41 protein-coding genes and 5 pseudogenes (1 of these 46 running past the window's edge) are annotated in these 115,343 nt (G+C 74.5%); 16 read left to right on the top strand and 30 right to left on the bottom strand.

Annotation, left to right across the window (positions count from 1 at the left end; all coding sequences use genetic code 11):
- The 15 genes and pseudogenes from I4Q55_RS34115 to I4Q55_RS34045 form a co-directional block, all read right to left on the bottom strand.
- A pseudogene (locus tag I4Q55_RS34115) lies at positions 1-6,954 on the bottom strand (type I polyketide synthase); its annotated part reaches 2,076 nt to the left of the window's first position; the annotation flags it as partial.
- Positions 6,955-7,056: 102 nt separating this feature from the next.
- A complete protein-coding gene (locus I4Q55_RS34110; protein ID WP_206793903.1) occupies positions 7,057-8,157 on the bottom strand; it encodes an HAD family hydrolase in 1,101 nt (366 codons plus the stop codon).
- 15 nt (positions 8,158-8,172) lie between these two features.
- Positions 8,173-9,276 (bottom strand): acyl-CoA dehydrogenase family protein, encoded by a 1,104-nt coding sequence (locus I4Q55_RS34105; protein WP_206793901.1) that lies wholly within the window; start codon positions 9,274-9,276, stop codon positions 8,173-8,175.
- A complete protein-coding gene (locus I4Q55_RS34100; protein ID WP_206793899.1) occupies positions 9,269-9,547 on the bottom strand; it encodes a phosphopantetheine-binding protein in 279 nt (92 codons plus the stop codon). The genes I4Q55_RS34105 and I4Q55_RS34100 overlap by 8 nt, the downstream gene beginning before the upstream one ends.
- Positions 9,544-10,407, bottom strand: coding sequence for a 3-hydroxyacyl-CoA dehydrogenase family protein (locus tag I4Q55_RS34095; RefSeq protein WP_206793897.1), 864 nt, complete (start codon positions 10,405-10,407; stop codon positions 9,544-9,546). The genes I4Q55_RS34100 and I4Q55_RS34095 overlap by 4 nt, the downstream gene beginning before the upstream one ends.
- A pseudogene (locus I4Q55_RS34090) lies at positions 10,407-21,263 on the bottom strand (type I polyketide synthase); the annotation flags it as partial. The pseudogene I4Q55_RS34090 and the gene I4Q55_RS34095, both read right to left, overlap by 1 nt.
- Before the next feature lie 37 nt (positions 21,264-21,300).
- Positions 21,301-30,501: a type I polyketide synthase gene (locus I4Q55_RS34085; protein WP_206793893.1), complete on the bottom strand. Its 9,201-nt coding sequence runs from the start codon at positions 30,499-30,501 to the stop codon at positions 21,301-21,303.
- A gap of 40 nt (positions 30,502-30,541) precedes the next feature.
- A complete protein-coding gene (locus I4Q55_RS34080) occupies positions 30,542-43,921 on the bottom strand; it encodes a type I polyketide synthase (RefSeq protein WP_206793891.1) in 13,380 nt (4,459 codons plus the stop codon).
- A pseudogene (locus I4Q55_RS34075) lies at positions 43,921-52,965 on the bottom strand (type I polyketide synthase); the annotation flags it as partial. The gene I4Q55_RS34080 and the pseudogene I4Q55_RS34075, both read right to left, overlap by 1 nt.
- Before the next feature lie 18 nt (positions 52,966-52,983).
- Complete coding sequence (locus I4Q55_RS34070; protein ID WP_307793389.1) at positions 52,984-62,040, bottom strand: type I polyketide synthase; 9,057 nt, start codon at positions 62,038-62,040, stop codon at positions 52,984-52,986.
- An 11-nt stretch (positions 62,041-62,051) separates the two neighbouring features.
- Entirely contained in the window at positions 62,052-75,371 is a 13,320-nt protein-coding gene (locus I4Q55_RS34065) for a type I polyketide synthase (RefSeq protein WP_206793889.1), read from the bottom strand.
- Positions 75,372-75,653: 282 nt separating this feature from the next.
- Positions 75,654-76,235: an isoprenylcysteine carboxylmethyltransferase family protein gene (locus tag I4Q55_RS34060; RefSeq protein WP_206793887.1), complete on the bottom strand. Its 582-nt coding sequence runs from the start codon at positions 76,233-76,235 to the stop codon at positions 75,654-75,656.
- A gap of 44 nt (positions 76,236-76,279) precedes the next feature.
- Positions 76,280-76,702, bottom strand: a complete 423-nt coding sequence (locus I4Q55_RS34055; protein WP_307793388.1) for a hypothetical protein — start codon at positions 76,700-76,702, stop codon at positions 76,280-76,282.
- A gap of 309 nt (positions 76,703-77,011) precedes the next feature.
- Positions 77,012-77,833 carry a class II aldolase/adducin family protein gene (locus I4Q55_RS34050; RefSeq protein WP_206793884.1) on the bottom strand — a complete coding sequence of 274 codons (822 nt, stop codon included), beginning with the start codon at positions 77,831-77,833 and terminating at the stop codon, positions 77,012-77,014.
- A 73-nt stretch (positions 77,834-77,906) separates the two neighbouring features.
- Positions 77,907-78,218 (bottom strand): hypothetical protein, encoded by a 312-nt coding sequence (locus tag I4Q55_RS34045; RefSeq protein WP_206793882.1) that lies wholly within the window; start codon positions 78,216-78,218, stop codon positions 77,907-77,909.
- A gap of 141 nt (positions 78,219-78,359) precedes the next feature.
- On the opposite strand from I4Q55_RS34045, the pseudogene I4Q55_RS51060 reads away from it, so the two are divergent.
- Positions 78,360-79,136, top strand: a pseudogene (locus I4Q55_RS51060) (thioesterase II family protein); the annotation flags it as partial.
- A gap of 99 nt (positions 79,137-79,235) precedes the next feature.
- Here the strand turns inward: I4Q55_RS51060 and I4Q55_RS51055 are convergent.
- A complete protein-coding gene (locus I4Q55_RS51055; protein ID WP_374194511.1) occupies positions 79,236-79,460 on the bottom strand; it encodes a DUF5988 family protein in 225 nt (74 codons plus the stop codon).
- A gap of 227 nt (positions 79,461-79,687) precedes the next feature.
- On the opposite strand from I4Q55_RS51055, the gene I4Q55_RS34035 reads away from it, so the two are divergent.
- The 4 genes from I4Q55_RS34035 to I4Q55_RS34020 all read left to right on the top strand — a co-directional run bounded on the left by I4Q55_RS34035 (position 79,688) and on the right by I4Q55_RS34020 (position 85,988).
- Positions 79,688-80,818: a sensor histidine kinase gene (locus I4Q55_RS34035; RefSeq protein WP_206793878.1), complete on the top strand. Its 1,131-nt coding sequence runs from the start codon at positions 79,688-79,690 to the stop codon at positions 80,816-80,818.
- Positions 80,815-81,423, top strand: a complete 609-nt coding sequence (locus I4Q55_RS34030) for a DNA-binding response regulator (RefSeq protein ID WP_206793876.1) — start codon at positions 80,815-80,817, stop codon at positions 81,421-81,423. Before I4Q55_RS34035 ends, I4Q55_RS34030 begins: the two co-directional genes overlap by 4 nt.
- A gap of 603 nt (positions 81,424-82,026) precedes the next feature.
- Positions 82,027-82,923, top strand: a complete 897-nt coding sequence (locus I4Q55_RS34025) for a ParB N-terminal domain-containing protein (RefSeq protein WP_242547293.1) — start codon at positions 82,027-82,029, stop codon at positions 82,921-82,923.
- A gap of 71 nt (positions 82,924-82,994) precedes the next feature.
- A complete protein-coding gene (locus I4Q55_RS34020; RefSeq protein ID WP_206793872.1) occupies positions 82,995-85,988 on the top strand; it encodes a non-ribosomal peptide synthetase in 2,994 nt (997 codons plus the stop codon).
- 41 nt (positions 85,989-86,029) lie between these two features.
- Here the strand turns inward: I4Q55_RS34020 and I4Q55_RS34015 are convergent, their stop codons facing one another.
- The 6 genes from I4Q55_RS34015 to I4Q55_RS33990 form a co-directional block, all read right to left on the bottom strand.
- The gene (locus tag I4Q55_RS34015) at positions 86,030-87,991 is read right to left on the bottom strand and encodes a glycoside hydrolase family 32 protein (protein ID WP_206793870.1); all 1,962 of its coding nucleotides are present in this window, start codon (positions 87,989-87,991) and stop codon (positions 86,030-86,032) included.
- 16 nt (positions 87,992-88,007) lie between these two features.
- Positions 88,008-88,961 carry a glycosyl hydrolase family 32 gene (locus I4Q55_RS34010; RefSeq protein ID WP_206793868.1) on the bottom strand — a complete coding sequence of 318 codons (954 nt, stop codon included), beginning with the start codon at positions 88,959-88,961 and terminating at the stop codon, positions 88,008-88,010.
- Between the two features lie 19 nt (positions 88,962-88,980).
- Positions 88,981-89,886, bottom strand: a complete 906-nt coding sequence (locus I4Q55_RS34005; protein ID WP_206793866.1) for a carbohydrate ABC transporter permease — start codon at positions 89,884-89,886, stop codon at positions 88,981-88,983.
- Positions 89,887-89,889: 3 nt separating this feature from the next.
- Positions 89,890-90,843 (bottom strand): carbohydrate ABC transporter permease, encoded by a 954-nt coding sequence (locus I4Q55_RS34000; protein ID WP_206793864.1) that lies wholly within the window; start codon positions 90,841-90,843, stop codon positions 89,890-89,892.
- Positions 90,844-91,040: 197 nt separating this feature from the next.
- A complete protein-coding gene (locus I4Q55_RS33995; RefSeq protein WP_307793387.1) occupies positions 91,041-92,309 on the bottom strand; it encodes an extracellular solute-binding protein in 1,269 nt (422 codons plus the stop codon).
- A gap of 109 nt (positions 92,310-92,418) precedes the next feature.
- Positions 92,419-93,453, bottom strand: coding sequence for a LacI family DNA-binding transcriptional regulator (locus tag I4Q55_RS33990; protein ID WP_242547292.1), 1,035 nt, complete (start codon positions 93,451-93,453; stop codon positions 92,419-92,421).
- A 205-nt stretch (positions 93,454-93,658) separates the two neighbouring features.
- Here I4Q55_RS33990 and I4Q55_RS33985 point away from each other — a divergent pair, with 205 nt between their 5' ends.
- The gene (locus I4Q55_RS33985) at positions 93,659-94,108 is read left to right on the top strand and encodes an SRPBCC family protein (RefSeq protein WP_206793862.1); all 450 of its coding nucleotides are present in this window, start codon (positions 93,659-93,661) and stop codon (positions 94,106-94,108) included.
- A gap of 39 nt (positions 94,109-94,147) precedes the next feature.
- On the opposite strand, the gene I4Q55_RS33980 is transcribed toward I4Q55_RS33985, so the two are convergent.
- Positions 94,148-95,311, bottom strand: coding sequence for an SGNH/GDSL hydrolase family protein (locus I4Q55_RS33980; RefSeq protein ID WP_206793860.1), 1,164 nt, complete (start codon positions 95,309-95,311; stop codon positions 94,148-94,150).
- Between the two features lie 28 nt (positions 95,312-95,339).
- A complete protein-coding gene (locus I4Q55_RS33975; RefSeq protein ID WP_206793858.1) occupies positions 95,340-96,821 on the bottom strand; it encodes an FAD-dependent oxidoreductase in 1,482 nt (493 codons plus the stop codon).
- A 116-nt stretch (positions 96,822-96,937) separates the two neighbouring features.
- Here I4Q55_RS33975 and I4Q55_RS33970 point away from each other — a divergent pair, with 116 nt between their 5' ends.
- The gene (locus I4Q55_RS33970) at positions 96,938-100,120 is read left to right on the top strand and encodes a BTAD domain-containing putative transcriptional regulator (protein WP_206793856.1); all 3,183 of its coding nucleotides are present in this window, start codon (positions 96,938-96,940) and stop codon (positions 100,118-100,120) included.
- 18 nt (positions 100,121-100,138) lie between these two features.
- On the opposite strand, the gene I4Q55_RS33965 is transcribed toward I4Q55_RS33970, so the two are convergent.
- Positions 100,139-100,279 carry a hypothetical protein gene (locus I4Q55_RS33965; RefSeq protein WP_206793854.1) on the bottom strand — a complete coding sequence of 47 codons (141 nt, stop codon included), beginning with the start codon at positions 100,277-100,279 and terminating at the stop codon, positions 100,139-100,141.
- 194 nt (positions 100,280-100,473) lie between these two features.
- Between I4Q55_RS33965 and I4Q55_RS33960 the strand changes: the two genes are divergently transcribed.
- The 5 genes from I4Q55_RS33960 to I4Q55_RS33940 all read left to right on the top strand — a co-directional run bounded on the left by I4Q55_RS33960 (position 100,474) and on the right by I4Q55_RS33940 (position 107,226).
- The gene (locus I4Q55_RS33960; RefSeq protein WP_206793852.1) at positions 100,474-102,375 is read left to right on the top strand and encodes a hypothetical protein; all 1,902 of its coding nucleotides are present in this window, start codon (positions 100,474-100,476) and stop codon (positions 102,373-102,375) included.
- A gap of 22 nt (positions 102,376-102,397) precedes the next feature.
- A complete protein-coding gene (locus tag I4Q55_RS33955) occupies positions 102,398-103,981 on the top strand; it encodes an ABC transporter substrate-binding protein (RefSeq protein ID WP_206793851.1) in 1,584 nt (527 codons plus the stop codon).
- A 179-nt stretch (positions 103,982-104,160) separates the two neighbouring features.
- Positions 104,161-104,694 (top strand): hypothetical protein, encoded by a 534-nt coding sequence (locus I4Q55_RS33950; protein WP_206793849.1) that lies wholly within the window; start codon positions 104,161-104,163, stop codon positions 104,692-104,694.
- 68 nt (positions 104,695-104,762) lie between these two features.
- Positions 104,763-105,593 (top strand): bifunctional 2-polyprenyl-6-hydroxyphenol methylase/3-demethylubiquinol 3-O-methyltransferase UbiG, encoded by an 831-nt coding sequence (locus I4Q55_RS33945; protein WP_206793847.1) that lies wholly within the window; start codon positions 104,763-104,765, stop codon positions 105,591-105,593.
- Positions 105,594-105,786: 193 nt separating this feature from the next.
- A complete protein-coding gene (locus I4Q55_RS33940; protein WP_206793845.1) occupies positions 105,787-107,226 on the top strand; it encodes a DUF1996 domain-containing protein in 1,440 nt (479 codons plus the stop codon).
- A gap of 69 nt (positions 107,227-107,295) precedes the next feature.
- Here I4Q55_RS33940 and I4Q55_RS33935 read toward each other — a convergent pair whose 3' ends face one another.
- Positions 107,296-107,730 (bottom strand): hypothetical protein, encoded by a 435-nt coding sequence (locus I4Q55_RS33935; RefSeq protein WP_242547291.1) that lies wholly within the window; start codon positions 107,728-107,730, stop codon positions 107,296-107,298.
- Positions 107,731-108,646: 916 nt separating this feature from the next.
- Here I4Q55_RS33935 and I4Q55_RS33930 point away from each other — a divergent pair.
- On the top strand, positions 108,647-109,150 hold the full coding sequence (locus tag I4Q55_RS33930; RefSeq protein ID WP_206793843.1) for a hypothetical protein: 504 nt from the start codon (positions 108,647-108,649) through the stop codon (positions 109,148-109,150).
- Entirely contained in the window at positions 109,134-110,066 is a 933-nt protein-coding gene (locus I4Q55_RS33925; RefSeq protein ID WP_307793386.1) for an oxidoreductase, read from the top strand. The genes I4Q55_RS33930 and I4Q55_RS33925 overlap by 17 nt, the downstream gene beginning before the upstream one ends.
- Positions 110,067-110,197: 131 nt before the next feature.
- Here the strand turns inward: I4Q55_RS33925 and I4Q55_RS33920 are convergent, their stop codons facing one another.
- Both I4Q55_RS33920 and I4Q55_RS33915 read right to left on the bottom strand, forming a co-directional pair.
- The gene (locus I4Q55_RS33920; RefSeq protein WP_307793385.1) at positions 110,198-111,181 is read right to left on the bottom strand and encodes an NAD-dependent epimerase/dehydratase family protein; all 984 of its coding nucleotides are present in this window, start codon (positions 111,179-111,181) and stop codon (positions 110,198-110,200) included.
- Positions 111,178-112,134 (bottom strand): ScbA/BarX family gamma-butyrolactone biosynthesis protein, encoded by a 957-nt coding sequence (locus I4Q55_RS33915; protein ID WP_307793384.1) that lies wholly within the window; start codon positions 112,132-112,134, stop codon positions 111,178-111,180. The genes I4Q55_RS33920 and I4Q55_RS33915 overlap by 4 nt, the downstream gene beginning before the upstream one ends.
- 227 nt (positions 112,135-112,361) lie before the next feature.
- On the opposite strand from I4Q55_RS33915, the gene I4Q55_RS33910 reads away from it, so the two are divergent.
- Positions 112,362-112,997, top strand: a complete 636-nt coding sequence (locus tag I4Q55_RS33910; RefSeq protein WP_307793383.1) for a ScbR family autoregulator-binding transcription factor — start codon at positions 112,362-112,364, stop codon at positions 112,995-112,997.
- Positions 112,998-113,065: 68 nt separating this feature from the next.
- Here I4Q55_RS33910 and I4Q55_RS33905 read toward each other — a convergent pair whose 3' ends face one another.
- Positions 113,066-113,689, bottom strand: a complete 624-nt coding sequence (locus I4Q55_RS33905) for a ScbR family autoregulator-binding transcription factor (RefSeq protein WP_307793381.1) — start codon at positions 113,687-113,689, stop codon at positions 113,066-113,068.
- Between the two features lie 289 nt (positions 113,690-113,978).
- Between I4Q55_RS33905 and I4Q55_RS33900 the strand changes: the two genes are divergently transcribed.
- Positions 113,979-114,743, top strand: coding sequence for an AfsR/SARP family transcriptional regulator (locus I4Q55_RS33900; protein WP_206793835.1), 765 nt, complete (start codon positions 113,979-113,981; stop codon positions 114,741-114,743).
- A gap of 94 nt (positions 114,744-114,837) precedes the next feature.
- Here I4Q55_RS33900 and I4Q55_RS33895 read toward each other — a convergent pair.
- Positions 114,838-115,343, bottom strand: a pseudogene (locus I4Q55_RS33895) (hypothetical protein); the annotation flags it as partial.

Genomic DNA, 115,343 nt, shown 5'->3' with positions numbered 1-115,343 from the left:
ACCTGCCGCCCGCACGGCGACCCGGATCTCGCCGCGCCCGAGCGGCCGGCTGCCCATGGCGGCCAGGGTGAGGGATTCGAGGGTGCCCGGCTTCGTGGAGGCGAGTGCCCACCCCTCGGCCGCGGGGATCGTCAGCCCGGCGGAGGCCCGCACGAGCCGTGGGACGCGCAGTTCCCCGCCCCGCACGGCGAACTCGGGTTCACCGGCGGCCACCCCGGCCGCGAGCAGGTCGGCGGGCGCGGCGGGATCGTCCACATCGGACAGGAGGATCCGCCCGGGGTGTTCGGCGGCGGCGACCCGTAGCAGGCCCCAGGCCGGGGCTGCGGCCGGGCGGACGGGTGCGCCGGGCCCGGCGTCGACGGCGTGTTCGGTGACGACCAGGAGCCGGGAGGTGGCGAGGGAGTCCTCGGCCAGCCATTGGTGGAGGAGGTCCAGGACCGGGGCGGCGCTGGAAGCGGGTTCAGAACAGCGCGCGATGGCCGGCTCCGGACAACGCACCACAGTAACCGGCGGAACCGGTGCCCCCGCCCGCACGGCAGCAGCCAGCGCGGCGACGTCCGGATACCGGGCGAGCCCGCCGGGCACCTCCGCGCCCACCACAGCCCACCCGGCCACATCGGCCGGCGCGGCCTCCACCGGTACCCAACCCAGCCGGAACAGCGCCTCGCGCGTCACCGCCGCCGCCGGGTCGAATGGCCGCAGGACCAGGGAACCCACCGAGGCGATCAGGCCGCCCGTCGCGTCGGCCAACGTCAATGCCCAGCCCTCGCCGTCCGGGACCGCGTGGACCCGGGCCGCCGTCGCGCCCGGCTGGTGGACCGCCACGTCCGACCACGCGAACGGCACCCGTGTCCCCTCCCCCGGCCCCAGGGCCACGATCGCGTGCAGCGCCGCGTCGAACAACGCCGGGTGCACCGCGAACCCCGCCGCGGTGCCTTCCGGGAGTGCCACCTCCGCGAAGATCTCCTCGCCGCGCCGCCAGGCCGCCCGGACTCCGCGGAACGCCGGGCCGTATGCGAGTCCGGCGTCGGCCAGCGCCGGGTAAAAGCCCTCGAGGTCGACCGGGACCGCCCCCGCCGGGGGCCACTGCGGGAAACCGGGGACAGGCGTGGCCGGCGCCAGCCGTCCCGTCGCGTGCCGCGTCCACTCGCCCCCGTCCGCCGGGCGGGCGTATATCGCCAGTTCGCCGTCGCCGACGGTGACCTGAATGTCCGTCTCGCCGCCCAGCACCAGCGGCGTCTCGATCAGCAGCTCGGCGAGGCACGGGCAGCCCGCCGCCTCGCCCGCCCGCACGGCCAGCTCGACCAGCGCCGTCCCGGGCACCACCACCTCCCCGGCCACGACGTGGTCCGCCAGCCACGGCTGCGCACCGCGCGAGAGCCGCCCGGTCAGCAGGAATCCACCGCCCGCCACCTCCAGGGCCGCCCCGAGAAGCGGTCCGGACGAACCGCCGTCGAGCCAGTACCGGCTGTGCTGGAACGCATACGTCGGCAGCGTGACCCTGCGCGCGCCGGTTCCGGCGAAGAACCCGGGCCAGTCGAGCGGCCCGCCGCGGACGTGCACCCCGGCGGCCGCCGCCACCACCGTCTCGGGCTCCGGGCGGCCGCGGCGCAGCACCGGCAGCCAGGCTTCGCCGTCCGCCGGGACCACCATCGGGGTCAGCGCCGCGTCCGGGCCGATCTCGACGAAAGTCCGGACACCCTGGGAACGCAACGAATCCACCATGTCCGCGAACCGCACCGGCTCCCGCACGTGCCGCACCCAGTAGCCCGGATCTGTCACCGGCCCGGCGACCAGCGGCAGCCTCGGCTCCCGATACGTCACCGACGCCGTCACCTCGGCGAACTCCGCCAGCATCGGCTCCATCAACGGCGAATGAAACGCGTGCGACACCGACAACCGCTTCGTCCGCGCACCCGTCTCGGCGAGGCGCGCAGCCGCCGCGAGAACATCACCCTCCACCCCGGACACGACCACCGACCTCGGCCCGTTGACCGCCGCCACCGCCGCACCCGGGAACTCCTCCAGGACCGCGAGCACCTCGTCCTCGTCCGCGGTCACCGCGACCATCGCACCCCCACGCGGCAACGCCTGCATCAGCCGCCCGCGAGCGGCGACGACCCGGCACGCGTCCGGCAGCGACCACACCCCGGCGAGGTAGGCGGCCGCCAGCTCGCCGATCGAGTGCCCGGCCACCAGCTCGGGCACGATGCCCCACGACTCGAGCAGCGCGGCCAGGGCGACCTCGATCGCGAACAGGCCCGGCTGCGCCCACCCGGTTTCGTGGAGCAGATCGCCGTCCATAATGGACTTCAGTGGCCGGTCGAGGTGCCGGTCCAGTTCGGCGCACACCTCGTCGAACGCCGCCGCGAACACCGGATACGCGGCGGCCAGCTCCCGGCCCATGCCCCGCCGCTGCGCGCCCTGGCCGGTGCACACGAACGCGATCCGGCCGGGGTCCGCGGCGGTACCCGTGACGACGCCGGGTGCTTCGCGGCCCTCGGCCACCGCCGCCAAGCCCGCCCGCAGCTGCTCGGCGTCACGCCCGGTGACGACGACGCGGTGGTCGAACGCCGCGCGGGTGGTCGCCAGCGACCAGCCGACGTCCACCGGATTCTGGTCGATGTGCCCGGCCAGCCGCCGGGCCTGCGCGGCCAGCGCCGCCGGGGTCCGCGCCGACACCGGCCAGGCCACGACCGGCAGCGCCCGGGTCGCCGCGGCGGGCTCGGGCGCCGGGGCCTGTTCGAGGATCAGGTGGGCGTTGGTGCCGCTGATGCCGAACGACGACACCGCCGCCCGGCGCGGCCGGTCCCGCTCCGGCCACGGCGTCGCCTCGGTGACCAGCCGGACGTTCCCGGCCGCCCAGTCGACGTGGGACGTCGGCGTCGAGGCGTGCAGGGTCGGCGGGACGACGCCGTGGCGCAGCGCGGCCACCGTCTTGAGGACGCCGGTCACGCCGGCCGCGGCCTGCGTGTGCCCGAGGTTCGACTTCACCGTGCCCAGCAGGACGTCCCCGTAGGTGGCGAGGAGCGCTTCGGCTTCGATCGGGTCGCCCAGCCGGGTACCCGTGCCGTGCGCCTCGACGACGTCCACATCGGACGGCTCCAGGCCGGCGTCGGCCAGCGCGGCCCGGATCGCCTGTGCCTGGGCAAGGCCGTTGGGGGCGGTCAGGCCGTTGGACGCGCCGTCGGAGTTGATCGCGCTGCCGCGGATCACCGCCAGGACGTCGTGCCCGTTCCGCCGCGCGTCGGAAAGCCGCTCCAGCACGACCAGCCCGGCGCCCTCGGCCATGCCCATGCCGTCGGCCGACGCGCCGAAGGCCTTGCAGCGGCCGTCGGAGGCGAGGCCGCCCTGCTCGGTGAACCAGGCGAGCCACTCCGGCGTCGCGTGCAGCGTCACCCCGCCGGCCAGCGCCAGCGCGCACTCGCCCGAGCGCAGCGCCCGGACCGCCAGGTGCAGCGCGACGAGGGACGACGAGCACGCGGTGTCCACCGTCACCGCGGGCCCGCGCAGGCCCAGCGCGTAGGCGATCCGGCCGGACAGCACGCTCGCGGACACGCCGGTCATCAGGTGCCCGGTCCGGTCGGCACCGCCGTAGCCCGAGGCGAACGCGCCCGCGAACACGCCGACGTCCTCGCCGTGCAGGGAGAGCGGGTCGAGCCCGGCGTTTTCCAGTGCTTCCCACGCGATTTCCAGCAGCACGCGCTGCTGGGGGTCCATGGCGACGGCTTCGCGCGGCGAGATCCCGAAGAACGGCGCGTCGAACCCGGCGATGTCACGCAGGAAGCCGCCGCCGCGGCCGGCGAGGGCGCCGAGGTCCCAGCCGCGGTCGGCCGGATAGCCGCCGACCACGTCGGTCCCGGAGGCGACGACGTCCCACAGGTCGTCGACACCGGTCACGTCACCGGGCAGGCGGCAGCCGGCGCCGACGATCGCGATGGCGTCGCCGGCGGCCCGGGCCGTCACCTCGGCGGTGGTACCGCCGCCGAGTTCGGCTTCGAGGTGGGCGGCGAGCGCGGCGGGGGTCGGGTGGGCGAAGACGAGCCCGGTGGGCAGCGCGAGCCCGGTGGCGGCGGCCAGCCGGGTGCGCAGGTCGACCGCGGTCACCGAGTCGAAGCCCAGATCCTTGAAGGTCCGCCCGCTGGGGACCGCCTCGGCACCGCGGTGCCCGAGGATCGCCGCGGCGTGCGCGCGCACCAGTTCCAGCAGATCCCGCGTTCCGCCGGTCGCCAAGCGCCCCAATGTGGCCTTCGGTGCGTTGAACGCACCCAAGGCGGCCTTCGGTGCGTTGAACGCAACCAAGGCCACATTGGGGCGCTCGGGGGGTTCGGGGTCGAGCCAGTGGCGTTCGCGCTGGAAGGCGTACGTCGGCAAGTCGACTTTCCCGGCTCGGGGCAGGACCGCGGCCCAGTCCACCTCGACACCGCGGACATAGGCCTCGGCGAACGAGCGCAGCAGCCGGGACGGGCCGCCGTCGTCGCGGCGCAGGGTTCCGGTGACGACCGCCGCGTCGCTCATCGCGCCGGTGAGCACCGGGTGCGGGGACACCTCGACGAACGTCCGGTGCCCGGACCCGGTCAGGACCCCGGCCGCGCGCGCGAACTCGACCGGCTCGCGCAGGCTCGCGTACCAGTACGCCGGGCCGGCGTCCACCAGGTGTTCCCCGGTCATCGCCGACACCATCGGGATCCGGCCCGGCCGCGGCGAAATCCCGTCGAGGGCGCCGAGGATCTCCTCGCGCAGCTCCTCGACCTGGGCGCTGTGCGACGCGTAGTCGACGGGGATCAGCCGCGTGCGGACGTCCACGGCGTCCGCGAGTTCCCGCAGCGCCGCCGGCTCGCCGGAGACCACAGTGGACTGTGGGCCGTTCACCGCGGCGACCGAAAGCCGGGCGCCCCAGGGGACAATCCACTCCCGGACGACGTCCGCGGCCTGTTCGACCGCGAGCATCCCGCCCCGCCCGGCCAGCTTTGTCAGCACCCGCGACCGGAGGGCCACCACCCGGGCGGCGTCTTCGAGGGACAGGATCCCGGCGACGACCGCCGCGGCGATCTCACCCTGGGAGTGCCCCACCACGGCGTCCGGCGAGACCCCGGCCGCCCGCCACACCTCGGCCAGCGACACCATCACCGCCCACAACGCGGGTTGCACCACGTCCGCGGATTCCGGATCGTCCAGGTTCAGGTCGGTATAAGGCGCGAGCGCCGCGGCGCACTCCGCGAGCCGCGCCGCGAACACCGGGCAGGACGCCGCCAGCTCCCGGCCCATGCCGAGCCACTGGCTGCCCTGCCCCGGGAACACGAAGACCACGGGACCGGGCGCATCGGCTGTTCCGGTGACGACGCCGGCGGCGGGCAGCCCCGCGGCGAGGGCGGCCAGCCCGTCGGCGTGGTCGCCGAGCACGACCGCACGTTCCTCGAACGGCGACCGCGTCGTGGCCAGCGACCACGCCACGTCGGCCGGATCGAGGTCCGTGACGTGTTCGCGCAGCGCGCGGGCCTGGGCTGCCAAGGCCCGCGGTGTCCGGCCGGACACTGGCCAAGCCGCGGGACCGGCGGTGAGAAGCGGAAGGTCGGCGGCAGGGTGTGCGGCCGCGCGGTCCTCCTCGGCCAGCGCGCGAGCCCGGTGCGCGGGCGGGGCGACCGCCGCGGGGGTCTCCTCGACCAGCGCGCGGGCCTGGTGCGCGGGCGCGTCCGAGGACACGGGCGGGGCCACCGCCGCGGGGGCCTCTTCGAGCAGCACGTGCGCGTTCGTCCCCCCGATCCCGAAGCCCGACACCCCCGCGCGACGCGGAATCGCCCCCGGCGGCCACGCCACCGGTTCGGCCAGGGGGCGCACCGCCGCCCAGTCCACGTCCGGGATGGGCTCCGCCAAGCCGGGAATTCGCGGCAACACCCCGTGCCGCAACGCGAGCACGGTCTTGATCACGCCGGTCACGCCCGCGGCCGCCAGGGTGTGGCCGAGGTTGGCCTTCGCCGAACCGAGCCACAGCGGCCGGTCGCGGCCGCGGCCGTAGGTCGCCGCCAGGGCCGCCGCCTCGGTCCGGTCGCCCAGCGGGGTTCCGGTGCCGTGGGCCTCGACCGTGTCCACGTCCGAAAAGGACAGTCCGGCCGCACTGAGCGCCTCCCGGATGACGGCCTGCTGGGCGTCGCCGTCAGGGGCCGTCAGCCCGTCGCTGGCTCCGTCGGAGCCGACCGCCGAGCCCCGGACCACCGCCAGCACGCGGTGGCCCTCGCGGTGGGCCCGGGAAAGCGTTTCCAGCGCCAGCATGCCCGCCCCTTCGGCCCACGCCGTGCCGTCGGCGCCGGCCGAAAACGGCTTGCACCGTCCGTCGGGGGCCAGCGCACCCAGGCCGGCGAACGCGACGAACGCCCCCGGCAGCGCGTGCACCGAGACCCCGCCGGCGATCGCCAGCTCGCACTCGCCGTTGCGCAGGGCCGCCAGCGCCAGGTGCAGCGCCACCAGCGAACTCGACGCCGACGTGTCCACCGTGAGGGCCGGGCCGCGCAGGCCGAGGGTATAGGCGATCCGTCCGGAAAGGACACTTCCGGCCGTTCCGGTGAACAGCCGGCCCGCCTCGCCGCCGGGGGCTTCGTGCAGCCGCGGCCCGTAGTCGCGGGACTCGGCGCCGACGAACACGCCGGTGCGCGATCCGTGCAGCGCCCGCGGCGGGATTCCCGCGCGTTCCAGGACTTCCCAGGCGGTCTCCAGCGCCAGCCGCTGCTGCGGGTCCATCGCCCGGGCGTCCCGGGGCGAAATGCCGAAGAACTCCGCGTCGAACGCGGCCACGTCGTCGAGGAAACCCCCGGGCGGCAGGCCGGCCGGGTCCCAGCCCCGGTCGCCGGGGACCCCGCCGCCGACGTGCCTGCCCTCGGCCAGCACGCGCCACAGGTCCTCGGGCGACGCGATCCCGCCGGGGTAGCGGCAGCTCATGCCGACGATCGCCAGAGGCTCCATTCCCGTGCTCCCATCGATTTTCGTGCTGTGGCCGAGAACCGGTGCCGGACCGGGTGAGTTTCGCAGCGGTCCCCGGGCACCGTAAAGCCGTCCAGGCGTTCAGCTGCGGCCGATCCCCAGCTGAACAGGCGCCGCGAGTTCGGGGGCGACCAGCGTCATGGTCGACGGCGCCGGACGGCGTTCGGGCACCAGGTGCCGGAACTCGACGTCACCGCGGTCCGCGGAAGCCGCTTCGGCCAGACAAGGACACACGTTCTCGGTGAATCCGGCGAACCGGTAGGCGATGTCCATCATCCGATTGCGTTCCGTACGCCGGAAATCGGCCGCCAGGTGCACCCCGGCCCGCGCCGCGGCGTCGACGAGCCAGTTCAGCAACGCCGCCCCGGCCCCGAACGAGACCACCCGGCACGACGTCGCCAGCAGCTTCAGGTGCCACACCGAGCCGTGGTAGCCGAGCAGCAGGACGCCGACCGCGCCGTGCGGGCCGAAGCGGTCGGCCAGTGTCACCGTGAGCACCTCGTGGTCCGGGTCGGCCAGCAACGCGCGCAGGTCGGCGTCGGAGTAGTGCACGCCGGTGGCGTTCATCTGGCTGGTGCGCAGGGTCAGCTCCTCGACCCGCGTCAGGTCTGCCTCGTCCGCGCGCTTGATCTCCATGACCAGCTCCAGCGAACGCAGGAAGTCCTCGTCCGGGCCGGCGAACGACTCCCGCTCGGCGTCGCGGCGGAACCCGGCCTGGTACATCGACCGGCGCCGCGCGGCGTCGACCGTCACCGTCTTCGGGCTGAACTCGGGCAGTCCCACCAGGTCCAGGACCTGCGCGGCGTCGTAGCAGCGGACCTCGGGGTGGTGGTGGGCCACCTCCGCGCGTTCGGCGGGCTGGTCGTCGACGAACGCGATCGTCTTCATGGCGAAGTTGAGCTGCTCGGCGATCGCCGCGACCGACGCCGACTTCGGGCCCCAGCCGATGTGCGGCAGCACGAAGTACTCGGCGATGCCCAGCTCTTCCAGGCGGGCCCAGGCGCGGTCGTGGTCGTTCTTGCTGGCCACCGCCTGCAGGATGCCGCGGGCGTCGAGTTCGGTGACGACCGCGCGGATCTCCTCGGACAGCACCACTTCGCCGTCCTCCAGCAGCGTGCCGCGCCACAGCGTGTTGTCCAGGTCCCAGACCAGGCACTTGACCAGGGTCGGCTCGTCGGACACGGGTTCCCTCCAGATTCAGGCGTTGTCGAGCACGTGCCGCGCCAGCACCAGGCGCGAGATTTCGTTGCTGCCTTCGATGACTTCCATCAGCTTCGCGTCGCGGTAGGCACGCGCGACCACGTGCCCGTCGCCGGCGCCCCAGGACGCGAGGACCTGGACGGCGGTGGCGGCCGCGCGGGCGGCGTGCGTCGCGCCGACCTGCTTGGCCAGCACCGCCGCGACCGCCTGCTCGGGCGAGCCGGCGTCCTGCACCGCACTGGCGTGCCGGCAGACCTGCGTGACGATCTGCTCGGCGGTGTAGAGGTCGGCGAGGTGCCCGGCGACGAGCTGGTGCTCCCCCAGCGGCTTGCCGGACTGCTCACGCTCCCGCGCGTGCGCGGCCGCCGCCCGCAGGCACGCCCGGACGATTCCGGCGCAGCCCCAGGCGATCGACATCCGGCCGTACGACAGCGCGGTGGTGAACAGCAGCGAAAGCGGCTGCCGCCCGCCGCCGAGCACGGCCTCCGTGGGCAGGCGGACGTCGTCGAGCACGACGCGGGCGTGCCCGGCGGCGCGGCAGCCCATCGGCGCGGGCACCGGCTCGACCCGCACGCCCGGCGCGTCGGCGGGCACCACGACGGCGGCCGCGTCGTCGCCGTGGCGGCCGAGGATCAGCAGCAGGTCGGCGTAACGGGACCCGGTGACCCAGCGCTTCTCGCCGGTGACGACCACGCTGTCGCCGTCCGGGCGGACGCGGGTCGTCATGGCGGCCAGGTCGCTGCCCGCGCCGGGCTCGCTGAACCCGACCGCGGCGAGCCGCCCGCCGGTGAGCTCGGCCAGGTACCGCTGCCGCTGCGCGCGGTCGCCGAACCGGCGCACGGCGGTGGCGGCGATCCCCTGTGACGTCATGACGCTGCGCAGCGAGCTGCACAGCGCGCCGGTGTGCGCGGTCAGCTCGCCGTTGCGCAGGCTGCTCGCGCCGAGGCCGCCGAACTTCACCGGCACCTCGGCGCACAGGATGCCCATCGCGCCGAGCTTGCGCAGCAGTTCCACCGGCAGCTCGCCGGCCACGTCCCAGTCGCCGGCGCGGTCGCCGACGAGTTCGTCGAGGAACGTCAGCTCGTCCGGGAGCTCACTCATCCGCGCCGGTGCCTTCCCGCAGCCGCAGCACGAGCGCCGTCATCGCCTCGACGCTGCGGAAGTGGTCGAGGGTCAGCTCCGGGCCGACGATCTCGATGTCGTAGGTGTCCTCCAGGTGCACCACCAGCTGCATGGCGAACATCGAGGAGACCAGGCCCGCCTTGAACAGGTCCTCGTCCGGGCGCACCGGTGTCTTGATCCGCTCGGTGAGGAAGGCCAGCAGCTCGGCCTCGACGGTCTTCGGGTCGGTGATCGGGTTCGCGGTGGTCATTCGGCCGCCTTCCGGTAGTCGTAGAAGCCGCGGCCGGTCTTCCGGCCGTGGTGTCCCGCCCGGACCTTTTCGAGCATCAGGTCGCAGGGCGCGCATTCGGGGTCGCCGGTGCGCTCGTGCAGCACGACGAGCGAGTCGACGAGGTTGTCGATGCCGATCAGGTCGGCGGTGCGCAGCGGGCCGGTCGAGTGCCCGAGGCAGCCTTCGAGGAGGCCGTCGACGACCTCGACTCCGGCAACGCCCTCCTGCACCAGCATCGCCGCGCGGTTGATCAGCGGGTGCAGCAGCCGGTTGATGACGAAGCCGGGGGCGTCGTGCACCACCAGGGACTTCCGGCCGAGCGCCGTGAGCACCGCGGTGACCTTCTCCAGGGTCTCCTCGCTGGTGGCGGCGCTGCGGATGACCTCGACCATCTCGATCAGGTAGGCCGGGTTCATGAAGTGCACGCCGACCAGTTCGGCCGGCCGCGGCACCGAAGCGGCCAGCTCACCGATCGGGATGCACGAGGTGTTCGAGATCAGCAGGGTGCCCGGGCGCACCAGGCCGGAGATCTCGGTGAGCACCTTCGCCTTGGTCTCGGCGACCTCGGTGACCGCCTCGATCACCGTGGTGGCGCCGGCCGCGTCCGGCAACGCGGTGGTGGTCGTCAGCTCGCCGCGCGGCCGCCCGGCGGGCAGCACGCCCATCAGCTGGGCGTGCTTGAGCTTCTGCCGCACGGTCAGGCGTGCGGCGGCGAGGACGTCGTCGTTGACGTCCACCAGGACCACGGGGATGCCGTGGCCGGTGGCCAGCGCCGCGATGTTCGTCCCCATCACCCCGGCGCCGAGCACAGCGAGGGAGTGTTCGGTCGTTTCCGTCATCAGATACCGCCCTGCTGCTCGGCGAGCCACCATTCGACGGCCCGCGCGGTCGTTTCGGCGTGCTCCCGCATCATCGTGAAGTGGTCCCCCGGCACGGTCAGGGTCGTGACCACCCGGGAGAACTCCCACGGGGAGCCCGTTCCGTCCACTGTGGAGCCCGGCACCGGGTCGGCCGCGCGGACCAGGAGGGTCGGCACGTCGAGCCGGGGCAGGCCCCGCCAGTCGAACGCGTAGTAGTGCGCCAGTGCGGTGAGCCAGGCGTCCCCGCCCGGGACGTCGGCGCCGCCGTCGAGCACCGCGCCCGGCAGCGCGGCGAGGACGTCGTCCGGGACACCGGCGGACTCCGGGGTGAAGGTGTCGATCAGCACCACCGCCGCCGGGACGGTCCCCAGATCCGCCAGCCGGGCCGCCAGCGCGTGCGCGACCAGACCGCCCGAAGAGTACCCCGCGAGCGCGAAAGGCGCACCGTTCAACGACTTCCGCACCGTCTTGGCGTACGCGGCGAGCAGCGCGTCCGGCGTCGCGGCCAGTGGCTCGCCCGGCGCGAAGCCGGGCACCGGCAGCGCGGAGACCGGGCGCAGGCCGCGGAACCCGCCGCCGAACCGGGCGAACTCGCGGGCGTCGGCGGTGCCGGCGAACGAGGGGACGCAGACCAGCGCGGGTGAGGCGGGCCCGCGGGACACCGGCACGAGCGGCGGTGTCCGCTCCGGCTCGCCGGTGAACTGCTCCCGGAACCCGGCCAGCCCCCGCACGAGCCGCATCACCTCGGCGGCGCGGCCGTCTGCGGCGGCCCGCCGGTACAGCGTGACAAGAGACTCCGGCTCGGCCTCCACTGTGGACGGTGTGTCCGCCAGCCGGTCCGCCAGGTACGCCGCCAGTGCCGACGGCGTCGGGTGGTCGAACGCGAGCGGCCCGGTGAGCCGCAGCCCGGTGACCAGCGCCAGCCGGTTGCGGAACTCCACCGCGGTCAGCGAATCCATGCCCTGCTCCAGAAAGGCGGTGCCGGGGTCGACCGCCTCGGGAGCGCCGTGGCCGAGCACCGCGGCCGCCTGTTCGCGGACGAGGTCGGTCAGCACCGGCGTCCGGCCGTCCGGGCCGGCCGCGGCCAGCCGTTCGCGCAGGGCCGGGCCCGCGGCCGTGTCGGTCGCCACGCGGGGTGCCGGCGCGAGGCCGTGCAGCACCGCGGGCAGGCGCCCGCCCGCCCGGCTGATCGCCCGCAGGGTCGGCACGTCCAGCGGCACCGGCGCGAGCAGCGGCTCGTCCCGCCCGAGCGCCAGGTCGAGCAGGGCCAGGCCCTGGTCGGTGCCGAGCGCGCCGATCCCGGTGCGGGCCAGGCGGGCCCGGTCGGTGCTTTCGGTCATGCCGCTGGTTTCCGCCCACAGCCCCCAGGTCAGGGACACCGCGGGCAGCCCGGCCGCCCGCCGGTCGGCGGCGAGCGCGTCGAGGAACCCGTTGGCCGCGGCGTAGTTGCCCTGTCCCGGCGCGCCGAGGGTGGCGGCCGCGGAGGAGAACAGGACGAACAGGTCGAGATCCAGGTTCCGGGTGAGCCGGTCGAGGTGCCAGGCGGCGTCCGCCTTCGGCCGCATCACGCGGTCGACGCGGTCCGGGGTGAGCGACCCGATGACGCCGTCGTCCAGCACGCCCGCCGCGTGGACCACCCCGGTTAGGGCGGGCACCCGGTCGAGCAGGGTGGCGAGCCCGGCGGGCTCGGCGGCGTCGCAGGTGGTGACGTCGACGTCGACCCCGCGGCCGGCGAGCCCGGCGGCGAGCCCGGGCACGCCCGCGGCGCCGGGCCCGGAGCGGCTGGTGAGCAGGACACGCTTCGCCCGGCCGGCGTCGGCCAGGTGCCGGGCGACGACGCCGCCGAGCGTCCCGGTGCCGCCGGTGATCAGCACCGTGCCCGGTTTGCCCGGTGCCATGGGGAAAGTGAGCACGACCGGACCGTCGAGCACGGCACGGCGGACATCCCGAACTCGCTGGGTCCCGAGAGCGGCGGCGAAGTCGCCGGTCAGCGGGGTCAGGTCGGCGGCGCGGGCGACGACCTGCGACGCGGCGGGCCCGGCGCCGTGAACCCGGTCGCCCGGGGTGAAGCCGGTGACGTCCGACGCGGCTTCGGTGACGACCCCGGCGAAGCGGTGCCCCAGCGGGCCGGTGCGGGTCAGGTCGTCGCCGTCGAGCGCGGCGGCCCGCACGGCGACGCGGACCTCGCCCGGCTCCAGCGGCCGGCCTGCCTCCGGGCAGGGCACGAGGACGAGGTCGGCTTGCCGCTCCAAGCGGTACGGCAGGCCGCCGTCCGGAATGGACAGTCCGGCTGTCGGGCGCACCAGGCGGCGAGTGAATGCCTGCTCGCCGCGGATCGCCAGTTCCGGCTCGCGCGAGGCCAGGGCCTTCGCCAGGGCCGTCACCTGGGCGGGACCGGCCGTCACCGGCAGGTCGGCCAGGACCAGGCGGTCCGGGTTCTCCGACTGCGCCGAGCGGACCAGGCCCCAGACCGCCGCGCCGGCCAGGTCGGCCACCGGCTCGCCCGCGACCGCCGCGACCGCCGACCGCGTCACCAGGACCAGGCGGGCTGCTTCGCAGTCCTCCGCCGCCAGCCAGTCCTGGACCAGGCCGAGCGTCGACGCCGTCACGCGGCGGGCGGCGTCCGGCACCGGCGAGTCGTCCGCGGACACCGCGGCCACCACGAACGCCGGTGACAGCGCGGCCGCCTCGGCCAGCGTCGCGACCTGGCGCACCGGCACCCCGGCCGCCGTGAACGCGGGAACCAGGTCGTCGCCGAGGACCACCCACGGGCCCGGCGGCAGCGCGCCCGCCCGCACCGGTGTCCAGTCGATGCCGAAGAGCGCGTCGCCGGCGTCGTCGACCGGTGCGACCGCGTCCGCCCGCCGCATCACCACCGCGTCGATGGTGAACACCGGTGCTCCGGTGGCGTCCGCCGCGGTCATCGCCAGGCCGCCGTCGGTGTCGCGGCGTAGCCGCACCCGCACCGTCCGCGCGTGGGCGGCGTGCAGGGCCAGGCCGGTCCAGCCGAACGACAGCCACGTCTCCCCCGCGTCCCAGCCGCCGGTGGCGAACACGCCGGCCTGCTGGGCCGCGTCGAGCAGGGCCGGGTGGACGCCGTACAGGGCGGCGTCGGCGGCGGTGTCCTCGGGCAGCTCGGCTTCGGCGAAGACGTCGGTTCCGCGCTGCCACACGGCTTTCAGGCCCTGGAACGCCGGGCCGAGGGCGTAGCCGCCGTCCGCCGTGGCCGCGTAGAAGCCGCCGATGTCCACCGGGTCGGCGTCCGCCGGGGGCCACTGCGCGAAGTCGCTGTCGGGTGCGGGCAGGTCGCCGGCCGGAGCAAGGACGCCGGACGCGTGCCGGGTCCACGGCAGGTCGTCGCCGGTCCGGGAGTACACCGTCAGCGCGCGCCGCCCGTCCGCGTCCGGTGCCGCGACGACGGCCTGCAGCGCCACCGTGCCCTCGCCGGGCACGGTCAGCGGTGCTTCCAGGGTGAGGTCTTCGACGAGCCCGCAGCCCGCGCGTTCCGCGGCCGCGAAGGCGAGTTCGGCGAAGGCCGCGCCGGGCAGGATCACGGTGCCCCGGATGGCGTGGTCGGCCAGCCAGGGGTGGGTCCTCAGCGACAGCCGTCCGGTGCACACCAGTTCGCCGCCGTCGGCCCGCTCGATCGCCGCGCCGAGCAGCGGGTGCCCGACCGGGCTGAGGCCGAGGTCCTCGGCGCCGCCCGCGGCCGCGCCGCTGGGCCGCGGCCAGTACCGCTTGTGCTGGAAGGCGTACGTCGGCAGCTCGACGCGGCGGCCGCCGCCGAAGACCGCGGGCCAGTCGACCGCCAGGCCGTGCGCGTGGGCCTGGGCCAGCGACGCGAGTACCCGGGCCGCGCCGCCGTCGTCGCGCCGCAGCGTCCCGACGGCGATCGGCAGGCCGCCGAGCACCTCTTCGACGGCGGTCGTCAGCACCGGGTGCGCGGACACCTCGACGAAGGCCCGGTGGCCGGACTCGGCCAGCGCCGTCACGGCGTCGGCGAACCGGACGGTCTCGCGCACGTTGGCGTACCAGTACCCGGCGTCCAGGTCGGTGCCGTCGACCCAGGTGCCGCGCACGGTCGAGAAGAACGGGACGTCGCCCGCGGTGGGTGTGAGGTCCGCCAGCGCCTCGGCCAGCACGCTTTCGACCGGCTCGCACAGCGCCGAGTGCGCGACGAAGTCGGTCTGCGGGATCCGCCAGCGCAGCACCTTCCGCGCCCGTAGCTCGCGCTCGAACTCCGTGAGGGCCGCGGGTTCGCCGGAGACGACGGTCGCCGCCGGGCTGTTGACGGCCGCGACGGACAGCCGGCCCGCCCACGGTGTCAGCAGCGGCCGGACCTCCTCGGCGGGCAGGACGACCGACAGCATCCCGCCTTCGACGTCCAGTTCGCTCAAGGCCCGTGACCGCAGCGCGACGACCCGCGCCGCGTCGTCCAGGGAAAGAACTCCCGCGACGCAGGCCGCGGCGATCTCGCCCTGGCTGTGGCCGGCGACGGCGTCCGGGGTGATCCCGGCGGCCCGCCAGACCTCGGCGAGCGAAACCATGATCGCCCACAGCACCGGCTGCAGGACGTCCGCGGTGGCCAGGTCACCGGCCAAAGCCTCGACCGGATCCCAGTCCACATGGGACCGCAGGGCCGCGGCGCACTCGGCGAACTTCGTCGCGAACACCGGGGATTCTTCGAGGAGCCGCTGTCCCATTCCGGGCCACTGGCTGCCCTGGCCGGGGAAGACGAACACGACCTTGCCGGGGCCGCCCGCGGGGACGGCTCCGACGATCGCCCCGGCGTCCGGCTGCCCGGTGGCGACCGCGGCCAGCCGGGCGGCGAGGTCTTCGCGGTCCGTGCCGACGACGACGGCCCGGTGCGGGAACGTCGTGCGCGTGGTCACCAGCGACCACGCGACGTCGGCCGGGTCGAGGTCCGGACGCGCCAGGGCGAACTCGCGCAGCCGCCCGGCCTGTCCGGCCAGTCCTTCGGGGGTACGCCCGGACACCGGCCACGCGTGCGCGGCGCCGGTCAGCACCGGTGTTCGGGTATCCACAGTGGACGAATCGGCCGGGGGCTCCTCGATGACCACGTGGGCGTTGGTGCCGCTGATGCCGAAGCCGGAGACGGCAGCCCGGCGCGGCCGCTCGCCCGCGGGCCACGGCACCGGGGACGTCAGCAGCTCGACCCGGCCCGCGGCCCAGTCGATGTGCGGGGAGGCCTCCTCGGCGTGCAGGGTCCGCGGGAGCACGCCGTGGTGCATCGCCAGCACCAGCTTCATCAGCCCGGCCGCCCCGGCCGCGGCCTGGGTGTGGCCGAGGTTGGACTTCACCGAGCCGAGCCACACCGGCCGGTCGCGGTCCTGGCCGTAGGTGGCGATCAGCGCGCCCGCTTCGATCGGGTCGCCGAGCACCGTGCCGGTGCCGTGGGCCTCGACCACGTCGACGTCCGATGTGGACAGTCCGGCGTTGGCCAGCGCGGTCCGGATCACGCGCTGCTGCGAAGGGCCGTTCGGAGCGGTGAGGCCGTTCGACGCGCCGTCCTGGTTGACCGCGCTGCCGCGGACCAGGGCCAGCACCGGGTGGCCGAGCCGCCGCGCGTCGGACAGCCGTTCGACGGCCAGCATCGCCGCGCCCTCGCCCATGCCCATGCCGTCCGCGGCGGCGGAGAACGGCTTGCAGCGCCCGTTTTCGGCCAGCGCGAGGGCCGCGCCGAAGCCGAACGCGCCGGGTGTCGGCATCACCGTGACGCCGCCGGCCAGCGCGAGCGTGCACTCCCCCGCGCGCAGTGCCTGGATCGCCAGGTGCAGCGCGACCAGCGAAGACGAGCACGCCGTGTCGACGGTGACGGCCGGGCCTTCCAGGCCGAGGGTGTAGGACACCCGGCCGGACAGCACGCTGCCGCCGTCGCTGGCCGGGGTGTAGCCCTGCATGGAGCTCTGGGCCAGGACGTTGCCGTAGACCTGCAGCCAGCCGCCCGCGAACACGCCGGTCCGGGAGCCCTTCAGCGACGTCGGATCGATCCCGGCGCGTTCCAGTGCCTCCCACGACACTTCCAGCAGGAGCCGTTGCTGCGGGTCCATGGCGAGGGCTTCCCGCGGCGAGATGCCGAAGAAGCCGGGGTCGAACTCGGCGGCGTCGGCGACGAACCCGCCTTCCTGCCCGTAGAGGCCGCGGATGTCCCAGCCGCGGTCGCGCGGGAACGGCGAGATCGCGTCGATGCCCGCGTCGAGGATGTCCCACAGCTGCTCGGGCGCGGACACCCCGCCCGGGAAGCGGCAGCCCATGCCGACGATGGCGATCGGGTCGTCGGTGGCCGCGGCGGCTGCGACAGGCTCCGCCACCGCGGGGGCGGAAGTACCGAACAGCGCGCCCGCGAGGTGCCCGGCGAGGGCGGCGGCCGACGGGTAGTCGAAGACCACGGTGGACGGCAGCCGCACCCCGGCAGCCTCGGTGAGCCGGTTGCGCAACTCCACCGCCGTCACCGAGTCGAAGCCGAGGTCGCGGAACGCGCGGTCGGCCTCGATCGCGTCGCCGCCGGTGTGGCCGAGTACCGCGGCGGCTTCGGCGCGGACGATGTCGGTGAGCGCGGCGAGCCGCTCGGCCGGGGGCAGCGGGGCGAGCCGGTGCGCCAGTTCGCCTTCCGGCGCGGGTTCGGCTTCCGGGACCGCGAGCGCGCTGACCGCGTCGGGCAGCGTCGAGAGCAGCGGGCTCGGGCGGCGCAGGGTGAACGTCGGGGCGAACCGCGTCCAGTCGACGTCGGCGACGGCCAGGAGCCCGTCGCCGTTGTCCAGCGCCTGGGCCAGCGCGCGGATGCCCTTCTCGGGATCCATCACGCGCAGGCCGTAGCGGCGCAGCTGGTCGCCTGCATCCCCTGCCCCCATGCCGCCCCCGCCCCACAGGCCCCAGGCCAGGGAGGTCGCGGCCAGGCCGCGGGCGCGGCGGGACTCGGCGAGCGCGTCGAGGGCGGCGTTGGCCGCGGCGTACCCGGCGAGCAGGCCGCTGCCCCAGGTCGCGGCGCCGGAGGAGAACAGGACGAACGCGTCCAGGTCCGTGGTGAGTTCGTCCAGCCAGCGGGCACCGAGGACCTTGGCCGCGGAGACGTCGGCGAGCTCCTCGACGGTCGTGTCGGTGACGAACGCGGCCCGCGCGACACCGGCGGCGTGCATGACGCACGAAAGCGCCGGGCCGGTGACGGCGATCCGGTCGAGCAGCCCGGCGACCTCGGCGCGTTCGGCGGTGTCGCAGGCGAGGACGTCGACGGCGGTGCCGTGCCCGGCCAGACTGGCGGCCAGTGCCGCGACGCCGTCGGCAGCCGGGCCGGACCGGCTGGTGAGCACGACCCGCGGGGCACCGCGTTCGGCGAGCCACGCGGCGGTCCGGCCGCCGATCAGGCCGGTGCCGCCGGTGATCAGCGCCGTGCCGCGCGGGCGGTAGGTGCGGCCGGGCCGCGGGGGCTTGGCCCGGACCAGGCGGCGGGCCAGGACGCCGGTCGGCCGCAGTGCCACCTGGTCCTCGCCGCACCCGGCGAGCACGGCGGCCAGCCGGGCGGCGGCGCGGTCGTCCCAGGTGGCGGGCAGGTCGACCAGCCCGCCCCAGTGCTCCGGCAGTTCGAGGGCCGCGACCTGGGCCAGGCCCCAGACCTGGGCTTGCGCGACCGAGGGCGCCTCGCCGGGCGTGGCCGCGACGGCGCCGCGGGTCAGCGCCCACAGCGGTGCCTCGATCCCGGCGTCGGCGAGGGCCTGGACGAGTGCGAGGGTGGCCGCGACGCCGGCGGGGACGGCCGGGTGCGCGGGCAGCGGGTCCTCGTCGAGGGCCAGCAACGACACGACGCCGGTGAACTCCCCGTCGGGCAGCGCGGCGGCGGCCGCGGTGACCACCTCCGCGCCGCGGGTCGTCAGGGCCTCGGCCACCGGACGGGTCTCCGCCGGGTCGCCGACCACCAGCCAGGTGCCCGACAGCACGGTGGCGCCGGGCTCGGGCACGGGCGCCCAGGTGATCCGGTAGCGCCAGCCGGTGACTTCGGCGTCCTCGCGGCTGCGGCGGCGCCAGGCGGAGAGGGCGGGCAGGACCGCGGCCACCTCGGTGCCGGGGGCGTCGAGGACGTCGGCGAGCCTGCCGTTGTCCACCGCGGCCCAGAACTCCGCGTCGTCGCCGGTCCGCGGGGCCGGGGCCGGTTCGGCGGGCCGCGGCCAGAAGCGGCGGTGGCGGAAGGCGTAGGTCGGCAGCGGTACCGTGCGTCCACTGAGGACGGTGCGCCAGTCGACGGCGACGCCGCGGGCCCAGGCCTCGGCGAAGGACGTCAGCAGCCGCTCGGCGCCGCCGTCGTCACGCCGGAGCGTGCCGGTGACGACCGCGTCGCCGACGGTGTCGGTGATGGCCCCGGTCAGCACGGCATGAGGTGACGTTTCGAGGAAGACGCCGTGGCCGCTCTCGCCCAGGACGCGGACGGCGCGTTCGAACTCGACGGTTTCGCGCAGGCTCGCGTACCAGTAGGCCGGGTCCAGCTCGGGGCCGGTGAGCCATTCGCCGGTCATCGCCGACACCATCGGGATCTCCGCCCCGCGCGGGGAGATCCCGTCGAGAACGCGCAGGATCTCCTCGCGCAGCTCGTCGACCTGGGCCGAGTGGGACGCGTAGTCCACCGGGATCATCCGCGTCCGGACATCGGCGCTCTCGGCCAGCTCCCGCAACGCCTCCGGTTCGCCGGAGACCACAGTGGACTGCGGGCCGTTCACCGCGGCGACCGACAACCGGTCACCCCACGGCTTGATCCGCTCCCGGACCGCAGCCGCCGGTTCGGCGATCGACAGCATCCCACCGTGACCCGCCAACGCCGTCAGTACCTTGCTGCGCAACGCAACGACCCGAGCACCATCCTCAAGGGACAGTGCACCCGACACCACCGCCGCCGCGATCTCACCCTGCGAATGCCCCACCACCGCGTCCGGCACGACCCCGGCCGCCCGCCACACCTCGGCCAGCGACACCATCACCGCCCACAACGCGGGCTGCACCACATCAGCAGCCTCGGAACCACCGTCGAGATCGAGGTCCACATAGGGCGATAGGGTCTCCGCGCACTCGGCCAGCCGGGCCGCGAACACCGGTGACGCCTCCGCCAGCTCGCGCCCCATGCCGGCCCACTGGCTGCCCTGGCCGGGGAAGACGAACACCGTGCGCCCGGCCCCGGCGGCGGGCACCGCGCCGGTCACGACGCCGGCCGCGGGCTGCCCGGTCGCGACGGCGGCCAGCGCGGCCGCCCGGTCTTCGCCGCCCACGACGACGGCACGCCGGTCGAAGGCCGTCCGGGTGGTGGCCAGCGACCAGGCGATGTCCGCCGGGGCCCAGTTCCCGTCGAGGACGTGTTCGCGCAGCCGGCCCGCCTGCGCCGCCAGCCCGTCGGCGCCGTGCCCGGACACCGGCCACGGCGTCGCGGGCCCGGTGAGGACGGTCGGCTGCCCGGGCGACCCGGCGTCCGCGGTGGGCGCTTCTTCGACGATCACGTGGGCGTTGGTGCCGCTGATCCCGAAGGCCGACACGGCGCCGCGGCGCGGCCGGTCGCCCGCCGGCCACGGCACGGCTTCCTGCAGCAGGCGGACGTTCCCGGCCGCCCAGTCCACGTGCGGCGACGGCTCGCCGGCGTGCAGGGTCGCGGGCAGGACGCCGTGCCGTAGCGCCTGCACCACCTTGATGACCCCGGCGATGCCGGCGGCCTGCTGGGCGTGCCCGATGTTGGACTTCACCGAGCCGAGCCACAGCGGCCGGTCGTCGGCGCGTCCCTGGCCGTACGTGGCCAGCAGGGCCTGCGCCTCGATCGGGTCGCCCAGTTCGGTGCCGGTTCCGTGCGCTTCGACGACGTCGACGTCCGAAGCGGACAGTTTCGCGCTGGTGAGCGCCGCCCGGATCACCCGCTGCTGCGAGGGCCCGTTCGGCGCGGTGAGGCCGTTGGACGCACCATCCTGGTTGACCGCCCCGCCGGTGAGCACGGCGAGGACCTCGTGGCCGTGGCGGCGCGCGTCCGAAAGCCGTTCCAGCAGTACGAGCCCGGCGCCCTCGGCGATGCCCATGCCGTCGGCGCCGGCACCGAACGCCTTGCAGCGGCCGTCGGCGGCGAGCACCCGCTGCTTGGAGAACCCGACGAACTCGGCCGGGTCGGCGATCACGGTCACGCCGCCGGCGAGGGCGAGCGAGCACTCCTCGGCCCGCAGGGCCTGGCAGGCCAGGTGCAGCGCGACCAGCGACGACGAGCACGCCGTGTCCACCGTGACCGCCGGGCCCTCCAGCCCGAGGGTGTAGGAGACCCGGCCGGAGATCACGCTCGTCACGTTGCCGGTGATCAGGTGGCCCTCGGAGCCTTCCAGCGCGGCACCCGCGCCGAGGTAGCCCGACGGCGCCGCGCCCGCGAAGACCCCGGTCGCCGAGCCGCGCAGCGACGCCGGGTCGATGCCCGCGTTCTCCACGGCCTCCCAGGCGACTTCCAGCAGCAGCCGCTGCTGCGGGTCCATGGCCAGGGCCTCGCGCGGGCTGATGCCGAAGAACCCGGCGTCGAAGTCGGCGGCACCGTGGAGGAACCCGCCCTGGGCGACGTAGGTGGTGCCGTCGCCGTCGGAGTCCGGGTCGTACAGCGCGTCGACGTCCCAGCCGCGGTCGGCCGGGAACGGCGAAACCGCGTCGCCACCCGAGGCCAGCAGCTGCCAGAGGCCTTCGGGGTCGCGGACGCCGCCGGGGAACCGGCAGCCCATCCCGACGACGGCGATCGGCTCGCGCTCGGTCGCCTCGCGCAGCCGCGCCCGCGCCTGGCGCAGCTTCGCGGTGACCTGCTTGAGGTACTCGAGGAGCTTCTCCTCGTTCTCCATGGTGTCACTTCCTTCGAGCGGCCGGTCAGCCGAGGTCGGGGTCGTCGAGTTCGTCTTCGAGCAGCGCGAACATCTCGTCCGCGGTGGCCGCCCGCAGGCTTTCGTCGGCCTGTTCGGCCGGGCGGGCCCGGAAGCGGCGGGCCAGTGCGTCCAGCCGGGCGGCGATTTCGGCTCGGGCCGCGTCGTCGGCGGGGGTGAGCGAAGCGGCCAGCCGGTCCAGCTCGTCGAGGGTGGCGGCGTGGCCGGTGCCCGCCCCGCCGAGGAGCGTCCACACGTGTTCGCCGAGCACGGCGGCGTTCGGGTAGTCGAAGACCACGGTCGCGGGCAGCTTCACGCCGGTCGCGGCCCCGAGCCGGGTGCGCAACTCGACCGCGGTCAGCGAGTCGAACCCGAGTTCCCGGAACGCGCGGGTCGCGGAGACCTCGCCGGTGCCGTCGTGGCCGAGGACGGCCGCGGCGTGCGTGCGGACCAGGTCGGTGACGATCCGCAGCCCTTCCGCGGGCGAGGCCGCGGAAAGCCGGGCGGCCAGCTCGCCGTCGTCCTGGGTGTCCTCTTCGGACTCCCGGGCTTCGGGGATCAGGTCGAGCAGCGGGCGTTCCCGCGCGGCGGTGAACACCGGGGCGAACCGCGCCCAGTCGACGTCGGCCAGCGCGATGAACGTCTCGTCGTCGTCCAGCACCTGGCCCAGCGCGGTCAGCGCCCGGTCCGGGTCGAGGAAGTTCATCCCCTGCCGGACCAGCCGCGCCGGCGTGACGCTGCCGGGCCGCTGCTGGTCGAGGACGGCGTCGACGGCACCCCAGTCGCGGGTGTCCCAGACCCCCCAGGCGATCGACGTCCCGGGCAGGCCGCGCGCCCGGCGGTCCTCGGCGAGCGCGTCCAAGTACGCGTTGCCCGCGGCGTAGGCGCCGTGGTCGTTGCTGCCCCAGGTCGCCGAAATCGACGAAAACAGCACGAACGCGTCCAGGTCGAGATCCGCGGTCAGCTCGTCCAGCCAGCGCGCCCCGGCCGCCTTCGCCCCCAGCGACGCCGCGAGCCCGGCGACGTCGGTGGTGTCGAGCCGTGACAGGTAGGCCGTGTTGGCCGAGTGCAGGACCGACGTGAGCGCCGGGCCGGTCGCGGCGATGGTGCCGAGCAGCCCGGCCACCTCGGCCCGGTCGGCCAGGTCGCAGCAGGCGATGTCCACCCGCGAGCCGGCCCCGGCGATGTCGGCCGCGAGGTCGGCGACACCCGGTGCGGACGGCCCGGACCGGCTGGTCAGCACCACCCGCTCGGCCCCGCGGCCGGCCAGCCACGTGCCGACGCGGCCGCCGATCGAACCGGTCCCGCCGGTCAGCAGGACCGTGCCGCCGGGCCGCCACGTCCCGGCCGTCCGGCGCGGCACGCCGCCAGGAAGCCCGGCCCCAGCCGCGCCGCGGGGCACGCCACCGGGAAGCCCGGTCCCGGCCGTCCGGCGCGGCACGGACCGCACCAGGCGGCGAGCCAGGACGCCGGTCCGGCGGAGGGCGACCTGGTCCTCGGTGCCGGTGAGCGCGGTGCACAGCCGCGTCGCGGCCCGCTCGTCCCACACCGGCGGCAGGTCGATCAGGCCGCCCCAGCGGTCGGCGTGCTCGAGCCCGGCCGCGCGGCCGAGGCCCCACACCGGTGCCTGGTGTGGGCTGGTGAGCGCCTCGTCCGGGCCGGTGGTGACGGCGCCGCGGGTGAGCACCCACAGCGGGGCGCCGATGCCGGCGTCGCCGAGGGCCTGCACGAGGGCGAGCGTCGCGGCCAGGCCGGCCGGGACCGCCGGGAAACCGGGCACCGGCGTTTCGTCCAGGGCCAGCAGGGAGACGACGCCGTCGGGGTCGTGGCCCGCGAGCCCGGCGGCGAGAGCGGCGCGGTCGGTGGCCTCCGCCGGCACCACGGACACCTGCGCGCCGTGGCCGGTCAGCGCCTGCACCACGGGTGCGGCGGCGTCCGCCGTGTCCGCGACGACCAGCCAGGAGCCGGTGACCACGGCGGTGCCCGGCTCGGGCACCGGCGCCCAGGTGATCCGGTAGCGCCAGTCGGCCACGGCCGAGTCCTCGCGCTCGCGGCGGCGCCAGGACGCCAGCGCCGGGAGGACGTCGGCGATCCGGTGGTCGTCGACGCCGAGCGTGCCGGCCAGTTCCCGGACGTCACCGCGGTCGACCGCGGCCCAGAAGCCGCTGTCGCGCGCGGTGCTCTCGGGGATGGGGGCCGGCTCGGGCCAGAACCGCTTGCGCCGGAAGGCGTACGTCGGCAGCGGCACGCGCCGGCCGGGCCGCAGCACCGCGGTCCAGTCGACCGGGACACCCCGGGTGAACGCCTCGCCGAACGAGGTGAGCAGCCGCTGGGCGCCCCCGTCGTCGCGGCGGAGGGTACCGACGGCGACCGGGTCGTCCAGGGTGTCGGTGACGGCCCCGGTGAGCACGGCGTGCGGCGAGGTTTCCACGAAGACGCCGTGACCCGACTCGCCGAGGACGCGGATCGCCCGTTCGAACTCGACGGGTTCGCGGAGGCTGGCGGCCCAGTAGGCGGGGTCCAGTTCGGGGCCGGTGAGCCACTCGCCGGTCATCGCCGAGACCATCGGGATCTCCGCTTCCCGGGGGGAAATCCCGGCCAGGACGTCTTCGATCTCCGCCCGCAGCGCGTCCACCTGGGCCGAGTGGGACGCGTAGTCCACCGGGATCAGCCGGGTCCGGACCTCCGCGCTCTCGGCCAGGTCCCGCAGGGCTTCCGGCTCACCGGAGACCACAGTGGACTGGGGGCCGTTCACCGCGGCCACCGACAACCGCCGGCCCCACGGCTTGATCCGCTCCCGGACCGCGTCCGCGGCTTCGGCAACGGACATCATCCCGCCGCGACCGGCCAACGCGGTCAAGACCTTGCTGCGCAGCGCCACGACGCGGGCACCGTCCTCGAGGGACAGTGCGCCCGCCACCACCGCCGCGGCGATCTCACCTTGCGAATGACCCACCACCGCGTCCGGCTTGACGCCGGCCGCGCGCCAGACCTCGGCGAGGGAGACCATCACGGCCCACAACGCGGGCTGCACCACAGCAGCCGATTCGAGTTCCTCCAGATCCAGGTCCACATAGGGCGACAACGCCGCCGCGCACTCCGCCAGCCGGGCGGCGAAGACCGGGGAGACCTCGGCCAGCTCCCGGCCCATGCCGATCCACTGGCTGCCCTGGCCGGGGAACACGAACGCGATCCGCCCGGCCGGGGCCACGGTCCCGGTGACGACACCCGGGGCAGGCTGCCCGGTGGCCACGGCGGCGAGGCCCGCGGCGAGGTCGCCGCCGGTCACCACGGCCCGGTGCGCGAACACCGAGCGGGTCGTGACCAGGGACCAGGCGACGTCCTCCGGGGCCCACGCCCCGCCCAGGACGTGCTCGCGGAGGCGGCCCGCCTGCGCCGCGAGGCCCTCGGCACTGGTGCCCGAGACCACCCACGCCGGGGCCGCGGTGTCGAGCACCGGCAGGCCGGGCCGCGTGGGTGGTGACACGTCCACCGCAGGGGCCTCTTCGACGATGACGTGGGCGTTCGTCCCGCTGATCCCGAACGCCGACACGCCCGCGCGGCGCGGCCGGTCCCCGGCGGGCCACGGCACCGGCTCGGCGAGCAGCCGGACGTTCCCGGCCGTCCAGTCGACCTGCGGCGTCGGCTCGGAAACGTGCAACGTCCGCGGCAGCGAACCGTGCCGCAGGGCCTGGACCATCTTGATGATCCCGGCGACCCCGGCGGCGGTCTGGGCGTGCCCGATGTTCGACTTCACCGAACCCAGCCACAGCGGCTCGTCGCGGTCCTGCCCGTAGGTCGCCAGCAACGCCTGCGCCTCGATCGGGTCGCCCAACGCGGTCCCGGTGCCGTGCGCCTCCACCGCGTCCACGTCCGATGTGGACAGGCCGGCGTCGGCCAGCGCCGCCCGGATCACCCGTTGCTGGGACGGGCCGTTCGGGGCGGCGAGGCCGTTCGACGCGCCGTCCTGGTTGGTCGCCGTCCCGCGGATCACGGCCAGGACCTGGTGGCCGTTGCGGTGCGCGTCGGACAGCCGCTCGAGGACGACCACGCCGGCGCCTTCGCCCCAGCCGATGCCGTCCGCTCCGGCGCCGAAGGCCTTGCAGCGGCCGTCGGCGGCCATGCCGCCCTGCTGCGAAAACTCCATGAACGCGCCCGGGGTCGACAGCACGGCCACACCGCCCGCGAGGGCCATCGAGCACTCCCCCGCCCGCAGGGCCTGCGCGGCCAGGTGCAGCGCGACCAGCGACGACGAACACGCCGTGTCCACCGTGACCGCCGGGCCTTCGAGGCCGAGCGTGTAGGAGACGCGGCCGGAAATGACCGCGGTCAGGCCGCCGGTGAGCAGGTAGCCCTCGGCGCCGGTGTCGGCGCCCGCCAGGCCGCTGCCGTACCCGGCGTACGTGGCGCCGACGTACACGCCGGTCCGCGATCCCTTGAGGGACACCGGGTCCAGCCCGGCGTGTTCGAGCGCCTCCCAGGACACTTCGAGCAGCATGCGCTGCTGCGGGTCCATCGCCAGTGCCTCGCGCGGCGAGATGCCGAAGAAGCCGGCGTCGAACTCGGCCGCGTCGTAGACGAACCCGCCCTGCCGGGCGTACGTCGTGTCCGGGTCGCCGTAGGCCTGCTCGACGACGTCCCAGCCGCGGTCGGCGGGGAAGCCCGCGATCGCGTCCGTGCCGGCGGCGAGGAGGTCCCACAGCTGGTCGGGGCCGGTGACGCCGCCGGGGTAACGGCAGCCCATGCCGACGATGGCCAGAGGCTCGTCGCTCGCGGCGACGACGGTGGCCGCTGCCGGCGTCTCCGGGCCGCCGAGCAGGCCGGCGCGCAGCTGCCGGGCCAGTGCGACGGCGTTGGGGTGGTCGAAGACCAGCGTGGCCGGGAGGGCGAGCCCGGTGGCGGCGGTGAGCCGGTTGCGCAGCTCGACCGCGGTCAGGGAGTCGAAGCCCAGGTCCTTGAACGCGCGGCCGGGGTCGACGGCGGCGGCGGAGCCGTGGCCCAGGACGGCGGCGGCTTCGGCGCGGACGAGCTCCTCCAGGAGCCGGTCCTGGTCCGCGGGCGGCAGCCCGGCCAGCCGCTGCCCGAGTTCGGTGTCCGGCACGGCCGGGACGTCCGCGTCGAGGGCGGCCTTGACCTCGGGCAGGCCGGCGATGAGCGGGCTCGGGCGGCGCAGGGTGAACGTCGGGGCGAACTTCGCCCAGTCGACGTCGGCGACGGTCACCGCGGTCTCGTCCGCGTCCAGGGCCTGGGCCAGGGCGTGGATCCCGCGGCCGGGGTCGATGACGCGCAGGCCGTACCGGCGCAGCTGCTCCCCGGCCGGGCCGGCGACCATGCCGCCGCCGCCCCACAGTCCCCAGGCGACCGACGTCGCCGCCAGTCCCCGGGCGCGGCGGGCCTCGGCAAGCGCGTCGAGGTAGGCGTTGCCCGCCGCGTAGCCGGCGAGCAGGCCGCTGCCCCAGGTGGCGGCGCCGGAGGAGAACAGCACGAACGCGTCGAGGTCCGTGGTGAGTTCGTCCAGCCAGCGCGCGCCGCGGACCTTGGCGGCGGTCGCCGAGGCGAGGTCCTCGGCGGTCGTGTCGGCGATCGGGCCGCCGTCGCCGACGCCGGCCGCGTGCACGACAGTGGACAGCCCGGGACCGATCCGGTCGAGGAGCCCGGCCACCTGCGGCCGTCCGGCGACATCGCAGGCGACGACGTCGACGGCGGCACCGCGAGTGGCCAGGTCCGCCACCAGCACGGGCACACCGGCGGCGGCCGGACCGGACCGGCTGGTCAGCACCAGGTTCGTGGCGCCGCGCTCGGTGAGCCAGCGGCCGGTGTGGCCGCCGATCGCCCCGGTGCCGCCGGTGATCAGGACGGTCCCGGACGGCTCGAAGCGACGCCGTTCGCGGGGCTCGGGTGCGCGCACCAGACGCCGGGCCAGGACGCCCGCCGACCGGATCGCGACCTGGTCCTCGTGCCCGGCGGCGAGGATCGCGGCGAGCCGGGCCGCGGCCCGCTCGTCCCAGGTCGGCGGCAGGTCGACCAGGCCGCCCCAGCGGTCGCCGTGTTCGAGCGCGGCGACCCGGCCGAAGCCCCAGACCTGGGCCTGCTCCGGGTGGGGCACCGGCTCGCCGGGCACCGCGGCGAGCGCACCCCGGGTCAGCACCCACAGCGGCGCGTCGATCCCGGCCTGGACCAGGCGGAGGGTCCCGGCCAGGTCGCCGCCCGAGGAGACCACGCCCGCGTAGTCGCCGGCCGGGAGGTCGTCCAAGGTGGCCGTGACGACGTCCGCGCCGTGCGCGCGCAAAGCATCCTCGATCTCGGCGGATTCCCCGACGAGCAGCCAGGTGCCGGACAGCGTCGCGGAGACAGGAGCGGGGATCGGGGTCCAGGTGACGCGGTAGCGCCAGCCCGCGACGGCCGACTCGGCCAGCTCGCTGCGCCGCCAGGCGGCCAGCGCGGGCAGGACTTCGCCCAATGAGGCGTCGTCGACGCCGAGGGCACTCGCGAGCCGCGGAACGTCGCCACTCTCGACGGCGGCCCAGAAACTGCTGTCGCTCGCGGTGCTTTCGGAAACGGTGACCGGTTCGGGCCAGAACCGTTCGTGCCGGAAGGCGTAGGTGGGCAGGTCGATTGTCCGTCCACTGAGGACTTTCGACCAGTCGAGGGCGACGCCGCGGGTCCAGGCTTCGGCGAACGACGTCAGCAGCCTCCGCGGGCCGCCGTCGTCGCGGCGGAGAGTGCCGACGGCCACCGGGTCGGCCAGGGTGTCGGCGATCGCGCCGGTGAGCACCGCGTGCGGGGACGTCTCCACGAAGACGTCGTGCCCCGACTCACCGAGGACCCGGACCGCGCGTTCGAACTCCACCGGCTCCCGCAGGCTCGCCGCCCAGTAGGCCGGGTCCAGCTCGGGCCCGGCCAGCCACTCGCCGGTCATCGCGGAAAGCATCGGGATCTCCGCCGCCCGCGGGGAAATCCCGGTCAGGACCGAGACGATCTCCTCGCGCAGCGCGTCCACCTGCGCCGAATGGGACGCGTAGTCCACGGGGATCAGCCGGGTCCGGACGTCCGCGCCGGCGGCCAGTTCCCGCAGGGCATCCGGCTCGCCCGAGACCACAGTGGACTGCGGACCGTTCACCGCCGCCACCGACAGCCGCTCACCCCAAGGCTCGATGCGCTTGCGCACCAAGGAGGCAGGCTCCGCGATCGACAGCATCCCGCCGTGCCCGGCCAACGCCGTCAAGACCCGTGAGCGCAGGGCGACCACGCGCGCACCGTCCTCAAGGGACAGCGCACCGGCCACCACGGCGGCCGCGATCTCGCCCTGCGAGTGGCCCACCACCGCGTCCGGCGAGACACCGGCCGCCCGCCACACCTCGGCCAGGGAGACCATCACCGCCCACAGCGCGGGCTGCACGACATCCGCGGCGTCGGAAGAACCGTCCAGGTCAAGGGATACATAGGGCGCGAGAGCCGCTTCGCACTCCGCCAGCCGGGCCGCGAACACCGGGCACGACTCCGCCAGCTCCCGGCCCATCCCGAGCCACTGGCTCCCCTGCCCGGGGAACACGAAGACCGTGCGCCCGGTCGCGGTCGCCCCGCCGAGCACGACACCGGGGGCGGGACGCCCCGCCGCGAGCGCGGCCAAGCCGTCCGCCGGCTCGGGACCGAGAACCACGGCACGCTGGTCGAACGCCGAGCGCGTCGTGGCCAGGGACCACCCCACGTCGGCCGGGTCCAGGTCCGGGTGGGCGGCGAGGTGCTCGCGCAGCCGTCCGGCCTGGGCCTGCCGTCCGGCGGTACCGCGGCCGGACAGCGGCCAGGCGACGACCGGTGCCGTCACGACCGGTTCCCGCGGTTCACCAGCGTCTTCGGCAGCAGGCGCGTCCTCGACAATCACGTGCGCGTTGGTGCCGCTCATGCCGAACGCCGACACCCCGGCCCTTCGCGGCCTGTCCCCCGCGGGCCACGCCACCGGCTCCCGCAGCAACGACACCTTGCCCGCGGACCAGTCCACGTGCGGCGTCGGCTCGGAAACGTGCAGGCTCCGCGGCAGCGACCCGTGCTGCAGCGACAGGACCATCTTGATCACCCCGGCCACCCCGGCGGCCTGCTGCGCGTGCCCGAGGTTGGACTTCAGCGAGCCCAGCCACAACGGCTCGGCGCGGTCCTGTCCGTAGGTGGCCAGCAGGGCCTGGGCCTCGATCGGGTCACCGAGGGTCGTGCCGGTGCCGTGGGCCTCGACGACGTCGACGTCCGCGGCGGAGAGGTGCGCGCTGTCGAGCGCGGCCCGGATGACCCGGCGCTGCGACGGCCCGTTGGGCGCGGTCAGGCCGTTCGACGCACCATCCTGGTTCACCGCCGTGCCCGTGACCACCGCCAGCACCCGGTGCCCGTTGCGCCGGGCGTCCGAGAGCCGCTCGACCACGAGCACCCCGGCACCCTCGGCCCACCCCGTCCCGTCCGCGTCGGCCGAGAACGACTTGCACCGGCCGTCCGCCGCGAGGCCCTGCTGCCGCGAGAACTCCGCGAACGTCCCCGGGGTCGCCATCACCGTCACGCCGCCGACGAGGGCCAGCCCGCATTCCCGCTGCCGCAGCGCCTGCGCCGCCAGGTGCAACGCCACCAGCGACGACGAACACGCCGTGTCCACCGTGACCGCCGGGCCCTCCAGGCCCAGCGTGTACGACACGCGGCCGGAGATCACGCTGCCCGCGTTGCCGGTCATCAGGTAGCCCTCGGCGCCGGTGCCACCGCCGGCGAACCCCGACGCGTAGCCCGAGGTCGCCGCGCCGGCGAAGACGCCGGTCTTCGAGCCCTTGAGCCCGGCCGGGTCGATCCCGGCGCGTTCCAGTGCCTCCCACGCGACTTCCAGGAGGAGCCGCTGCTGCGGGTCCATGGCGAGCGCTTCCCTCGGCGAGATGCCGAAGAAGGCCGCGTCGAACCCGGCCGCGTCCTCGACGAACCCGCCTTGCCGGGCGTAGCCGCCGTCACCGGTGTCCCAGCCGCGGTCGGCCGGGAAGCCGGCCACCGCGTCGGTGCCCGCGTCCAGCAGGGCCCACAGGTCGTCCGGGCCGCGGACGCCGCCGGGCAGCCGGCAGCCCATGCCGACCACCGCGATCGGTTCCCGGCCGCGTTCCTGGACGTCCCGCAGCTGCTGCTGGGTCTCGTGGAGGCTGGTCACCGTCCACTTCAGATAGTCGCGCAGAGTCTCTTCGTCCGCCACCGCATCCTCATTCGCCGTCGCTGCACCGGTTGCCTGTCCGTTATTCGGACCGGCCGAGTTCCCGGTGGATGAACTCGAACATCTCGTCGTCGGACGCGGCCTCGATCCGCCGCGTGACCCGTTCGCCGCCGGACCGGCTTTCGGTCCACCGCGCGAGGACCCGCTGCAGGCGGGCCGCGACCAGCTCGTGGGTCTGCTCGTCCGGCGCCGCGCCGGCCAGCAGGGCCTCGAACCGGTCCAGTTCCTCGGTGAGCCCGGCCTCGCCGGGGTCGCCGAGCAGTTCCGCCCGCAGGAACGCGGCCAGCGCGGCCGGGGCGGGGTGGTCGAAGACCAGCGTCGCCGGGAGGGCGAGGCCGGTCGCCGCGCCGAGCCGGTTGCGCAGCTCGATCGCGGTCAGCGAGTCGAAGCCGAGGTCCTTGAACGCCCGGTCCGGCTCGACCTCCGCCGCGTCGTCGTGGCCGAGCGCGGCCGCGGCTTCGGTGCGGACCAGCTCGGCCAGCAGCCGGTCCTGCTCCGCGGGGGTGAGGCCGTCGAGCCGCCGCGCGAACCCGCCGTCGGCGACCGGGGTGTCCGGCGCCAGCGCTGCCTGCACCTCGGGCAGGGCCGCGAGGAGCGGGCTCGGGCGGCGCATCGTGAACGCGGGGGCGAACCGGGCCCAGTCGACGTCCGCGACGGTGAGCGTCGCTTCGCCCGCGTCGACCGCCTGCGCCAGCGCGGTGATCGCGTGCCGCGTGTCCATCATGCGCAGGCCCCGGCGCGCGAACTCCTCGCCGCCGGCACCCATGCCCGCGCCCGCCCACATGCCCCACGCCACCGAGGTGGCGGCGAGCCCGCGAGTGCGGCGGTTCACCGCGAGGGCGTCGAGGGCGGCATTGCCGGCCGCGTAGGCCGGTTGCCGCGCGCTGCCCCAGGTGGCGGCGATGGAGGAGAACAGCACGAACGCGTCGAGGTCCGTGGTGAGCTCGTCGAGCCAGCGGGCGCCGTCGACCTTGGCCGCGACGACGTGCTCGTGTTCGGCGAGCGTGGTTTCGGCGGTCGGCGTGACCTGGCCGAGGCCGGCCGCGTGCACGACGGCGGTCAGGCCGGGCAGCCGGTCCAGGACCGCCGCGAGGTGCCCGCGGTCGGCGGCGTCGCAGGCGAAGACGTCGACGGCGGTGCCCAGCCCGGCCAGTTCGGCGGCCTGGGCGGCCACGCCGTCCGCGCCGGGGCCGCGGCGGCTGGTGAGCGCCACGTGCGGGGCACCGCGGCCGGCCAGCCAGCGGCCGACGTGCCCGCCGAGACCACCCGTGCCGCCGGTGACGAGCACGCTGCCCCGCGGTGTCCAGGGCCGGGTGCGGGCCGGGACCGGCGCGTGGTGCAGCCGCCGTCCGAAGACGCCGCCGGGCCGGATCGCGACCTGGTCCTCCCCGGTGCCGGCCAGGACCGCGCGCAGCCGGGCCACCGCCGTCTCGTCCACTGTGGACGGCAGGTCGGCGAGCCCGCCCCAGCGGTCCGGGTGTTCCAGGCCGACGACCCGCCCGAGGCCCCAGATCTGCGCCTGGGCCGGGTCGGCGACCGGTTCGCCGGGAGCGGAGGCGACCGCGCCGGTGGTGAGCACCCACAGCGGCGCGGTGACGTCGAGGTCGCCGAGCGCCTGGATCAGGGCGAGGGTCGTCGCCACGCCCGGGGGCACCGCACCGGTCCCGCCCGCGGCGGGCAGGGCCACGACGCCGGTGACGTCTTCGACGACCCCGGCGAGTGCTTCGGCCAGTTCGGTCCGGTCGGTCGCCGTCGTCTCGACGAGCACGGTCCGGGCTCCGGACAAGGCCCGCAGGCAGTCTTCCGTGGCGCGGGCCGGGTCGGCGACGACGAGCCAGGTGCCGGTGGGCGCGGCCGGGCCGGGCTCGGCGAGGGGTTCCCAGCCGACGCGGTACCGCCAGCCGGCGACGGCGGAGGCGTCCCGTTCGCGGCGGCGGTAGGCGGCCAGCGCCGGGAGCACCTCGCGCAGCGGCTGGTCGCCGCCGACGGCCAGGGCGTCCGTGACGCGCCGCAGGTCGCCCTGCTCGACGGCGGTCCAGAACGCGGAGTCGCCGGCGGGCGCGGCCGGGGCCGCGGGCTTCGGCCAGAACCGCTGGTGCCGGAACACCGTGGTGGGCAGGGAGATCCGGCGGCCGCGGGAGACGGCGGTCCAGTCGACGGCCACCCCGCGCACGTAGGCCTGCGCGAGCCCGGTCACCACCGGGGTGTCCTTGCGCAGGACCGGCACGAACGCGCCGTCCGGGCAGGAGGCCGGGGCCAGCGCCGACAGGGTGCCGTCCGGGCCGATCTCGAGAAACACCGAGACCCCTTGGGCGGCCAGGGCTTCGACCGCGGCGCCGAACCGCACCGCCGCCCGCGCCTGTGCGGGCCAGTACGCCGCGTCGGGTGCCTCGACGGGGGCTCCGGCCAGCGCACCGACCCACGGCACGCGCGGGCTCGCGTACGTCAGCCCGGCGGCGACCTCGGCGAGGTCGTCCAGGACCGGGTCCATCAGGTGCGAGTGGAAAGCATGGCTGACGCGCAGCCGCCGCACCCGGCGCCCGCGTTCCCGCCACCGCTCGACGACGGCGTCGACCTCGCCGGCGGCGCCCGAGACGACCACGGACGACGGCCCGTTCACCGCCGCGAGCGAGACATCCGCCAGATCCGGGGTGATCTCCGCTTCGGTCGCCTCGATCGCCGCCATCGCGCCGCCCTCGGGCAGGGCCTGCATCAACCGCGCCCGGTGGGCCACCAGGCGGGCGGCGTCCGGGAGCGTCAGGACTCCGGCGGCGTGCGCCGCGGCGATCTCGCCCACCGAGTGCCCGGCGACGGCGTCCGGCCGGATACCGCACGCGGCCAGCAGCGCGACGAGACCGACCTCGACCGCGAACAAGCCTGTCTGCGCGTAGAGCGTCTGGTCCGCGCGGTCGTCCTCGCCCTCGCCGAGCACGACCTCACGAACCGGCAGCTCCAGCTCGGCCTCGACCAGCGCGATGGCCTCGTCGAACGCCGCCGCGAACACCGGGCTCGCCGCATACAGCTCGCGACCCATCCCGGCGCGCTGGCTGCCCTGCCCGGCGAACAGGAACCCGATCCGGCCGGCGCCCGCGGCGGGCACGGTTCCGGTGACCACGCTCGCCGCCGACCGGCCGTCGGCCAGCGCGGCCAGCCCGGCGAGGACGTCGCCGGTCACCACCGCGCGGTGCTCGAACGCGGTCCGGGTGGTGGCCAGGGAGAAGCCGACGTCGGCCGGGTCGAGGTCCGGGTGGGCGAGGACGAACTCGCGCAGCCGCGCGGCCTGCTCGGCCAGTGCCTCGGCCGACCGGGCCGAAACCGGCCACGCCGTGCCCGCCAGCACCGGGGCTTCCGGCGTGGTGTCCTCGGGCTCCGGGCCGGGAGCTTCTTCGAGGACGACGTGGGCGTTGGTGCCGCTGATGCCGAACGCGGACACCCCGGCCCGCCGTGGCCGCTCGCCCGGCGTCCACTCGACCGGCTCGCGCAGCAGTTCGACGTTCCCGGACGTCCAGTCCACGTGCGGCGACGGTTCGTCCACGTGCAGCGTCGCGGGGAGTTTCCCGTGACGCAGGGCGAGCACCATCTTGATCACCCCGGCCACCCCCGCAGCCTGCTGGCTGTGCCCGATGTTGGACTTCACCGAGCCCAGCCACAGTGGTTCGGCGCGGTCCTGCCCGTACGTCGCGAGCAGCGCCTGGGCCTCGATGGGGTCACCCAGCGCGGTCCCGGTGCCGTGCGCCTCCACGACGTCGACGTCCGAAGTGGACAGACCGGCGTTCGCCAGCGCGGCCCGGATCACCCGCTGCTGCGACGGCCCGTTCGGGGCGGTGAGGCCGTTCGACGCGCCGTCCTGGTTGGTCGCGCTGCCGCGGAGGACCGCGAGGACCTCGTGGCCGTGGCGACGCGCGTCGGAAAGCCGTTCCAGCAGCACCATCCCGGCGCCTTCGGCCATGCCCATGCCGTCCGCCGCGGCGGCGAAGGCCTTGCAGCGGCCGTCGGCGGCGAGGACGCGCTGCCGCGAGAAGCCGACGAACTCGGCCGGGTCGGCCATCACCAGGACACCGCCGGCCAGGGCGAGGGAACACTCCCCCGAGCGCAGGGCCTGGGCGGCCAGGTGCAGGGCGACCAGCGACGACGAGCACGCCGTGTCGATGGTGACGGCCGGGCCTTCCAGGCCGAGCGTGTAGGAGATCCGGCCGGACAGCACGCTGCCGGTGTTGCCGGTGATGAGGTGCCCTTCGACGCCCTCGAACTCGCCCGCGCCGAGGTAGCCGGACGGCGCCGCCCCGGCGAACACCCCGGTGGCCGTCCCGCGCAGCGACGCCGGGTCGATGCCCGCGCGTTCGACGGTCTCCCAGGCGATCTCCAGCAGCAACCGCTGCTGCGGGTCCATGGCCAGTGCTTCCCGCGGCGAGATCCCGAAGAAGCCCGCGTCGAACCCGGCGACACCGCGCAGGAAGCCGCCCTGCGAGACGTACGACGTACCGGGGTTGTCGGGGTCGGGGTCGAACAGGCCCTCGGTGTCCCAGCCGCGGTCGGGCGGGAACGCGGTGATCGCGTCGCCGCCGGCCTCCAGGAGCTCCCAGAGCGCTTCCGGGCTCTCGACGCCCCCGGCGTACCGGCAGCCCATGCCGACGATGACGACCGGGTCGGTCTCCGTGACCGGGCCACCGGTGCTGACCGGGGCCGGCTCGGCCGTGCCGACCAGCCGCCCGACGATCTCGCGGGCCAGCACGTCGGGAGCCGGGTAGTCGAAGACCACGGTGGACGGCAGCTTCAGCCCGGTTGCCGTGTTGAGCCGGTTGCGCAGTTCCACCGCCGTCAGCGAGTCGAAGCCCAGATCGCGGAACGCCCGCGCGGCCGGGACGTCGCCGGCGGACGTGTGGCCCAGCACCGCGGCGGCGTGCTGCCGCACCAGCTCGGCGGTGACGCGCACCTGCTCGGACGCAGCCAGCCCGGCGAGCTTCGCGGCCAGTTCCCCGGTCGCCGCCGGGATGTCCGCTTCGGACTCGTGCGCTTCGGGGATCAGGTCCAGCAGCGGCCGTTCGCGGGCGGCGGTGAACACCGGGGCGAACCGCGCCCAGTCGACGTCGGCCAGCGCGATGAACGTCTCGTCGTCGTCGAGGACCTGGCCCAGCGCGGTGAGGGCGCGATCGGGGTCGAGGAAGTTCATCCCCTGCCGGACCAGCCGGGCCGGGGTGACGCTGCCGGGGCGTTCTTCGAGGAGCGCGTCGACGGCGGCCCAGTCGCGGGTGTCCCAGACACCCCAGGCGATCGACGTTCCGGGCAGGCCACGGGACCGGCGGTCCTCAGCGAGGGCGTCGAGGTAGGCGTTGCCCGCGGCATAGGCGCCGTGGTCGTTGCTGCCCCAGGTCGCCGAAATCGAGGAGAACAAGACGAACGCGTCCAGGTCGAGATCCGCGGTCAGCTCGTCGAGCCAGCGCGCCCCGGCCGCCTTCGCGCCCAGGGCCACCGAGAGGCCTTCGACGCTGGTGTCGTCGAGCGGGGTCACGTAGGCGGTGCTCGCCGAGTGCAGCACCGAGCTGAGCGCGGGCCCGGTCCGGCCGATCGTGTCGAGCAGGCCCGCGAGCTGCGCGCGGTCGGCGCTGTCGCAGCTGACGACGTCGACCTGCGCGCCGCCGTCGGCGATTTCCGCGGCCAGGACGGCGATTCCGCCGGCCGACGGCCCGGACCGGCTGGTCAGCACGACCCGTTCGGCGCCGCGGCCGGCCAGCCAGGTGCCGACCCGGCCACCGATCGAACCGGTGCCGCCGGTCAGCAGCACCGTGCCGCCGGGCCGCCACGAGCCGGTCGCGCGGCGGGGCGCGGACCGGACCAGGCGGCGGGCGAACACCCCGCCCGGCCGGACGGCGATCTGGTCCTCGGCGCCGGTCAGGGCCGCGCAGACCCGGGCGGCCGTGCGCTCGTCCCACTGCCCCGGCAGGTCGACCAGCCCGCCCCAGCGGCCGGCGTACTCGAGCCCGGCGACCCGGCCGAGTCCCCAGGCCTGGGCCTGGACGGGGCTGGTCAGCGGCTCGCCGGGGGTGGTGGCGACCGCGCCGCGGGTGAGCACCCACAGCGGGGCGCCGATCCCGGCGTCGCCGAGGGCCTGGATGAGGCCGAGGGTGCCCGCGGCGCCGCGCGGGACGGCCGGGAAGCCGGGCAGCGGCGACTCGTCGAGGGCGAGCGCCGAGACCACCCCGGCGACCGGGCCGGTCACCAGCGCGCGCAGGATCCCGGCGAGGGTCACGCGGTCGTGGTCGCCCGTGCCGAGGGTGACGACGTCGGCGCCGCGGTCGGCCAGCGCCCGGGCGGTGTCGCGGGCTTCGGGCGCGTCCCCGGCCACGAGCCAGGTGCCGGTGACCACGGCGGGGGTCTCCGGCACCGGGGTCCAGGTGATCCGGTAGCGCCAGTCCGCGACGGTGGAGCCGGTTCGTTCGCGGCGGCGCCAGGCGGCCAGTGCGGGGAGGACGTCGTCGAGCCCGGTGCCGCCGACGTCGAGGAGCCCGGCCAGCTCGGCGGTGTCGCCGCGGTCGACCGCCGCCCAGAAGCGGGACTCGGCCGGGTCCGCGGCCGGGCGGGCCGGCTCGTCGGGCCAGAACCGGCGGCGCCGGAAGGCGTAGGTGGGCAGCGGGGTCCGGGTGCCGCCGCCGAGGACGGCGGCCCAGCCGACCGGCACGCCGCGGACGAAGGCCTCACCGAAGGAGGTGAGCAGCCGCTGGGCGCTGCCGTCGGCGCGGCGGAGGGTGCCGGTGACGACCGGGTCCTCGAGGGTGTCGGCGATGGCGCCGGTCAGGACCGGGTGCGGGGACGTCTCGACGAACACGCGGTGCCCCCGCTCGCCCAGGACGCGGATCGCCCGTTCGAATTCGACGGGTTCGCGGAGGCTGGCCGCCCAGTAGGCCGGGTCCAGCTCGGGACCGGTGATCCACTCGCCGGTCATGGCCGACACCATCGGGATCTCCGCTTCTCGTGGGGAAATTCCCTGCAGTACCGAGATGATTTCGTCCCGCAGGGCATCGACCTGGGCGGAGTGGGAGGCGTAGTCCACCGGGATGATCCGGGTCCGGACATCCGCGGCTTCGGCCAGTTCCCGCAATGCTTCCGGTTCTCCGGAGACCACAGTGGACTGAGGGCCGTTCACCGCCGCGACCGACAGCCGAGAGCCCCACGGCTTGATCCGCTCCCGGACCGCGTCCGCGGCTTCGGCGACCGACATCATGCCGCCATGACCCGCCAACGCGGTCAGCACCTTGCTGCGCAACGCGACCACGCGAGCACCGTCCTCAAGGGACAGTGCGCCCGCCACCACCGCCGCCGCGATCTCACCCTGGGAGTGACCCACCACCGCGTCGGGCACGACACCGGCAGCACGCCAGACCTCGGCGAGGGAGACCATCACCGCCCACAACGCGGGCTGCACCACGTCCGCAGAGTCCAGATCATCCAAATCAAGGGATACGTAGGGCGACAGGGCCGCCGCGCACTCGGCCAGCCGCGCCGCGAACACCGGGCACGACTCCGCCAATTCGCGGCCCATCCCGGCCCACTGGCTGCCCTGGCCCGGGAAGACGAACGTGACGCGGCCGGCCGCGGCGGGGGTGACCGCGCCGGTCACGACGCCGGGGGCGGGCTGCCCGGTCGCGACCGCGGCCAGGCCCGCGGCGAGGTCGCCGCCGGTCACCACGGCCCGGTGCTCGAACACCGGCCGCGTCGTCACCAGGGACCAGGCGACGTCCTCGGCGGGCCGGGCCAGGACGTGTTCGCGCAGGCGGCCCGCCTGGGCGGCCAGGCCTTCGCCGGTGCGGCCGGTCACGACCCACGCCGGGGCGGTCACCAGCGGCGGCGCCGGTTCCGGAGCCGCGGGTGGTTCCGGGGCCTCTTCGACGATGACGTGCACGTTCGTGCCGCTGACGCCGAACGCCGACACACCCGCGCGGCGCGGCCGGTCCCCGGCGGGCCAGGCCACCGGCTCGGTGAGCAGCCGGACGTTCCCGGCACTCCAGTCGACCTCGGGCGACGGCTCGGCGACGTGCAGCGTGCGGGGCAGTTCGCCGTGCCGCAGGGCCTGGACCATCTTGATGATCCCGGCCACCCCGGCCGCGGTCTGCGTGTGCCCGATGTTCGACTTCACCGACCCCAGCCACAGCGGCTCGTCGCGGTCCTGGCCATAGGTCTGAACGAGGGCATTGGCCTCGATCGGGTCGCCCAGGGCCGTCCCGGTGCCGTGCGCCTCGACCGCGTCGACGTCCTGAGCGGACAGACCGGCGTCGGCGAGCGCGGCCCGGATCACCCGCTGCTGCGACGGGCCGTTCGGGGCGGCGAGGCCGTTGGAGGCACCGTCCTGGTTGCTCGCGGTGCCGCGGATGACGGCCAGGACTTCGTGCCCGTTGCGGTGGGCGTCGGACAGGCGCTCCAGCAGGACCATGCCCGCGCCCTCACCCCAGCCGATGCCGTCGGCTCCGGCGGCGAACGCCTTGCAGCGGCCGTCGGCGGCCATGCCGCCCTGCTGGGAGAACTCCAGGAACGCCCCGGGCGTCGCGAGCACGGCGACCCCGCCCGCGAGAGCCAGCGAGCACTCGCCCGATCGCAGCGACTGGGCGGCCAGGTGCAGCGCGACCAGCGACGACGAGCACGCCGTGTCGACGGTGACGGCCGGGCCTTCGAGGCCGAGCGTGTAGGAGATGCGGCCGGAGATCACCGCGGTCAGGCCGCCGGTCATCAGGTAGCCCTCGGAGCCGCGGTCGCCGCCCGCGACGCCCATCCCGTACCCGGAGTGGGTGGCACCGGCGAAGACACCGGTGGCCGAGCCGCGCAGGGCGGCGGGGTCGATACCGGCCGCTTCCAGGGTCTCCCAGGCGACTTCGAGGAGCATGCGCTGCTGCGGGTCCATCGCGACGGCCTCGCGCGGGGAGATCCCGAAGAACCCGGCGTCGAACTCGGCGGCGTCGTAGACGAACCCGCCCTGGCGGACGTACTCGACGTCGTCGTGGCCGTAGGTGGCTTCGAGGCTTTCCCAGCCGCGATCGGCCGGGAAACCGGCGATCGCGTCCGTGCCGGCGGCGAGGAGGTCCCACAGCTGCTCGGGGCCGGTGACACCGCCGGGGAAGCGGCAGCCCATGCCGACGATGGCCAGTGGCTCGTCGCTCGCGGCGGCGACGGTGGCCGCCGCCCGCGTTTCGGTGCCGGTGAGCCGGCGGCCGAGGAACTCGGCGAGCGCGGCGGCGTTCGGGTAGTCGAAGACGAGCGTGGACGGCAGGCCGAGCCCGGTGGCGGCGGTGAGCCGGTTGCGCAGCTCGACGGCGGTCAGCGAGTCGAACCCGAGTTCCTTGAACGCCCGCCGCGGTTCGAGCGTGTCGGCGGTCGCGTGGCCGAGCACCGCCGCGGCTTCCGCCCGCACGAGGTCGGTCAGCAGCCGGTCCTGGTCGGCGCGCGACAGCCCGGCCAGCCGGCGGCCGAGTTCGCTCTCCGGCTCCGCGGCGGTGTCCACCGCCAGGGCGGCCTTGACCTCGGGCAGCCCGGCGACGAGCGGGCTCGGGCGGCGCAGGGTGAACGTGGGGGCGAACTTCGCCCAGTCGATGTCCGCGACGATCATCGTGGTCTCGTCCGCGTCCAGAACCTGGGCCAGGGCCTCGATCCCGCGTTCGGGGGCCATGACGCGCATGCCGAGGCCGCGCAGCTGCTCGCCGGCGGCCCCGCCGACCATGCCGCCGCCGCCCCAGAGTCCCCAGGCCACGGACGTCGCCGCCAGCCCGCGGGCCCGGCGGGCCTCGGCGAGCGCGTCGAGGTACGCGTTGCCCGCCGCGTACCCGGAAAGCCCGCCGCTGCCCCAGATCGCGGCACCCGAGGAGAACAGCACGAACGCGTCGAGGCCGGTGGTGAGTTCGTCCAGCCAGCGGGCGCCCCGGACCTTCGCCATGGTCGCCGAGGCGAGATCCGCGAACGTCGTTCCGGCGATCGGGCCGCCCTCGCCGACACCCGCCGCGTGCACCACCGTCGACAGGCCGGGACCGACCCGGTCGAGCAGCGCGGCCACCTGCGGCCGTTCGGCGACATCGCAGGCAATGACGTCCACCGCAGCCCCGCGGGCGGCCAGGTCCGCCACCAGCGCGGGCACACCGGCCGCCGCAGGACCGGACCGGCTGGTCAGCACCAGGCTCGTGGCACCGCGGCCGGTGAGCCAGCGGCCGGTGTGGCCGCCGATGGCGCCGGTGCCGCCGGTGATCAGGACGGTCCCGGACGGCTCGAACCGCCGCTGTTCCCGCGGTTCGGGCGCCCGGACCAGGCGGCGGGCCAGGACGCCCGACGGCCGCAGCGCGACCTGGTCCTCGTGCCCGGCGGAGAGGACCGCGCACAGCCGGGTGGCGGCGCGGTCGTCCCAGACGGCCGGGAGGTCGAGCAGCCCACCCCAGCGTTCCGGGTGCTCCAGGGCGGCTACCCGGCCGAAGCCCCACACCTGGGCCTGCTCCGGCGACACCGGGCCGTCGCCGGGGGCGGCGCCGCGGGTCAGCACCCACAGCGGCGCGTCGATCCCGGCCTGGACCAGGCGGAGAGTGGTCGCCAGGTCGTCGCCGTGCGCGACCACGCCCGCGTAGTCCCCGGCCGGGAGGTCATCCAAGGACGCCGTGACGACGTCCGCGCCGTGGCTGCGCAGGGCGTCCGCGATCTCGGCGGAGTCCCCGGCGAGCAGCCAGGTGCCGGACAGCGTGGCGGTCGCGGGCTCGGGGACGGGTGCCCAGGTGACCTGGTAGCGCCAGGTGTCGTCGGGCGTGATCTCGCGTTCGGGCCAGTAGCGTTCGTGCTGGAAGGCATAGGTGGGCAGGTCGACGATCTGTCCACTGAGGAGGGTGGGCCAGCCGACGGGGACCCCGCGGGTCCAGGCTTCGGCGAACGACCGGATCAGGCGGTCGGCGCCGCCGTCGTCGCGGCGGAGGGTCCCGACGGCCACCGCGCCGTCCAGGGTGTCGGCGATCGCGGTGGTGAGCACCGCGTGCGGCGAGGTCTCGACGAACACGCCGTGACCGCTCTCGCCCAGGACGCGGACCGCGCGTTCGAACTCCACCGGCTCGCGCAGGCTGGCCGCCCAGTAGGCCGGGTCCAGCTCGGGCCCGGCCAGCCACTCGCCGGTCATCGCCGACACCATCGGGATCTCCGCGTCCCGCGGGGAGATCCCGTCGAGAACGCGCAGGATATCCTCGCGCAGCGCATCGACCTGCGCCGAGTGCGAGGCGTAGTCCACCGGAATCATCCGGGTCCGGACATCCGCGCTGTCCGCCAGCTCCCGCAACGCCTCCGGCTCACCCGAGACCACAGTGGACTGCGGACCGTTCACCGCGGCCACCGACAACCGGTCACCCCACGGAGCAATCCGTTCCCGGACAGCCTCCGCCGGTTCGGCCACCGACAGCATCCCGCCGTGCCCGGCCAACGCCGTCAGAACCTTGCTGCGGAGAGCCACCACCCGAGCACCGTCCTCAAGGGACAACGCACCCGACACCACCGCCGCCGCGATCTCACCCTGCGAGTGACCCACCACCGCGTCCGGCGCGACACCGGCCGCCCGCCAGACCTCGGCCAGCGACACCATCACCGCCCACAACGCCGGCTGCACCACATCCGCGGAATCCAGGTCATCCAGATCGAGGTTCACATAGGGCGACAAGGCCGCGGCGCACTCCGCCAGCCGTGCCGCGAACACCGGACACGACTCGGCCAGCTCCCGGCCCATCCCGAGCCACTGGCTGCCCTGGCCGGGGAACACGAACACCGTCCGGCCCGCGGCCCCGGCCCTGCCGGTGACCAGGCCGGGCGCGGGCCGTCCGGCCGCGGCGGCGGCCAGGTCGCCGTCGAGCACGACCGCCCGGTGGCCGAACGCGGACCGGGTCGTGGCCAGTGACCAGGCGACGTCGGCCGGGTCCAGGTCCGGGTGGGCGAGGAGGTGCTCGCGCAGCCGGCCGGCCTGGGCGGCGAGCGCGGGGGCGGTGCGCCCGGAAAGGAGCCACGGCGTCGCGCCGGTGGTGACCACCGGCTGCCGCGGTTCGGCGGGCGCGTCGTCGAAGGCGGGCGCGTCCTCGACGATCACGTGCGCGTTGGTGCCGCTCATGCCGAACGCCGACACCCCGGCCCGCCGCGGCCGGTCGCCCGCCGGCCACGCCACCGGCTCCCGCAGGAGCGCAACGTTGCCCGCGGACCAGTCGACGTGCGGGGTCGGCTCGGAGACGTGCAACGTCCGCGGCAGCGAACCGTGCCGCAGGGCGAGGACCATCTTGATGACCCCGGCCACGCCCGCTGCCTGCTGAGCGTGGCCGAGGTTGGACTTGAGGGACCCCAGCCACAGCGGGGTCTCCCGGTTCTGGCCGTAGGTGGCGAGCACGGCCTGGGCCTCGATCGGGTCGCCGAGCGTGGTGCCGGTGCCGTGGGCCTCGACGACGTCGACCTGCTCGGCGCTCACCCGGGCGGCGGCCAGCGCGGAGCGGATCACGCGCTGCTGCGACGGCCCGTTGGGCGCGGTCAGGCCGTTCGACGCCCCGTCCTGGTTCACCGCCGTGCCCGTGACCACGGCCAGCACCCGGTGCCCGTTGCGCCGCGCATCCGAGAGCCGCTCGACCACCAGCACCCCGGCACCCTCGGCCCAGCTCGTGCCGTCGGCGCCGGCCGAGAACGACTTGCACCGGCCGTCGGCCGCCAGGCCGTTCTGCCGGGCGAAGTCCGCGAACGTGCCGGCGGTGGCCATCACCGTGACGCCGCCGGCCAGTGCCAGACCGCATTCGCGGTTGCGCAGGGCCTGCACCGCCAGGTGGAGGGCGACCAGCGACGACGAGCACGCCGTGTCCACCGTGACCGCGGGACCTTCGAGGCCCAGGGCGTAGGACACGCGGCCGGAGATCACGCTGGCGGCGTTGCCGGTCATCAGGTAGCCCTCGGCGCCGCTGGGGTCCTCGAGGAGGACGTTGCCGTAGCCCGACGACGCCGCACCGGCGAACACCCCGGTCCGGGAGCCCTTCAGCCCCGCCGGGTCGATCCCGGCGCGTTCCAGGGCCTCCCAGGTGACTTCGAGCAGCATGCGCTGCTGCGGGTCCATGGCGAGGGCCTCGCGCGGGGAGATCTCGAAGAACCCGGCGTCGAACTCGGCCGCGTCGTGGACGAACCCGCCCTGGTGGGCATAGCCGTCGCCGAGGTCCCAGCCGCGGTCGGCCGGGAACCCGGACACGGCATCGGTGCCCGAGTCCACCAGCGACCACAGGTCTTCCGGGCTCCGCACGCCGCCGGGCAGCCGGCAGCCCATGCCGACGATCGCGATCGGCTCGTGCTCGGCGGCTTCCTTGCGGCGCAACCGATTGCGGGTTTCCTGGAGCTCGGCCGACGCCTTCTTGAGGTAGTCGAAGAGCTTTTCCTGACTCTCCATCACAGGCTCCCGAACTCCTTGTCGAGGAAATCGAACACTTCGCCGGGGGTGGCCGAATCGAACGCGATCGCGGTCCCCGCCCCCGGGTCGCGGTCCAGGCCGGCGAGGATGCCGCGCAGGCGGCGGCCGACGTCCTCGCGCACGGCCGGGTCGTCGACCCCGGCCAGCCCGGCCTCCAGGCGGTCCAGCCCGGCGAACAGCGCGCCCGGCCCGGCTTCTTCTTCGCCGGCCAGCTCGGCCCGCAGGTACGCGGCGAGCGCGGCGGCGGTGGGGTGGTCGAAGACCAGCGTCGCGGGCAGGGTGAGGCCCGTGGCCGCGCCGAGCCGGTTGCGCAGCTCGACCGCGGTGAGCGAGTCGAAGCCGAGGTCCCCGAACGGGCGGTCGGCGTCGACCGCGCCGGTGCCGGAGTGCCCGAGCGCGGCGGCGGCCTCGGTGCGGACCAGTTCGGCCAGCAGCCGGTCCTGGTCTGCCCGCGCGAGCCCGGCCAGCCGTCCGGCCAGGCCGCCGTCGCCGGCCGGGACGGGCTCGGCCAGCGCGGCCACCGCCTCCGGCACCGAGGTCAGCAGCGGGCTGGGCCGGCGCAGGGTGAACGTCGGCGCGAAGGCGGGCCAGTCGACGTCGGCGACCGCCACCGCGGTCTCGTCCGCGTCGACGGCCTGGGCCAGTGCCCGGATGCCGAGCCGCGGGTCCATCGCCCGGACCCCGAACCGGCTCAGCTTCTCCCCCGCCTCGCCGCCGCCCATCCCGGCACCGCCCCACACACCCCAGGCGACCGAGGTGGCGACCGCGCCGCGGGCCCGGCGGGCCTCGGCGAGCGCGTCGAGGAAGGCGTTCGCGGCGGCGTACCCGGGCTGCAGCGCGCTGCCCCAGGTCGCCGAGATCGACGAGAACAGCACGAACGCGTCGAGGTCGCCGGTCAGCTCGTCGAGCCAGACCGCCCCGGCGGCCTTGCCCGCGAGGGAGTCCGCGAGCCCGGCCGGGTCGAGGTCGGCGACCGCGATGCCCTGCCCGATGCCCGCGGCGTGCACGACGGCGGTGAGGTCCGGGCCGATCCGCGCCAGGACCCCGGCGACGTCGGCGCGGCGGGCGGTGTCACTCGCCAGGACGTCGACCGCGCTGCCCTGCCCGGCCAGCTCGGCCGCCAGCTCCGCCACCCCGGCGGCGGCGGGACCGGACCGGCTGGTGAGCACCAGCCGCGGCGTGCGCCGTCCGGCGAGCCAGCGGCCGACGTGCCCGCCGATGCCACCGGTGCCCCCGGTGACCAGCACGGTCCCGGACGGCGTCCAGGTGCGGCCGGGCCGCGGCGCGGGCGCGTGGACGAGCCGCCGGGCGAGGATGCCGGACGGCCGCAGCGCGACCTGGTCCTCGCCGGTGCCCGCCAGGACCGCCGCGAGCCGGGCCGCGGCCCGCTCGTCCATTGTGGACGGCAGGTCGATCAGCCCACCCCAGCGGTCCGGGTGCTCCAGGCCGACCACCCGGCCCAGGCCCCAGGCCGGCGCCTGGGCGGGGTTCGCCGGGCCTTCGCCGGGGGTGGCCGCGACGGCGCCGCGGGTCAGCACCCACAGCGGCGTTCCCTCCCGCACCGTCTGGGCCAGGGTCAGGGTGGCGGCCAGGCCGCGGGTCAGCACGGGCGAGCCGTCGACCGGGGTCTCGTCGAGAGCGAGCACCGAGACGATCCCGGCGTAGTCCCCGTCCGGCACGGTCTCGCGGGCCGTCACGACCTCGGCGCCGTGGGCGGTGAGCGCGGCTTCGACCTCGGCGGACTCGCCGGCCAGCAGCCAGGTGCCGGACAGCGCCGCCGGCGCGGGTTCGGCGACCGGCGTCCAGGTGACGTGGTAGCGCCAGTCCGCCACGGCGGCGTCTTCCCGCCACTTCGTCAGCTCGGGCAGGACCTCGCGGAACGGCCGGTCCGGGTCGACCGCGAGGCTCTCGAGCGCGGCCCAGAACCCGGAGTCGTCGGTCGCTTTCCGGCTCTCGGGCCAGAAGTGCCGGTGCTGGAAGGCGTATGTGGGCAGGTCGACCCGCTGTCCACCGAGGACGGCCCGCCAGTCGACGTCGACGCCGTGCGCGTAGGCCGTGCCGAGGGCGGTGACGACGACGTCCTTGTGCAGCACCGGGATGAAAGCGGCGGCCGGCAGCACGCCGGCGCCCATCGACGACAGGGTGCCGTCCGGCCCGATCTCGAAGATGACCGAGACGCCTTGGGCGGCCAGGGTCTGCACGGCGTCCGCGAACCGGACGGCCTGCCGGGCCTGCGCGGGCCAGTACCCGGCGTCGGGGGCTTCGACGAGCGCGCCGGTCAGCGCGCCGGCCCACGGCACGCGCGGGTTCGCGTACGTCAGCCCCGCGGCGACCTCGGCGAGGTCGTCCAGGACGGGGTCCATCCGGCCGGAGTGGAAGGCGTGGCTGACGCGCAGCCGCCGCACCCGGCGTCCCTGCTCGCGCCACCGCTCCACGACCTTCTCGACGGCTTCGACGGCACCCGAGACCACCACCGAGGCCGGGCCGTTCACCGCCGCGAGCGAGACATCCGCCAGGTCCGGGGTGATCTCCGCTTCGGTCGCCTCGATCGCCGCCATCGCGCCGCCCTCGGGCAGGGCCTGCATCAACCAGGCCCGGTGCGCGACGAGCCGGGCCGCGTCGGCCAGGCTGAGCACCCCGGCCGCGTGCGCCGCCGCGATCTCGCCCACCGAGTGCCCGGCGACGGCGTCCGGCCGGATGCCGCACGCGGCCAGCAGCGCGACCAACCCGACCTCGACCGCGAACAAGCCTGTCTGCGCGTACAGCGTCTGGTCCGCGCGGTCGTCCTCGCCCTCGCCGAGCACGACCTCACGAACCGGCACCTCCAATTCGGCCTCGACCAGCGCACACGCCTCGTCGAACGCCGCCGCGAACACCGGACTCGCCGCATACAGCTCGCGACCCATCCCCGCCCGTTGACTGCCCTGCCCGGCGAAGACGAACCCGATCCGGCCGGGCTTGGCCACGCCGGTGACGACGCCCGCGGCGGATCGCCCGGCCGCCAGGGCGGCGAGTCCGTCGGAGAGGTCGCCGGTGATCACGGCGCGGTGGTCGAACGCGGCCCGGGTGGTGGCCAGCGAGAAGCCGACGTCGGCCGGGTCGAGATCCGGGTGCCGCAGGAGGTGTTCGCGCAGCCGCGCGGCCTGCGCGGGCAGGGCTTCGGCGTCACGGGCGGACAGCACCCACGCCGAGCCGCTCAGGGCCCGGGCCACGGGTTCGGCCGGTTCCGCGGGTTCCGGCGCCTCTTCGAGGATGACGTGGGCGTTGGTGCCGCTGATCCCGAACGCCGACACCCCGGCCCGCCGCGGCCGCTCACCCGGCGTCCACTCGACCGGCTCGCGCAACAGCTCGACGTTCCCGGACGTCCAGTCCACATGCGACGACGGCTCGTCCACGTGCAGCGTCGCGGGAAGTTTCCCGTGACGCAGGGCGAGCACCATCTTGATCACCCCCGCCACCCCCGCCGCCTGCTGGCTGTGGCCGATGTTCGACTTGACCGACCCCAGCCGCAGCGGCTCCGCCCGGTCCTGGCCGTAGGTGGCGAGGATGGCCTGCGCCTCGATGGGATCGCCCAGCGCGGTGCCGGTGCCGTGCGCCTCGACCGCGTCGACGTCCGAAGTGGACAGTCCCGCGTTCGCCAGCGCGGCGCGGATCACCCGCTGCTGCGACGGCCCGTTCGGCGCGGTGAGACCGTTCGAAGCGCCGTCCTGGTTGGTCGCGGTGCCCTTGACCAGCGCCAGCACGGGGTGGCCGTTCCGGCGTGCGTCGGACAGGCGCTCCAGCAGCACCATGCCCGCGCCCTCGGCCAGCCCCATCCCGTCCGCCGCTTCCGCGAACGCCTTGCAGCGCCCGTCGGCGGCGAGGACGCGCTGCCGCGAGAAGCCGACGAACTCGGCCGGGTCGGCGATCACCATCACGCCACCGGCGAGGGCCAGCGAGCACTCGCCCGACCGCAGCGCCTGCGCCGCCAGGTGCAGGGCCACCAGCGACGACGAACACGCCGTGTCGACGGTGACCGCCGGGCCCTCCAGGCCGAGCGTGTAAGAGATCCGCCCGGACAGCACGCTGCCGGTGTTGCCCGTGATCACGTACCCCTCGGTGCCGCTGTCGGCCCCGGCGAGCCCGGCGCCGTAGCCGGACGGGGCGGCGCCGGCGAAGACGCCGGTCGGCGTGCCGCGCACGGTTTCCGGGTCGATGCCCGCGCGTTCGAGCGTCTCCCACGCGACTTCGAGGAGCAGGCGCTGCTGCGGATCCATGGCCAGGGCCTCGCGGGGGTTGATCCCGAAGAACCCGGCGTCGAACCCGGCGACACCACGCAGGAAGCCGCCTTCGGCGACATAGGTCGTGCCCGCGCGGTCGGGATCGGGATCGAGCAGGCCTTCGGTGTCCCAGCCGCGATCGGCCGGGAACCCGGTGATCGCGTCACCGCCGGACTCCAGGAGCTCCCACAGCGCTTCCGGGCTCTCGACGCCACCGGCGTACCGGCAGCTCATGCCGACGATGGCGATCGGGTCCGTCGCCGTCGCCGGGCCGCCGGCCGTGACCGGCGTGGCTTCCTCCGCTCCGAAGAGCCGCCCGACGATCTCCCGCGCCAGCGCGGCGGGATTCGGGTAGTCGAAGACCACCGTGGAGGGCAGCTTGAGCCCGGTCGCCGTGGTGAGCCGGTTCCGCAGCTCCACCGCCGTCAGCGAATCGAAGCCGAGGTCGCGGAACGCCCGCGTCGCCGGGACGTCCTCGGCGGAGGTGTGGCCCAGCACCGCGGCGGCGTGCTGCCGGACCAGCTCGGCGGTGACGCGCACCCGCTCGGCCGGGTCCAGCCCGGTCAGCCGCGCTTCCAGCTCCCCGGTTTCCCCGGTCTCGGCCGGGGCGGGGGCGGCGTGCGTTCCGGCGAGCAGGTCGAGCAGCGGCCGCTCGCGGGCCGCGCCGAACACGGGCGCGAACCGCGTCCAGTCGACGTCGGCCAGCGCGATGAACGTCTCGTCGTCGTCGAGGACCTGGCCCAGCGCGGTCAGGGCCTGGTCCGGGTCGAGGAAGCGGATGCCCTGGCGCAGCAGCTTCGCCGGGGTGACGGCCTGGTCCTGGTCCGCGGCGGCGTCGACGGCGGCCCAATCACGGGTGTCCCAGACACCCCAGGCGATCGACGTCCCCGCCAGCCCGCGGGCCCGGCGTTCCTCGGCCAGCGCGTCCAAGTAGGCGTTGCCCGCGGCGTAGGCGCCGTGGTCGTTGCTGCCCCAGGTCGCCGAGATGGAGGAGAACAGGACGAACGCGTCGAGGTCGGTGGTCAGCTCGTCGAGCCAGCGCGCCCCGGCCGCCTTCGCGCCGAGGGCGGTGGCCAAGCCCGCATCGTCGGTGTCGGCCAGCGGGGCCAGGTAGCCGGTGTTGGCCGCGTGGAACACCGAGGTCAGCGCGGGTCCGGTGGCGGCGATCCGGTCCAGCAGGCCGGCGACCCGGGGCCGCTCGGCGAGGTCGCAGGCGACGACGTCGACGCGGGTCCCGGCGACCGCGAGGTCCGCGGCGAGGGCGGGCAGCCCGGGCGCGGCGGGGCCGGAGCGGCCGGTCAGCACGACGCGGCCGGCCCCGCGGCCGGCCAGCCAGCGGGCGACGTACGCCCCGGTGGAGCCGGTGCCGCCGGTGAGCAGGACGGTGCCGCGCGGCGCCCAGCGGCGCGGGCCGGCGCGGTGCCCGGGCGCGCGGACGAGGCGGCGGGCGAGGATGCCGGCGCCGCGGAGCGCGACCTGGTCCTCGCGCCCGGCGAGGACGGCGCACAGCCGAGCGCCGGTGCGTTCGTCCCAAGCCGGCGGGAGGTCGACGAGGCCGCCCCAGCGTCCGGGGTGTTCCAGGCCCACCACCCGGCCCAGGCCCCAGGCCTGGGCCTGCGCGGGCGCGGCGGGCTCGCCGGGCCCGGTCGCCACGGCACCGCGGGTCAGCACCCACAGCGGGGCGTCGATCCCGGCCCGGACCAGGTCCAGGGTCGCGACGAGCCCGGCCGTCGCCGTGCCGTTCACCGGGCGCTCGTCGAGGGCCAGCAGGGACACCACCCCGGTGAGCGGAGGCAGCGCCGCCGGTGCGGCGCCGGTTGCGGTGACCACCTCGGCGCCACCTGCGGTCAGGGCCTCGGCGACCGGCGCGGTCTCGGCCGGGTCGCCGAGGACCAGCCAGGTCCCGCACAACTGCACCGCACCGGGCTCCGGCACGGGGGCCCAGGTGACGTGGTAACGCCAGTCCGCGACGACCGACTCGGCGCGTTCGCGGCGGCGCCACGACTTCAGCGCGGGGAGGACCGGGCCGAGCCGGTCGTCGTCGACCTCGAGGGTCTCGGCCAGCTCGTGGAGGTCGCCGTTCTCCACCGCGGTCCAGAACCCGGACTCGGCGGTCTCCGGCTGCGCGGCGACGGCGGGCCGGGGCCAGAACCGCTGCCGCTGGAAGGCATAGGTGGGCAGCTCGACCGGCTGTCCACTCAGGACGGAAGCCCAGTCGACGGGCACACCGCGGGTCCAGGCTTCGGCGAACGACCGCAGGAGCCGGGGCGCGCCACCGTCGTCGCGACGCAGGGTGCCGACGGCCACCGGGTCGTCGAGGGTGTCGGCGATCGCGCCGGTGAGCACGGCGTGCGGCGACGTCTCGACGAACACGCCGTACCCCGACTCGCCGAGGGTCCGGATCGCGCGTTCGAACTCCACCGGCTCGCGCAGGCTCGCGAACCAGTACACCGCAGCCAGCTCCCCGGCCGGGGCACCGGTCATGGACGAGATCATCGGGATCTCGGGCGTTCGGGGGGTGATCCCGGCCAGCGCCGTGAGGATTTCGTCCCGCAGAGAGTCCACCTGCGCCGAATGCGACGCGTAGTCCACCGGGATCACCCGCGTCCGGGCTTCGGTGGCTTCGGCCAGCTCCCGCAAGGCGTCCGGCTCACCGGAGACCACAGTGGACAGCGGGCCGTTCACCGCGGCGACCGCGAGCCGCGCGCCCCACGGCTCGATCCGCGCCCGGACCACCGACGCGGGCTCGGCCACCGACATCATCCCGCCATGACCGGCCAGCGCCGTCAGTGCCTTGCTGCGGAGGGCGACCACGCGAGCACCGTCCTCAAGGGACAAAGCGCCCGAGACGACCGCGGCCGCGATCTCGCCCTGCGAGTGACCCACCACGGCATCCGGCTCGACACCGGCCGCCCGCCACACCTCGGCGAGCGACACCATCACCGCCCACAACGCCGGCTGCACGACGTCCGCGGCGCCGGAAGAGCCACCCAGGTCAAGGGAAACATAAGGCGCGAGCGCAGCTTCGCACTCCGCCAGCCGGGCCGCGAACACCGGGGACGCTTCGGCCAGCTCGCGGCCCATCCCGATCCACTGGCTGCCCTGGCCGGGGAACACGAACACCGTGCGCCCGGGCGTGGTGGCCGCAACCCCGGTCACCACACCGGCACCCGGCTGCCCCGTCGCCACCGCGGCCAGCCCCGCGGGGAGGTCGTCGCCGAGGACGACCGCGCGGTGTTCGAAGGTCGACCGCGTCGCACCCAGGGACCAGCCGATGTCCTCCGGCGCCCACGAGCCGCCCAGGACGTGCTCGCGCAGCCGGCCGGCCTGCCCGGCGAGCGCCGCCGCCGAGTGGGCCGAGACGACCCAGGCCGTGGTCCCGGACACGAGCGGCTGCCGCTCGGGCACGGCGGGATCGGCCGGGGCTTCTTCGAGCACGACGTGGGCGTTGGTGCCGCTGATCCCGAACGCCGACACCGCCGCGCGACGCGGGCGGCCGGGAGCCGGCCAGTCCCGGGAGTCCTGCAGCAGCCGGACGTTCCCCGCGCTCCAGTCGACCTGCGGGGTCGGCTCGTCGGCGTGCAGCGTCGGGGGCAGCACGCCGTGCCGCAGCGCGAGGACCATCTTGAGCACGCCCGCGACCCCGGCGGCGGTCTGCGTGTGCCCGATGTTCGACTTCACCGAGCCCAGCCACAGCGGCTCGGCACGGTCCTGCCCGTACGTCGCGAGCAACGCCTGCGCCTCGATCGGATCACCCAAAGACGTTCCGGTGCCGTGTGCTTCGACAACATCAACGTCCGAAGTGGACAGTTTCGCGTCGTCGAGCGCGGCGCGGATCACACGTTGCTGCGACGGGCCGTTCGGGGCCGAAAGCCCGTTGGAGGCGCCGTCCTGGTTGGTCGCGGAGCCGCGGACGACGGCGAGCACGCGGTGGCCGTTGCGGTGCGCGTCGGACAGCCGTTCCAGCACGACCATGCCCGCGCCCTCGCCCCAGCCGATCCCGTCGGCCCCGGCGGCGAACGCCTTGCAGCGGCCGTCGGCGGCCATGCCCTGCTGCTTCGAGAACTCGGCGAACGCCCCGGCGGTGGAGAGCACGGCGACCCCGCCGGCCAGCGCGAGCGAGCACTCCCCCGCCCGCAGCGCCCGCACGGCGAGGTGCAGGGCCACCAGCGACGACGAACACGCCGTGTCCACGGTGACCGCCGGGCCCTCCAGGCCCAGGGTGTAGGAGACGCGGCCGGAGATGACGCTGATCGCGTTGCCGGTCAGCACGTACCCCTCGGCGCCGTCGTCGATGCCGAGCAGGTTGGCCTCGTAGCGCGACGTCGAGGCGCCGGCGAACACGCCGGTCGCCGAGCCGCGCAGCGACGCCGGGTCGATGCCGCCCTGTTCGAGCGCCTCCCAGGACACCTCCAGGAGCAGCCGCTGCTGGGGGTCCATCCCCAGCGCCTCCCGCGGCGAGATCCCGAAGAACCCGGCGTCGAAGTCGGCCACGTCGTAGACGAAGCCGCCCTGGTGGGCGTAGCTGCCGGTGGTGTCCCAGCCGCGGTCGGCCGGGAACCCGGACACCGCGTCGGTACCCGCGGCCACGAGGTCCCACAGCTGGTCCGGCGTCCGGACCCCGCCCGGGAAGCGGCAGCCCATGCCGACGACGGCGATCGGCTCGTGCTCCCCGGATTCGAGCTGCTTCACCCGCTCGCGGCTGGTGTACAGCTCGGCGGCCAGCTTCTTCAGCGCGTCGAGCAGCTGCTGGTCATCGGTCACGACAGGTCCTTCCGCGCATCACGCCATCCCCAGCTCGTTGTTGATGAAGTCGAGGACCTCCGCGGCCCCGGCGGCTTCGAGCCGTCCGGTGACCGCTTCCTCCGCTTCGGGTGTCTCGTGCCCGGCGAGCCACTTCGACAGCACCGTCCGCAGGCGGGCGGTGATGCCGGAGCGCAGCTCGCTGCCGTCCGGGACGGCGGCGAGCGCCGTCTCCAGGCGGTCCAGGTCGGCGAAGACGGGCTCGGCGTCGTCTTCGCCGGTCAGCCCGGCCCGCAGGTACGCGGCCAGCACGGCCGCGGTCGGGTAGTCGAACACCAGCGTCGCCGGCATCGCGAGCCCGGTCGCGGCGGCGAGCCGGTTGCGCAGGTCGACGGCGGTGAGCGAGTCGAACCCGAGCTCGCGGAACGCCCGTGCCGGGTCGACGGCCTCGGGCCCGTCGTGGCCGAGGACGGCCGCCGCCTCGGCGCGGACCAGCTCGGTGAGCAGGTGGTCCTGCTCGGCGGCGGACCGGCCGGCCAGCCGCGCGGCCCACCCTTCGGCGTCCTCGGCCGGGGCTTCCGCGGGCGTGGCCTCCGGCAGCGCGGCCAGCAGCGGGCTGGGCCGGCGCAGGGTGAAGGTCGGGGCGAAGGTGGCCCAGTCGATGTCGGCGATGGTGACCACGTCCTCGCCGCCGTCGAGCACCTGGCCGAGCGCGCGGACGGCGAGCCGCGGGTCCATGGTTCGCACCCCGGCCCGGCGCAGCCGGTCCCCGGCCTCGCCTTCGCCGAGCCCACCGCCGCCCCACAGGCCCCACGCCACCGAGGTGGCGGCTTTGCCCTGGGCGCGGCGGGTTTCGGCGAGCGCGTCCAGGTAGGCGTTGCCCGCGGCGTAGCCGGGCTGGTAGCTGCTGCCCCAGGTGGCGGCGCCGGAGGAGAAGAGGACGAACGCGTCGAGGTCGCCGGTCAGTTCGTCGAGCCACCGCGCGCCCGCCACCTTCGCCCGGGTGACGTCGGCGAGGCCGGCGACGGTGGTTTCGGCGACCGGGCTGCCGGCGCTGACGCCGGCCGCGTGAACGACGGCCGACAGCGCGGGCCCGGTGGCGGCGATCCGGGCGAGTAGCCCAGCCACGGCGGCGCGCTCGGCGGTGTCGCAGGCGATGACGTCGACCGCGCTGCCGGCTTCGGCGAGCCCGGCGGCGAGCTGGGCCACGTCGGCGGCGCCCGGACCGGAGCGGCTGGTCAGCACGATCCGGGTGGCGCCGACATCGACCGCGCTACCGGCCTCCGCCGGCCCGGCCACGCCGGAGCGGCTGGTCGGCACGGTCCGGGCAGCGGCGCGCTCGGCCAGCCAGCGGCCGACGTGCCCGCCGACGGCGCCGGTGCCTCCGGTGACCAGCACGGTGCCGCGCGGCACCCAGGGCGTGGCGGGCCGCGGTCGCGGGGCGCGCACCAGCCGGCGGGCGAAGAGACCGGCCGGCCGGAGCGCGACCTGGTCCTCACCGGTGCCGGCGAGCAGGGCACACAGGCGCCGCGCGGTTTCGCTGTCCATTGTGGACGGCAGGTCGGCCAGGCCGCCCCAGCGGTCCGGGTGTTCGAGCGCGACGACCCGGCCCAGGCCCCACGCGGCGGCCTGCCCGGGGCGGGTGGGTGCGTCGGCGGGGCCGGTGGTGACCGCGCCGCGCGTCAGCACCCACAGCGGCGCGTCGATCCCGGCCTCGCCGAGAGATTGCACGAGCCGCAGGGTGGCGGCGAGGCCGCGGGTGACCACCGGGTGGTCCGGGTGCGGGCGCTCGTCGAGGGCCAGCAGGGACACGACGCCACGCAGGTCGGCCGGCGCGTCCTCGATCGCCGTGACGACGTCGGCGCCGTGCTCGGCGAGCGCCGCGGTGACCTCCGGGCCGTCGCCGAGCACCAGCCAGGTTCCGGACAGCTCGGCCGCGCCCGGCTCCGGTACGGGGGTCCAGGCGATGCGGTAGCGCCAGCCGGCGACCGCGGATTCGTCGTGGTTCCGGCGGCGCCAGCGGGCCAGGGCCGGGACCACGTCCCGGAGGCTGCGGGGCTCGAGGTCGAGGCTGCCGGCCAGGTCACCGAGGTCGCCGCGGTCGACGGCGGTCCAGAACTCCGCCTCGGCGCCGGTTCCGGCGGCCGGAGCGACCGGTTCGGGCCAGAACCGCTGGTGCTGGAAGGCGTAGGTCGGCAGGTCGACCGGCTGTCCACTCAGGACGGAAGCCCAGTCGACGGACACACCGCGGGTCCAGGCTTCGGCGAACGACCGCAGCAGCCTCCGCGGGCCGCCGTCGTCGCGGCGGAGGGTGCCGACGGCCACCGGGTCGGCCAGGGTGTCGGCGATCGCGCCGGTGAGCACCGCGTGCGGGGACGTCTCGACGAACACGCCGTGACCTGATTCGCCGAGGACACGCACAGCACGTTCGAACTCCACCGGCTCGCGCAGGCTCGCCGCCCAGTACGCCGGATCCAGCTCCGGCCCGGCCAGCCACTCACCCGTCATCGCCGACACCATCGGAATCTCGGCCGCACGCGGGGAAATCCCGGTCAGCACCGAGACGATCTCGTCCCGCAGGGCATCCACCTGCGCCGAATGGGACGCGTAGTCCACCGGAATCAGCCGGGTCCGCACATCCGCGGATTCGGCCAGCTCCCGCAACGCCTCCGGCTCACCCGAGACCACAGTGGACAGCGAGCCGTTCACCGCCGCCACCGACAACCGCGCACCCCACGGGGCAATCCGCTCACGCACCAGCGAAGCAGGCTCGGCCACCGACATCATCCCGCCGCGACCCGCCAACGCCGTCAGCACCCGCGACCGCAGCGCCACTACGCGAGCACCGTCCTCAAGGGACAGCGCACCCGACACCACCGCCGCCGCGATCTCCCCCTGCGAATGCCCCACCACCGCATCGGGAACCACGCCGGCGGCGCGCCACACCTCGGCCAGCGACACCATCACCGCCCACAACGCCGGCTGCACCACATCCGCGGAGTCCAGATCATCCAGATCCAGCGAGACAAAAGGCGCCAACGCCGCCGCACACTCCGCCAGCCGCGCCGCGAACACCGGACACGACTCCGCCAGCTCGCGACCCATCCCGGCCCACTGACTGCCCTGGCCCGGGAACACGAACACCGTCCGGCCGGGCGCGGCGGCCGCGACGCCGGTCACCACGCCGGCGCCCGGCTGTCCCGTCGCCACCGCGGCCAGACCGGCGGGGAGATCCTCACCGAGGACCACCGCCCGGTGCTGGAACGCCGACCGCGTCGTGGCCAGGGACCAGCCGATGTCCGCCGGCGCCCACGAGCCGCCCAGGACGTGCTCGCGCAGGCGACCGGCCTGGGCGGCGCGGCCGTCGGCGGTGCGGCCGGACAGGATCCACGCGGTGGCACCGGGAACGAGCGGCCGCCGCTCGGACACCGCGGGACCGGCCGGGGCCTCTTCGAGGATGACGTGGGCGTTGGTGCCGCTGGCCCCGAACGCCGACACCCCGGCCCGCCGCGGCCGGTCGCCCGCGGGCCAGGCGACCGGCTCCCGCAGCAGGACGACCTTGCCCGCCGACCAGTCCACGTGCGGTGACGGCGCGTCGACGTGCAACGTCCGGGGCAGCTTGCCGTTCCGCAGCGACAGCACCATCTTCAGCACCCCGGCCACGCCGGCCGCCTGCTGGGCGTGCCCGAGGTTCGACTTCACCGAACCCAGCCACAGCGGCTCGTCGCGGTCCTGGCCGTACGTGGCCAGCAGTGCCTGCGCCTCGATCGGGTCACCCAGCGACGTCCCGGTGCCGTGCGCCTCGACCACGTCCACGTCCGATGTGGACAGTCCGGCGTCGGCCAGCGCGGCCCGGATCACCCGCTGCTGCGAGGGGCCGTTCGGGGCGGTGAGGCCGTTGGACGCGCCGTCGGAGTTGATCGCGCTGCCGCGGATCAGGGCGAGCACGCGGTGGCCGTGGCGGCGGGCGTCCGAGAGCCGTTCGACGGCCAGCATGCCCGCGCCTTCGGCCCAGCCGGTGCCGTCCGCGGCCGCCGAGAACGCCTTGCACCGGCCGTCCGCCGCGAGTCCCTGCTGCTGCACGGACTGCGCGAAGACGTCCGGGTCAGGCAGCACCGTGACGCCACCGGCCAGCGCCAGCGAGCACTCACCCGACCGCAGGGCCCGCACCGCCAGGTGCAGCGCGACCAGCGAGGACGAACACGCCGTGTCGACGGTGACCGCCGGGCCCTCCAGGCCGAGGGTGTAGGCGATCCGGCCGGACAGGATGCTGGTCGCGGTGCCCATCGGCAGGTGGCTGTCGGCGCCGACCGTGGTGCCGCGGCCGTAGCCGGACGCGGCCGCGCCGGCGAACACGCCGGTCTTCGAGCCCTTCAGCCGGGACGGGTCGATGCCGGCGCGTTCGAGGGCCTCCCACGAGACTTCCAGCAGCAGCCGCTGCTGCGGGTCCATCGCCAGGGCCTCGCGCGGGCTGATGCCGAAGAAGCCCGGGTCGAAGTCGGCGGCGTCGGCGAGGAAGCCGCCGACCGCCGCGTAGTCGCCCGCGGCGACGTCCCAGCCGCGGTCGGCGGGGAAGGAGCCGACCGCGTCCGTGCCCGTGTCCAGCAGGTCCCACAGCTGCTCCGGCGTCGTGGCACCGCCCGGCAGCCGCAGGCCCATGCCGACGATCGCGACGGGCTCGTCCGCCGGTGCCACGGTGACCGCCGCGGTCTCCGCCGGGCCGCCGCCGAGTTCCTGGCGCAGGTGGGCGGCGACCGCGGCCGGGGTCGGGTGGTCGAACACGAGTGTCGCGGTCAGCTGCAGCCCGGTCGCGGCCGCCAGCCGGTCCCGCAGCTCCATCGACGTCAGCGAGTCGAAGCCGAGGTCCTTGAACGCCCGGCCGGGCTCGATCGCCGCCGCCGAGGCGTGGCCGAGCAGGGTCGCGGTCCGGTCGCGGACGAGGTCGAGCAGCTCGCTTTCGGAGAACTCGGCACGCTTCCCGGGGGCCGGTTCCGGCGCGGCGGCGAGCACCGCGGCGACCTCGGGCAGGCCGGCCAGCAGCGGGCTCGGACGGCGCAGGGTGAACGCGGGAGCGAAGGCGGCCCAGTCGACGTCCGCCACGGTGACCAGGTCCTCGCCGGCGTCGAGCGCCTGGCCGAGCGCGTGGATCGCGACGTCCGGAGCCATCGGCTTCAGGCCGCGGCGGCGGGCCTGCTCGCCACCGGCCCCGGCGCCGAGACCGTCGCCGTCCCACAGGCCCCAGGCGATCGACGTCGCGGCCTGCCCCCGCGCGCGGCGGTCTTCGGCGAGCGCGTCGAGGAAGGCGTTGGCGGCCGCGTAGCCGGGCTGCCAGGCGCTGCCCCAGGTCGCCGAGATCGACGAGCAGAGCACGAAGGCGTCGAGGTCGCGGGTCAGCTCGTCGAGGTGCGCCGCGCCGCCGGCCTTGGCTTCGGTGACCGCGGCCTGCTCGGCGAGGGTCGTCTCGGCGAGCGGCGTGGCCTGCCCGACCCCGGCGGCGTGCACGACGGCGGTCAGCTCGGGAATCCGGTCCAGCAGGGCGGCGACCTGGTCGCGGCGGGCGACGTCGGCGGCGTAGACGGTCACCGCCGTGCCCTGGCCGGCGAGCTCCGCCACCCGCTGCGCGACACCGCGGGCCTGGGGGCCGCCGCGGCTGGTCAGCACCAGCCGGCGGGCGCCGCGCCCGGCGAGGAACCGCGCGATGTGCCCGCCGAGCGCGCCGGTGCCGCCGGTCACGAGCACGGTGCCGCGTGGCGTCCAGGTCCCGGTCCGTTCCGGCGGGGCCGCGCGGACGAGCCGCCGGGCGGCGAGCCCGGCCGGGCGCAGCGCGACCTGGTCCTCACCGAGACCTGCCAGCACCGCGGCCAGCCGGCGTCCGGCCTTGTCGTCCATTGTGGACGGCAGGTCGACGAGGCCGCCCCAGCGCTCCGGGTGTTCCAGGCCCGCGACGCGCCCCAGCCCCCAGGTCTGCGCCTGCTCGGGCCGGGTGGGTTCCCCGGGTGCGGCGGCGACGGCACCGCGGGTCAGCAGCCACAGCGGCGCGTCGATCCCGGCGTCGCCCAGTGCCTGGACCAACGTCAGGTTCGCCGGGCAGTCCAGGACGGAAACCACGCCGGCGAGATCGGTGTCCGGCAGGGCGGTGCGGTCGAGCCCGGCGGCGTCGAGCGTGCGGACGTCCGCGCCGTGCGTGCGGAGGACGGCTTCGACGTCGGGTGCTTCGCCCACCAGCAGCCAGGTGCCGGACAGGGTGGCCGGCGCCGGTTCGGCGATCGGGGTCCAGGTGACGCGGTAGCGCAGGTTCGCCGTCAGCGTGTCGGCCCGCTCGCGCCGCCGCCAGGACGCGAGGGCGGGCAGCACCTCGCGCAGCGACTCGGCCGGGGCGGGCAGCTCCGCGGCCAGCGCGGCGACGTCGCCCTGCTCGACCGCGGTCCAGAGCCGGGAGTCCGCGGCCGGTGCCGCGGCCACCGCGGGCCCGTCCGGCCAGTAGCGCTCCCGCTGGAACGCGTACGTGGGCAGCGTGGTCCGCCGTCCGCCGAGGACGGCCTGCCAGTCGACGGTGACGCCGTGGACGTGGGCCTTCGCCAGGGCCGTCACGAGCGGGGTGTCGCGGCGCAGCAGGGGCACGAACGCGGCGTCGGCGCCGGTGTCCATCGCCGACAGCGTCCCGTCGGGCCCAAGCTCCAGGAAAACCGAAACGCCTTGCGCGGTCAGGGTTTCCACGGCGTCGGCGAACCGCACGGCGGCCCGGGCCTGCGCGGGCCAGTAGCCCGCGTCCGGCGTCTCCACCAGCGAGCCGGTCAGCGCGCCGGCCCAGAGCAGCCGGGGCGCGGCGAACGTCAGCCCGGCGGCGACGTCGGCGAGGTCGGCCAGCGCCGGTTCGACCAGCGGCGAGTGGAAGGCGTGGCTCACGCGCAGCCGCCGCACCCGGCGGCCCCGCTCCCGCCAGCGCGCCACCACGCCGTCGACCGCCTCGGCCGGACCGGAGACCACCACCGACGACGGCCCGTTCACCGCCGCCGGCGCCACGCCGCCGAGGTCCGGCGAGATCTCGGCTTCGGACGCCTCGATCGCCGCCATCGCCCCGCCTTCGGGCAGCGCTTCCATCAGCCGCGCGCGGTGTGCGACCAGCCGGGCCGCGTCCGGGAGTGACAGCACCCCGGCCGCGTGGGCCGCCGCGATCTCGCCGACCGAGTGCCCGGCCACGGCGTCCGGGCGGACGCCGGCCGCGGCCAGGACGGCGAGCAGGCCCACCTGCAGCGCGAACAGCCCGGTCTGCGCGTACAGCGTCCGGTCCGCGCGGTCGTCGGCTTCGTTCTCGCCGAGCACGACGTCGCGGATCGGCTGCCCGAGTTCGGCTTCGATCAGCTCGCACGCCTCGTCGAACGCCGCCGCGAACACCGGGTCCGCCGCGTGCAGCTGCCGGCCCATCCCGGCGCGCTGGCTGCCCTGGCCGGCGAAGAGGAACCCGACGCGCCCGGGCCGCACGGCTCCGGTGACCACGTCCGGCGCGGACCGGCCGCCGGCCAGCGCGGCCAGTCCCTCGACGAAGTCGCCGGTGACCACCGCGCGGTGCTCGAACGCGGTCCGGGTGGTGGCCAGCGAGAAGCCGACGTCGGCCGGGTCGAGGTCCGGGTGCGCCCGGACGTGGTCCAGGAGCCGGCCCGCCTGCGCCGCGAGCGCCGCGGGGGTGCGGGCCGACAGCGGCCACAGCACCGGGCCGGGCCGCCGGTCGCCGGGTGCGTCGCCGGAAGCCGGGGCTTCTTCGAGGATCAGGTGGACGTTCGTGCCGCTGGCCCCGAACGCCGACACCCCGGCCCGGCGCGCCCGCTCGCCCGCCGGCCACGCGACGGGGGCGGTCAGCAGCCGGACCTGCCCCGCCGGCCAGTCCACGTGGGGGGTGGGCTCTTCGGCGTGCAGGGTCGCGGGCAGCTGCTCGTGCCGCAGCGCCAGGACCATCTTGAGCACCCCGGCGACACCGGCCGCGGTCTGGGTGTGCCCGATGTTCGACTTCAGCGAGCCCAGCCACAGCGGCTCGGCGCGGTCGCGGCCGTAGGTGGCCAGCAGGGCTTCGGCCTCGATCGGGTCGCCGAGAGTGGTGCCGGTGCCATGCGCCTCGACTACGTCCACATCGGACGCTTCGAGCCGCGCGTCGGCCAGTGCCGCGCGGATCACCCGGCGCTGGGCCGGCGCGCTGGGCGCGGTCAGGCCGTTGGACGCCCCGTCGGAGTTGACCGCGCTGCCGCGGATCACCGCGAGCACGTCGTGACCGTGCCGCCGGGCGTCGGACAGCCGTTCCAGCAGCACCAGCCCGGCGCCCTCGCCCCAGCCGGTGCCGTCCGCGCCGGCGCCGAAGGGCTTGCACCGGCCGTCGGCGGCGAGCCCGCCCTGCCGGGAGAACTCGGCGAACATGCCCGGGGTGACCATCACCATCACCCCGCCGGCCAGCGCCAGCGAGCATTCGCCCGCCCGCAGCGCCCGCGCCGCCAGGTGCACGGCCAGCAGCGACGACGAGCACGCCGTGTCCACGGTGACCGCCGGGCCCTCCAGGCCGAGGGTGTAGGCGACGCGTCCGGAAAGGACACTCAGCGCGCTGCCCGCGACGACGTGGCCTTCGTCGCCGCCGTGCGCGCGGGTGAGCCAGTCGTAGCCGGAGGCCGTGGCGCCGACGTAGACGCCGGTGCGCGAACCCCGCAGGGACACCGGGTCCACGCCCGCGTGTTCCAGGGTCTCCCAGCAGACTTCCAGCAGCAGCCGCTGCTGCGGGTCCATGGCGAGCGCCTCGCGCGGCGAGATCCCGAAGAACCCGGCGTCGAACCGCGGGACGTCGTGGACGAACCCGCCCTGCCGCTCGTAGCCGGTGCCGAGGTCGCGGACGTCCCAGCCGCGGTCGGCGGGGAAGCCCCCGATCGCGTCGGTGCCCTCGGCCACCAGCCGCCACAGGTCGTCCGGGCCGTGCACGCCACCCGGGTAGCGGCAGCCCAGCCCCACGACGGCCACGGGCTCGTCGGACGCCGACTCCAGCTCGTGCAGGCGGCGGCGGGTCTCGTGCAGGTTCGCCGTCACCTGCTTGAGGAAGTACCGGAGCTTCTCTTCGCTCACTTCCGTCCCCCTCACTGGATGCCGAATTCTTTGCCGATGAAGTCGAAGATCTCGTCGTCGCCGGCGTCCGCCAGCTGCTGCGCGACATCGGGTTCTTCGGGCGCCCCCACCAGCTCCTCTCGCAGGTGCGCGGCCAGCGCGGCCGCGGTCGGGAACTCGAAGACCACGGTGGAGGGAAGCCGGACCCCGGTGGCCGCGGCCAGCCGGTTGCGCAGCTCCACCGACGTCAGCGAGTCGAAGCCGAGGGCGCTGAACGCCCGGTCGGGGGCGACGTCCGCGGGCCCGGTGTGGTCGAGGACGCGGGCCGCTTCGGTGCGTACGAGGTCGGTGAGCAGCTGGTCCTGCCGAGGCCGTGGCAGGCCGGCCAGCCGCCCGGCGAAGTCGCTGTCCACTGTGGACTCGGGTGTGGCCAGCGCGGTGGCCGCCTCCGGGACCGCGGCGAGCAGCGGGCTCGGCCGGCGCACGGTGAACGCGGGAGCGAAGGCGGCCCAGTCGACGTCCGCCACGGTGACCGCGTCCTCCCCCGCGTCGAGGATCTGCCCCAGCGCGCGCACGGCGAGGTCCGGGTCGAGGGTCCGCAGGCCGTGCCGCACCGACCGGCCCGCTTCGGGCCCCCCGGCCCACGGACCCCAGGCGACGGCGGTCGCCGGCTTCCCCGCGGCCCGGCGGCGCTCGGCCAGCGCGTCGAGGAAGGCGTTGCCGGCGGCGTACCCGCCGACCAGCGCACTGCCCCAGGTGGCCGCGATCGAGGAGAACACCACGAAGGCGTCGAGGTCGCCGGCCAGCTCGTCCAGCCAGGCGGCCCCGGCGGCCTTGGCGGTGGCGACCCGGGTGAGCTCCGCCGCGGACGTGTCGGCCACCGCGGTGGCCTGGCCGACGCCGTCGGCGTGGACGACGGCGGACAGCGGGCCGAGCCGGTCCAGCAGCCCGGCCACCTGGGTCCGCCGGGTGGTGTCGCACCCGGCCACGTCGACCGCGGTTCCGGCCACGGCGAGGGACGCGGCCAGGCGGGCGGTGTCCGCGGTGACCGGGGTGTCCGCGGTCAGCACGACCCGGTCGGCCCCGCGCCCGCCGGCCCAGCGGGCGGCGTGCGCACCCAGCGTCCCGGTGCCGCCGGTGACGAGCACGGTGCCGCGGGGGTGCCAGCTCTCGCCCGCGCGGGGACGGCCCGCGCGGGTCAGCCGCCGCGCGAGGATGCCCCGGGGCCGCAGGGCCACCTGGTCTTCGCCGGTGCCCGCCAGGACTCCGACGAGCCGGGCCGCGGTGCTTTCGTCCAGGGTGGGCGGAAGGTCGATCAGGCCGCCCCAGCGGTCCGGTTGCTCCAGGGCGGCGACCCGGCCCAGGCCCCAGACCTGGGCCTGCGCGGGCGACGCGGGTTCGCCGGGGCCGGTGGCGACGGCGCCGCGGGTCAGCACCCACAGCGGGGCGTCGATTCCGGCCTGGACGAGGTCCAGGGTGGCGACCAGGCCCGCGGTCGCCGTCCCGTCGACCGGGCGCTCGTCGAGGGCCAGCAGCGAAACCACCCCGGCGAGCGGGCGCGCCGGCGGCGGCGAGCCGGCGGTCGCGGTGACCACCTCCGCGCCGCGGGCGGTCAGGGCGGCGGCCACCGGAGCAGTCTCCGCCGGGTCGCCGACCACCAGCCAGGTGCCCGACAGCACCGCCGGCCCCGCCTCGGCGACCGGGGCCCAGGTCACGCGGTAGCGCCGGTCGTCCAGCGCGGTGCCACCGCGGCGGCGACGGCGGTACGCCGCCAGGGCGGGCAGCAGGTCGCCGAGCTTCTCGTCGTCGACGGCGAGGGTGGCGGCCAGCTCGCCGACGTCGCCGCTGTCGACCGCGGCCCAGAAGGCGTCGTCGCTTTCCGCGGCGACCGCGTCGGGCCAGAACCGGCGGTGCCGGAAGGCGTACGTCGGCAGGTCGACCGTGCCCGCCCGGCCGAGCACCTCCGCCCAGTCCACCGGGACACCGCGCACCGACGCTTCGGCGAAGGAGGTCAGGAGCCGTCGTTCACTTCCGTCGTCGCGGCGCAGGGTGCCGGTGACGACGGGCGTGTCCAGGGTGTCGGCGATCGCGCCGGTCAGCACCGGATGCGGGGAAACCTCCACGAACACGCCGTAGCCCGACTCGCCCAGCGCCCGGACCGCCCGCTCGAACTCGACCGGCTCCCGCAGGCTCGCGAACCAGTACTCCGCGCCCAGGTCGGCTGCCGGAGTGCCGGTCATCGACGAGATCATCGGGATTTCGGGCGTCCGCGGGGAAATCCCGGCCAGCACCGAGACGATCTCTTCGCGCAGCGCGTCCACCTGAGCCGAGTGCGACGCGTAGTCCACCGGGACCAGCCGCGTCCGGGCCTCCGTTGTCTCCGCGAACTCCCGCAGCGCGCCGGGCTCACCGGAGACCACAGTGGACAGTGGACCGTTCACCGCGGCCACCGACAACCGGTCGGCCCACGGCGCGATCCCGTCCCGGACCTCCGCGGCCGGCGCGGCGACGGACAGCATCCCGCCACGACCGGCCAACGCCGTCAACGCCTTGCTGCGCAGGGCGACCACCCGGGCACCGTCCTCAAGGGACAACGCACCCGCCACCACCGCGGCCGCGATCTCACCCTGGGAATGCCCGACGACGGCGTCCGGCACGACACCGGCGGCCCGCCACACCTCGGCGAGCGACACCATCACCGCCCACAACGCGGGCTGCACCACGTCCGCGGCCTCGGAACCACCGTCCAGATCCAGCGAGGCATAAGGCGCCAGCGCTGCCTCGCACTCCGCCAGCCGGGCCGCGAACACCGGGCACGACTCCGCCAGCTCCCGGCCCATCCCGGCCCACTGGCTCCCCTGGCCCGGGAACACGAACACCGTCCGGCCGGGCCCGTGCGGCGGGGCGGTCCCGGTGACGACGCCGGCGGCGGCCTGCCCGGTCGCCACCGCGGCCAGCCCGGCCACCAGCTCGGCGCGGTCTTCGCCCAGCACCACGGCTCGCTGCTCGAACCGCGCGCGGGTCGTGGCCAGCGACCACGCCACGTCGACCGGGTCCAGCTGCGGGCGGGCCAGCACGAACTCCCGCAGCCGGCCGGCCTGCGCCGCCAGCGCCTCCGGGTCGCGGGCGGACACCACCCAGGCCCCCGCCGAGACGGGGATGGTGTCCTCGGCGGGTTCCGGCGCGGGCGGGGCTTCTTCGAGCAGGACGTGCGCGTTGGTGCCGCTCATGCCGAACCCCGACACCCCGGCGCGGCGCGGGCGGCCGCCGCCGGTCCACGGCACCGGTTCGGTCAGCAGCTCCACCGCACCGGACGACCAGTCGACGTGCGGCGTCGGCTCGGCCACGTGCAGCGTGCGCGGCAGCGTGCCGTGCTGGAGGGAGAGGACCACCTTCATCACCCCGGCCACGCCGGCCGCCGCCTGGGTGTGCCCGAGGTTCGACTTCACCGAACCCAGCCACAGCGGCTCGTCGCGATCCTGGCCGTACGTGGCCAGCAGTGCCTGCGCCTCGATCGGGTCACCCAGCGACGTCCCGGTGCCGTGCGCCTCGACCACGTCGACGTCCGAAGCGGACAGCCGCGCGTCCGCCAGCGCCGCGCGGATCACCCGCTGCTGCGAGGGGCCGTTCGGGGCGGTCAGCCCGTTGGACGCGCCGTCGGAGTTCACCGCGCTGCCGCGGACCACCGCGAGCACCGGGTGCCCGTGGCGGTGGGCGTCGGACAGCCGCTCGACCGCGAGGACGCCGGCGCCCTCGGCCATGCCCATGCCGTCGGCCGCGCCGGAGAACGCCTTGCAGCGGCCGTCGGCGGCCAGGCCGCGCTGCCGCGAGAACCCGACCAGGTCCCGCGGGGTCGCCATCACGGTGACGCCACCGACCAGGGCGAGCGAGCACTCGCCCGCCCGCAGGGCGCGCCCGGCCATGTGCAGCGCGACCAGCGACGACGAGCACGCCGTGTCCACGGTCAGCGCCGGGCCTTCCAGGCCGAGCAGGTAGGCGACCCGGCCGGACAGCACGCTGGTCGCGTTGCCGGTCATCAGGTGCCCTTCGAGGCCGGCTCCGCTGCCGGTCCGGGCCAGCCGGCTGCCGAGCTGGTCGTAGCCGGAGACGTACCCGCCGACGAACACGCCGGTGGCCGAGCCGCGCAGCGACGCCGGGTCGATGCCCGCGCGTTCGAGGGCCTCCCACGTCACTTCCAGCAGCAGCCGCTGCTGCGGGTCCATCGCGAGGGCTTCGCGCGGCGAGATGCCGAAGAAGCCGGCGTCGAACTCCGCCACGTCCTGCAGGAAGCCGCCTTCCCGCACGTACGCCGTGCCGGGCCGGTCCGGGTCGGGGTCGTAGAGCGCGTCGAGGTCCCAGCCGCGGTCGGCGGGCAGGCCGGTGATCGCGTCGCGGCCGCCGTCGAGCAGCGCCCACAGGTCCTCCGGCGTCCGCACCCCGCCGGGGAACCGGCAGCTCATCGCCACGATGGCCAGGGGTTCGTCGACGGGCCGGGTGGTGACCGGCGCCGCGGGACCGACTGAGCCCGCAGTCCCGGTCAGCTCGGTCCGCAGGAACGCGGCGAGCGCTTCCGGGTCGGGGTGGTCGAACAGCAGCGTGGTGGGCAGAGCGAGGCCGGTGGCCGCGCCGAGGGAGTTGCGCAGCTCGACCGAGGTGAGCGAGTCGAGGCCCATTTCGCTGAACGCCCGGGCGGGTTCGAGCACCGACGCCGACGCGTAGCCCATCACGTGGGCGGCTTCGGACCGGATCAGCTCGGCCAGGACACGCTCCTGCTCGGCGGGGGCCAGCCCGGCCAGCCGGTCGGCGAGCCCGGTTTCCGCCGCGGGCTCGGGCGCGTGGATCTCCGGCAGGTCCCGCATGAACGGCGTCCGCCGCAGCTCTTCGGCCCCGTGTTCGGTGGCCAGCGCGGCGAAGTCGACCTCCATCAGGGTCAGCACCGGGTGGCCGGGGTCCTCGATGGCCTGCCCCAGCGCCTGCACGGCCAGCCGGGGGTCCATCAGGACCTCCCACTTGTTGCGGGCCAGCCGCTGCCGGGCGCCTTCGCTGGCCTGCCCGATGCCGCCGCCGTCCCAGGGCCCCCAGGCCACCGAAAGGCCGGGCAGCCCGCGGGCGCGGCGGTCCTCGGCCAGCGCGTCGAGGAAGGCGTTGGCGGCGGCGTAGTTGCCCTGCCCGCCGTTGCCGAAGGTCGCCGACGTCGAGGAGAACAGCACGAACGCGTCGAGGTCGTGCCCGGCGGTGAGCTCGTCGAGGTGCACCGCGCCGGCCGCCTTGCCGGCCAGGGTGCTCGCGAGGCGTTCGGTGCCGAGCCGGTCGAGCACGCCGTCGTCGAGGGCGCCGGCCGCGTGCATGACGGTGGACAGGGCCGGCCCGGTGGCGTCGATCCGGTCGAGCAGCGCGGCGACGGCGGCGCGGTCCCCGGTGTCGCAGGCGACGACGTCGACCGCGGTGCCGGCCGTGGCCAGCCCGGCGGCGAGCCCGGCCACGCCGGCGGCGCCGGGGCCGGAGCGGCTGGTCAGCACCACGCGCCGGGTGTCGCGGCCGGTGAGCCAGCGGCCGACGTGCCCGCCGATCGCGCCGGTGCCGCCGGTGATCAGCACGGTGCCGCGCGGGACGAACCGCGGGCCGGGGACGGCGGGCAGCGGGGCCCTGGCCAGCCGGCGGGCCAGGATCCCGGTGTCCCGCAGGGCAACCTGGTCTTCGTCCCGCGCGCCGAGCACGGCGGCCAGGCGGTCCGCGGCGCGGTCGTCCCACGCGGCGGGCAGGTCGATCAGGCCGCCCCAGCGGTCGGGGTGCTCGACGGCGGCGGTGCGGCCGAGGCCCCAGACCGGCGCCTGTGCCGGGCGGCCGGGCGCCGGCTCGGTGCCGGCGGCGACCGCGCCGCGGGTCAGCACCCACAGCGGGGCGGCGATCCCGGCGTCGCCGAGCGCCTGCAGCAGGACGAGGGTCCCGGCCAGGCCGGCGGTCACCGAGGGGTGCCCGGGAAGCGGCGTTTCGTCCGTTCCCAGCAGGGAAACCACGCCCTCGGGCCGATGGCCGGAGACGGCTTCGGCGAGCCGGAACGCCCAGGCTTCGCGGTCCGGAACGCCGTCGAGGCCGACGACGAGCACCTCGGCACCCCGCTCTTCGAGCGCCCGGACCACCGGCCCGGTCTCCCCCACGACGACCCAGGTCCCGCTCAGGACCGGCGAGACGCACCCAATGTGGCCTTCGGTGCGTTCAACGCACCCAAGGTGGCCTTCGGTGCGTTGAGCGCAACCAAGGCCACATTGGGGCGCTACGGGGTCGGGCACCGGGGTCCACTCGACGCGGAAGCGCCAGTCCGCCACCGCCGACCCGCCGTGCTCGGCCACGCTCGCCGACGGCTTCCGGGCTTCCGGCCAGTACCGGTCGCGCTGGAACGCGTACGTGGGCAGCTCGACCGTCCGTCCGGAAAGGACCGTGGTCCAGTCGACCGGGACGCCGTGCGCCGCGGCCGTCGCCAGCGCCGCCAGGAAGCGGTCCGCGCCGCCGTCTTCGCGCTCGAGGGTGCCGGTCAGGACCGGGGCGGGCAGGCCCGCGTCCTCGGCGGTCTCGGCGATCGCGGCGGTCAGCACCGGGTGCGCGGAGACCTCGGCGAACACGCGGTGCCCGGCCACGGCCAGCTCCCGGACGGCGTCGGCGAACCGGACCGGCTCGCGGACGTTCGCGTACCAGTACCCGGCGTCGAGCTCGGTCCCCGCCAGCCAAGCGGCCCGCACGGTGGAGAAGAACGGGATCTCCCCCGGCCGCGGCCGGATCCCGGCCAGCGCGTCCGGCAGGGTCGTGGCGAGGGGCTCGACCAGCTTCGAGTGGGCGACGAAGTCGTTCGCCGGGATGCGCCAGCGCAGCACCTTCCGCGTGCGCAGCTCGCGTTCGAACTCCGTGAGCGCGCCGGGTTCGCCGGACACGACCGTGGTCGCCGGGCCGTTCACCGCGGCGACGGCGAGCCGGTCGCCCCACGGCTCGAGGAGCTCGCGCACCGCGTCCGCGGGCATGACCACCGACAGCATGCCGCCGTCGACGTCGAGTTCGCTCAGCGCCCGCGACCGCACCGCGACGACCCGGGCCGCGTCCTCCAGCGACAGGATTCCCGCGACGCAGGCCGCGGCGATCTCGCCCTGGCTGTGGCCGACCACGGCGTCCGGGACGACCCCGGCGGCCCGCCAGACCTCGGCGAGCGAAACCATGACCGCCCACAGCACCGGCTGCATGACGTCGGCGGTGTCCAGCGGCCCGGCCAGTGCTTCGGCCGGCTCGAAGTCCACAAAGGACCGCAGCGCCGCCGCGCACTCGGCGAACTTCGCCGCGAACACCGGCGACTCGGCGAGGAGCTGCCTGCCCATCCCGGTCCACTGGCTGCCCTGGCCGGGGAAGACGAACACGAGCCTGCCGTCGGTGACCGTGCCGGTGACGACACGGGCCGCGGGCTGCGCGGTCGCCACCGCCGCCAGTCCGGCGGCCAGCTCCTCGCGGTCGGCGCCGAGCACGACGGCCCGGTGGCCGAACGCGCTGCGCGTGGTGGCCAGCGACCAGCCGGCGTCGGCCGGGTCCAGCTCCGGGTGGGCCAGCGCGAACTCGCGCAGCCGTCCGGCCTGCGCGGCCAGGCCCGCCGCGGTGCGCGCGGACACCGGCCAGGCGGCCAGCGACGGCGTCAGCACCGGCGGCCCGGTGACCGGCCGGGGCGTGGGCTCGGGTGCCTCTTCGAGGATGACGTGGACGTTGGTGCCGCTCATGCCGAACGCCGAGACGCCGCCGCGGCGCGGGGCGCCGGTGGCGGGCCACGGACGCTGCTCGGTGAGCAGCCGGACGTCACCCGCGGCCCAGTCGATCTCGGCCGACGGCGGGTCGGCGTGCAGGGTCTTCGGCAGCGTCCGGTGCCGCAGGGACAGGACCATCTTGATCAGGCCGGCCACCCCGGCGGCGGTCTGCGTGTGCCCGATGTTGGACTTCGCCGAGCCCAGCCACAGCGGCCGGTCGCGGTCGCGGCCGTAGGTGGCCAGCAGCGCGTGCGCCTCGATCGGGTCGCCCAGCGTGGTGCCAGTGCCGTGCGCCTCCACCGCGTCGACGTCCGAAGTGGACAGACCGGCGTTCGCCAGTGCGGCCCGGATCACGCGCTGCTGCGACGGCCCGCTCGGGGCGGTGAGGCCGTTGGAAGCGCCGTCCTGGTTCATCGCGGTGCCGCGGACCAGGGCCAGCACCGGGTGGCCGAGCCGCCGCGCGTCGGACAGCCGTTCGACGGCGAGCACGCCCGCGCCCTCGGCCAGTCCCATGCCGTCCGCGCCGGCCCCGAACGCCTTGCAGCGGCCGTCGGCCGAGAGCCCGCGCTGGCGTGAGAAGCCGACGAACTGCCCGGGCGTCGCCATCACCATGACCCCGCCCGCCAGTGCCAGGGTGCACTCGCCGGAACGCAGGGCCTGGGCCGCCAGGTGCAGCGCCACCAGCGACGAGGAGCAGGCCGTGTCGATTGTGACCGCCGGCCCCTCCAGGCCGAGGGTGTAGGCGAGGCGGCCGGAGATGATGCTGCCGGAGTGGCCGGTGACCAGGTAGCCCTCGGCGCCGCCGTCACCCTCGGCCAGGCCCGCGCCGTAGCCGGTGAGCGCGGCACCCGCGAAGACGCCGGTGGCCGAGCCCCGCAGCGTCTCCGGGTCGATGCCCGCGCGTTCGAGCGCCTCCCACGACACCTCCAGCAGCAGCCGCTGCTGCGGGTCCATCGCGAGCGCTTCCCGGGGGCTGATCCCGAAGAACCCGGCGTCGAACTCGGGCGCGTCGTAGAGGAACCCGCCGGCCCGGGCGTAGGTCCGGCCCTGCCGGTCGGGGTCCGGGTCGTAGAGGCCGGTGTCCCAGCCGCGGTCGGCCGGGAACCCGCCGATCACGTCGGCGCCCGCGGCCAGGAGGTCCCAGTACTGCTCCGGGGTCGCGACGCCACCCGGGAAGCGGCAGCCGATCCCGACGATGGCGATCGGCTCGGCCGGGTCGGCGACGGTCACCGGCGACACCGGCGCGGATTCCGCGGTGCCGAGCAGCTGCCCGACGATGCGCTCGGCCAGCGCCGCCGGGGTCGGGTGGTCGAACACGGCCGAGGACGGCAGCTTCGCCCCGGTCGCGGCTTCCAGCTGCTTGCGCAGCTCGACCGCGGTGAGCGAGTCGAACCCGAGGTCACGGAAGGCGCGCGTGGCGGGCACGTCCTGGGCCGAGCCGTGGCCGAGGGTGGCGGCCGCGTGTGCCCGGACCAGGTCGGTGACGACGCGGGTGCGCTCGGCCGCCGGGGCCGCGGCGAGCTTCGCGGCCAGCTCACCGGTGGGGGCCGGGGTCTCGGCCGGACGCGGTTGCGCGGCGACGCGGTCGAGCAGCGGGCGGGGCCGGGCCGCGGTGAAGACCGGCGCGAAGCGGTCCCAGTCCATGTCGGCGAGGGCCAGGTAGGTGTCGCCGTCGGCGAGCACGCGGCCGAGCGCGGTCAGCGCCGGCCCGGGGGCGAGGAAGTTCATGCCCTGCCGCAGCAGCCGCGCCGGGGTGACGCTGCCCGGTTCGTGCGCGGCGGCCGCGTTCAGCGCGTCCCAGTCGCGGGTGTCCCAGACGCCCCAGGCGATCGACGTCGCGGGCAGGCCGCGGGCGCGCCGGTGCTCGGCGAGCGCGTCGAGGTGGGCGTTGGCGGCCGCGTAGCCGCCGTGCTCGTTGCTGCCCCACGCGGCGGCGATCGAGGAGAAGAGGACGAACTCGTCGACGTCCGTGGCGAGCTCGTCGAGGTGGGTGGCGCCGCCGGCCTTGGCCTCCAGCGCGGTCGCCAGCCCCGCGTGGTCGGTCTCGTCGAGGCGGGTGAGGTGGAAGACGTTGGCCGCGTGCAGCACGGTGCTCAGCGCGGGCCCGGTCGCGGCGATCCGGGCCAGCAGCCCGGCGACGGCAGGGCGTTCGGCGATGTCGCAGGCCACCACGTCGACGCCGGCCCCGGCACCGGCGAGGTCCGCGACGAGCGCGGCCAGGTCCGCCGACGGCCCGGACCGGGTGGGCAGCACGACCCGGCGGGCGCCGCGGGCGGCCAGCCACGGGCCGACGTGCCGGCCGATCGAACCGGTGCCGCCGGTGAGCAGCACGGTGCCGCGCGGGGTCCAGGACGGTTCGCCGGTCTTGGCGCGGGGCGCGCGTTCCAGGCGGCGGACCAGGGGGCCGCCGGGCCGGAGCGCGACCTCGTCCTCCCCGGTGCCGGCCAGCACCGCGCACAGCGCCGCCGGGTCGAAGCCGTCCTCGGGCAGGTCGACCAGGCCGCCCCAGCGATCGGGGTGTTCGAGCCCGGCGACCCGGCCGAGGCCCCACACCTGCGCCCGCACCGGGTCCGGGGCTTCCCCCGGCCGGGCCGCGACCGCGCCGCGGGTCAGCACCCACAGCGGGGCGGGAATGCCCGCACGCACCAGGTCCAGCGTTGCCGCGGTGCCCTCGGTCAAGGCGAGCAAGGAGAGCACGCCCGCGAAGTCGCCGTCCGGCAGGGGCTCGCCGGCCCGGGTCACGACCGTGGTGGCGCCGTGGGTTTCGAGCGCGGCGGCGTACTCACTCGCGTCGGCGGTGCCGGCGACGACCAGCCAGGTGCCGGCCAGCGCCGCCGGGCCGGGCGCGGCGGGCGTCCAGGTGACGCGGTAGCGCCAGCCGTCGGTGCGGTCGGCGACCGGCGCCGGGCCCGGCCAGTACCGGCGGCGCTGGAAGGCGTAGGTGGGCAGCTCGATGTTCTGTCCACTGAGGACGTTTGCCCAGTCGATGCGGACGCCGTGGACGTGGGCTTCGGCGAGCGACCGCAGCAGCCGCCGGGCCCCGCCGTCATCGCGCCGAAGGGTGCCGGTGACGACCGGGGTGTCGAGGGTGTCGGCGATGGCACCGGTGAGCACCGCGTGCGGGGAGGTTTCGACGAAGACGCCGTGCCCCGACTCGCCGAGCACCCGGATCGCCCGCTCGAACTCGACGGGTTCGCGGAGGCTGGCCGCCCAGTAGGCCGGGTCCAGCTCGGGACCGGCAATCCACTCGCCGGTCATCGCCGAGACCATCGGGATCTCGGCCGCACGCGGGGAAATCCCGGCCAGGACCTCTTCGATCTCCTCGCACAGCGCATCCACCTGCGCCGAGTGCGAGGCGTAGTCCACCGGAATCATCCGGGTCCGGACATCCGCGGCTTCCGCCAGCTCACGCAACGCCTCCGGCTCACCCGAGACCACAGTGGACAGCGGGCCGTTCACCGCCGCCACCGACAACCGGTCACCCCACGGAACAATCCGCTCCCGGACCGCCGACGCGGGCTCGGCCACCGACATCATCCCGCCGCGGCCCGCCAACGCGGTCAGCACCTTGCTGCGAAGGGCGACCACCTTGGCACCGTCCTCAAGGGACAACGCACCCGACACCACCGCCGCCGCGATCTCACCCTGCGAGTGACCCACCACCGCGTCCGGCGCGACACCAGCCGCCCGCCACACATCGGCCAGCGACACCATCACCGCCCACAACGCCGGCTGCACCACATCGGCAGCCTCGGAACCACCGTCGAGGTCCAGTTCCAGGTAGGGGGACAACGCCGCCGCGCACTCGGCCAGCCGCGCCGCGAACACCGGCGACACCGCGGCCAGCTCCCGGCCCATCCCGGCCCACTGGCTGCCCTGGCCGGGGAAGACGAACACCGTGCGGCCCGCGCCCGTGTCCGGGACCACGCCGGTCACCACGCCCGCCGACGGCTGCCCGCCGGCCAGCGCGGCCAGGTCGTCGCGGCCGCCGCCGAGCACCACCGCCCGGTGGGTGAGCGCCGCCCGCGTGGTGGCCAGTGACCACCCGACGTCCGCCGGCTCGGCGGTGACATCCAGGAGGTTCGCCGCCTGCGCGGCCAGTGCCTCGGGGCTGTGGCCCGAAACGAGCCAGGCGGTTTCGCCGTCGAGCACCCGGACGCGCGGCTCGGCCGGCTCGGCCGGGTCGTCGTCTTCGGCGGGCTCGGGAGCCGGGGCCTCCTCGATCAGGACGTGGGCGTTGGTGCCGCTGATCCCGAAGCCCGAGACCCCGGCGCGGCGCGGGCGGTCGCCGGCGGGCCACGGCTCGGCCTCGGTCAGCAGCCGCACCGCGCCCGAGGACCAGTCGACGTGCCGGGACGGCTCGCCGGCGTGCAGGGTGCGCGGCAGCAGGCCGTGGCGCAGGGCGAGGATCATCTTGATCAGCCCGGCGACCCCGGCCGCGGCCTGGGTGTGGCCGATGTTGGCCTTCACCGAGCCGAGCCACAGTGGACGGCCGGCGGGACGTCCGGCACCGTAGACGCGCAGCAGGGCCTCGGCCTCGATCGGGTCGCCGAGCGCCGTGCCGGTGCCGTGGGCCTCGACCGCGTCGACGTCGGCGGGGGTCAGCTTGGCCGCGGCGAGGGCCGCTTCGATGACGCGCTGCTGGGACGGGCCGTTCGGCGCGGTCAGGCCGTTCGACGCGCCGTCGGAGTTGACCGCGGACCCGCGCACCACCGCCAGCACCGGGTGGCCGAGCCGGCGGGCGTCGGACAGGCGTTCCAGCACCAGCATCCCGGCGCCCTCGCCCCAGCCCGTGCCGTCCGCGCCGTCGGCGAAGGCCTTGCAGCGGCCGTCGGCGGCCAGGCCCTGCTGGCGGGCGAAGGCCGCGAACAGCCCCGGGGAAGCCATCACCGTGGCGCCGCCGGCCAGTGCCAGCGAGCACTCGCCGTTCCGCAGTGCCTGCGCGGCCAGGTGGACCGAGACCAGCGACGACGAGCACGCGGTGTCGACCGACACCGCCGGGCCCTCCAGGCCGAGCACGAACGCCACCCGCCCGGACAGCACGCTGTTCGCGGTGCCGGTCAGCAGGTGGCCCTTCGCCTCCACGGCGTCCACCGGCAGGTTCGTGCCGTAGCCCGAGGAGTAGACACCCGCGAACACCCCGGTGGCGCTGCCGCGCAGGGACAGCGGGTCGATGCCGGCGTGCTCCAGTGCCTCCCAGGCCACTTCCAGCGTCAGCCGCTGCTGCGGGTCCATGGCCAGCGCTTCCCGCGGGCTGATCCCGAAGAACCCGGCGTCGAACTCCGGCGCGTCATCGATGAAGCCGCCCTGGCGGGTGCCGGAAATCCCGGCGTCGTAAAGGCTTTCGACGTCCCAGCCGCGATCGGCGGGGAACGCGGAGATCGCGTCGACCCCGCCGGCGACCAGGTCCCACAGCTGCGCGGGGCCGCGCACCCCGCCGGGGAACCGGCAACCCATGCCGACGACCGCGATCGGCTCCTGCGCGCGCCCGGCCAGTTCGCGCAGCTGCCGCCGCGTCTTGCGCAGGTTGGCGGTCGCCAGCTTCAGGTAGTCGCGAAGCTTTTCCTCGTTCGCCATCTCGCCACCGTTTCCCGGCCCGCCGAAACCGTTCCGCTTCGGGGCCGCCCCAGGGAAAACCGCGGGACAACGCCCGCCACGATCTGCCCGGAGGTTACTACGGAACGGGGGCGGAATACGGCCTGTTCAGCCGCCGCCGGGCAGCACCTGAACACTTGTCCGAAATGGCGATTTCACATTGGCAAACAACAGTTAATCGACCGGAAAACGGTGAAGTGAAAAAAAGAAGGCCACCGGAGAGCTGGGGATCTCTCCGGCGGCCGCTTCGGGGAGCGGGATCCGTTACCAGACCCCGGGTACCAGGCGCTTCGTTGCGGCCCGGTAGCGCTCGTAGGGACGTCCCAGCACCCGCGTCAGCACCTGCTCCTCGACGTCGATGCGCACCAGCACCGAGGCCAGCGGCAGCACGACCGTGCAGAGCAGCGACAGCCAGTTCCCGGCCGCCAGGCCGTATCCCCCGGCCAGCAGCAGGACGCCGGTGTAGGACGGGTGCCGCACCCAGCGGTACGGGCCCCGGGTGACGACCTCCTGGCCGCGGTCGACCTCGACCGTGGTGCGGAAGGCCCGGCCGAGCACCAGGACCGACCAGCAGCGCACGGCCAGCCCGGTCACCATCACGGCGAGCCCGGCGGCCGGCGCCCAGTGCGGGTGGCCCAGCGCCGCGAACCGGATCCCGCTCTCGGCGGGCAGGACGACACCGAACACCGTCGCGGCGAGCGTGGCCGACAGCGTCAGCACCACGACCACCCAGCGCGTGCCGCGATCGGCGGCGGCCGAGCCGCGGCCACGGCGCCGGTCCCGGACGACCAGCCCGATTTCCAGGGCCAGCCAGAGCCACGACGTGAGATGGACGGCGGTGAGCATGACAGGGCTCCTTTCTCCGAGCCGGGGTTCGGGTTGTCAGGCGGTCACTTCGAGAACGCGGACCGGACCCGCTTGCCGTTCGCGATCCCGACCACGCCGAGCAGCAGCACGCCGCAGACGGCCTGCTCGATCTTCATCCACGTCGGAAACCCGCCCGGCAGCGCGATGATCACCGCGATGACGACGACCATGATCGCCGAGACGAGCCGCAGCCGCAGCAGCGCCCGCGGGTTGCCCTTCGCCGCGCCCGAGGCGAACGACAGCATCAGGAACGCCGTGACCGCGACGATCGAGCCGCGGATCCACACGGCGTCGGTCACCAGGTCGGGGTTGTTCCGCATCAGCACGATCGCGCCGAGCGTGAGGACGCTGAGGACCAGGTAGCAGGTGACCAGGCTCTTCACCGTACCCAGTGCGGAGCGGGCTTCCGAGCCGGCGATGTTCCGGTTGGCGGTCTTGGCGTTCACCGTGCCTCCTTGAGATTCACATGACTTTTCCGGGGAAATCCCGGATCGGTCGGCGCCGGCACCGGCGCTTTCACTGGAACCATCTTCGCGAAAACGCGGCGGCACCGGCAGTGAGTTCGATCATCGACCGCCCGTGACATTTGTAATATGGGCGGAGATGGTGGCCGATCGGCGGAAAGTCCGGATTTCCCGGTTCGGCGGCGAAACCGCACCGGCAGCGCACCACACCGGGCCGACCGCCGTCAAGCGCCGGGTCCGGAGACGCGAACGGCGCCGCCCGGGAGTCCCGGGACGGCGCCGCGCGGGCGGTCAGTCGAACAGGTCGGGCTCCTCGCGGGCGATCCGCTCGAACAGCGGCTGGAACTGGATCCAGCCCGCGTACTCGTGACCGGACTGCTCGTGCGTCAGCTTGGCGTTCTCCACCGAGATCTCCCGGGTGGGACCGGCCGCCTTGGCCGCCAGCTGCGCCTGCGCCGAGCGCTCCATCGCGATGAACCACCAGGCGGCGGAATCGACCGTCGCGCCGACGGTGAGCAGGCCGTGGTTGCGCAGGATCGCCGCCTTGTGCGAACCCAGGACGCGGGCGATCCGGCGGCCTTCTTCCAGGTCGTTGACCAGGCCGGTGTAGTCCTCGAACACGGCGTGGTCGTCGTGGAACACACACGCGTCCTGGGTGAGCGGCTCGATGTGCTGCCCGGTCGCCGACAACGCCTTGCCGTACAGCGAATGCGCGTGCGCCGCGCCGACCACGTCCGGGCGGGCCTGGTGGACCGACGAGTGGATGACGAAGGCCGCCTTGTTGACCAGGTACTCGCCCTGGACGACCTCGCCCTCCCCGTCGACGAGCAGCAGGTCGCTCACCCGCACGTGGCTGAACGGGACCGCGAACGGGTTGACCCAGAAGTAGTCCGGGAACTCGGGGTCGCGGGCGGTGATGTGGCCCGCGACGCCCTCGTCGAAGCCGAACCGGCCGAACAGGCGCAGCGCCGCGGCCAGCCGTTCCTTGCGGTGCCGGCGTTCCTCGGCCGGATCGGCGAACTGCGGCGGCGCGGTGGAGCGGTAGTGCCGCACCAGTTCCGGCTCCGGGATCGGAGCGAGGTCCTCGGCCGTCAACGGCTCCCTGGTGGTCATGTCACTGTCTCCCTGGCTCGAACGGGGTGGCCCGGCCGGGGCGCGGCAGCCGCCCGCCCCGGCCGGAGCGGGGTCACACCGGCGCGGCGGCGGTCTCGGTGGCCTCGGCGGTCTCGGCGACCGGGCCGGCCGGCTGGGCCGGGACGCTCAGCCCGGGCACGGTCAGCTCCGGGACGACCTTGACCGCTTCCAGCGCCGCTTCGATCGCCTCGGCGAGCGTCGGCGACACCGAGTCGTCGAACTCGATCTTCGTCACCGGCACCTCGGCGTCGGTCGGCAGCCGGTCGTCGCCGAACGAAGCGTCGGCGTGAATGGCACCCTTGAGCGTCACCGATTCTTCGTCGGTGATCTCGCGGTTGAGCACCAGGGAGAACTTGTATCCCATTGTCCGTCACCTCTTGGTTGATTCCGTCACGGGGCTCGGAAATATGCGTCCGTCGGCGATCACGCACGTTAACCAGCGCATGCCGCCCGGGCAAGCGAGGTGTTCAGCTGCGGACCGCAGCTGAACGGGCGGACTCCGGGTATGTTTCCCGGGCCATTCCCCGTCCATTGCCCAGCGTCCATCAGCAAGCGGAGTGTCATGTCCAGCACCCAGCACACCGGCAGCCTCTGGTGCCGCCGTTACCGGGAAACCACCGATCCCGTCGCGCGGCTCGTCTGTTTCCCGCACGCGGGTGGTACCGCGCCCTTTTACCGGCCGTTGTCGTTCGCTTTGAAATCCGCCGTGGACGTCGTGGCGATCCAGTACCCGGGCCGGCAGGACCGGCACCGGGAGCCCGCGATCGACTCCGTCCGGGCGCTCGCCGACCGCGTCCACGAGGTGCTGGCCGCCGAGCCGGCGCTGCCGGTGGTCCTGCTCGGCCACAGCATGGGGGCGGTCGTGGCCTTCGAGGTCGCCCGCCGGTTCGAAGCGGCCGGGCAGGTTCCGGCGCGGTTGTTCGCCTCTGGCCGCCGCGGACCGGCGACCCGGCACACCGAAGCCGTGCACCGCGGCGGCGACGCGGCGATCCTCGCGGAGATCCGGCGGCTGAACGGAGCCGCCGCGGCCGTGCTCGACAACGAGGAACTGATGCGCGCGGCCCTGCCCGCCCTCCGGGCCGACTACCGCGCGGTGGAGACGTACTCCTGCGGCCCGGACGTCACCGTGGCCTGCCCGATCACCGTGCTCACCGGCGACGCCGACCCGAAGACCCCGGTCGCCGAAGCCCGCGCGTGGGAGCGGCACACGACCGGCGGGTTCGACCTGCGCGTGTTCCCCGGCGGCCACTTCTTCCTCACCGACGCGATGCCGGAGGTGGCCGGGCTGCTCGACCGCTGCTTCGCGCCCGAGCAGTCGGGCGCCCCCGCATTACCCGGCCGGCCGGCCCGGGCCCGGCGCCGCCGCCGGGCCCGGGCCGGGTCATTCCGCCGCTTTCGTGCGCATCGTCCAGTGGAACTCCGTCACCGGCCGTTCGCCGGCCGGCGTTTCCGCAACCCGCTCGAAATGCTCGTAACCGCCTTGGTGCGGCAGTTTGATTTTGTTCTCGTGCGCGTCCACCTCACGGACGCGGGCGGCGCCGTCGATGCTCGCGGGACCACCCACGAGCCGCGCCGTGACCAAAACTCCGTCGACGATTTTTTGCATGAACTTTTCCCTCCGCATGCCGAAGGTTTTGTCCGGCGGGAAACATTCCCGCCGTCGGCGGCGAGAATATCGCACGGATCACATTCGCCGGCGCCGCAGTTGAACACCCGCCCGGCCTCCCCCGGACGGGCGATGACGAATGTCATGTCCAGCCGGTGCGTGAACTCACTACGCCCGGCGCGCCCGCCGGGTGATGGTGGTACCCGAGGACGAAGAGGGAACGAACGATGACGACGAACGGGACCGCGGCCGGGACCTGGCCCACCGACAGCACCCAGCGCTGGGCCCAGGGCTGGCGCCGGTTCGCGCTGGCCTCCGGGATGCTGATCTACCCGGTCGCCACCGCCGTCGCGGTCCCGCAGCACTCGCAGGGCACCGACGCCGTGACCGGGTTGCTGATCGTCGTCGCGTTCTGCGCCTGCTACGCGCTGGCCGCGCTGGCCGCGACCCACCTGGCGTGGCGCCGGTTCTGGTGGCTGCTCGGCGCGATGACCGTGCTGTTCCTCGCCGAGCTGCCGTTCGCCCAGACCGAGTCCTTCTTCCTCGGCGCGGTGGTGGTCGCGGTGGCGACCTACTTCCTCGGCAGGCGGGCGGTCCCGCTCGTCGTGGCCGCCGTGCTCGCCAGCATCGTCGTCCCGTGGGCGGTCCGGCCCTGGCACAGCGGCGCGGGCTGGCTCGAGGCGATCATGATCATGAGCACCGTCCTCATCGTCTACGCGTTTTCCGAAATGGTGCGCGCCAACAACGCCCTGATCGAGGCCCGCGCGGAGGTCGCCCGGCTCGCCTCCGACGCCGAGCGCACGCGGATCGCCCGCGACCTGCACGACCTGCTCGGCCACTCGCTCACCGCGATCGCCGTCAAGACCGACGTCGCGCGCCGCATCGCCGCCCGGGAGGAGTCCGGCACCTTGCAGGAAGTCACCGAGATCGGGAAACTGTCGCGCCAGGCGCTGGCCGACGTCCGCGCCGCCGTGTCCGGCTACCGCGACGTGACGCTGGCCAACGAGCTGGCGCGCGGCAAGGAGCTGCTGCGTGCCTCGGGGATCACGCCCGACCTGCCGACCGCCACCGACGTCGTGGACGTGGCGCACCAGCAGCTGTTCGGCTGGGTCGTGCGCGAGGGGATCACCAACGTGGTCCGGCACGCCCGGGCCGGCCGGTGCACCGTCCTGCTGGCCGCGGACTGGGTCGAGGTGCACGACGACGGCGCCGGGCGCGCCCCGGCGACCGCCGGCAACGGCCTTTCGATGCTGCGCGAGCGGGTGGCGCTCGCGGGCGGCCGGATGGAAGCCGGCCCGGCCTCGTCGGGGTGGCGCCTGCGCGTGTCCCTCGAGCCGGCGACGGCGGCGTTGTCATGACGATCCGGCTGCTGCTGGCGGACGACCAGGAACTGATCCGCGAGGCACTCTGCTCCCTGTTGAGCCAGGAAGCCGATTTCGAGGTGGTCGCCTCGGTCGGCCGCGGCGACCAGGTCGTCGAGGCGGCCGCGTCGGGCCGGCCCGACGTCGCCCTGCTCGACATCGAAATGCCGGGCCTGGACGGGCTCGCCGCCGCGGCCGTGCTGCGCGACCGGTTCCCGTCGTGCCGGGTGGTCATGCTGACCACGTTCGGCCGCGCGGGCTACCTGCGCCGGGCCATGGAGGCGGGCGCGGTCGGGTTCGTCGTCAAGGACTCCCCCGCCGACGCGCTCGCGGACGCCATCCGCCGGGTGCGGGCGGGCGAGCGCGTGGTCGATCCCGCGCTGGCGGTGGCCACCATCGCGGCCGGGGAGTCACCGCTCACGGCGCGGGAACGCGACGTGCTGACCGCCGCCCGTTCGGGCGCGACGGTCGCCGAGATCGCGGCGAACCTCTACCTCTCGGTGGGCACGGTGCGGAACTACATCTCGGCCGCCACCACCAAGACCAGAACCCGGAACCGGATGGAAGCGTTGCGCGTCGCCGACGAACGCGGCTGGCTTTAGAAAACATTTACTTTTCCGGCAATTCCACCGACCGTCCGCGAGCAGCACTCCGGCTTGACAAGAATTTTGAAACGGACATACCGTTTAGTGAGTAACACCCCATCGTTTTACCTGGCCAAGCCTTGACACGATCGAGTGAACTGGGGATGCTGTAAGCAGAGCTAAGCAATTCCGCGGATGCGGACAGCAAACCCTGGGGATCTTCATGGCCAAGCGCGGAGAAGAGTGTTTGAGGGTAATTCGGCAGAGAATCTCTCCACTGGCCACCGTCCTGCCCGGACGGCAGCAGCACCCGTGCGGTAGTCAGGCACGGGTGCTGTTGTCGTTGGCCCGCAACGCATCGGCTGCGGCCGGGTGCCGGCGCGAGCCGCGAGCCACCTCAGGCCGCCCGCTCGCCGCATCCCGTTAATTTTTCGTTCGGCCGCGCGCGGGTTTCCTGTCCCGGATCGCCGCGCCGGTTTTCACCACCGCTCTACATCTGGGGAGATGAGCAACGTGACAGCGCAAGGTGCCTGGACTATCGAACCGGGCGAAGTGACAGCCCTCCGGACGGCTCCGGAACACCCCGGCCACCGCCGGCCCGGTGCCACCGTCCGCCTCCCGTTGAGTGCGCTCCGGCCCGCCGATTCGCCGCGGGGCAGCGGAGCCGACACCGAACACGTCGCGCGGTTGACGGCCATCGAGGGCCCGCTCCCGCCGATCCTCGTCGACCGCCGGACCCTGCGGGTGATCGACGGCACGCACCGGCTGCTGGCCGCGGCCGCGGCCGGCCTGACCACGATCGAAGCCGAGTACTTCGACGGGCCCGCGGAGGAGGCGTTCCTCCGCGCGGTCCAGGCGAACGTCACCCACGGCCTGCCCCTGTCCCAGGAGGACCGGCGCCGGGCCGCCGCGCGCATCGTCACGTCCCACCCGCACCTGTCCGACCGGGCGATCGCCGACATCTCCGGGCTGAGCGCCAAGACCGTGGCGATCGTCCGCCGCACCCTCGGGCCGTCGACCGCGCAGCCCACGGCCCGGATCGGCCGCGACGGCAAGATCCACCCGCTGGACAAGGCCGCGGGCCGGCACCGCGCCGCCCGGCTGATCGCCGAGAACCCCGGCGCGTCACTGCGGGAGATCGGCCGCCGCGCGGGTGTCTCCCCGGCGACGGTCAGCGACGTGCGCAAGCGCCTCGCCTCCGGCGTCCCCGTGGCGGGCGACCCGGTGCCGGCCCCGGCACCGGCACCCTGCCGGGCACCGGCGCCGGACCCCGTTCCGGCCGCCGAACCGGCCCCGCTCGACGTCGGCAAGCTGGTCGGGAACCTGCTCCGCGACCCGTCGCTGCGGACCAAAGAGGACGGACGGCAGCTGCTGCGGCTGTTGCACCGCAACGCCTGCGAGCAGCCGGATCTGTCCAAACTGGCCACCTGCGTGCCCCCGCACTGCGTCGAGGTGGTCCACGGGCTGGCCCGGCAGTACGCCGAAATGTGGCTGGCCTTCGCCCAGCAGCTCGGCTGACCCTCGTCAGCCCCACCGGCGAGGCCCGGTCTCGCCGCCCTACCCGTTCCAGCTTGAGGAGCAGGCCGACGATGTCCCAGCACACCCTGACCGAACCCGTTCCGGCCACCGGCTTCCGCCGTCCGATCGCCCCCAGCGAGTGGTTCTTCCTCGGCCACCCGGCCGAGCTCGCCGCCACGCTGCAGATCGTCGTCGAAGGCACCGGCACCCTCGATGCCGAGGAGCTGCGCGAAGCCGTCGCCGTGGCCTCCGCGGCCTGCCCGGGCAGCCGGCTCGTCCCCGACGGCCGGTCCTGGGCCGACAGCGGCGTCACCCCCCGGGTCCGTGTCGTGGACGGCCGGGGGCTCGGTGCCGCCGGCGTCCTCGCGGTGCCCGAACTGCAGGCGCCGATCACCGGCGAGCCGCGGTGCGAGGTCGTCCTCGTCGAGGGCGACCCGATCTCGGTGGCGTTCCGGGCCGACCACGCCGTGATGGACGCCAAGGGCGCGCTCACCTGGGCGCTCGACGTGTTCCGGGCGCTGCGCGGCGAGGTGCCGCTGGGGGCGCCGGACCCGGTCAGCGACCGGGACGTCTTCGCGGACCTGCCCGAGGCCGAGGAACTGGTCACGCCCGGCTACACGCAGCCGCCGGTGCTCCCCGGCTGCGAGCCGACCGACCACACCCGGTTCGTCGCCGGCCGGCGCAGCATCCAGGGCAGCCACCCGGCGCTGGTGGCGAAGCTGGCCACGCTGCTGACCCGCGAAGACGCCCCGTCGATCTTCTACATCCCGGTCGACCTGCGCCACCACCGGCCGGGGGTGCGCAGCACGGCGAACTTCTCCTCGGGCTTCTACCTGCGGGTCGAACCCGGGGAGGACGCCGGCAGCGTGCACGAGCGGCTGCTGCGCGAGCTCGCCGGCGGCGCCGCGGTGCGCAAGGCCCCGCCGACGGGCCTGCTGGACATGCCGCTGAGCCAGGTCGCCGAGGCGATGACCACCATCGACCGGCGCTCCCGGGAACGCGACGCCTACCCGTCCGACGCCGTCCTCGCGCACGTCGGCCGGGTCGACCCGGCCCTGCTGCACACTCCCGGGTTCACCGCGCACAGCCTCTACCCGCTGGCCCGGCCCTGCCCCGGCGGCGCCCCCGAGCTGAACGTCGTCGAGGTCGGCGGCCGGACCGAGATCACACTGACCTGGTGGGAGGGCGCCGAGACGGCCGGGCGGATCGAGGCGCTGCTCGACCGGATCGCCGAAGAGCTCTCCCCCGCCGCGGACCGGCACTGGGCGGCGAACGACACCGCCGTCGAACCGTCCACATCGGACGACATCGTGCGCCGGTTCCTGCGCCAGGCCGCGGAAACGCCGGACGCTCTCGCCCTGGACGCGCCGGACGAGAAGCTGACCTACGCCGAGCTGGCCCACCGCAGCGGTGTCGTCGCCGCGGCCCTGCGGGAGCTCGGCGCCGGCCCGGAGACCCTCGTCGGCCTGCTGAGCGACCGCTCGGTCGCGGCGGTGGTGGCGATCTGGGGCGTGCTCCGGGCCGGCGCCGCGTACCTGCCGCTGGACCCGGTCAACCCGGACGCGCGGATCGCCGGCCTGCTCGCCGACTCCGGAGCCCCGATCTGCCTGGTCGAGCGCCCGTGCCGGGCGCGGGACTGCCTGCCGCCGGACTGCGTCAAGCTCGTCATCGAGGACCTGGACTTCGCCGGCGAGCCGGCGGTGCCGGAGCTCGTCATCCCCGACGACCGGCTGGCCTACGTGATCTACACGTCCGGCTCCACCGGCAAGCCCAAGGGCGTCGAGATCACCCACGGCTGCCTGCGCCACTACGTCGCGTGGGCGGTGCGCGAGTTCGAGCTCGACCACCGGACGCGGCTGCCGCTGCTCGCCTCGATCGCCTTCGACGTCTCGGTGAACACCCTGCTCCCGCCGCTGATGGCGGGCGGCGCGATCGTCGTCCGCCCGGGCGAGATCACCCCCGCGCTGCTGCACGAGCTGCTCACCACGTCCGGCGCCACCATGCTCTCGCTGACGCCGTCGCACCTCGCCCTGATCAACCACCTCGGCCTGCGCCCCACGGGGTTCCGGAAGGTCGTCACCATGGGCGAGCTGCTGACCACGTCGGTGGCGCGGGAGGCGCAGGAGGTGTTCGGCCCGGACTGCGCGATCGTCAACTCCTACGGTCCGACCGAGACGACGATCGTGATGACCCTGCACCCGTTCGACGCCGCCACCGACACCCGGGGTTCCGTCCCGATCGGGGTGCCGACGGACAACAGCACGGTGTTCCTGCTCGACGCCCACGGCCGGTTCGCCCCCGCGGGCACGACCGGCGAGGTCTGCATCGGGGGCGCGCAGGTGGCCCGCGGCTACCTCGGCCGCCCGGACATCACCCGGGAGAAGTTCGTCCGGCTGGCCGACGGCACCCGCGTCTACCGCAGCGGCGACCTGGCACGGCTCCTCCCGACCGGCGAGCTGGAGTTCCTCGCCCGCACGGACGACCAGGTCAAGGTACTCGGCCACCGGGTCGAGCCCGCGGAGATCGTCCGCACGCTCGAAGGCCACCCGGCGGTGGCCCGCGCGGTGGTGGTGCCCCGCGGCACCGGTGAGCAGAAAGCGTTGTGCGCGTACGTGGTGGCGCGGCACGAGGTGACCACGGACGAGCTGCACCGGCACCTGGCGGGCCTGCTGCCGAAGTACCTGATCCCGGCGGCCACGGTGTTCGTCACGGACATCCCGCGGACGGTGAACGGCAAGGTCGACGTCCGGGCCCTGCCGGACCCGTTCCCGGCCGGCGCCGGGCCGGTCGCGGAGGAGAACCGCGACGAGGTGACCGAGCGGGTGGCGGCGATCTGGGCGGAGCTGCTCGACGTCAGCCCCGACCACATCGCGGCGGACGCGGACTTCCACGAGCTGGGCGGCAACTCCCTGCTGTTCCTGGCCATGGTGGCGGCGGTGACGCGCACGGTCGTGGGCGAGTCCGGCAGCGAGGCGTTCAACGCGTGCCTGGGCAGGCTGGTGCACGAGCCGACCCTGAAGAGCGTGGCGGAGACGGCCCGGGAAGCGGCGATGACGACGGCCTGACCCGGCCGGGGAGGACGGCCTGTCCTCCCCGGCCGGGTCGCTCAGTCGCTCAGCAGCAGCTGGTCGACCATCAGGTGCCCCCACGCGCCGGTCGCCTGGTCGACCACCCGCACCTGGGCGCTCTGCCCGTGCAGCGCGCTGACGTCCCAGTCGACCGGTTTGAGGACGCCGGTGTCGTCACCGGTCGCCGTGCGCACGACCTGGCCGTTCACCAGCAGGTCGATCGTGGTCTGGCCGGGCGAGCCCGCCGGGTGGTTGCCGCCGGCGAGGAGGAAGTGCAGGTGGTCGCGGTCGAGCGTGAACGGCGGTGACGTGATCGTGCCGGTACCCGGGTCGCCGCCGCCGGCGAAGGTGTCCAGGACCGCGTTGCCGACCATGCCGGGCAGGTACTCGAACGACGGGCCGGTGCCGGTGAAGCTGCCGGTCGTGGTCCAGCCGGGGTCGTAGGCGCTGCCTTCGAACCCGGACACGACGTGCGCCGGGCGCTGGGACAGGTCCGGGAACTCGGTGATCGTCGTGTTGGCGAAAGTGGCGCTGCCGCCGGTGGTGTAGAGGTTGATGCCGGTGTCGGCGGGGTCGGCGAACACCTCGCTGGAGTGCACGTACCGGCCGTCGTCGACGAACACCTCGATCGTCGTCCGGTCGACCAGGATCCGCAGGTGCGCGCTCTTCTTCGCCGGGTCCCACGGTGCGTGGCTCTCCCCGCGCGTGCCGGTGGTGTCGGGTCGGCCGGTCTGCCGCCGGTTGAGGTAGCTGTAGTCGCGGTAGATCCCGGTGTCCGCGTGCCGGGTCCCGTCGGCCGACACCCGCAGCTGCAGCCCGATGTTCTCCAGCTGGGTCCAGCTGACGTCGGTGTCGAGCTGGTAGGCCGTTCCGTGGTAGGCCAGCGGCACCAGGCCGCCGTTGACCTGGATGGTGCCGAGGTTGGTCACCGAGCGGGCGTGGGAAGCCAGCGCGGGTGTCGGCTGCGAGGCCAGGGCGTAGCCGTCCGGGTAGTGCTTCAGCGTGATCTGGCGGACGATCGAGTCGGTGCCGTTGAAGCCGTCCGACGCCCAGGTCGGGGTGGTGTCCGCGTAGGCCCAGTTGTTCATCCAGGCCAGGCCGAATCGCCGGTCCGCCGGCGCGGCCGGGTCCTCCCAGGTGACTCCGGCGTACCAGTCGAAGCCGTGGTCGAGCCACTGGGGCGTGGCCGCGTCGGCGGTGAACGCCGCGCCGTCGAACGCACCGGTCCAGTACGCGTAGGTACCCGGGATCCCGCCGGCGCTGACGCCCAGCACCCAGTGCGTGGTGCCGTCGTCGGCGCGGATCGGGAACAGGTCCGGGCATTCGAGGACGCCGTAGGTGCTGACGAAGTCCGACTGCCACGTCCAGGTCTTCAGGTCCGGTGAGGTGAAGAACCCGATCCGGTCGCCTTCGGTGATCGCCGCGACCCACCGGCCGCGCGCGGCGTCCCAGATCACCTTGGGGTCGCGGAAGTCGCGGCGGCCGCCGTTCGGGATCACCGGGGTGTCGCCGTGGGGCCGGAACGTCCGGCCGCCGTCGATCGAATACCACAGGAACTGCGCCTGCGGCCCGGAACCGTTGACCGGGTGGTCCATCTGCGTGACCAGCTGGACCACCGCGCCGGCGCCGAAGCCGGCCGTGTTCGCCGTGTCGACGACCGCGGAGCCGGACCACAGGTCGTGGTTCGCGTTGGTCTTCTTCGGCGCGGCGATGCCCTGGTCGGCGAAGGCGACGCCGTCCGTGGACGTCGCCAGCCGCCAGGCCGTGCCGACCTCGGTCGGGTAGTCGGCGTTGTAGAGGTAGTAGTAGTGGAGCTTGCCGTTCACGTACACCGGCCGCTGGGGGTCGTTCATCCAGTGGTCGGGCACCGTGAAGTGGTACTGCGCGCGGTAGGTGCCCGCCGCGGCGGCGGGCGGTGCGTCGGTCAGGCCCGCCACCGCCGTCGCCGCCACGAGGGCGACGGCGGACAGCAGGCGAAGGCGGCTCGTCGTTGAGCGCATGGGGACCTCCGGGAATTCAGGAATCGAGCAGGGCGAGGCGTTTGCCGTCCCACGCCACCGGCATGGGATCGCTGATGGTGCCGGCGAAGCCGGATTCGCCGCGGTGGTGGAACGCGAGCAGCACCCACCGGCCGTCGGACCGGCGGCGGATCAGCCGCCCGCTGTAGAGGCGGTCGTCGGTGACGGGTTCGGCGGCCGCGATGTCGAACGGCCCGAGCGGGCCACCGGCGGGCGCAGCCCAGATCCCGCCGGTCGTGCCGGTGGCTTGACGATCCGCCGAGGCGTGTTCGGCCAGGCAGGAGAACAGCAGGACCGGGCGGCCGTCCACCACCTCGACCTGCGGGACCTCCAGCTGGCCGAACCCGCGCGGGCCGGGCGCGGTCAGCGGCGGGCGCAGCTGCCAGTGCCGCAGGTCCGCGGAGACGGCGTGACCGACGACGCCGCGTTCGAACGCCTCGCCGGTCGCGGCACGCGCGGTGACGAGCATGTGCCAGCCGTCGCCGCCGGGGTCGGCGAACACCCACGGGTCGCGGAACGCCTCGTCGTGCCAGCCGTCGTCCAGGGTTTCGTACCAGCGGGGATCGGCGGCCAGGACCGGGTTTTCCGGAGCCCGGTGCCAGGTCACGAGATCCGGCGAGGTGGCGTAGCCGATCCGCTGGACGTTCTTGCCGCCGGGGGCGCGGGTCGCGCCGGTGTAGAACAGGAACCACGTCCCGTCCGGGTGCCGCACGACCGAGCCGGTCCAGGTCGCCAGGTCGTCGAACGCAGGCGCGTCCGCGCGGACCAGCGCGTCCTCGATCCGGGTCCAGCGCACCAGGTCGGCCGAGACGGCGTGGCCGATCGAAGCGCGGTAGTGGCGTGCTTCGGGGTCGTGCAGGGCGCGGGAGGCGTAGAGGAAGAACAGGTGGTAGCGGTCGCCGTCGTCGGCGAACCAGAAGTCCCAGACCCAGGAGTCGGGCAGCGAGAACATGGGAGCCTTTCGAAGAGGGTTATTCCTTGACACCGCTGGCCGCGACGCTGCTGACGAACGCGCGCTGGAAGGCGAGGAACACCACGAGCACGGGGAGGGTGATCATCGACGTGTAGGCCATGACCTCACCCCAGGCGGTGGTGTCCTGGAAGAAGTACTGCAGGCCGACCATGACCGGCCGCAGCTTCTCGTCCTGGACGACCATGCTCGGCCACAGGTACTGGTTCCAGGCAGGCAGGAACGTCAGGATCGCGACCGTGGCGAACGCCGGGCCCGACAGCGGCACGGCGATCCGGCGGTAGATGGTGAACCAGCCGGCGCCGTCGATCCGGGCCGCCTCGTCGAGTGCCGTGGGGATGGTCGAGAAGTACTGCGTGAACAGGAAGACGGAGAAGCCGTTGGCGATGAACGGGATGATCTGCACCTGGTAGGTGTCCAGCCAGCCGAAGTCGTACACGAGCTGCCCGTTCTGGAACAACAGGGTCGGCAGCTGGGAGACCCAGTAGACCATCGGCACCGCGATGGTCTCGAACGGCACGATGAGCGTGGCGATGATGACGCTCAGCACGACACCGCGGCCGGTCCAGCGCAGCCGGGAGATCGCGAACCCGGCCATCGAGTTCACCACCAGCCCCGCGGCCACGACCGCGACCGTGACGAGGACCGAGTTGAGCAGGAACCGCCCGACCGGCACCCGGTCGAACACTTCGGCATAGTTGCCGAAGCCGATGTTCCCCACCGGCAGGAACGCCCGCCACCCGCCGATGTCGGACAGGATCTGGCCGTCGGGCTTCAGGCTGGAGACGAACATGAACACCAGCGGGAACAGGAAGAAGACGGCGAGTCCGATCAGGACCAGGTAGGTCCAGACCCGGCGGCGACGGCGCAGCACCCGCTCGTCGGCATGTCCTTTGTGGATGGTCATGGCTCAGTCCTTGTCCCGGGTCAGGAAGCGCTGGACCAGCGCGACGATGAGCACCAGCACGAAGAACACCAGCGACAGGGCCGAGCCGTAGCCGATCTGCTGCTGGCGGTAGCCCATCCGGACGGCGTGGTAGACCAGCGTCGAGGTGGAGTCCACCGGGCCGCCCTGGGTCATCACGTCGATCTGCACGAACAGCCCGAGCGCGGCGATGGTGATGGTGATCAGGACGAACACCCGGGTCGGGCGCAGGCAGGGCCAGGTGACGTTGCGGAACTGCTGCCAGGCGCCGGCACCGTCGATCCGTGCCGCTTCGTACAGCTCCTGCGGGATGGTCTGCAGGCCGGACAGCCAGATCAGCATGTGGAAGCCGACCGCCTGCCAGATCGACAGCACGATGATCGCGGTCAGCGCGGTGCTCGGGTCGTTCAGCCACGCGGTGCCCTGCCAGGCGCCGAAGGTGATCGAGTCGATGAAGGAGTTGATCAGCCCGTCCGGCTGGTACATGAACTTCCACAGGATCGAGACCACGACGATCGAGGTCACGACCGGGATGAAGAAGATGGTCCGGAACGCCACCGCGCCGCGGATCTTCTGGTTCACCAGGATGGCCAGCAGCAGCCCGAACCCGGCCTGCACCGGCACGACGACGGCGGCGAAGCAGACCGTGTTCACCAGCGAGCGGAGGAACGCCGGGTCGTCGGTGAAGGCCCGGACGAAGTTGCCGAGGCCGGCGAAGGTGGTCGGCTCGGGTGAAGTGAGCCGGGCGTTGGTGAAGGACAGGGCGAATCCGAGGAGCACCGGGACGATCAGGAACGCCAGCAGCAACAGCACCGCGGGGGCGGCCATGGCCCAGCCGGCGCGGCGCGCGGACCGCCGTTCGTGGTGGACCTTGCGGCGGGAGACGGGTTTCGGGACCGCGCGCGCGGCGCGGGTGTCCGGCGGGGAGATCGCCGTCATGGAGGAACCTTCCCTCTCGGCCCGCCCGGCGCGGGCGCCGGGCGGGGAGCGACGAGCTGGTGTCCCGGGCCGAGCGCCCCAAGGTGGCCTTGGTTGCGCTCAACGCACCGAAGGCCACATTGGGTGCGTTCAACGCACCGAAGGCCACCTTGGGGCGCATGCCCGGGCCGGCGTCGGCGAGCCTGGGACTCGTGACGCTAGAAGCCGTAGCCGTTCTGGGACTTGATGTCGGTGTCGATCGCCCGCACGGCGGTGTCCAGCGCCGGCTTCACGTCGGCGCCGCTCATGATGTCCTTGGCCGCCTTCTCGAAGTTCGCGGAGATCACCGGGTAACCGGGCGTCGCCGGCCGGGCGAGGGCGAACTTCTGCGACAGCACGGCGAACGGGTGCAGCGGAGCGGTGTCGCCGAAGTACTTGGACGCCGCCGCGGCGGCCGTGGTGCTCGGGATGACGACCTGGCTGTCGGCGAAGGCGGTGAGGTACTTGTCCTGGAAGCTGAACTTCAGGTAGGCGCGGGCGCCGTCGGCGTTCGGGCAGCCAGCGGAAATGCCCCACTGCCAGGAACCGCCGCCGATCTTGGGCCCCTTCCCGAAATCGACCGGCGGCAGGATCAGCAGGTCGTCGCCGACGCTTTCGAGCGCGTCCTTGGCGTTCCAGACGCCGGTGTAGCTGAGGGCGACCTTGTTGTCGATGAACCGCTGGTTGCCGACCGGGCCCGCGTTGTCCGCCCAGCCGTTCTTGAACGCCTGCTGGAACCAGGTGAAGAACTTGACCGCGTCGGGGCCGTTCAGGACGCCGTCGGCGGACTTCATGGTGGCGCGGTCGATCAGGTCACCGCCGGCGCTCTGCAGCATCGGCGAGTACGCGTAGGACCACCACTCCCCCTTGTCGGCGGCGCCCAGGTCCAGCGGCGTGGGGTAGCCGTTGGCCTTCAGCTTCGCGACGGCCGCGTCGAACTCCTCGAGCGTCCACGGCTGCTCGACGGTCGGGATCCGGATCTGGTTCTTGTCCAGCACCGACTTCCGCGCGAAGATCGACAACGCCGCGTCCCAGTAGCCCGCCGAGTAGACGGTGTCCTTGTAGCGGCCGACGGTTGTCGGCAGCAGTGTCCTGATCAGGTCGTCCGGCAGGCCCAGCGGCTGCAGGTAGCCGGCCCAGGCCCAGTTCGGCATCACCGGGCCGTCCATGTCGAGCAGGCAGGGCAGCTTCCGGGACGCGGCGGCCGCGGTGACCGCGTCGTTGTAGGAACCCTGCGGGAAGTTCTGCTCGACGATCTTGTACCGGGTCTGGGAACTGTTGAAGTCGGCGATGATCCGCTGGTAGACCGCCAGCTCGCCGGGATTGCCCGCCGAGTGCGTCCACATGGTGATCTCGCCGGGCGCGCCGGCCGGTTCCTGGCTCGCGCGGGCGCAGCCGCCCAGCGCGAGCACTGCCGCTACCATGATGCCGAGGGATTTGCGTTTCACCGTGCGATCTCTTTCTCTGTTGCGGAGCGCGACCTCACCGTCGCCTCCGTGCCGGATGGCAGCGCCAACTGCCATGTGGAATGCAGTGAGAAGTGCGGTCCGCCGCCGGTCAGTCGCTGGACGCGGCGGGCGGCGGACCCACCGAAGCCCGGCGGATGACCGGGCACGGCATGCGGTGCGGGGCGGCCGGGTCGGCCGGCCGCAGCCCGAGCGCGACCTCCATGGCCCACCGGCCCATTTCGTAGTGCGGGAGCGCGATCGTGGTCAGCGGCGGATCGAGCTCGGCCGCGACCAGCTGCTGGTCGTCGTAGCCGACGACGGACAGTTCACCGGGCACCGAAAGGCCCCGGTGGTGCGCGGCCGCGTAAGCGCCCATCGCCATGCGGTCGTTGAAGCAGAACATCGCGGTGGGCCGGTGTGCCGCCGGCAGGTCCAGCAACCGCCCGGCGGCTTCCCGGCCCCCACCGGCCACCGGTTCGGCACGGGCGTGCAGCGCGGGATCCGGCTCGATCCCGGCCTCCGCGAGCACCTGGAGGTACCCCTCGTACCGCAGCGGCGAGGCGACGAGCCCGAACCGTTCGTCGGCGTCCAGGAAGGCGATCCGGCGGTGCCCGGCGGCCACCAGCTCCCGCACGGCGGCCACCCCGCCCGCCCGCTCGTCCGGGACGACCGCGGGCCGGCCGCCGTTCGCCGGGGCGCAGTCGAGCAGGACGGCGTCGCCGGGCAGGCCGTCCGGCACCTCGACCACGCGGTGGTGCATGCTCGCGTAGATCATGGCGTCGACCTGCTGGCCGCTCAGCGCGTTGAGCGCCTGGCGCTCGGCGGCGGGATCCTGCTCGGTGTCGACGAGGATGACGAGGTGCCCCTGCTCCCGGGCCACGTCGTTGGCGCCGGCCAGCATCCGCCCGGCGAACGGCGTGCTGGCGATCGTGTCCGAGATCAGGCCGACCATCCGCGTCTGCTGCGTCCGCAGGCTCCGCGCCACCGAGTTCGGCTTGTAGCCGACGGCCTCGGCGGCCGCGCGCACCCGCTGCTGAGTCTGCGGTGAGACGCGGGCCGCGTCCCGCCCGCTGAGCACCAGCGAAACGGTCGCCGTGGACACCCCCGCCCGGGCGGCCACGTCGGACATCCGCACCTTGGCCATCGCGGCGCCCTCCTTCCCTGGCTTCCGTTAATCGATTAACGGGAGGTTACGGGAGTATGCAGCCGGACAGTGCGCGAGTCAAGGTCTCTGGGCCGCCACCCTCGCGGCCGCGGTCGTCGAGCAGTGGCTCGACCGGTTCGCGCGGCAGGCGGCCGGGCCCACCCGCCGGTAGGGTTCCCGGCGTTCTCACCAGCCGGAGGCGGGCATGACTGTCGATGTGCGGACCGAGATCGTGATCGGCCTCCCGCGCGACCAGGTCGCCGGGTACACGATCGACCCCACGCACGCGCCCGGGTGGTACGCCAACATCGAGTCCGTCGAGTGGGAGACGCCCGCGCCGCTTGCCGTGGGCTCCCGGGTCGCGTTCGTCGCCCGGTTCCTGGGACGCCGGCTGGCCTACACCTACGAGATCGCCGACCTGGTCCCCGGCGAGCGGCTGGTCATGCGCACCGCCCAGGGCCCGTTCCCGATGGAGACGACCTACACCTTCGCCGACCACGGACCCACCGCCACGCGCGTGACGCTGCGCAACCGCGGCGAACCGAAGGGGTTCGCCGCGGTCAGCGGCCCGCTGCTGGCCGCGGCCATGCGCCGCGCCAACACCAAGGACCTGGCCACGCTCAAGGCCCTCCTCGAGCGGAACCGACCCGCCTGACCGCGCCGGTCGGCGGGGTGTCGTCCGGTCCGCGCCGCCCTACGCCCGGAACAGGTCCAGGTCGAAGACCCCCGCGATCGCCGCGTGGCCGGCGTCGTTCGGGTGGACGCCGTCGCCGGAGAGCAGCTCGGCCGGCATCGTCGTCGGCGCGGCCGGGTTGCGCAGGCCCGCGTCCAGGTCGGCGACCGCGTCGAACTCGCCGCTGTCGCGGATCCACGTGTTCACCCGCCCGCGGATGTCCTCGAACTCCAGGGTGAAGATCGGCGAGCCGCCGATCGGTGGCCACGTGCAGCCGACGACCCGCAGGCCGTGCCGGTGCGCGCGGGCGATCAGCATGCGGTAGCCGGTGACGATGTCCGCCGCCGTGGCGCGTTCGCTCTCCGGCATGCCCGGCATGAGGCCGAAGATCGCGTCGTTCACGCCCTCCAGCAAGATGAGCCAGCGGGCGCCGGGGCGGGCCAGGACGTCGCGGTCGAAGCGGGCCAGCGCACTGGCGCCCATGCCGTCGGTCTCGCGCAGGACGCGGTTGCCCGCGATCCCCATGTTGATCACCGCCCGGGGCGGGAGCCCGGCATCGGCGGCCAGCCGGCGGGCCAGGACCGACGGCCACGGCGCGTCGGCGTCGGGCGTGGTCTCCATGCCGTCCACCAGGGAGTCACCGAAGGCGATGACGGTGGCGGCTGTCGACGGCGCGAGGACGTCGATACCGGTGAGCCACAGGTAGGACCGGAACCCGGTGGCGTCCCGCAGCTCCGGCGCGGCGGCCTGGTCGCCCGGGGCGAGCCACGCCGTGCGCAGCCCGACCGGGTGGACCGTCGGGGTGACGTCCTCGCCGGGGAGGTACAGCGAGACGACCAGGTCGGTCTGCGGGGACACGTCGAGCTCGAGCGGGTCGGTGTGGATCAGCGCGCCGGTCGGCAGCTCCACCGTGTCGCGGCCGCCGAAGGTCAGCCGTTTCGCGCCGAGGAAGGCGCCGCCGACGCGGACCGGCGCGTGTCCGAAGGAGTTCGACAACGCGACGCGCACCGCCGTGCCGCCGACGGTGGGCCGGACCACCATCCGCACGGTCTGCGCGCTCACGGTCGTGGGCGCGGCGTCGAAGTCCGGCGCCTCCTCGTCCGGCAGCTCGGGCCCGCCGCCGAGCTCGGCCGCCCGCGCCAGCTGCTGCGCCGCGCCCCACGCGGCGATCCACCGGTTATCCATGATTTCAACCCTCCACAAGAGACAGTCTTCAGAACCAGCGCGTGACGGCTTTGCCGAAAGCTTCGGGATCCGGCTCGCCGGCCCAGGCGACGATGCCGTCCGGCCGGACGAGCACGGCGCCCACGCCGAGGTCGGCACGGGCCGGCCCGCTCGCGTACCGGATCCGGGAGCCGTGGCGGAGCGCCACGTCGCGCAGGCGCCCGCCGAAGTCGAGGACGACGCCACGGCCGTCCCGCATCAGCTCGCCGAGCCGGGTGCCGTCGGCCAGCCGGAAGTCCGGCGCGTTGTGGCCGGCCATCGGGTGTTCGCCGCCGAGGTCGTAGCGGATCGACGTCCCCGAGGTGCGCCGGAAGACGTACGTGGTGCCGTCGGCCGTCGCCAGCAGGTCGCGCACCACGGCCCTGATCGCCCGGGAGTGCGGGTCCGGCCGCATGACCGCCACCTGGGCACGGGACCAGTCGAGCACCTGCGCGCCGACCGGCAGGCGTTCGGCGGGGTAGGTGTCGAGCAGGCCGTCCGGCGCGTGCCCGCGCACGGTCGCCGCGAGCTTCCAGCCCAGGTTCAGGGCGTCGCCGAGGCCCAGGTTGAGCCCCTGCCCGCCCAGCGGCGAGTGGATGTGGGCGGCGTCGCCGGCCAGGAGGACGCGTCCCCGCCGGTAGGTGGTCGCCTGCATCGCCCGGTCGGTGAAGCTGGAGGCGAGCCGCACGTCCGTGAGCGTCACGTCGGTGCCGGACACGCGCCGCAGCACCGTCTGGAGGTGCTCGCGGGTCGGCGGCCGGGACCGGTCGTACGCGCCGCCGTCGAAGTCCAGCACGCCGAAGTGGCCGGGCTCGGGCATCGTGACGTACATGCCCGTCGCGGTCACGGTGAAGCCCGGGCGCAGCTTCTCCGGGTCGGCGAGCGTGGCCAGCGCGACATAGCCGGTGAGCTGCGGCTCGGTGCCGGCGAAGCCGAAGCCCGCGAGCCGGCGCACCGTACTGCGCCCGCCGTCGCACCCGACGAGCCAGCGGGCCGCGTACCCGTGCTCGCCGGCTCGCACGACCACGGCCTCGTCGTCCTCGGTGACGGCGGAAACCTCGGCGCCCCACCGGATCTCGACGCCGAGCTCGGCCGCCCGCCGCGCCAGCACCGTCTCCACCGCTTCGAGGCTGGTCATGATGCCGTCGAGGGCCGGGCCGGGCAGCCGGTAGGGCAGGGCGGCGAGGTCGACGCCGGCCGGGTCGAGGGGCGTGCCCGCGAAGTGGCCGACCGACCGCGGCGGTGCCGGCTCGTCCGTGCCGGGCACGTTGTCCACGCCCGACGCGGTCAGCAGCGGGTCCAGGAGCCCGCGACGGTGGAACGCCTCGACCGAGCCGCCCGACAGGCCACGCAGCCCGAGCGGGAAGCTCCGCCACGGGGAACGCGGCTCGGGCTCCCGTTCGAGGACCAGGACCGAGCAACCCGCGAGGCCGAGCTCGCAGGCGAGGAACAGCCCGACCGGGCCGGCTCCCGCGATCACCACGTCATGCACGGCAAACCTCCTTTTTCCAGGGACGCCACGAGGTTTCCGGCCGCGGCTCACACCGGGCGCACACGGCGCTCACACCCGGTTCGGGCCGGTGTGCGCAGGCGCGCGAAGATCGGTGGGTGGACGGGGACGCACGGCTTCGGGTGACGCTGCTCGGTGCCTTCCGGGTGTGCCGCGGCGAAGCCACCGTGCCCGTCCCCGGCGCGCGGTCGCAGGCGCTGGTGGCCCGGCTGGCGCTCGCCGGCGGGCGCCCGGTCGAGCCCGCTGTCCTCGTCGACGCGATCTGGGCCGAAGACCCGCCTGCCGACCCCGCCCATGCCCTGCAGGCCCTGGTCTCGCGGCTGCGCCGGGCCCTCGGCTCGGCCGGCGCCGTCGCGCAGGCCGCGGGCGGCTACCGGCTGGACGTGGCCCCGGCCGACGTCGACGCACTGCGGTTCGAGCAGCTCACGGCCACCGGCCGGGACCACCTCCGTGCCGGCGACCCGGCGGCGGCCGCGGCCGCGCTCGGCGAGGCCGTGGCCGGATGGAACGAGCCCACGGTGGTCGCGGCGGCGGTCGCGACCCGGCTGACCCACCTCGCGATCGAGGCCGTGGCCGACCTCGCCGACGCCGAGCTGTCGCTGGGCCGGCCCGAGGCGGCCGCCACCCGGCTGACCGCCCTGCTCACCGAGCACCCGGTCCACGAGCGGGCGGCCGCGCTGCTCATCGACGCGCTGGCCGGCCAAGGCCGCCAGGCCGACGCGCTGGCCTGGTACGAACGGGTCCGGGCGGCGCTCGCCGACGACTTCGGCACCGACCCCGGCAGCGCCCTGCGGGAGCGTCACCTGCGCCTGCTGCGCGACGAGCGGCCCGCCGTCGGCGCCCCGAAGGCGAGCACCCTGCCGGCACCGCTGACCAGCTTCGTCGGGCGGGACGAAGACCTCGCCCGGATCGACGCGCTGCTCGCCACCGGCCGCCTCGTCACCGTGCTCGGCCCCGGCGGCGCCGGCAAGACCCGGCTCGCGCTGGAGGCGGCCCGCCGGCACCGCGGCGAGTATCCCGGCGGCGCCTGGCTGATCGACCTCGCGTCGGTCACCGAGCCGGCCAAGGCCGGCGCGGCCGTGCTGGCCGGCATCGGGGTGCGCGGTGGCGCGATGTTCGACGCCAGGACGCGGGCCGGCGGCGACGAGCTCGACGTGCTCGTCGACCGGCTCGGCGGCCGGGAAAGCCTGCTGCTGCTGGACAACTGCGAGCACCTCGTCGACGCGGTGGCCCACCTGGTCGCCGCGCTGCTGTCCCGGTGCGCCGGGCTGCGGGTGCTGGCCACCAGCCGCGAACCGCTGGCCATCGACGGCGAAGCGCTGGTGCCGCTCGGCCCGCTCCCCCTGCCCGAGCCGGACGCGGACGTCGAGCAGGCCCGCCGTACCGCGTCGGTGCGCCTGTTCACCGAGCGCGCGGCGGCCGTGCGGCCCGGCTTCGCCGTGGACGAGGCGAACCTCGCCGACACCACGAAGGTGGTCCGTGGCCTGGACGGCCTGCCGCTGGCACTGGAGCTGGCCGCCGCCCGCCTGCGGACGCTCGCGCTGCCCGACCTGGCGGCCGGCCTGTCCGACCGGTTCCGGTTGCTCGCGACCGGCAGCCGGACCGCCGTGCCGCGGCACCGCACGCTGCGCGCGGTCATCGCGTGGAGCTGGGACCTGCTCGACGCGGGCGCGCGGACGCTCGCGGAGCGGATCTCGATCCTGCCCGGGGGTGTCACCCGCGAGTCGGCGGCCGCGGTCTGCGCGGGCACGGCGGTGCCGGCCGACGGGATCCCGGAGCTGCTCGCGGACCTGGTGGACCGGTCGCTGCTGCGGCTCGCGCCGGAGACCGGCCGGTACCGGATGCTGGAGACGATCCGCGAGTACGGCCGGGAACGCCTCACCGAGCAGGACGCCCTGACCACGGTGCGAGACCTGGCCGCGGGCTACTTCGCCGAGCTGGTCGCACAGCACGACCCGCTGCTGCGCGGCCCCCGGCAGCTGACCGCGTTGCGGGTGTTGCGCGCCGAGGACGACAACGTGCTGGCCGCCCTCCGGCACCTCCTCGACACCGGAGACGCCGACGGCGCCATCGGGCTCGCGGTGAACCTCACCTGGTACTGGCAGCTGCTCGGCCGGCACACCGACGCGGCCTCCTGGCTCGGCGAGGCGGTTTCGGTGCCGGGTGGGCGGCCGGGCGTGGCGCGTGACACCGCCGAGCAGGTGCTGCTGCTCAACAGGTTCGCCACGCAGGCCCCGCCGCCCGACTGGCGCGAGCAACTGCGGGGACTCACCTTTCGGTTGGCGGGCGCACCGGAGCTGCCCTTCGGCGGCGCGCTGGTCGCGCTCCGGGTGGCCACCATGCCCGAATCGGGTGCCTCACCGGAGATCGTCCAGCAGTTCGTCGACGGGCCCGACGAGTGGCTGGCCGGGCTGGCACACCTGTACCGGGCGCAGTTCGCCGAGAACGCGGGCCGGCTCGACGTCGTCCGCGACGACGTCGCGGCCGCCTTGGAGATCTTCGCCCGGATCGGCGACCGCTGGGGGCTCGCGACCGCGTTGCCGCTGCGCGCCCTGCTCCGGCAGTACGACGGCGATCTCGACGCCGGCCTGGCCGACCTGCGCGAGGCCCGGGCGTGCGCGGCGGAGTTCGGCGCACTGTCCCGCAGCGACGAGATCTTCATCGACCTGCGCTGGATCGACCTGCACATCCTGCGTGGCGAGAAAGAGAAAGCGGCCGAGCTGATCGCGGCAACCCGCGAGCGCCCGGTCTCCCCCGAGACGGCGATCCTGCTGGACGCGCTGGAAGCGGACCTGTGGATCCGGATCGGCGCCCCGGACCGCGCCCGTGAGCGGGTGGAGTCGGCGGAGGCGGGCCTGTCCGCGCACCCCCCGTTCGGCGGCGGTCACGAGCAGGCACTGATCGGTGTGGCCCGTGCCGCGCTCTGCCTCGAGGCCGCCGACGGCCCGGGCGCCGAAAAGGCGTTGCACCGGGCGTACGCGGCAGCGGTCGGCAGCAAGGACATGCCGATCCTGGCCACGGTGGCGGTGACGGTGGCCGGCGTGGCCGCACTGTCCGGGCACCACCACGACACGGCGGCCCTGCTGGGCGCCGCGGCGCGCCTGCGCGGAGCACATGACCGTACCGACCCACGGGTCCGTGCGTTGAGCGAGCGCGGCCGGAGTGAGCTGGGCGAGCAGGATTTCGCGGCGGCGTATGAGAAAGGCTGGCGGCTGACGACGCTGGCGGCACTGACGGCGGTCGATCCGGGACGGCTGGGGACCGACCGCGGTCGGCGCTAGGCCAGCCGCTCTCGCGGGTCACCTGCTGCGCACGGCCTTGACGCCGTCCAGGCACGTCGAGCCGGCCGTGATGTCACGGTACGGGTAGCCCTCGCCGGCGTTGGCGAGGAGCTTCTCGCGGACGGCGCGGACGGCCGGTCGAACGGCGGGCGGACCCATTTTCCGGCGACCGCCATCCGGCAGAACCGATTACTCCGCGTGCCGGACACTGCGGCATTCAGGTCATTCGCAGGGCATTCGGCTGACCTTCGGCGGCATCGCCCCATTCTTGTTCTCCGATCGGCGCGAAAAAAGATAAGGTGCCGGTCTTCGCGGGGGAACGGCGAAGAGCGAATGGCGCCCGAGGGGGACCTATGTTCGTGGGCCGGACGTCGGTCCTGGAGCTGATCGGCGAGCTGACCGAACCACGCGGCGACCACGCTCCGGCCGGTCCGCGGCCGATCGTCGTGCTGACCGGGTGCGGTGGTTCCGGACGCACCGCGATCCTCGAGGAGGCGCTGCGGACCTGGCGCGACAGCACGGCTTCCGTGCTGGTCCAGCCGCTGACACCGGACGGCGACCGGACGTCGCTGCGCCCGTTGCTGACGTCGATCATGCTCGGCCTCGGGGTGGGCGTCCCGGGATATCGCGTCACCTTTCCCCGTTCCCTGGTCGCCCAGCTGGCCATCAGTGCGGATTTCGCCGGACTGCCACCCGGCGACCACCTGATCCGGCTCCGGGAACGGCTCAACGAATACAAGAGGAAACCCGCGCTCGACAGTTTCCTCACCGAACTCGCCCACGATTCGTTCGCCCTCGTGCACGTCCAGGTGCCCGGGCTGTCCGACCTCGTGCCGCGGCTGGCCGCGGAAGTCACCCGCAGCACGCTGAATCGCCTGTACCGCGGGCGCCGGCTGATGCGGTTCTCGTGGGGCGACGCCGTGGACTGGTTCCGGCACCAGGACCAGGACTTCGCCCGGAACGCCGAAACCACGCTGATCGAGCTCAGCGCCCGGGCCAAGAGCGCCGACCCGCTGGTCCGCCGCAGTGTGGACGAAGTCCTGGTCGCCGCGTTCCTGGCCGACCTGCGTCACAGCCACGCCCGCGTCCGGGGGCGGGCGCCGCAGATGCTGCTGCTGCTGGACGACGGAGACGTCCCGGAGACGATGGCCTTCGTCCGCTCGCTGCTGCGCGTGCGCCAGGCGATCGCCGACAGCAGGCCGACGCCGGGGAACCGGCTGCCCGATCCGCTCACCGTCGTCACGACCAGCGCGGGGCCGGCCGCGGCGGGCGCGGTGCCGTGGCCGGGCACCGATCCGGTGGCGGGCCCGCGGGTGCGGGTCGACGTCACCGACCTGAGCTCCACCGAAGTGCTCCAGCTGTCCCGCGGCCACGACTGGACGACGTCGGAGCGCACCGCGAGCGTCGCGTTCCGGCTCACCCACGGCCACGCGGCCGCGACGGAGTTCGTGCTGCGCCGGCTGGGGGAAAACCCGCGGTTGCTCGACGATCCGAGCGCGCTGCTGGACGGCACCGGCCCGGACGAGGACGGACCCGTCGACCGGCACCTGCTGCGGATATTCGTCCGCGACCTCGACGCCCACCGGCGGCCGGACGACGCCTCGGTCGAGGCGCTGATCACGCTGTCGGCCGCCCGGACCTGGCAGGAGGCCGGGGCGCTCGTCGCCCTGCTGCCACCGCCCTTCGACCTCGGCTCGCCGCTCTACGCGTCCCCGACGTTGTGGTCCGCCGCCGGCGACGGCGAACGCCGGCTCCACCCGCTGGCCCGCTACCTCGGCCTGCGGGCGCTGGCCGCGCGCCCGGACGCGCAGACGGGCTGGGAAGGCGTTTTCCGGCTCCTGCGCGGGAAAACCCACCCGGACGACCAGGCCGGGCGGTGGCACCACGAGCGGATGCTGGGCGGTCGCGGGAAAGTCGCGGACGAACTGGCCGCCCAGCTGTCCGAACGGCCCGCCGCGGAGTGGCTGGAGCTGTTCGACGCCGTGGTCGCCACCCCCGACCCGCGGGTGACCGACCCGGCGGAGATCAGGGGCCTCGGCCGGCCGCCGACCCCGGCCGGGCACACCGACGCGCTGCTCGGCATCGTGCCCGCGCTGGAGCGCGACCCGTGCGTGACGCGGGTCGCGGACATCACCGCCCTGCGGAGACTGGCCGCCCACGGCTTCCGCAAGCTGGCCGAAACCGCGGGGGTGACGGACAGACAGCCGTTCCTCGACCGGGCCGACCGCTACACGACGGACAGCAGCTGGTACTGACACTGTCCCGAAAGGACCGACTTTGCCTTCCCGCCACCGATGGCTGATCGTCCCCGAGCCGAACCGGCCCTTCCCGCACCGCTGGACGGACTGGCTGCGGCTGACCGCCACGCTCGTCGTCGCGCTCCTGGTGGCGGGCGGCCTCGTCTTCCAGCAGCCGCTGCAGCGGTCGGTCACCTGCGGCTGGTTCGACGGCTCCGCCTGGTCGGCCGGCGGCGAATGCGTCGGGCTCAGCGACGGCTCGTACGACTTCGGGCTCGACCGCTTCGCCGCCGTGCTGCGCGTGATCGAGCAGCAGAACGCGGCCGCCGCGGACAAGTGCGATCCCCAGGGCACCCCGGCGACCGTCGGCGTGCTGCTGACCCTGACCGACCGCAACGCCGGCGGGCGCGCGGTGCACGAGCTCGAGGGGATGGCCGCCGGGCAGCGGCAGGCCAACGACACCGGCTGCCTGCACCCGATGCGGCTGGTGGTCGCGAACGTCGGCGCGTACGGACCGGACAACGAAGCCGTCGAGGTGGCCCGCGAGCTGGCCGAAGACCCGGAGGTCGTGGCGGTGGCGGGGCTCGGGCTGAGCCAGCAGCGCTCGGCCGAGGTGGCGGACCTGCTCGCCGAGGCGAAGATCCCGATGGTGTCCGACCTGATCACCGCCGAGGGGTTCGACCAGACCGGTTCCCGCGACGACCAGCCGGACTTCCGCGCGTGCGACCCCGACATCACCTACCCCCGCGGCATCGGGAAGGACTACTTCTACCGCGTCGCCTACCGCAACGCCGTCCAGATCGAGCAGCTCGCCGGGGTGCTGCCGGGCCGGCCGGACTTCATCATGGTGCCCACCGGCGGCTCCGACCCGTACACGTGCACCGCGCTGCCGGTGATGCAGCGCCGCTTCGGCGGCAAGATCACCGAAGTCAAGTTCGACGCCGACGAAGCGAGCACGGTCCCGCTGACCGCCCAACGGATCTGCGGAACGCCGAAGGACGTCGAGGTGCTCTACATAGCGCGCGGCGCCGACCTCGCCCGCTTCCTCTTCAGCCTCGACGAAGCCTTCCTCGGCGGCCGGTGCGCGGCCACGTCGGTCACGGTGGTCAGCACGTCCGACGGCCTGCGCGTCCGCTCACCGGAGGACAACGCGATGCTGGAGGACCTGCGCCTGCGGGCACTGCGCTCCCAGAGCTTTGCCGACGGCAGGATCAGGCTGATCTCGACGCTCGTCTCCGGCGCCGACCGCTTCCGCGGCGACAACCCGGGATTCCGCGACCTCGAACGGGCCTTCGCCGGAGCGGGCTTCGACGCAACCCACCTCGACGACGGCTGGGCGGTCAACGGCTACGACGCGGTGACGACGATTTCGGCGGCGCTGCGGACGCTCCCCTCGGCCAAGCCGGTCCAGCGCAGCCAGGTGAACACGGCCATCAGCGGATTTTCGTCGAGCGGCCAGGCGGTGGCGGGCGCGGGCGGCCCCATCACGTTCGACAACAGCGGCAACCGCGCCGACGCGGGACCCCCGGTGGTTCGGGTGTGCCCACCACCCCCGCAGAACGGCGACCAGCCGGCGCGCGCCCCGAGCACGGTCGTCAAGCCGGGAACCCCGCCCACCTGCTGACCGGCGGGTGGTGCCGCGACCGGCGCGCGGCCACCCGACGTAACCGCCAGACGGCCGCGGGCGGTAGCCCGTCCGTCGCAGTGGGCGGAAATCCACCAGGTCGCAGGGGAAATCGCCAGCGGTAACCAGAGCCGCCGAGCCTGGACACCCGGCTACCGTTCGTGGTTAACCTGGATTCCGTGCAGTGTGCCGATCCCCTTCCCGCCCCGGTGCGTGGTGGTGTGCTCGGCGTGGCCACCGCGGCGATCGGGATCTCGGCGCACGTGGCCGGCGGTGGTGCGGTCCACAGCGCTGGGCTGACCGTCGGCGTCGCCGCGCTCGTCGCCTGGGCCGGCACCGCGCCGGTCGGCCGGCACCGCGGTCCGGCCGCCGTGGTCGGTGTGCTGGCGCTGGGGCAGGCCCTGCTGCACGTCACCCCCGCGCCCCCGCCCGGGCTCGGTCACCCGCACCCGCCGGCCGGTTCCGGTCTGCCGGCCGTGCTGGCCGGCCACACCACCGCCGTCCTGCTCGTGGGGCTGCTCCTGGCCTGGACGGACACCGTGGTCCTCGCGGCCCTGCGCATCGTCCGGGGCGTCCTGCGCCGGCTCCGGGCGACCGTTCCCGCGCACGCGCCGCTGTGGGTGGCCGTCGTGCCCGCCGTTGCGCGTGACGGCGCCAAAGAAGTCCTCCTGCGCCGGGCCCGCTCCCGGCGCGGGCCGCCGTGGCTCGCCTGACTTTTCTCCCGTACCCGCCCGAATCCGGCGGTCCCTGCCACGCATCACCCACACCACGAGGTTTCCGCATGCCCAGTTTGCTGTCCGAAGCCGTACGCCGGGCGAAACGCTCGGCTCGCCAAGCCGAAAACCTGTTCCACCGGGCGCTGGCCACCGCCGGCGCCCGGCAGCCCGAATCACGGATCTCCGCCGACGCCCAGGACTACTGGCGCCACTCCGCCGACGCGACGTGGCGTGGCAACTCCCACTGGCGCGACGCGCCCGTGTTCGGCGGAACCGACCTGTGGCACCGCATCGGCGCGGAGCACCTCGAACTGTTCGACGCCGGTGCTCGCATGTGCGGCTTCGACCGCCCCTGGCACCGCGTGCTCGAATGGGGCTGTGGCGGTGGAGCCAACGCAGTCCACTTCGCCCCCCGCGCCGAAGAGTTCGTCGGCGTCGACATCTCCGCGGAAACCCTCCAGGAGTGCGCGAAGCAGGTCGGCGCGGTGTGCGACACGCCGTTCCGGCCCATCGCCATCGACGTCGCGGACCCGGAGGCCGCCGTTGCGCGCATCGACGGACCCTGCGACGTCTTCCTGTCCTGCTACGTCTTCGAGCTGGTCCCGACGCCGGAATACGGGGAGCGCCTGCTGCGCATCGCCCACGACGTCCTCGCGCCCGGCGGGCTGGCGCTGATCCAGATCAAGTACTCCGACGGCCGGTGGCGCACCCGGTCCCGGCGCCGCGCGTACCGGCGCGGGCTCGCCGAGATGACGACCTACCCGATCGACGAGTTCTGGCAGCTCGGCCGGCGCTGCGGGTTCACGCCGAAAGCGGTCCACCTGGTGCCACGCAACGAGCTCGACGAGCGCTACGCCTACTTCTTCCTGGCCCGCGAGCCGGAGGAGCGAAAGTAACGAAACGATAACGCCTTGAACCGCTTGTCTGAATTGCCCGTTTCAGCCTACGTCGGGACCAGTGGCCGGAGGTCCGGACCTCCGGCCGCTCCCCCGGGTCCCGCACGTCCGGACCGGACGTGTCGCTGGTTGCTGCCCGGGCCGCGCCTTACCTTGCCGCGCCCGGGAAAGACCGAACGAGGTGAACAACTCCATGCCCCGAAACCCCGCCACGGGCCGGCACCGCATCAGCCGCCGCACCAAGATCGCCACGCTCGGCCTGAGCCTGGCGCTGGCCGTCGGCGCCCTGGTCGTCGCCACCACCACCGGCGGCACCGGCACCGCCGGTGCGTCCGAAGTGGACAAATCGTTCTTCGTCGACATCACGACGGTGCCCAAGGGCACGAACGTCAACCAGGCACTGCAACGCCAAGGCGCCCGCGGCACCTTCACCGTGGACTGCGGCCGCAACGAGAACGGCCACTTCAACCCCGACAACTTCATCGCCCAGCCCGGTGTCCGCAACGGCGCCGAGCACCTGCACGACTACGTCGGCAACCTCTCCACCAACGCCGACTCCACCAACGAGAGCCTGGCCAAGGCCGGCACCACCTGCAAGAACGGGGACAAGTCGACGTACTTCTGGCCGGTCGTCCGCATCGACACCGAGGAGGAGGAAGAGAACCCGCCCCCCAAGGACGTCGCCGGCGATCGCGAGCAGGCGAAACAGGAGAAGGCCGGGACGCAGGTCGACTGCCCCGACGTCGCCAGCAAGCTCGCCGACGTTCCCGACCCGGCCGCCGCCGAGGTCGAGCGCAACCTCGACCTGCTGGACACCCAGGTCAAGGAGGCGAACACCCGGATCGCCGGTGGCGACCTGAAGTCGGAGCAGGACATCCGCAACGCCGTGCTGAACCCGCTTGCCGACAAGCGGAAGGCGACCCTGGACCGCATCGGCATCGCCATCGGCCGGACCGGGGCGAAGCCGGCGGACCTCGGCGGCCTGGCCGCCTGCGCCCTGAAGAAGAACGGCCAGGGCGGCCTGGACAACGGCGGCGGCAATAGCAACGGCAAGCCCGCCGAGCTGCCGGGCGTCAACGAGGACAACGAGATCGGCGGCAACGAAGGCGAGATCCAGCGCGTCGAGCGGGCCGACCTGACGTTCACCAGCGGCGGCGCCCGCAAGGTCGTGGCGATGCCGCAGTTCCTCCGGATCCTCTACGGCGACGCCAAGCAGAGCACGAACGGCCCGGCCAACGCCCGGCCGAGCTGGACGTGCAGCGGCTTCGAGGACCGGCTCATCGACAAGTACCCGATCTGCCCCGAAGGCAGCAAGGTCAAGCGCATCCACGCGTTCCCGAACTGCTGGGACGGCAAGAACATCGACAGCGCCAACCACCGCTCGCACATCGTGTTCGCCGACCAGCAGGGCCGCTGCCCGCAGGGCTTCAAGAACGTCCCGCAGCTGCGGATCACGTTGACCTACAACATTCCCCGGGACGTGCAGGTCAACGGCCAGTACAAAGTGGACGCCTTCGAGCAGGAGAAGCACGACCCGCGCTCGGACCACGACGACTTCGCCAACGTCATGGGCCAGCGCCTGATGAACCAGGTGGTCCGCTGCATCAACAGCGGCAAGCGCTGCTCGCAGTGACCCCTGCCGCGCGCGGGCCGGACGGCCCGGTCGGGTTCGACCGGGCCGTCCGGCCCCAAGGCAGGAACCCTAGTGGTCGTTGAGGTAGTAGTGCTGGCTCGAGTACTGGTAGTTCGGACCGAGGTAGATCCCGACGCCGATGCTCCAGTTCTCCGGGAGGTTGTGCGTGCCGCCGTCGGAAGCTCTGGCCGTGGCGCAGGATCCCAGTCCGCCGGAGGCGGTGAGCGTGTAACGGGTGTCGTAGGCGCCCGGAACCGAACTCTGCTCGACGGAGATCGTGGCCCGGGGAGCGAGGCCGTCGGACGCCGTGTCGCAGAGGGAGACGACGTCGCCGTTCTCCTCGACGTAGATGGTGCCACCGTTTCGGCTGTCCGTGGTGGTCCACGTGTGGTCCCAGCTGCCGCCGGGCGGGTCGACGGCCGCCGAGGCCGGCGTCGCGGCCAGCAGTGTGCCGCCGGCGACGAAGGCGGTCGCCGCGACCAAAGCCGCGATCTTGTTACGCATCTTGTGACTCCCATTCTCACTCTCGCAGAGCGAATTCTGCGCGAGCTGTGTTTGATTTCCGCGATCCGGCGCCACCGCGCGAACAATCGGTGAATCAGCCGGAAATACGAACCCCAGTTACCGAGGGTGCCGGAATCGCCCCCAGCCGGCGAGACACTCTCGTCCGGCCGACGGTGCCAGCTGTGACCGAACGACGTCAAGCGGCCTGAAAACGTTTCACCCCTGCCCGAAGGGTCCCCGAGAGCGGTAACGCCTGCGAGCCATGCCACTACCTGCGGAATCAGCACCACAGAGGGAGCAACGCGCCGAGCCGGCCGCCGTCGTGGAGCGGCTCGCGTGGCAGGCCGTGCGGGAAATGCCGGGGCTCGAAGAAGCGCCGAACCCGGGCCGGACCTGCCGGACGCGGACCAGCGTCGGATCTGGCCGGCCGCACTCACTTCGCTGCCGGCCATCAGGGACAGCGCAGAACGGCTCGCCGCGCCCGCCGCAAGTGCCGCACTGGTGGACGCGCACGCGATCGCCGCGGACGCCGGCGCCCTACCAGCCGGACGTGGCGCTCCGGGTGTTCGCCGAAGCCCAGAACGACGACTGACCACGCTCGGTCACCGCCGACCTCGGCCTCCTGCTTGGTCAGCCGGCACAGGAAGAAGGGGCGTCGGACTACAGCGTTCCTCACCCCCGCTGATGTGCCGGCCCACCGCCGGCCACCGGCCGGGTCACCGCCGGTGCCGGGCGAAGGATGGACCACCTCGCGCGCACTACTTGACGATCTCCGTCAAGCTGTGGAGACTAGCTCTCGTCAATCGATCGAGCTATCTGGGGCATACCGGGAGATTCCTGTGCTACCCACCCTGACGTCAGGCGTCAAGCACCCCACACCACTGCCGGACGATCGACCTAGGGGGATGCTGTGCGCATGGAGATTCCCACTTGGAGCGTCCTGACCGCGCAGCTGCTCTCCCTGGCCGAAACCCGTTTGCTCGACCCGCTGGAAATCCTGCTGGAATCGGAACTGGAATCGGTCCGGTCCCGGCTGGCCGAGCGGGCCGGGGCGTGGGCGGCGCACATGCTGGGCGCGGACGCGGAACTCGCGACGCGGACCGCCATCCGCCTGGTGAGCGTCCTGTACCCCGGTGACGGGCCGTTCGATCCGCCCGCCGAGTGGTGGCGGACGCCGCTCGGGATCGTCGTGGCCTGGCGCGCCGGGCACCCGGGCGCCGACGCGATCTCCTACGCCGTGGCCGGAGCCATGCTGGGGGTTTCGAAGCAAGCGGTGCACGACCTGGTGAACCGCGGAAAACTCGACCGTCACGCCGACGGAGGGGTCACCACCGCCTCCGTGCACGACCGGATCAGCCAACGCGCCACCGGTGGCGTGCGCGCACAACGAAGAGGGGCCGAGAGTGAGTCACGAAACTAACGCCGCGGCGGCGGGACGGCTGCGGCTGGCGGACGGCGTCAGCGTCAACCGCGTGGGCTACGGCGCCATGCAGCTGCCCGGCCAGATGGTGTGGGGGCCGCCGGAGGACCACGACGCCGCGATCGCCGTGCTCCGGCGCGCCGTCGAGCTGGGCGTCGACCACATCGACACCAGCGACGCCTACGGCCCGCACGTGGCCAACGAGCTGATCCGCGAGGCGCTGGCCCCCTACCGCGAGGACATCGTCATCGCGACGAAGGTCGGTGTCGAGCGCGACGAATGGAAGTCGTTCAACGCCGCGGCCTCCCCCGAGTCGCTGCGCGACCAGGTCGAGGAGAACCTCGCGCGGCTGGGCAAGGGCGTGCTCGACCTGGTGTACCTGCGGGTCGGCGGCGACGGCCTGATGTTCCCCGACGAGTCGACGTCCTTCGCCGACTCCTTCCAGACCCTGGTCAAGCTGCGTGAGCGTGGCCTGATCAAGAACCTCGGCCTCAGCGGCGTGACCGTCGAGCAGATCGAGGAAGCCCGCAAGCAGGCGCCGGTCGTGTCCGTGCAGAACCGCTTCCACCTGCTCGACCGCGCGGCGGAGGTGCTCACCCACTGCGAGCAGAACGGGATCGCGTTCGTGCCGTACTTCCCGCTCGCGGCCGGCATGCTGAAGCCGGGGCTGGACAAGTCCCGGCTGCCGCCGGGCATGGGCCCGACCGACGAGCAGGAGAAGACCCTCGACGGCGTCGCCGAGCGCACCAACGCGAGCCGCACGCAGGTCGCCCTGGCTTGGCTGCTGGCCCGGTCGCCGTCGATCCTGCTGATCCCCGGCACGAAGAACGCGGCCCACCTCGAGGAGAACATCGCGGCGGCCGGCCTCAAACTGTCCGATGAGGACATCGCCGAACTCGGCAAGCTCGCCGGCTGACCGCCCCGGTCGAGCCCGGGATCAAGGCGGGCAACCTGATGGGGTGAACGACTCGTACCGGGTAACGCATCGTTCACCCCACCCCGATTCACTCCGTCCTCAGTGGACGGTTGCGGCCGTGGCGATCCGGCTCAGGCGACCGGCAGGCGGATCCCCAGTGACTCGCGGTACCAGTCCGCCGCCTCCGCCAGGCGGCGGCCGAAACCCGGCCCCGGGGAGACGCCGGTGCGGTCCCAGATGCGGCTGCTCTCGTACCAGTGGTCCTGCGTGAGCAGGGAGTACTGGTGGTCGCTCAGCGACGGCAGTGCCACGCGCGTGCGAGCGCGGTGTTCGGCGAGCGGCAGGTCCGCGACCGGCACCGGCAGGCCGAGCAGCTCGCACATCGCGGTGACCAGCCCGCGGACCCGGACCGGGTGCGGGTCGGCCACGTGGAAGACCTCGGCGCCACGGCGGGGCCGCGGGTCGAGCGCGAGCACCGCGATCGCCGCCGCCAGGTCGGCCACCGCCACCAGGGACGTGCTCGCCGCGCCGCCCGCCGCCCAGGCCGGGACCGCCCGGATCCAGCGGGCCAGTACCGGCACCACGTGGCGGTCACCGGTGCCGTAGATCAGGTGCGGCCGCAGCACGGTGCCGCCGGCCGCCAGCACCAGGCGCTCCCCCGCCAGCCTGCTCCGGCTGGTCGGCGACGCCGGCTCCGTCGCCAGCCCGGCCCCGCCGGCCGGTTCCGCCGCGCCCCGGTGGACGCCGTCGCGGTAGACCGCGCACGTGCTCAGGTACACCACGTGCGCGGTGCCCGCGCTGCGGGCCTCCGCGAGGATCTTCGCCGTGCCGTCCTCGTTGACGGCGGTGCACAACGCGGGCTCCCCGCCCACCTGCGACGCGAGGTGCACCAGGCTGCCGATCCCGGCGCACAACCCGGCGAGGCTCGGCGCGTCGGTGAGGTCACCCCGCCACGTCGTCACACCGGCGTCCGTCATCCACGCCGGCACCGGGCCCCGGACGAGGACGCGGACCCGTGCGCCCATGCCACGCGCGACCAGCTCGCGCAGCACCGCGGTGCCGATGAAGCCGGTCGCACCCGTCACCAGGATGTCCGTCGACTCCCCGGCACTCACGACAAACGCATCCCCAGCGTGCCGTGCGCGGCCGTGGCGCCCTTCTGCCGGATGTCGACCCGGACGGTCTGCAGGCGGTCCGGTCCGGCGGAGTCGGCTTCGGCCACCAGCCGGCAGTCGGAGTCGAACTCCACGTAGGTGTCGAACCGGAAGTCCGCGTGCGCGGGGATGGCGTGCGGGTCGCCGACCGCCAGCAGGGCCGCCTGCCGCGCGCCTTCGATGAGCGCCATGCCCGGCACGTGGTCGACCGCGTGGTCGAAGAGCACCGCGTGGTCCGGGTCGCACCGCAACGACCAGGTGCCGTCCGTCGGTGTCGCCGCCACCAGCACGTCCTCCGCGCGGTCGCGGCCGACCGACGCCGGGGCGACCGCGGGCAGGATCGCCGCCTGGAACGGTGTCGCCGCGAAGTGATCGCCCCGTACCCGGCGGTAGACCGCCGGGGAGACGCAGCGCCACTGCTCCGTGCTCGTACCGATCTGCTGGCCGTCGCGGAAGCATTCGACGTCCAGCCGCATGCCGCCGACGTTCTTGCCCCGGTACTCGATCTCGTGCGCGCTGACCCGCAGGACCACGTCGACCGGCCGCCCCAGCGTGGCCAGTCCCGCCTTGTCGACCGAGTACGTCTTCCCGTCGGACAGGAAGCTGTGGCTGATCGGCACGCCGTAGGCCCGGTGCGCGATCAGCAGCGCGGCCTGGCGGACCGTCTCCGCGTACAGCATCGGGTCGTGGAACTCCGGCGTCCTCGGTCCGAAGAAGCTGTGCCGGCGCGGCCACTGCGCGCCGACTTCGAACCGGTCTTCCCCGAGGATGTGCAGGTCGGTGACGAAGACTTCCGAGACCGCCGCGCGGTGCACGAGGCTCCGCGGGATGGTCTGCTGGAAGTCGACCGCTGTCGTCGCCGGCCTTCCGTCGATCTTGGTTTCGGGTATTTCGAGCGCAGAACCTTGAATCACCGTGCTGACCATGACGGTCCTCCCAGAATGATCTACCCCAGTACCCCAGTACTCCCCCCATGACATTTGTAGCCGAATCGGTGGGTGAAAACCATACCAACCGAGCGGTTTTTTTCACTGGCCTTCCCGCGGCGCGGGACGTAGAGTGGGCACGTTGACGCAACGAACCCGGGTGCGGCCGGATGGTCCAGTGTGGATCATCCCGGCGACCGGTGAAAGGAGTTGAGGTGGCTCGCCAAGAGCGTGCGGAGCAGACGCGGAACGCGATCCTCGAGGCCGCGGCCTCGCGGTTCGACGCGGTCGGCTTTCTCGGTGCGAGCCTGTCGGAGATCCTGGCCGAGGCGGGTGTCACGAAGGGCGCGCTGTACTTCCACTTCAAGTCCAAGGAAGATCTGGCGGACGCGCTCATCGACGAGCAGTTCACGGTCTGGGAACCCCTGTCCGCGATCGAGGAGCCCGGGCTGCAGACGGTCATCAACCTCACCCAGGGGATGGCGGCCAGCCTGCTGTCCGACGTCCGGGTCCGGGCCAGCATCCGGCTCGTCATCGAACACGGCTCGTTCATCACGCCGGCGGGCAACGCGTACAAGCGGTGGATCGACACGATCCACGGCTGCCTGCTCGCGGCGAAGGCGGCCGGCGACCTGCGCAAGGAGATCAACGCCCACGACCTCGCGCACTACGTGGTGGGCTCCTTCACCGGGGTCCAGCTGAGCTCGCAGGTGCTGACCGGGCGGTCGGACCTGCTGGAACGGACCACCTTTATGTGGACCACGATCCTGAACTCCGTGGTGCCGCCCCGCCGGCTGCACCGGTTCAACCCGATGGGCACGCCCAGCACCAGGGAACCCGCCACGGCTTGAGACACGGGAAAACGGGGCGGCACCGGCGGTGCCGCCCCGTTTTTCTTGCCCACGGCGGAAGGCCGTCCTCAGTCACCCACGCCGCGGGCAGCGGGCCGCCGCGACGACCGGTCGGCGAGCTCGATCAGCTGCCACAACTTCGCCAACGTCGCGGCGAGGCCGGTGTCCGGCACGACGATCCGGCTGGAAACGACGGCTTCGAGGCCGACGCACGTGACGACCACCAGCAGCTCGGCGGCCTCGGGCGGCACGCCGGTGCCGAGCTCGCCGCCGGCCTGCGCGTCGGCGACGTACTGGCGGACCTGGGCCAGCCAGGCGTGGGAGAACACCACGAACCGCTCGTCCGCGGACCCCATCTCGCGCGCCATGCGGAAGCTGGCGCCGACCTTGGGATCGGTGTCGAGCCAGCGCATGAGGGCGCGGCTGAGCTCGGCGAGGCGCCGCAGGGCGGGCCCCGGCACGACGAGCTGCCTGCGCACGTGCTCGTGCAGCACCCGTACCGCGGCGCCCTGCACCTCGGCACAGATTTCGTCCTTGGAGGAGAAGTGGAAGTACAGGCCACCCTTGGTGACTCCCGCCGCCTGCGAGATGCCCACCATGCTGGTGGCCGCGTAGCCGTCCTGGTGCAGCAGCTCGGCCGCGGCTTCCAGCAACAGGCGCCGCGTGTGTTCCGAGCGTGCCTGCTTGGTCACCGTCGCCCCCCTCGCACTCGACCTCACCGGACGCAGGGTCCCGCGCCTCCTGGTCGACCATAACATACCAACCGCCCGGTTTACAAACTTGAGGAGCGCGAAATCCGCCCCAGGCAAGCGTTTTCGACCTTGATCGACCAGAAAAAGACCAACCTCCCGGTTTTGTGTTGGAAACCGGGAGGTCGGTTTGGTACGCTTCCCGTTGTGGGACCGGGCACACGGGCGCTGGACACACTGGGGGCGCCGGGCCGGGCAGTCCCGATCGACGCGGACTCCGGAGGGTACTGGCATGAAATACGAGATACTCGGGCAACTGGCAGTCGGCGGACGGCCCGGCGTCAGCGCCCCGCGCGCACGCAAGGTCGAGACGCTGCTCGCCGTCCTGCTGGCCAAGCGCAACCAGGTGGTGACCACCGAGCAGCTGATCGGCGAGCTGTGGGGCGAGCACCCGCCGGCCCGGGCCAGCGCCGCCCTCTACGTCTACGTCTCGCAGCTGCGCAAGCTGCTGCGCGGCACGGGTGACGACGCGGACGACAGTCCCGTCGTCACCAGCCCTCGCGGTTATTCGCTGCACGTCGGGCTCGACGAGCTCGACGCCGACCGGTTCACCCGCCTCTACCAGCACGGCCGGACCCTGTACCGGGACCGCGGCTACAAGGAGGCCGCGGCCGTCCTGCGCGAGGCCGCGAACCTGTGGCGCGGCGAACTGTTCGGCGGCTTCATCGACTCGCCCGACGTCCAGGCCTACGCCGCCCTGCTGGAGGAGAGCCGGCTGGAGTGCCTGGAACTGCTGATGGAGACCGAGCTGCTGATCGGGCGGCACCGCGAGGTCGTCGGACAGCTTTCCGCGCTGGCGAAGGAGCACACGCTGCGCGAGACGTTCTACGAATTCCTGATGACCGCCCTGCTGCGGTCGAACCGCCGCGCCGAGGCGCTGGAGACCTTCGCCTCCGCCCGGCACCACCTGGTCCAGCAGCTGGGCATCGAGCCCGGCAGCTCGCTGCGGAAGCTGCACCACAGCATCCTGGTCGGCGAACTGTCCGACGCGGTCTGACCCGGCCCGCGTCCGGTCCCAGCGGCCCGGTCCACCGCCACGAGCGGGGACCGGGCCGCCGTCGTTCCGGGTCCGGCGGCGGGCCGCCGCCGGTTCAGCTCCGATACAGCGAGACAGCCGGTCCGCCGCACACCACGGGCTCGCCGTACCAGCCGCCCCAGCGACTGTCGAGCGCCAGTTCGGCCAGCTCGGCCATGAGGTCCAGCTCCGCGGGCCACACATAGCGCAGCGGCACGCGGGCGTCGGCCAGGAACAGCGTCTGGCGGACGCGGTCCTGCCCGGTGACGAGCGGGTGGGCCGCCCAGCCCGCCGGGTCCGGGTGATACCCCTGCACGACCAGCGCACCCCCCGGACGCAGCCGCGCCGCGAGCCGGCGGACGAAGCCGACCTGCTCCCGTTGGACGAGGCACCGCGAGAGGACGTCCGAACCCGCGTAGACGACGTCGAAGCGCGTGGTGGGCGGGCTGTCGAAGCCCGCCGCCGTGACGGCGCACCCCTGCGCCCCGAGCGCGTCCGCCACCGGGCCGCCCGGGACGAGCACGCGGGGGTGGCGGGCGACCCGGCCGGCGACCTCGGCGAGGAACGCCGCGGCGCCGGCCG

The organism is Amycolatopsis sp. MtRt-6 (assembly GCF_017308975.1).
GTDB lineage: Bacteria > Actinomycetota > Actinomycetes > Mycobacteriales > Pseudonocardiaceae > Amycolatopsis.
This window is presented reverse-complemented; position numbering and strand designations above follow the sequence as displayed.

What these genes read in the sequence shown, in the direction of transcription:
- I4Q55_RS34105 (WP_206793901.1), bottom strand. Translation starts at nt 9,276, where the DNA reads ATGAGTGAGCTCCCGGACGAGCTGACGTTCCTCGACGAACTCGTCGGC.
- I4Q55_RS34100 (WP_206793899.1), bottom strand. Translation starts at nt 9,547, where the DNA reads ATGACCACCGCGAACCCGATCACCGACCCGAAGACCGTCGAGGCCGAG.
- I4Q55_RS34095 (WP_206793897.1), bottom strand. Translation starts at nt 10,407, where the DNA reads ATGACGGAAACGACCGAACACTCCCTCGCTGTGCTCGGCGCCGGGGTG.
- I4Q55_RS34080 (WP_206793891.1), bottom strand. Translation starts at nt 43,921, where the DNA reads ATGGAGAGTCAGGAAAAGCTCTTCGACTACCTCAAGAAGGCGTCGGCC.
- I4Q55_RS34065 (WP_206793889.1), bottom strand. Translation starts at nt 75,371, where the DNA reads ATGGCGAACGAGGAAAAGCTTCGCGACTACCTGAAGCTGGCGACCGCC.
- I4Q55_RS34060 (WP_206793887.1), bottom strand. Translation starts at nt 76,235, where the DNA reads ATGCTCACCGCCGTCCATCTCACGTCGTGGCTCTGGCTGGCCCTGGAA.
- I4Q55_RS34050 (WP_206793884.1), bottom strand. Translation starts at nt 77,833, where the DNA reads ATGACCACCAGGGAGCCGTTGACGGCCGAGGACCTCGCTCCGATCCCG.
- I4Q55_RS34045 (WP_206793882.1), bottom strand. Translation starts at nt 78,218, where the DNA reads ATGGGATACAAGTTCTCCCTGGTGCTCAACCGCGAGATCACCGACGAA.
- I4Q55_RS51055 (WP_374194511.1), bottom strand. Translation starts at nt 79,460, where the DNA reads ATGCAAAAAATCGTCGACGGAGTTTTGGTCACGGCGCGGCTCGTGGGT.
- I4Q55_RS34035 (WP_206793878.1), top strand. Translation starts at nt 79,688, where the DNA reads ATGACGACGAACGGGACCGCGGCCGGGACCTGGCCCACCGACAGCACC.
- I4Q55_RS34030 (WP_206793876.1), top strand. Translation starts at nt 80,815, where the DNA reads ATGACGATCCGGCTGCTGCTGGCGGACGACCAGGAACTGATCCGCGAG.
- I4Q55_RS34020 (WP_206793872.1), top strand. Translation starts at nt 82,995, where the DNA reads ATGTCCCAGCACACCCTGACCGAACCCGTTCCGGCCACCGGCTTCCGC.
- I4Q55_RS34015 (WP_206793870.1), bottom strand. Translation starts at nt 87,991, where the DNA reads ATGCGCTCAACGACGAGCCGCCTTCGCCTGCTGTCCGCCGTCGCCCTC.
- I4Q55_RS34010 (WP_206793868.1), bottom strand. Translation starts at nt 88,961, where the DNA reads ATGTTCTCGCTGCCCGACTCCTGGGTCTGGGACTTCTGGTTCGCCGAC.
- I4Q55_RS34005 (WP_206793866.1), bottom strand. Translation starts at nt 89,886, where the DNA reads ATGACCATCCACAAAGGACATGCCGACGAGCGGGTGCTGCGCCGTCGC.
- I4Q55_RS34000 (WP_206793864.1), bottom strand. Translation starts at nt 90,843, where the DNA reads ATGACGGCGATCTCCCCGCCGGACACCCGCGCCGCGCGCGCGGTCCCG.
- I4Q55_RS33990 (WP_242547292.1), bottom strand. Translation starts at nt 93,453, where the DNA reads ATGGCCAAGGTGCGGATGTCCGACGTGGCCGCCCGGGCGGGGGTGTCC.
- I4Q55_RS33985 (WP_206793862.1), top strand. Translation starts at nt 93,659, where the DNA reads ATGACTGTCGATGTGCGGACCGAGATCGTGATCGGCCTCCCGCGCGAC.
- I4Q55_RS33980 (WP_206793860.1), bottom strand. Translation starts at nt 95,311, where the DNA reads ATGGATAACCGGTGGATCGCCGCGTGGGGCGCGGCGCAGCAGCTGGCG.
- I4Q55_RS33965 (WP_206793854.1), bottom strand. Translation starts at nt 100,279, where the DNA reads ATGGGTCCGCCCGCCGTTCGACCGGCCGTCCGCGCCGTCCGCGAGAAG.
- I4Q55_RS33960 (WP_206793852.1), top strand. Translation starts at nt 100,474, where the DNA reads ATGTTCGTGGGCCGGACGTCGGTCCTGGAGCTGATCGGCGAGCTGACC.
- I4Q55_RS33945 (WP_206793847.1), top strand. Translation starts at nt 104,763, where the DNA reads ATGCCCAGTTTGCTGTCCGAAGCCGTACGCCGGGCGAAACGCTCGGCT.
- I4Q55_RS33940 (WP_206793845.1), top strand. Translation starts at nt 105,787, where the DNA reads ATGCCCCGAAACCCCGCCACGGGCCGGCACCGCATCAGCCGCCGCACC.
- I4Q55_RS33935 (WP_242547291.1), bottom strand. Translation starts at nt 107,730, where the DNA reads ATGCGTAACAAGATCGCGGCTTTGGTCGCGGCGACCGCCTTCGTCGCC.
- I4Q55_RS33930 (WP_206793843.1), top strand. Translation starts at nt 108,647, where the DNA reads ATGGAGATTCCCACTTGGAGCGTCCTGACCGCGCAGCTGCTCTCCCTG.
- I4Q55_RS33900 (WP_206793835.1), top strand. Translation starts at nt 113,979, where the DNA reads ATGAAATACGAGATACTCGGGCAACTGGCAGTCGGCGGACGGCCCGGC.